The 112,988-nt window shown below is 60.3% G+C and carries 115 protein-coding genes, 1 other RNA gene and 1 riboswitch (2 of these 117 cut by a window edge); of the genes, 31 read left to right on the plus strand and 85 right to left on the minus strand.

Annotated features, from left to right (window positions below; translation table 11 throughout):
- The 4 genes from BN1124_RS09285 to BN1124_RS09300 form a co-directional block, all read right to left on the minus strand.
- Positions 1-718, minus strand: partial view of an EAL domain-containing protein gene (locus BN1124_RS09285; protein WP_042641232.1) — the 5' end (the start) only. The gene continues 848 nt to the left of window position 1, outside the view; 718 of the gene's 1,566 nt are visible here — the first part of the coding sequence; the start codon lies at positions 716-718; its stop codon lies off the left edge, out of view.
- 112 nt (positions 719-830) lie between these two features.
- Entirely contained in the window at positions 831-2,405 is a 1,575-nt protein-coding gene (locus tag BN1124_RS09290) for an EAL domain-containing protein (protein ID WP_042641233.1), read from the minus strand.
- Between the two features lie 327 nt (positions 2,406-2,732).
- Positions 2,733-5,330 (minus strand): bifunctional aconitate hydratase 2/2-methylisocitrate dehydratase, encoded by a 2,598-nt coding sequence (acnB, locus tag BN1124_RS09295; RefSeq protein WP_042641451.1) that lies wholly within the window; start codon positions 5,328-5,330, stop codon positions 2,733-2,735.
- Between the two features lie 228 nt (positions 5,331-5,558).
- Positions 5,559-7,817: a patatin-like phospholipase family protein gene (locus tag BN1124_RS09300; RefSeq protein WP_042641235.1), complete on the minus strand. Its 2,259-nt coding sequence runs from the start codon at positions 7,815-7,817 to the stop codon at positions 5,559-5,561.
- 262 nt (positions 7,818-8,079) lie between these two features.
- On the opposite strand from BN1124_RS09300, the gene BN1124_RS09305 reads away from it, so the two are divergent.
- Positions 8,080-9,990: a methyl-accepting chemotaxis protein gene (locus BN1124_RS09305; RefSeq protein ID WP_042641237.1), complete on the plus strand. Its 1,911-nt coding sequence runs from the start codon at positions 8,080-8,082 to the stop codon at positions 9,988-9,990.
- 76 nt (positions 9,991-10,066) lie between these two features.
- Here BN1124_RS09305 and BN1124_RS09310 read toward each other — a convergent pair whose 3' ends face one another.
- From BN1124_RS09310 to ampD, 6 genes are all read right to left on the minus strand, one after another.
- Positions 10,067-11,023: a GGDEF domain-containing protein gene (locus tag BN1124_RS09310; RefSeq protein WP_042641239.1), complete on the minus strand. Its 957-nt coding sequence runs from the start codon at positions 11,021-11,023 to the stop codon at positions 10,067-10,069.
- 128 nt (positions 11,024-11,151) lie between these two features.
- Complete coding sequence (gene lpdA, locus BN1124_RS09315; protein WP_042641241.1) at positions 11,152-12,579, minus strand: dihydrolipoyl dehydrogenase; 1,428 nt, start codon at positions 12,577-12,579, stop codon at positions 11,152-11,154.
- A 153-nt stretch (positions 12,580-12,732) separates the two neighbouring features.
- On the minus strand, positions 12,733-14,628 hold the full coding sequence (aceF, locus tag BN1124_RS09320; protein WP_042641242.1) for a pyruvate dehydrogenase complex dihydrolipoyllysine-residue acetyltransferase: 1,896 nt from the start codon (positions 14,626-14,628) through the stop codon (positions 12,733-12,735).
- A gap of 233 nt (positions 14,629-14,861) precedes the next feature.
- Positions 14,862-17,522, minus strand: coding sequence for a pyruvate dehydrogenase (acetyl-transferring), homodimeric type (gene aceE, locus BN1124_RS09325; protein WP_042641244.1), 2,661 nt, complete (start codon positions 17,520-17,522; stop codon positions 14,862-14,864).
- A gap of 69 nt (positions 17,523-17,591) precedes the next feature.
- A complete protein-coding gene (gene pdhR, locus BN1124_RS09330) occupies positions 17,592-18,356 on the minus strand; it encodes a pyruvate dehydrogenase complex transcriptional repressor PdhR (protein ID WP_042641246.1) in 765 nt (254 codons plus the stop codon).
- 275 nt (positions 18,357-18,631) lie between these two features.
- Positions 18,632-19,204, minus strand: a complete 573-nt coding sequence (gene ampD / locus BN1124_RS09335; protein WP_042641248.1) for a 1,6-anhydro-N-acetylmuramyl-L-alanine amidase AmpD — start codon at positions 19,202-19,204, stop codon at positions 18,632-18,634.
- Between the two features lie 135 nt (positions 19,205-19,339).
- Between ampD and BN1124_RS09340 the strand changes: the two genes are divergently transcribed.
- The 9 genes from BN1124_RS09340 to yacG all read left to right on the plus strand — a co-directional run bounded on the left by BN1124_RS09340 (position 19,340) and on the right by yacG (position 27,063).
- Entirely contained in the window at positions 19,340-19,810 is a 471-nt protein-coding gene (locus tag BN1124_RS09340; protein WP_042641250.1) for a retropepsin-like aspartic protease family protein, read from the plus strand.
- A 3-nt stretch (positions 19,811-19,813) separates the two neighbouring features.
- Positions 19,814-20,671: a carboxylating nicotinate-nucleotide diphosphorylase gene (gene nadC, locus BN1124_RS09345; RefSeq protein ID WP_042641252.1), complete on the plus strand. Its 858-nt coding sequence runs from the start codon at positions 19,814-19,816 to the stop codon at positions 20,669-20,671.
- A gap of 319 nt (positions 20,672-20,990) precedes the next feature.
- On the plus strand, positions 20,991-21,425 hold the full coding sequence (gene tapA / locus BN1124_RS20855; RefSeq protein ID WP_042641254.1) for a type IVa pilus major pilin TapA: 435 nt from the start codon (positions 20,991-20,993) through the stop codon (positions 21,423-21,425).
- Positions 21,426-21,428: 3 nt separating this feature from the next.
- A complete protein-coding gene (gene tapB / locus BN1124_RS09355; RefSeq protein WP_042641256.1) occupies positions 21,429-23,135 on the plus strand; it encodes a PilB family type IVa pilus assembly ATPase TapB in 1,707 nt (568 codons plus the stop codon).
- 128 nt (positions 23,136-23,263) lie between these two features.
- Positions 23,264-24,505 (plus strand): type II secretion system F family protein, encoded by a 1,242-nt coding sequence (locus BN1124_RS09360; RefSeq protein ID WP_042641258.1) that lies wholly within the window; start codon positions 23,264-23,266, stop codon positions 24,503-24,505.
- Between the two features lie 86 nt (positions 24,506-24,591).
- On the plus strand, positions 24,592-25,464 hold the full coding sequence (locus BN1124_RS09365) for a prepilin peptidase (protein WP_042641260.1): 873 nt from the start codon (positions 24,592-24,594) through the stop codon (positions 25,462-25,464).
- Positions 25,465-25,482: 18 nt separating this feature from the next.
- Entirely contained in the window at positions 25,483-26,097 is a 615-nt protein-coding gene (gene coaE, locus BN1124_RS09370) for a dephospho-CoA kinase (protein ID WP_042641262.1), read from the plus strand.
- 37 nt (positions 26,098-26,134) lie between these two features.
- Positions 26,135-26,857: a cell division protein ZapD gene (gene zapD, locus BN1124_RS09375; protein WP_042641264.1), complete on the plus strand. Its 723-nt coding sequence runs from the start codon at positions 26,135-26,137 to the stop codon at positions 26,855-26,857.
- Positions 26,858-26,868: 11 nt separating this feature from the next.
- Positions 26,869-27,063 carry a DNA gyrase inhibitor YacG gene (gene yacG, locus BN1124_RS09380; RefSeq protein ID WP_042641266.1) on the plus strand — a complete coding sequence of 65 codons (195 nt, stop codon included), beginning with the start codon at positions 26,869-26,871 and terminating at the stop codon, positions 27,061-27,063.
- Positions 27,064-27,173: 110 nt separating this feature from the next.
- Here yacG and mutT read toward each other — a convergent pair whose 3' ends face one another.
- From mutT to BN1124_RS09475, 19 genes are all read right to left on the minus strand, one after another.
- On the minus strand, positions 27,174-27,581 hold the full coding sequence (gene mutT, locus BN1124_RS09385; protein WP_042641268.1) for an 8-oxo-dGTP diphosphatase MutT: 408 nt from the start codon (positions 27,579-27,581) through the stop codon (positions 27,174-27,176).
- A 96-nt stretch (positions 27,582-27,677) separates the two neighbouring features.
- Positions 27,678-30,398 carry a preprotein translocase subunit SecA gene (gene secA, locus BN1124_RS09390; RefSeq protein WP_042641270.1) on the minus strand — a complete coding sequence of 907 codons (2,721 nt, stop codon included), beginning with the start codon at positions 30,396-30,398 and terminating at the stop codon, positions 27,678-27,680.
- A gap of 59 nt (positions 30,399-30,457) precedes the next feature.
- Positions 30,458-31,363, minus strand: a complete 906-nt coding sequence (locus tag BN1124_RS09395) for a M23 family metallopeptidase (protein ID WP_042641272.1) — start codon at positions 31,361-31,363, stop codon at positions 30,458-30,460.
- Between the two features lie 140 nt (positions 31,364-31,503).
- On the minus strand, positions 31,504-32,427 hold the full coding sequence (gene lpxC / locus BN1124_RS09400; RefSeq protein ID WP_033132332.1) for a UDP-3-O-acyl-N-acetylglucosamine deacetylase: 924 nt from the start codon (positions 32,425-32,427) through the stop codon (positions 31,504-31,506).
- 101 nt (positions 32,428-32,528) lie between these two features.
- The gene (ftsZ, locus tag BN1124_RS09405; RefSeq protein ID WP_042641275.1) at positions 32,529-33,680 is read right to left on the minus strand and encodes a cell division protein FtsZ; all 1,152 of its coding nucleotides are present in this window, start codon (positions 33,678-33,680) and stop codon (positions 32,529-32,531) included.
- A 40-nt stretch (positions 33,681-33,720) separates the two neighbouring features.
- Positions 33,721-34,980, minus strand: a complete 1,260-nt coding sequence (gene ftsA / locus BN1124_RS09410; protein ID WP_033132330.1) for a cell division protein FtsA — start codon at positions 34,978-34,980, stop codon at positions 33,721-33,723.
- On the minus strand, positions 34,961-35,713 hold the full coding sequence (locus BN1124_RS09415; protein WP_042641278.1) for a cell division protein FtsQ/DivIB: 753 nt from the start codon (positions 35,711-35,713) through the stop codon (positions 34,961-34,963). Before BN1124_RS09415 ends, ftsA begins: the two co-directional genes overlap by 20 nt.
- Before the next feature lie 96 nt (positions 35,714-35,809).
- Entirely contained in the window at positions 35,810-37,264 is a 1,455-nt protein-coding gene (gene murC, locus BN1124_RS09420; protein ID WP_042641280.1) for a UDP-N-acetylmuramate--L-alanine ligase, read from the minus strand.
- A gap of 90 nt (positions 37,265-37,354) precedes the next feature.
- Positions 37,355-38,437, minus strand: coding sequence for an undecaprenyldiphospho-muramoylpentapeptide beta-N-acetylglucosaminyltransferase (murG, locus tag BN1124_RS09425; protein WP_042641282.1), 1,083 nt, complete (start codon positions 38,435-38,437; stop codon positions 37,355-37,357).
- Positions 38,434-39,618 (minus strand): cell division protein FtsW, encoded by a 1,185-nt coding sequence (ftsW, locus tag BN1124_RS09430; protein ID WP_042641284.1) that lies wholly within the window; start codon positions 39,616-39,618, stop codon positions 38,434-38,436. The genes murG and ftsW overlap by 4 nt, the downstream gene beginning before the upstream one ends.
- The gene (gene murD, locus BN1124_RS09435; protein WP_042641286.1) at positions 39,615-40,898 is read right to left on the minus strand and encodes a UDP-N-acetylmuramoyl-L-alanine--D-glutamate ligase; all 1,284 of its coding nucleotides are present in this window, start codon (positions 40,896-40,898) and stop codon (positions 39,615-39,617) included. Before murD ends, ftsW begins: the two co-directional genes overlap by 4 nt.
- Before the next feature lie 3 nt (positions 40,899-40,901).
- Positions 40,902-41,984, minus strand: a complete 1,083-nt coding sequence (mraY, locus tag BN1124_RS09440; RefSeq protein WP_042641288.1) for a phospho-N-acetylmuramoyl-pentapeptide-transferase — start codon at positions 41,982-41,984, stop codon at positions 40,902-40,904.
- Complete coding sequence (locus BN1124_RS09445) at positions 41,978-43,333, minus strand: UDP-N-acetylmuramoyl-tripeptide--D-alanyl-D-alanine ligase (RefSeq protein WP_042641290.1); 1,356 nt, start codon at positions 43,331-43,333, stop codon at positions 41,978-41,980. The genes mraY and BN1124_RS09445 overlap by 7 nt, the downstream gene beginning before the upstream one ends.
- A complete protein-coding gene (gene murE, locus BN1124_RS09450; protein ID WP_042641294.1) occupies positions 43,330-44,811 on the minus strand; it encodes a UDP-N-acetylmuramoyl-L-alanyl-D-glutamate--2,6-diaminopimelate ligase in 1,482 nt (493 codons plus the stop codon). The genes BN1124_RS09445 and murE overlap by 4 nt, the downstream gene beginning before the upstream one ends.
- Positions 44,795-46,558 (minus strand): penicillin-binding transpeptidase domain-containing protein, encoded by a 1,764-nt coding sequence (locus tag BN1124_RS09455; RefSeq protein WP_042641296.1) that lies wholly within the window; start codon positions 46,556-46,558, stop codon positions 44,795-44,797. The genes murE and BN1124_RS09455 overlap by 17 nt, the downstream gene beginning before the upstream one ends.
- Complete coding sequence (gene ftsL / locus BN1124_RS09460) at positions 46,555-46,869, minus strand: cell division protein FtsL (protein WP_033132320.1); 315 nt, start codon at positions 46,867-46,869, stop codon at positions 46,555-46,557. The genes BN1124_RS09455 and ftsL overlap by 4 nt, the downstream gene beginning before the upstream one ends.
- A gap of 3 nt (positions 46,870-46,872) precedes the next feature.
- Positions 46,873-47,811, minus strand: a complete 939-nt coding sequence (rsmH, locus tag BN1124_RS09465; RefSeq protein WP_042641298.1) for a 16S rRNA (cytosine(1402)-N(4))-methyltransferase RsmH — start codon at positions 47,809-47,811, stop codon at positions 46,873-46,875.
- On the minus strand, positions 47,812-48,270 hold the full coding sequence (gene mraZ / locus BN1124_RS09470; RefSeq protein WP_042641300.1) for a division/cell wall cluster transcriptional repressor MraZ: 459 nt from the start codon (positions 48,268-48,270) through the stop codon (positions 47,812-47,814). It abuts the gene before it with no gap.
- Positions 48,271-48,502: 232 nt separating this feature from the next.
- Positions 48,503-48,805, minus strand: coding sequence for a hypothetical protein (locus BN1124_RS09475; RefSeq protein ID WP_042641302.1), 303 nt, complete (start codon positions 48,803-48,805; stop codon positions 48,503-48,505).
- Between the two features lie 255 nt (positions 48,806-49,060).
- Between BN1124_RS09475 and BN1124_RS09480 the strand changes: the two genes are divergently transcribed.
- Complete coding sequence (locus tag BN1124_RS09480) at positions 49,061-49,912, plus strand: lytic transglycosylase domain-containing protein (RefSeq protein WP_042641453.1); 852 nt, start codon at positions 49,061-49,063, stop codon at positions 49,910-49,912.
- Here BN1124_RS09480 and BN1124_RS20860 read toward each other — a convergent pair.
- From BN1124_RS20860 to lafA (BN1124_RS09530), 11 genes are all read right to left on the minus strand, one after another.
- Positions 49,848-50,306 carry a hypothetical protein gene (locus tag BN1124_RS20860; RefSeq protein ID WP_082041529.1) on the minus strand — a complete coding sequence of 153 codons (459 nt, stop codon included), beginning with the start codon at positions 50,304-50,306 and terminating at the stop codon, positions 49,848-49,850. The two genes, BN1124_RS09480 and BN1124_RS20860, sit on opposite strands and share 65 nt — an antisense overlap.
- Positions 50,293-51,240: a lateral flagellar motor protein LafU gene (gene lafU / locus BN1124_RS09485; protein WP_042641304.1), complete on the minus strand. Its 948-nt coding sequence runs from the start codon at positions 51,238-51,240 to the stop codon at positions 50,293-50,295. Before lafU ends, BN1124_RS20860 begins: the two co-directional genes overlap by 14 nt.
- A complete protein-coding gene (lafT, locus tag BN1124_RS09490) occupies positions 51,240-52,097 on the minus strand; it encodes a lateral flagellar motor stator protein LafT (protein ID WP_042641305.1) in 858 nt (285 codons plus the stop codon). Before lafT ends, lafU begins: the two co-directional genes overlap by 1 nt.
- Positions 52,098-52,147: 50 nt before the next feature.
- Complete coding sequence (lafS, locus tag BN1124_RS09495; protein WP_042641307.1) at positions 52,148-52,858, minus strand: lateral flagellar system RNA polymerase sigma factor LafS; 711 nt, start codon at positions 52,856-52,858, stop codon at positions 52,148-52,150.
- Between the two features lie 5 nt (positions 52,859-52,863).
- Positions 52,864-53,322 carry a lateral flagellar basal body-associated protein LafF gene (gene lafF / locus BN1124_RS09500; protein ID WP_042641308.1) on the minus strand — a complete coding sequence of 153 codons (459 nt, stop codon included), beginning with the start codon at positions 53,320-53,322 and terminating at the stop codon, positions 52,864-52,866.
- A gap of 40 nt (positions 53,323-53,362) precedes the next feature.
- Complete coding sequence (locus tag BN1124_RS09505; RefSeq protein WP_042641311.1) at positions 53,363-54,442, minus strand: flagellar hook-length control protein FliK; 1,080 nt, start codon at positions 54,440-54,442, stop codon at positions 53,363-53,365.
- The gene (locus tag BN1124_RS09510) at positions 54,433-54,753 is read right to left on the minus strand and encodes a LafX (protein WP_231553623.1); all 321 of its coding nucleotides are present in this window, start codon (positions 54,751-54,753) and stop codon (positions 54,433-54,435) included. Before BN1124_RS09510 ends, BN1124_RS09505 begins: the two co-directional genes overlap by 10 nt.
- Before the next feature lie 138 nt (positions 54,754-54,891).
- Positions 54,892-55,284 (minus strand): lateral flagellar export chaperone LafC, encoded by a 393-nt coding sequence (gene lafC / locus BN1124_RS09515; protein ID WP_042641314.1) that lies wholly within the window; start codon positions 55,282-55,284, stop codon positions 54,892-54,894.
- Positions 55,285-55,323: 39 nt separating this feature from the next.
- Positions 55,324-56,607, minus strand: a complete 1,284-nt coding sequence (gene lafB, locus BN1124_RS09520) for a lateral flagellar capping protein LafB (protein ID WP_042641315.1) — start codon at positions 56,605-56,607, stop codon at positions 55,324-55,326.
- 115 nt (positions 56,608-56,722) lie between these two features.
- A complete protein-coding gene (lafA, locus tag BN1124_RS09525) occupies positions 56,723-57,586 on the minus strand; it encodes a lateral flagellin LafA (protein WP_042641316.1) in 864 nt (287 codons plus the stop codon).
- A 181-nt stretch (positions 57,587-57,767) separates the two neighbouring features.
- Positions 57,768-58,631, minus strand: coding sequence for a lateral flagellin LafA (gene lafA, locus BN1124_RS09530; RefSeq protein WP_042641318.1), 864 nt, complete (start codon positions 58,629-58,631; stop codon positions 57,768-57,770).
- Between the two features lie 207 nt (positions 58,632-58,838).
- Between lafA (BN1124_RS09530) and fliB the strand changes: the two genes are divergently transcribed.
- On the plus strand, positions 58,839-60,002 hold the full coding sequence (gene fliB, locus BN1124_RS09535) for a flagellin lysine-N-methylase (protein ID WP_156128232.1): 1,164 nt from the start codon (positions 58,839-58,841) through the stop codon (positions 60,000-60,002).
- Between the two features lie 54 nt (positions 60,003-60,056).
- Here the strand turns inward: fliB and BN1124_RS09540 are convergent, their stop codons facing one another.
- From BN1124_RS09540 to lfgB, 12 genes are all read right to left on the minus strand, one after another.
- Positions 60,057-61,058 carry a hypothetical protein gene (locus tag BN1124_RS09540; RefSeq protein WP_042641321.1) on the minus strand — a complete coding sequence of 334 codons (1,002 nt, stop codon included), beginning with the start codon at positions 61,056-61,058 and terminating at the stop codon, positions 60,057-60,059.
- Positions 61,059-61,076: 18 nt separating this feature from the next.
- The gene (lfgL, locus tag BN1124_RS09545; RefSeq protein ID WP_042641323.1) at positions 61,077-61,976 is read right to left on the minus strand and encodes a lateral flagellar hook-associated protein LfgL; all 900 of its coding nucleotides are present in this window, start codon (positions 61,974-61,976) and stop codon (positions 61,077-61,079) included.
- Between the two features lie 77 nt (positions 61,977-62,053).
- Positions 62,054-63,373: a lateral flagellar hook-associated protein LfgK gene (lfgK, locus tag BN1124_RS09550; protein WP_042641324.1), complete on the minus strand. Its 1,320-nt coding sequence runs from the start codon at positions 63,371-63,373 to the stop codon at positions 62,054-62,056.
- Positions 63,373-63,771, minus strand: a complete 399-nt coding sequence (locus BN1124_RS09555) for a rod-binding protein (protein WP_042641326.1) — start codon at positions 63,769-63,771, stop codon at positions 63,373-63,375. The genes lfgK and BN1124_RS09555 overlap by 1 nt, the downstream gene beginning before the upstream one ends.
- A gap of 10 nt (positions 63,772-63,781) precedes the next feature.
- Positions 63,782-64,888, minus strand: coding sequence for a lateral flagellar basal body P-ring FlgIL (gene fgIL / locus BN1124_RS09560; protein WP_042641328.1), 1,107 nt, complete (start codon positions 64,886-64,888; stop codon positions 63,782-63,784).
- Between the two features lie 8 nt (positions 64,889-64,896).
- Positions 64,897-65,568, minus strand: coding sequence for a flagellar basal body L-ring protein FlgH (flgH, locus tag BN1124_RS09565; protein ID WP_042641330.1), 672 nt, complete (start codon positions 65,566-65,568; stop codon positions 64,897-64,899).
- A complete protein-coding gene (gene lfgG, locus BN1124_RS09570) occupies positions 65,568-66,353 on the minus strand; it encodes a lateral flagellar basal-body rod protein LfgG (RefSeq protein ID WP_042641332.1) in 786 nt (261 codons plus the stop codon). The genes flgH and lfgG overlap by 1 nt, the downstream gene beginning before the upstream one ends.
- Positions 66,354-66,443: 90 nt before the next feature.
- Complete coding sequence (lfgF, locus tag BN1124_RS09575; RefSeq protein ID WP_042641334.1) at positions 66,444-67,178, minus strand: lateral flagellar basal-body rod protein LfgF; 735 nt, start codon at positions 67,176-67,178, stop codon at positions 66,444-66,446.
- Positions 67,179-67,188: 10 nt separating this feature from the next.
- Positions 67,189-68,382, minus strand: a complete 1,194-nt coding sequence (gene flgEL, locus BN1124_RS09580; RefSeq protein ID WP_042641336.1) for a lateral flagellar hook protein FlgEL — start codon at positions 68,380-68,382, stop codon at positions 67,189-67,191.
- 18 nt (positions 68,383-68,400) lie between these two features.
- Positions 68,401-69,096 carry a flagellar hook assembly protein FlgD gene (locus BN1124_RS09585; RefSeq protein WP_042641337.1) on the minus strand — a complete coding sequence of 232 codons (696 nt, stop codon included), beginning with the start codon at positions 69,094-69,096 and terminating at the stop codon, positions 68,401-68,403.
- Positions 69,097-69,522: a lateral flagellar basal body rod protein FlgCL gene (gene flgCL, locus BN1124_RS09590; RefSeq protein WP_042641338.1), complete on the minus strand. Its 426-nt coding sequence runs from the start codon at positions 69,520-69,522 to the stop codon at positions 69,097-69,099.
- A 2-nt stretch (positions 69,523-69,524) separates the two neighbouring features.
- Positions 69,525-69,914, minus strand: a complete 390-nt coding sequence (gene lfgB, locus BN1124_RS09595) for a lateral flagellar basal body rod protein LfgB (protein ID WP_042641339.1) — start codon at positions 69,912-69,914, stop codon at positions 69,525-69,527.
- 61 nt (positions 69,915-69,975) lie between these two features.
- On the opposite strand from lfgB, the gene lfgA reads away from it, so the two are divergent.
- From lfgA to lfgN, 3 genes are all read left to right on the plus strand, one after another.
- Complete coding sequence (lfgA, locus tag BN1124_RS09600) at positions 69,976-70,767, plus strand: lateral flagellar basal body P-ring formation protein LfgA (RefSeq protein WP_042641457.1); 792 nt, start codon at positions 69,976-69,978, stop codon at positions 70,765-70,767.
- A 76-nt stretch (positions 70,768-70,843) separates the two neighbouring features.
- A complete protein-coding gene (gene flgM, locus BN1124_RS09605; RefSeq protein WP_042641341.1) occupies positions 70,844-71,119 on the plus strand; it encodes a flagellar biosynthesis anti-sigma factor FlgM in 276 nt (91 codons plus the stop codon).
- A 2-nt stretch (positions 71,120-71,121) separates the two neighbouring features.
- A complete protein-coding gene (gene lfgN, locus BN1124_RS09610) occupies positions 71,122-71,559 on the plus strand; it encodes a lateral flagellar protein LfgN (protein ID WP_269429044.1) in 438 nt (145 codons plus the stop codon).
- A gap of 4 nt (positions 71,560-71,563) precedes the next feature.
- Here the strand turns inward: lfgN and lfiJ are convergent, their stop codons facing one another.
- From lfiJ to rsmI, 16 genes are all read right to left on the minus strand, one after another.
- A complete protein-coding gene (gene lfiJ, locus BN1124_RS09615; protein WP_042641345.1) occupies positions 71,564-71,980 on the minus strand; it encodes a lateral flagellar protein LfiJ in 417 nt (138 codons plus the stop codon).
- 9 nt (positions 71,981-71,989) lie between these two features.
- Positions 71,990-73,321: a lateral flagellar FliI-like assembly ATPase LfiI gene (gene lfiI / locus BN1124_RS09620; RefSeq protein WP_042641347.1), complete on the minus strand. Its 1,332-nt coding sequence runs from the start codon at positions 73,319-73,321 to the stop codon at positions 71,990-71,992.
- Positions 73,314-74,003, minus strand: a complete 690-nt coding sequence (lfiH, locus tag BN1124_RS09625) for a lateral flagellar assembly protein FliH (protein ID WP_042641349.1) — start codon at positions 74,001-74,003, stop codon at positions 73,314-73,316. Before lfiH ends, lfiI begins: the two co-directional genes overlap by 8 nt.
- Before the next feature lie 12 nt (positions 74,004-74,015).
- Entirely contained in the window at positions 74,016-75,044 is a 1,029-nt protein-coding gene (gene fliGL, locus BN1124_RS09630; RefSeq protein ID WP_042641352.1) for a lateral flagellar motor switch protein FliGL, read from the minus strand.
- Positions 75,031-76,773 (minus strand): lateral flagellar M-ring protein FliFL, encoded by a 1,743-nt coding sequence (gene fliFL, locus BN1124_RS09635; protein ID WP_197066202.1) that lies wholly within the window; start codon positions 76,771-76,773, stop codon positions 75,031-75,033. Before fliFL ends, fliGL begins: the two co-directional genes overlap by 14 nt.
- Positions 76,774-76,790: 17 nt before the next feature.
- Positions 76,791-77,117: a lateral flagellar hook-basal body complex protein LfiE gene (gene lfiE / locus BN1124_RS09640; RefSeq protein WP_048822947.1), complete on the minus strand. Its 327-nt coding sequence runs from the start codon at positions 77,115-77,117 to the stop codon at positions 76,791-76,793.
- 11 nt (positions 77,118-77,128) lie between these two features.
- Positions 77,129-78,391 carry a lateral flagellar response regulator transcription factor LafK gene (gene lafK / locus BN1124_RS09645; RefSeq protein ID WP_269429045.1) on the minus strand — a complete coding sequence of 421 codons (1,263 nt, stop codon included), beginning with the start codon at positions 78,389-78,391 and terminating at the stop codon, positions 77,129-77,131.
- Positions 78,392-78,645: 254 nt separating this feature from the next.
- Positions 78,646-78,733: riboswitch (cyclic di-GMP riboswitch) on the minus strand.
- 206 nt (positions 78,734-78,939) lie between these two features.
- Positions 78,940-81,015, minus strand: coding sequence for a lateral flagellar biosynthesis protein LfhA (gene lfhA, locus BN1124_RS09650; protein WP_042641357.1), 2,076 nt, complete (start codon positions 81,013-81,015; stop codon positions 78,940-78,942).
- 3 nt (positions 81,016-81,018) lie between these two features.
- Entirely contained in the window at positions 81,019-82,155 is a 1,137-nt protein-coding gene (gene flhB / locus BN1124_RS09655) for a flagellar biosynthesis protein FlhB (RefSeq protein ID WP_042641359.1), read from the minus strand.
- Entirely contained in the window at positions 82,152-82,934 is a 783-nt protein-coding gene (gene lfiR, locus BN1124_RS09660; RefSeq protein WP_042641362.1) for a lateral flagellar biosynthetic protein LfiR, read from the minus strand. The genes flhB and lfiR overlap by 4 nt, the downstream gene beginning before the upstream one ends.
- Positions 82,931-83,200 carry a flagellar biosynthesis protein FliQ gene (gene fliQ / locus BN1124_RS09665; protein ID WP_042641363.1) on the minus strand — a complete coding sequence of 90 codons (270 nt, stop codon included), beginning with the start codon at positions 83,198-83,200 and terminating at the stop codon, positions 82,931-82,933. The genes lfiR and fliQ overlap by 4 nt, the downstream gene beginning before the upstream one ends.
- 1 nt (position 83,201) lies before the next feature.
- Positions 83,202-83,939 (minus strand): flagellar type III secretion system pore protein FliP, encoded by a 738-nt coding sequence (gene fliP, locus BN1124_RS09670; RefSeq protein ID WP_042641365.1) that lies wholly within the window; start codon positions 83,937-83,939, stop codon positions 83,202-83,204.
- Positions 83,939-84,316 (minus strand): lateral flagellar motor switch protein LfiN, encoded by a 378-nt coding sequence (gene lfiN, locus BN1124_RS09675; RefSeq protein WP_042641367.1) that lies wholly within the window; start codon positions 84,314-84,316, stop codon positions 83,939-83,941. The genes fliP and lfiN overlap by 1 nt, the downstream gene beginning before the upstream one ends.
- A 7-nt stretch (positions 84,317-84,323) precedes the next feature.
- Positions 84,324-85,181: a lateral flagellar motor switch protein LfiM gene (gene lfiM / locus BN1124_RS09680; RefSeq protein ID WP_269429046.1), complete on the minus strand. Its 858-nt coding sequence runs from the start codon at positions 85,179-85,181 to the stop codon at positions 84,324-84,326.
- Between the two features lie 245 nt (positions 85,182-85,426).
- Positions 85,427-85,812, minus strand: an RNA gene (gene rnpB / locus BN1124_RS20540) — RNase P RNA component class A.
- A gap of 167 nt (positions 85,813-85,979) precedes the next feature.
- Positions 85,980-86,813, minus strand: a complete 834-nt coding sequence (gene rsmI / locus BN1124_RS09685) for a 16S rRNA (cytidine(1402)-2'-O)-methyltransferase (protein ID WP_042641369.1) — start codon at positions 86,811-86,813, stop codon at positions 85,980-85,982.
- 199 nt (positions 86,814-87,012) lie between these two features.
- On the opposite strand from rsmI, the gene BN1124_RS09690 reads away from it, so the two are divergent.
- Genes BN1124_RS09690 through dolP form a run of 4 tightly spaced genes read left to right on the plus strand, consistent with a single transcriptional unit; the run spans position 87,013 to position 90,299 of the window.
- Positions 87,013-88,803, plus strand: coding sequence for a penicillin-binding protein activator (locus BN1124_RS09690; RefSeq protein WP_042641371.1), 1,791 nt, complete (start codon positions 87,013-87,015; stop codon positions 88,801-88,803).
- Positions 88,721-89,116, plus strand: coding sequence for a YraN family protein (locus BN1124_RS09695; protein ID WP_156128235.1), 396 nt, complete (start codon positions 88,721-88,723; stop codon positions 89,114-89,116). Before BN1124_RS09690 ends, BN1124_RS09695 begins: the two co-directional genes overlap by 83 nt.
- Before the next feature lie 9 nt (positions 89,117-89,125).
- Positions 89,126-89,716 carry a D-sedoheptulose-7-phosphate isomerase gene (locus BN1124_RS09700; protein WP_033132315.1) on the plus strand — a complete coding sequence of 197 codons (591 nt, stop codon included), beginning with the start codon at positions 89,126-89,128 and terminating at the stop codon, positions 89,714-89,716.
- Between the two features lie 4 nt (positions 89,717-89,720).
- A complete protein-coding gene (gene dolP / locus BN1124_RS09705; RefSeq protein ID WP_042641372.1) occupies positions 89,721-90,299 on the plus strand; it encodes a division/outer membrane stress-associated lipid-binding lipoprotein in 579 nt (192 codons plus the stop codon).
- Between the two features lie 47 nt (positions 90,300-90,346).
- Here the strand turns inward: dolP and BN1124_RS09710 are convergent, their stop codons facing one another.
- The 8 genes from BN1124_RS09710 to zapE form a co-directional block, all read right to left on the minus strand.
- The gene (locus tag BN1124_RS09710; RefSeq protein ID WP_042641374.1) at positions 90,347-90,772 is read right to left on the minus strand and encodes a ClpXP protease specificity-enhancing factor; all 426 of its coding nucleotides are present in this window, start codon (positions 90,770-90,772) and stop codon (positions 90,347-90,349) included.
- Complete coding sequence (sspA, locus tag BN1124_RS09715) at positions 90,769-91,398, minus strand: stringent starvation protein SspA (protein ID WP_042641376.1); 630 nt, start codon at positions 91,396-91,398, stop codon at positions 90,769-90,771. Before sspA ends, BN1124_RS09710 begins: the two co-directional genes overlap by 4 nt.
- 87 nt (positions 91,399-91,485) lie before the next feature.
- A complete protein-coding gene (locus tag BN1124_RS09720; RefSeq protein ID WP_042641378.1) occupies positions 91,486-92,220 on the minus strand; it encodes a cytochrome c1 in 735 nt (244 codons plus the stop codon).
- On the minus strand, positions 92,217-93,434 hold the full coding sequence (locus tag BN1124_RS09725) for a cytochrome b (RefSeq protein WP_033132310.1): 1,218 nt from the start codon (positions 93,432-93,434) through the stop codon (positions 92,217-92,219). The genes BN1124_RS09720 and BN1124_RS09725 overlap by 4 nt, the downstream gene beginning before the upstream one ends.
- A gap of 2 nt (positions 93,435-93,436) precedes the next feature.
- On the minus strand, positions 93,437-94,027 hold the full coding sequence (petA, locus tag BN1124_RS09730) for a ubiquinol-cytochrome c reductase iron-sulfur subunit (protein ID WP_033132309.1): 591 nt from the start codon (positions 94,025-94,027) through the stop codon (positions 93,437-93,439).
- Positions 94,028-94,326: 299 nt separating this feature from the next.
- Positions 94,327-94,719: a 30S ribosomal protein S9 gene (gene rpsI / locus BN1124_RS09735; RefSeq protein WP_005891084.1), complete on the minus strand. Its 393-nt coding sequence runs from the start codon at positions 94,717-94,719 to the stop codon at positions 94,327-94,329.
- A gap of 14 nt (positions 94,720-94,733) precedes the next feature.
- On the minus strand, positions 94,734-95,162 hold the full coding sequence (rplM, locus tag BN1124_RS09740; protein ID WP_005336289.1) for a 50S ribosomal protein L13: 429 nt from the start codon (positions 95,160-95,162) through the stop codon (positions 94,734-94,736).
- 267 nt (positions 95,163-95,429) lie between these two features.
- Positions 95,430-96,524, minus strand: coding sequence for a cell division protein ZapE (gene zapE / locus BN1124_RS09745; protein ID WP_042641384.1), 1,095 nt, complete (start codon positions 96,522-96,524; stop codon positions 95,430-95,432).
- Positions 96,525-96,664: 140 nt separating this feature from the next.
- On the opposite strand from zapE, the gene BN1124_RS09750 reads away from it, so the two are divergent.
- The 12 genes from BN1124_RS09750 (at position 96,665) to BN1124_RS09805 (ending at position 107,687) form a co-directional block, all read left to right on the plus strand.
- Positions 96,665-97,045 (plus strand): Z-ring associated ZapG family protein, encoded by a 381-nt coding sequence (locus BN1124_RS09750; RefSeq protein WP_042641385.1) that lies wholly within the window; start codon positions 96,665-96,667, stop codon positions 97,043-97,045.
- Between the two features lie 81 nt (positions 97,046-97,126).
- Entirely contained in the window at positions 97,127-98,485 is a 1,359-nt protein-coding gene (locus tag BN1124_RS09755) for a Do family serine endopeptidase (RefSeq protein WP_042641386.1), read from the plus strand.
- Between the two features lie 89 nt (positions 98,486-98,574).
- Positions 98,575-99,696 (plus strand): outer membrane-stress sensor serine endopeptidase DegS, encoded by a 1,122-nt coding sequence (gene degS / locus BN1124_RS09760; RefSeq protein WP_042641387.1) that lies wholly within the window; start codon positions 98,575-98,577, stop codon positions 99,694-99,696.
- A gap of 317 nt (positions 99,697-100,013) precedes the next feature.
- Entirely contained in the window at positions 100,014-100,373 is a 360-nt protein-coding gene (locus BN1124_RS09765) for a transcriptional regulator (RefSeq protein WP_042641389.1), read from the plus strand.
- Between the two features lie 17 nt (positions 100,374-100,390).
- A complete protein-coding gene (locus BN1124_RS09770; RefSeq protein ID WP_042641391.1) occupies positions 100,391-100,756 on the plus strand; it encodes an SFCGS family glycine-rich protein in 366 nt (121 codons plus the stop codon).
- On the plus strand, positions 100,756-101,052 hold the full coding sequence (locus BN1124_RS09775; RefSeq protein WP_042641393.1) for a DUF4312 family protein: 297 nt from the start codon (positions 100,756-100,758) through the stop codon (positions 101,050-101,052). Before BN1124_RS09770 ends, BN1124_RS09775 begins: the two co-directional genes overlap by 1 nt.
- Before the next feature lie 22 nt (positions 101,053-101,074).
- Positions 101,075-101,851, plus strand: coding sequence for a DUF4311 domain-containing protein (locus tag BN1124_RS09780; protein WP_042641394.1), 777 nt, complete (start codon positions 101,075-101,077; stop codon positions 101,849-101,851).
- An 11-nt stretch (positions 101,852-101,862) separates the two neighbouring features.
- Entirely contained in the window at positions 101,863-102,513 is a 651-nt protein-coding gene (locus BN1124_RS09785) for a DUF4310 family protein (RefSeq protein WP_042641395.1), read from the plus strand.
- A gap of 186 nt (positions 102,514-102,699) precedes the next feature.
- The gene (locus BN1124_RS09790) at positions 102,700-103,839 is read left to right on the plus strand and encodes an amidohydrolase/deacetylase family metallohydrolase (RefSeq protein ID WP_042641398.1); all 1,140 of its coding nucleotides are present in this window, start codon (positions 102,700-102,702) and stop codon (positions 103,837-103,839) included.
- On the plus strand, positions 103,823-104,938 hold the full coding sequence (locus tag BN1124_RS09795; RefSeq protein ID WP_042641400.1) for a DgaE family pyridoxal phosphate-dependent ammonia lyase: 1,116 nt from the start codon (positions 103,823-103,825) through the stop codon (positions 104,936-104,938). Before BN1124_RS09790 ends, BN1124_RS09795 begins: the two co-directional genes overlap by 17 nt.
- On the plus strand, positions 104,938-105,678 hold the full coding sequence (gene dagF / locus BN1124_RS09800) for a 2-dehydro-3-deoxy-phosphogluconate aldolase (protein WP_042641402.1): 741 nt from the start codon (positions 104,938-104,940) through the stop codon (positions 105,676-105,678). Before BN1124_RS09795 ends, dagF begins: the two co-directional genes overlap by 1 nt.
- A 104-nt stretch (positions 105,679-105,782) precedes the next feature.
- A complete protein-coding gene (locus BN1124_RS09805; RefSeq protein WP_042641403.1) occupies positions 105,783-107,687 on the plus strand; it encodes a BglG family transcription antiterminator in 1,905 nt (634 codons plus the stop codon).
- A gap of 18 nt (positions 107,688-107,705) precedes the next feature.
- Here the strand turns inward: BN1124_RS09805 and npr are convergent, their stop codons facing one another.
- The 9 genes from npr to kdsC form a co-directional block, all read right to left on the minus strand.
- Entirely contained in the window at positions 107,706-107,978 is a 273-nt protein-coding gene (gene npr, locus BN1124_RS09810) for a PTS phosphocarrier protein NPr (RefSeq protein WP_033132294.1), read from the minus strand.
- 20 nt (positions 107,979-107,998) lie between these two features.
- The gene (gene rapZ, locus BN1124_RS09815; RefSeq protein ID WP_033132293.1) at positions 107,999-108,865 is read right to left on the minus strand and encodes an RNase adapter RapZ; all 867 of its coding nucleotides are present in this window, start codon (positions 108,863-108,865) and stop codon (positions 107,999-108,001) included.
- A 40-nt stretch (positions 108,866-108,905) separates the two neighbouring features.
- Positions 108,906-109,352 carry a PTS IIA-like nitrogen regulatory protein PtsN gene (ptsN, locus tag BN1124_RS09820; protein WP_033132292.1) on the minus strand — a complete coding sequence of 149 codons (447 nt, stop codon included), beginning with the start codon at positions 109,350-109,352 and terminating at the stop codon, positions 108,906-108,908.
- A gap of 2 nt (positions 109,353-109,354) precedes the next feature.
- The gene (gene hpf, locus BN1124_RS09825; RefSeq protein WP_005305957.1) at positions 109,355-109,642 is read right to left on the minus strand and encodes a ribosome hibernation promoting factor; all 288 of its coding nucleotides are present in this window, start codon (positions 109,640-109,642) and stop codon (positions 109,355-109,357) included.
- Between the two features lie 20 nt (positions 109,643-109,662).
- Positions 109,663-111,102: an RNA polymerase factor sigma-54 gene (locus tag BN1124_RS09830; protein WP_042641406.1), complete on the minus strand. Its 1,440-nt coding sequence runs from the start codon at positions 111,100-111,102 to the stop codon at positions 109,663-109,665.
- A gap of 65 nt (positions 111,103-111,167) precedes the next feature.
- Positions 111,168-111,893 (minus strand): LPS export ABC transporter ATP-binding protein, encoded by a 726-nt coding sequence (gene lptB / locus BN1124_RS09835; protein WP_042641407.1) that lies wholly within the window; start codon positions 111,891-111,893, stop codon positions 111,168-111,170.
- Positions 111,894-111,903: 10 nt separating this feature from the next.
- Positions 111,904-112,422, minus strand: a complete 519-nt coding sequence (lptA, locus tag BN1124_RS09840) for a lipopolysaccharide transport periplasmic protein LptA (RefSeq protein ID WP_042641409.1) — start codon at positions 112,420-112,422, stop codon at positions 111,904-111,906.
- The gene (gene lptC / locus BN1124_RS09845) at positions 112,409-112,969 is read right to left on the minus strand and encodes an LPS export ABC transporter periplasmic protein LptC (protein ID WP_042641411.1); all 561 of its coding nucleotides are present in this window, start codon (positions 112,967-112,969) and stop codon (positions 112,409-112,411) included. The genes lptA and lptC overlap by 14 nt, the downstream gene beginning before the upstream one ends.
- Positions 112,966-112,988: the 3' end of a 3-deoxy-manno-octulosonate-8-phosphatase KdsC gene (gene kdsC / locus BN1124_RS09850; RefSeq protein ID WP_042641413.1), read on the minus strand. The gene runs 532 nt beyond the window's last position; only the last 23 of its 555 coding nucleotides appear in the window; its start codon lies off the right edge, out of view — the gene reads right to left on this strand; it ends in the stop codon at positions 112,966-112,968. The genes lptC and kdsC overlap by 4 nt, the downstream gene beginning before the upstream one ends.

A 112,988-nucleotide genomic window follows, 5' to 3' on the forward strand; every position in this document is an offset into this window, starting at 1 on the left:
CCAGCAGTCCAAACCAACGGTGCTGCAACAACCCTTGCCAGCTGGTGGAAAACTTCTGCCCCACGTAAATGGCGAGGGGATAATCCTGCGAGCGCAGCATGACATGGGCATCGCCGGACAGGGCGGGGGCCTCGCTGAAGAAGTTGCCCTGCTCATCGAGCCAGTGGCTACCGACGTTCAGCATCAGCTCGAGGGAGGGAATATGAAGGCTCAGGATGAAGCTGAGGTAGTCGCCATCGATGAGCGCCAGGGTGGACGCCTCCCCCTGCACGGCCCGCACCGCCAGGAAGGGGTGACCATTGCGAACGGGGCTGCTGTTGCTCAGCAGCAGCTGCCCCTGGCTGTATTTCTCCGCCGCATAGGGCATCTGATAGGAGCCGAAGAAGGAGGTGCAGTAGATGTTGCCCTGATGCGCCAGATTGACCGAGCGGATGAAAGACTCCATGGCCGCCTTCTCCCTCAGATCGAACAGCACGGCTTCGCAGGGCTTGCCCAGCAGCGGCAACGCATTGCGGTTAGCCTCCTTGGCATGCCCCAGCATGTTTTCCAGCATGGTCATGGCGCGATCCGCCGCCTGATTGGATTCCAGCAACAGACCCGCCTGATAACGGTTGTACAGCGCCCAGCTGCCGAGCAGCATGGGCAGTGTGAATACCAGCAAGGTGATGGTCAGACGCAGCCAGGGCCGAGCCGTGTCGAATGCGGGGGAATAGGTCATGGGTGGTCCTGCTGCACAAGGACCGCCATGTTAACGATAGAAACTGAACCCAGGCCTAACCGTACAAAAAACAACCACACCAAGATGTTCTGGCGGGCGCCATGAGGCGCCCCTAGGCAAGATCCGCGAGCCTCGGCTCCGCCGACCCGGCTTCCGGCTGCAGCTCGGCGCAGAATTGCGGCAGCGGGATCGGCTGACCGAACAGGTAGCCCTGCAGATAGTCGACCCCCTTGTCGCGCAGATAATCGGCCTGCGCCTCGGTCTCGACCCCTTCCGCCACCAGCGCCAGCCCCAGCCGCGAGCCCAGATCGATGACGTTGTCCACTATGTGTTCGGAGAGGGACTCGGTGCCGATCCGGCCGATGAAGGAGCGGTCAATCTTGAGATAGTCCACGTGGAACTGCTGCAGATAGAGGAGGCTGGAATGGCCGGTGCCGAAGTCGTCGACCGCCAGCTTGACCCCCATCTCGTCCAGCTGCTTGAACAGGGAGAGCGTGTGCGCGTCCGCCACCAGCAGCTCGCGCTCGGTCAGCTCCAGCACCAGCACCACCCGGCCCGGGATGAAGTGCGCGAGGAAGCCGCGGCACTCCTCCAGCAGGGAGAGATCCCGGCAATGGGCCGCGCTGATGTTGAGTCCGACATGGAAGCCGTCCGGCAGCTTGTCCTGCCGGGCCGCCAGTTGCACGGCCACCGCCTGGATCAGCTGGCTGGTCATGGGGACTATCACCCCGCACTCCTCGGCCTGGGGAATGAACAGGTCGGGGCGGATCAGACCCGAGCTCGGGTGCTGCCAGCGCATCAGCACCTCGGCCCCCATCACCTTGCCGTCGCCACTGGTCACCAGGGGTTGCAGATAGGGCACGAACTCCCGCGCCCGCAGCGCCCGCTTCAGCTCCCCCTCCATGGAGCGTGGCCGCCCCAGCAGCCACCACACCAGCAGCGAGATGCACAGCGAGAAGCCCAGCAGCATCAGGATGGTCAGGTGCCTGACATGCCACAGCGCCCCCCAGATGGAGGGCAGTTCGAAACCGGCATAGACGGAGAGCGGATAGTGCTCGGACTTGAGCTTGTGCACCGCCAGGGTCGGCAATCTGTGATAGCCCTCCATCAGGTGCCCCTTCTCATCCAGCCAGGCGTTGCCCACATGCAGCTGCACCTCCCCCGAGACCGGGGCACTCAGGGCCAGCATCAGCTTCAGGTATTCGCTGTCGATGGTGCTGAGCACGGCCCCATCCTGCGATTCGGTGCGCACCGCCAGCATGGGGTGATTGGCCCTGACCGGATTGCCCGACAGCAGGCGCAGGAAGCCCCCGCTGTAGGCACCGACATCGTCCTCCCAGTGCACATCCCCGAACAGCGAGTTGCAGTAGACCCCGTAGTCGTTGATGAGGCTGGCGCTACGGACGAAAGGGGTCAGCGTCACCTCCTTGCGCAACGTCAGCAGCGAGGTTTTGCAGGGGTGCCTGATCAGCGGGAAGATGTTTCTGTTGGCCCCCTCGGCATGATGCAGCATCGCCTCCATCAGGCGTACCGCCTTGGTGGCGGCCAGCTCGGATTGCTTGTCCAGGGTGTGCAGATAGTTGCTGTGCAGCTCCCACAGGCCCACCGAGGTCGGGAGCGCAAACACCAGCAAGGCACATAACAGCCGCCAGCAGGGGCGCGCGGCATCTAATCCCAATAGAAACATTGTCTGACCATCCAGGAATGAGGCGGGTAGAACGACCAGCCCCATGAGTCGGCACCTTGCCGGCATGAGGCCCAGAGTCGCAGCCAAAAAAGCGGGGCATGATACAGCGGCCGATCCGTTGCACTCACGAACCAGATCAGTTTTTACTCAATAAAGAGAGAAATGCGTCGAGGGGGATGGTGGGGCATGGGGCGTTCCGCTCCCCTTATCTCGCCAGCGTCAGGCCGCAGGATCCTGAGGCGTCTCATCCTGCTTGGCGCCATGAAAAAGCCCCGGCAAGGGCCGGGGCTTTTTATCAGACTGCGTGCGCCGCGTCGGCGCCCAGCCTTACACCGCTTGCTGCAAGATCACCGCATCGGCCTTCTTGGTATAGGAGGCGATCTCGTTGAAGTTGAGGTAGCGATAGGTATCGGCCGCGGTGGCATCCAGCGCCTTGGCGTACTGCAGGTACTCCGCCACGGTCGGGATCTTGCCGGTGATGGCGGCAACCGCGGCCAGCTCGGCGGAGGCCAGGTAGACGTTGGCACCCTTGCCCAGACGGTTCGGGAAGTTACGGGTTGAGGTGGAGACCACGGAAGCCCCCTCCGCAACCCGCGCCTGGTTACCCATGCACAGGGAGCAGCCCGGGATCTCGATGCGGGCACCGACCCGGCCGAAGATGCCGTAGTAGCCCTCTTCGGTCAGCTGATCCTTGTCCATCTTGGTGGGCGGGGCTATCCACATGCGGGTCGGCAGCTCGCCCTGGTACTTCTCGAGCAGCTTGCCGGCGGCGCGGAAGTGGCCGATGTTGGTCATGCAGGATCCGATGAACACCTCATCGATCTGGCAGCCAGCCACGTCGCTCAGCAGGCGGGCATCGTCCGGATCGTTCGGCGCACAAAGGATGGGTTCCTTGATGGTGGCGAGATCGATCTCGATGATTTCGGCGTACTCGGCATCCTTGTCCGCCTCCATCAGCACCGGATTGGCCAGCCACTCCTCCATCCCCCTGATACGGCGGGTGATGGTGCGTACGTCGCCGTAGCCTTCGGACAGCATCCACTTCAGCATGACGATGTTGGACTTGAGGTACTCGATGATCGGTGCCTGATCCAGCTTGATGGTACAACCGGCGGCGGAGCGCTCGGCGCTGGCGTCGGCCAGCTCGAACGCCTGCTCCACCTTCAGGGTCGGCAGCCCCTCGATCTCGAGGATGCGGCCGGAGAAGATGTTCTTCTTGCCCGCCTTCTCCACGGTCAGCAGGCCACGCTGGATGGCGGCGTAGGGGATGGCATGGACCAGGTCACGCAGGGTGATGCCCGGTTGCAGCTCGCCCTTGAAGCGCACCAGCACGGATTCCGGCATGTCCAGCGGCATCACGCCGGTGGCGGCGGCGAAGGCCACGAGACCAGAGCCCGCCGGGAAGGAGATCCCGATGGGGAAACGGGTGTGAGAGTCACCGCCGGTGCCCACGGTGTCCGGCAGCAGCATGCGATTCAGCCAGGAGTGGATGACGCCGTCACCGGGACGCAGGGAGACGCCGCCGCGGTTCATGATGAAGTCCGGCAAGGTGTGGTGGGTCTGCACGTCGATGGGCTTCGGATAGGCGGCGGTGTGGCAGAAGGACTGCATGGTCAGATCGGCGGAGAAGCCGAGGCAGGCCAAGTCTTTCAGCTCATCCCGGGTCATCGGGCCCGTGGTGTCCTGGGAGCCGACCGTGGTCATGCGGGGCTCGCAGTAGGTGCCGGGACGGATGCCCTGCACGCCGCAGGCCTTGCCCACCATCTTCTGGGCCAGGGTGTAACCCTTGCCGGTGTCGGCCACGGGCACAGGGCGACGGAACACAGTGGAGAACGGCAGCGCCAGCGCCTCGCGCGCCTTGTCGGTCAGGCCGCGGCCGATGATCAGCGGGATACGGCCACCGGCGCGCACCTCGTCGATCAGCACCTCGGTCTTGAGGGTGAACTCGGCCAGCACCTCACCGGTGCCGTGGCGGGTGATCTTGCCCTCATAGGGGAAGATGTCGATCACATCGCCCATCTCCAGCTTGGAGACATCCACTTCGATGGGCAGGGCACCGGCATCTTCCATGGTGTTGAAGAAAATGGGGGCGATCTTGCCGCCGAGGCAGACGCCGCCGGCACGCTTGTTCGGCACGAACGGGATGTCGTCGCCCATGAACCAGAGCACCGAGTTGGTGGCGGACTTGCGGGAAGAGCCGGTACCGACCACGTCACCGACGTAGGCCAGCGGGAAGCCGGTCTGCTTGAGCTCTTCGATGGCCTTGACCGGGCCTATCACACCGTCTTTGTCCGGGGTGATGCCGGGGCGGGCGTTTTTCAGCATGGCCAGGGCATGGAGCGGGATGTCGGGACGGGACCAGGCATCCGGCGCCGGAGACAGGTCATCGGTGTTGGTCTCACCGGTCACCTTGAACACGGTGACGGTGATCTTCTCGGCCAGGGCCGGGCGGTTCAGGAACCACTCGGCATCGGCCCAGGACTGCAGCACCCGTTGGGCGTGCGCGTTACCGGCCTTGGCCTTCTCTTCCACGTCGTGGAAGGAGTCGAACATCAGCAGGGTGTGGGAGAGGCCCTTGGCAGCAAGAGGGGCCAGCTCGGCATCATCCAGCAGATCGATCAGCGGCTGGATGTTGTAACCACCCTGCATGGTGCCGAGCAGCTCGACGGCTTCGGCCGCGGTCAGGATCGGGGAGTGCGCCTCGCCCTTGGCGACGGCGGTGAGGAAACCGGCCTTCACATAGGCCGCTTCATCAACACCAGGTGGAATTCGGGAGGACAACAGTTCTTTCAGAAAATCTTGTTCACCGGCGGGCGGGTTCTTGAGCAGTTCAACCAGGGCGGCGACTTGCTCTGCATCCAGAGGTTTGGCAACCACGCCCTCGGCGGCACGTTCTGCGACGTGTTTACGGTAGGTTTCAAGCACGACTAATTCCTCTTTGGTCTTTTTTTGGGGTTCGCCCAAGCTCGCGGCGATCGTCCTTGCGGGACACCCGTAGGGTGCCCCCCACTATATAAGTTTTAACGAGTAAGTAAAATCCAAACCCTGCTCACTTATTCATCAAACCAACATAACTAGCTAACCTTGCTCAGGTTTTTTAAAAGTACAAAAAACGCGCCAGATGCAAATTAACAAAAAGGCAGCATTTCCCCCTTATTCAAAGGTGGTGCCCAATTGCAGATAGAACATGTCGTGCCCCCCCTCCGCCACGCCATAACCGAGGAAGATGGGGCCGAGGAAGCTCTCCACCCCCACATAGACGGAGCCGGCGGTGTAGGAGGACTCCAGGCTGATGTCCGCGCCCTTGTCCCAGACCCCGCCCTGCTCGAGGGAGCCGCCGAGGAACAGCGGTGCCTTGACGGCGCCGAAGTCGTTGTCCGCCACCCGATAGATGTAGCGCAGACCGCTGAACAGGCTGTAGCGGCCGCTCAGCTGGTAGTGCTGGAAGCCGGACAGCCGGAACAGGCCGCCGAGATCCTGCACGAACAGTGGCACCTCTTCCTCCGAGGTGGAGCCGCCCCCTTCCAGCATCAGGTTGAGGCTGTGTCGCCCCCATGACCATGGCTTGATCAGCGCCAGGTGATAGTTGATCCCCTCGGTATTTTCGGTCGGCGCATTGGTCGGTTCGACCTTGATGTGGGAGTAGCCGCCCTTGATGTCCCAGTAGATCCCCTCGTAGGGGAAGTAGCGACTGTCGAGGGTATCGTGCTCGAAGCGGACATAGGGTCCCCAAGAGGAGGCATCCGCATCCGCATCGGACAGGTTCTGAATATCGACGCTGCCCACCTTGCCCTCCAGCCCCAGGGACAGCCGGCTCCAGGGCTGACGGTTCCAGCCGACGGAGAGATCTACGCTGGTGAAGCTGTACTCCGAGTCCAGATAACTCACGCCGGACGTCTGCACTTCATCTTCCGGGAAGAAGACCCGGCGCTGGGTCTTGTCATAAGCCAGACTCGCCTCGCCGAAGAAGGTCTGGGAGGGCTCGAGCGGGGTGTAGAAGTCGGTCTTGAGGTGCTTGGCCGTGCCCAAGGAAGCCTCGGTCAGCCACTCGGCCCCCCAGTCATTGACGTTGGTCAGGTTGTAGGACATGCCGACGTTATAGTTGGAGGTGCTCTCGAAATCATCGGAGAAACCGAGCTGGAAGTTGAGATAACCCGGCCCCCAGTTCTTCTCGCTGGCATTGACCACCAGCACGTTCTCACCGCTCCGCTCCTCCACCTCATAGGTGATGCGATCAAACGACTCCAGCGCATAGAGCCGGCGGATGCCCGCCTCCAGGCTCTCATAGGTCTGCACCTTGTCCGGGCGCACCTTGAGCATGGCGCGCACAGTGTCGTCGGAGAGACGCGACTTGTTGACGATCTCCACCTTGTCGATGTAGTAGGCCGGCTGACCGCTGCGCTCGGCGCGGCGGCTCAACTTCTGGTTGCGGTAATCGGCATAGCGTTCCGGCGAGAGCGACAGGGCATCGAGCTGGCTAGAGGCGCGGTTGGCCACCACCTCCCCGACCCGGATCCCCTCCGGCATGCGGGCAAAATCGGCGATGCCCATGTCGCCGAACTCGGGACTGAGCAGCACATCCTTGGGCCCCAGCAGGGCCTTCTGCTTGTCGGTGCCGACCTGGGTCATGTAGGTGGTGAGCTGATCGATCATCGCCAGCCCCGACTTCAGCGACTCACGGGTGCGCAGCTTGGCACCTATGTCCACCGCGATGACGATGTCGGCCCCCATGGCCTTGGCCACGTCCACCGGCATGTTGTTGACAGTGCCGCCGTCGGCCAGGATATGCCCCTCCCACTCCACCGGCTTGAGGGCGCCGGGGATGGACATGGAGGCCTGCATCGCCTTGGCGAGGCTGCCGTGATCCAGCACGAAGGGGGTCACCGTCTCCATGTCCGTGGCCATGGCGCGGTAGGGAATGGGCAGGTTGTCGAAACTCTTCTGCACCGGCAGGTTGGAGGTCGCGTGACGCAGCAGGCTGGCCATGGACTGGCCCTGGAAGAAGCCGTCCGGCAACTGGACAGAATCACCATTGACGCCGATGTCGGTACGCAGCTGGTATTTCTCGCTCTGCTGCTTCTTGCGCAGGGAGAGTTCATCGCGGCCGACCTTGTCCTGATAGCCCTTGTTCCAGTCGATGGAGAGGGTCATGCGCTCCACCTCCTCGGCGCTGAGCCCCATGGCGTACATGCCCGCCACGTAGGAGCCCATGCTGGTGCCCACCACTATGTCGACCGGTATGCGCTTCTCTTCCAGCACCTTGAGCACCCCGATGTGGGCCGCCCCCTTGGCGCCGCCACCGCTCAGCACCAACGCGATCCTGGGTCGATCAGACTGGGCCGCCGCCATGAAAGGCAGAGTCGCCAGCAAGAGCAGAAGCAGGTGGGTCCATCCCCGATGAAAGATGCGCATATGATTGTCCATTGATCCAGTGCGAGCCGAGTGAGCCGTGATGCCTACTATAAGATGAGGAACTGTAACCGCAACTGCCTGTGCTGGCGAGATTTCATCAAGATCCCGTCGGCCGGCCGGGAGCATGGGCGGCGTCAATCCAGTCCCGGCCTGATGTGAGCGCAAACGTTAATCGGCAATAAACGCCGGCATCGCCTCAAGGGCGCGGGTCGGCGGCCGCTAATATGGGCTCAACCTTCGGCCCACACTCCCGAGTCACCCTATGTTTGCAAGCCTGACACTCAAACAGAAAATTCTGGCCACCGTCATCCTGGCCGTGGCGCTCTCCTGCCTGCTGGTGGGCTACTTCAGCCAGCGCTCGGCCCAGCAGCTGATCGAGGCCCGCATGTTCGAGCAGGAGTTGCCGAACCTGACCCAGCGCATCGGCAAGGAGATCGAGAAGGATCTCACCTCGGTCGCCAATGCCGCCAAACAGCTCGCCAACGATCGCTTCGTGCTGGACTGGGTGGCCCGTGGCATGCCCAAGGAGCAGGAGTCCATCCTCGTCGATCAGCTCAAGGACATGACCACCCAGTACGGCCTGGTCACCGCCTCCTTCGCCGATCGGCAGAGCGCCGCCTACTACAACCAGGACGGCTTCCTGCGCAACCTGACCCCGGAGCAGGATGGCTGGTTCTACGGCTACACCAAGAGCCCGCAGGATCTGATGCTCAGCATCTTTCGCGAGAGCAACGGCGAGGTGAAACTGTTCGTCAACTTCCAGCAGCTCGACGGCCGCGGCCTGGCGGGGCTCGCCAAGTCCCTCGACAGCATGGTCAGCATGCTGGCCAACTTCCGCATCGGTGACAGCGGCTTCGTGTTCATGACAGATGGCAGCGGCAAGGTGAAGCTGCACCCGGACGCCGCCCGCATCGACCGCGATACCCTGTCCCAGCTGGCCGGGGCCAGTGCCGCTGGCCTGTTGACCAAGCAGGCATTCGCCGCCACCCACGCCGAGATCGATGGCCAGCCGGTCGTGCTCGCCACCAGCTATATTCCGCTGCTCGACTGGTACTTGGTGGCCCAGGTACCGGAGGCCGAGATCTACGCCGAGCTGGATCGGGCCCGCTTGCACATCCTGCTGGTGAGCCTGGCGATCGCCGTCGGCATGGGGCTGCTCGGCGTGCTGCTGGCAGGCTCGGTCAGCCGCCCACTCAACGAACTGGCCCGCCTGTTCCGCGAACTCGGCAGTGGTGACGGGGATCTGACCCAGCGCCTCAAGGTGGAGGGACGAGACGAACTCGCCCAGGTCGCGACCGGCTTCAACAACTTCGTGGCCAAGATCCACGGCTCCATCGAGCAGGTGGCCAGCAACTCCCGCCAGCTCGCCGCCACCGCCAACGAGGTGGCCAGCAAGGCCCAGCTGACCCAGCACAACTGCACCGCCCAGCGCGATCGCACCGTGCAGGTGGCCACCGCCATCCACGAGATGGGCGCCACCGTCGGCGAGATCGCCGGCAACGCCTCCCTGGCCGCCGACGTGGCCAAGCAGGCCAACGAGCAGGCCGATGCAGGCGCCCTGATGGTGGCCCAGGCACGCCACGGTATCGTCGGCCTCTCCGACGAGATCGAACAGGTATCCGGCGTCATCGAGTCGCTGGCCAACCAGACCGACTCCATCGGCAGCATCCTCGACACCATCCGCAGCATCTCGGAGCAGACCAACCTGCTGGCGCTCAACGCCGCCATCGAGGCCGCCCGTGCCGGTGAGCAGGGCCGTGGCTTCGCCGTGGTGGCCGACGAGGTGCGCAACCTCGCCAGCCGCTCCGCCGCCTCCACCGCCGAGATCCAGGGCATGATCAACCGCCTGCAGGAGCAGAGCGCCCGCGCCGTCAGCGCCATGACCCAGGGCCGCAGCCAGAGTCTGGCGGTGGTGGCCCAGGCCGACGAGGCCGATGCGGCCCTCGGCCAGATCACCGGCCATATCACCCAGATCAGCGACATGAACATCCAGGTCGCCACCGCCACCGAGGAGCAATCCAGCGTGGTGGGCGAGATCAACCGCAACGTGGAAGACATCAACCAGCTCACCATGGAGACCGCCGACATCGCCCATCAGCTGACCGAGTCCAGCCGCAGCCTGCAGCAGCTCTCCGGCGAGCTCGACAAGCTGGTCGGCAACTTCCGGTTGTAAGCCGCTCGAATGCAACAAGGGGACGCCATGCGTCCCCTTGTCATTTCCGGGCCAAAAGCGAGTACCCGCTTGGCGGCTAGCCCCCCTTCTTGCGGTGATACATCTGCTTATCCGCCTGTTGCAGCAACAGCTCCAGCTCGGGGGGCAGCGCAGGATCGTAGTGGGCTACCCCGGTGGAGCAGGTCAATCGATAGGGTTTGCCCGCCTCCCGGTTGAAGCTCGCCAGCGCCTCATCGAAGCGGACCAGCACCCGTGACACCAGCTCGGGCCCGATGCCGGGCAGCAGCACCACGAACTCGTCGCCCCCCAGGCGGGCGAAGATATCGGCGTTGCGAAACACCCTGGATAGCAGTCCCGCCATCTGGCGCAGGGCGTCGTCCCCCGCCTCGTGTCCCAGGGTATCGTTGATCTCCTTGAAGCGGTTGAGATCGAAGAACAACAGGCTCGCCTCCCGCCCCTGCCGATGGGAGAGCTGCAGGCACTTCTGCCCCAGCATGATGAAGCCGCGACGGTTGGTGATGCCGGTCAGCTCATCCAGAATGGCCAGCTGAATGGCCGCCAGCTCGTGCTCCACCATGCCCGCCAGATCCGTCAACAGGGATCGCTCACGTGCGTCCAGCTGGCGCGGCCGACGGTCGATGAGGCAGAGGGTCCCCACCTTGTAGCCACCGGCAATATGCAGAGGGCTGCCGGCATAGAAACGGATGTGGGGAGCCCCCAGCACCAGCGGATTGTCGGCGAAGCGCGGATCCCGGGCCGCATCCTCCACCACGAAGATCTCCTCGCCGAGGATGGCATGACCGCAGAAGGAGATGTCACGGGGGGTCTCCTGCGCATCCAGGCCACAGCGGGACTTGAACCACTGCCGCTCCTCATCCACCAGAGAGATCAGCGAGATGGGGACCTCGAACATGTTGCGCGCCATCCGGGTGATACGGTCGAACCGTTCCTCGGCAGAGCTGTCCAGAATGGCGAGACGCCGCAAGGCATCGAGGCGCTGTCGTTCGTAATCGGGTATGGCGGGTGCTTGCATGGGTAGATCGTCGTTTGATGTGGCAGGTCTCAGCATAGCAAGAGGCCTCGAACAAATCTCTTTTCTCATGGAAAAACAAAAAAGCCGCTCGAGAGAGCGGCTTTTTCATCATGGCAGGAAGAGGAGGCTTATTTCTTCTTCTTGGCCTTGGCGTTCGGCAGATCGGTGATGGATCCTTCGTACACTTCGGCAGCCAGACCCACGGACTCGTGCAGAGTCGGGTGAGCGTGGATGGTCAGCGCCAGATCTTCAGCGTCGGCACCCATCTCGATGGCCAGACCGATCTCACCCAGCAGCTCACCACCGTTGGTACCGACGATGGCACCACCGATGACGCGATGGCTGTCCTTGTCGAAGATCAGCTTGGTCATGCCGTCGGAGCAATCGGACGCGATGGCACGGCCGGAAGCAGCCCAGGGGAAGGTGGCGACTTCGAAGTTCAGGCCCTGTTGCTTGGCTTCCTTCTCGGTCAGACCAACCCAGGCCATCTCTGGCTCGGTGTAGGCGATGGACGGGATCACTTTCGGGTCGAAGTAGTGCTTCTTGCCGGCGATGACTTCGGCCGCCACGTGGCCTTCGTGCACACCCTTGTGGGCCAGCATCGGCTGACCGACGATGTCACCGATGGCGTGGATGTGAGCGACGTTGGTACGCAGCTGCTTGTCCACTTCGATGAAACCGCGCTCGTTGACGGCAACACCGGCTTTCTCGGCGTCCATCAGCTTGCCGTTCGGCACACGACCGACCGCGACCAGCACGTTGTCGTAGCGAACCGGCTCGGCCGGAGCGTGCTTGCCTTCGTAGGAGACGTACAGACCGTCGGCGCGCGCCTCAACTGCGGTGACCTTGGTCTCCAGCATGATGTTGAATTTCTTGGCGACTCGCTTGGTGTAGATCTTGACGATGTCTTTGTCCGCAGCCGGTACCAGCTGATCGGCAAATTCCACCACGTCGATCTCGGAACCCAGGGAGGAGTACACGGTACCCATCTCCAGGCCGATGATGCCGCCACCGATGACCAGCAGCTTGCCCGGTACGGTAGTCAGTTCCAGCGCATCGGTCGAATCCCATACGCGCGGATCATCATGGGGGATGAAGGGCAGCTTCACCGGGCGGGAACCCGCAGCGATGATGGCGTTATCGAAGGTCACGGTAGTCTTGCCTTCATCCCCGGTCACTTCCAGCGTGTTTGGGCCGGTGAACTTGCCGAAGCCGTTCACAACCTGGACTTTACGCATCTTGGCCATGCCGGCCAGACCGCCGGTCAGCTGGTTGATGACCTTCTCTTTCCACAGACGCACCTTGGTGATGTCGGTCTGGGGAGCACCGAAGACGATGCCGTGATCGGCCAGCGCCTTGGCTTCTTCGATGACTTTGGCGACGTGCAGCAGTGCTTTGGACGGGATGCAGCCCACGTTCAGGCAGACGCCACCCAGGGTGGAGTAACGCTCGACGATAACGGTATCCAGACCCAGATCGGCGGCACGGAAGGCAGCGGAATAACCGGCAGGGCCAGCACCCAGTACCACGACCTGAGTTTTGATTTCTTTACTCATCATGACCTCTTTGTCGTTCTATATCCCCGGACAGCACAGTCTTATGCCAAAGAAGGCGGCTGCAGCCGTGAAAAAAACGGGGCAAGTTTATAATTTTGTTAATGAAATGAGAAGTGAAAAGGGCGAGCTCTGTGCTCGCCCTCTCATTTACATTTACAGAACCAGTCGACGAATGTCGGACAGCACACCACTCAGGGTGGTGATGAAGCGAGCACCGTCGGCGCCGTCGATGACGCGGTGGTCATAGCTCAGGGCCAGCGGCAGCATCAGGCGAGCCTCAAACTCCTTGCCGTTCCACTTCGGTTTGAAGTCGGACTTGGAGACACCGAGGATGGCCACTTCCGGCGCGTTGACGATCGGGGTAAAGCTGGTACCGCCGATGCCACCCAGGCTGGAGATGGTGAAGCAACCGCCCTGCATGTCGGCAGCGGTCAGCTTGCCGGCACGGGCCTTCTTGGAGATCTCGGCCAGGTCGCGGGACAGCTCATGGATACCCTTCTTGTTGACGTCGCGAACGACCGGGACCACCAGGCCCCCCGGGGTATCTACCGCCACACCGATGTGGATGTACTTCTTCATGATCAGCTTGGTGCCGTCTTCGGACAGGGCGCTGCAGAAACGTGGGTGCGCTTCCAGGGCCTTGGCGGCGGCTTTCAGGATGAACACCAGCGGGGTGATCTTCACGTCCAGCTTCTGCTTCTCGGCCAGCTGGTTCTGCTCTTTGCGGAACGCTTCCAGCTCGGTGGTATCGGCTTCGTCGAACTGGGTGACGTGCGGGATCATGGCCCAGTTGCGATGCAGGGCAGGACCGGAGATCTTCTGGATCCGGGTCAGTTCCAGCTCTTCGACCGGACCGAACTTGCTGAAGTCCACCTTCGGCCACGGCAGTACGCTCATGCCGTTGCCAGTACCGGTACCGGCAGCAGGTGCGGACTCGGCACGCTTGACCGCATCCTTCACATAGGCCTGCACGTCTTCTTTGACGATGCGACCCTTGCGACCCGAGGCTTTCACCTTGGCCAGGTTGACGCCGAACTCACGAGCCAGACGGCGCACGGCCGGGGAGGCGTGGACATAGGCATCGTTCGCAACGAAGTCGGAAGAAGCGGCAGCAGGAGCGGCGGCCTGAGCAACCGGCGCAGCGGCAGCAACAGGTGCGGCAACGGGAGCAGCAGCCTGAGCAACCGGGGCGGCTGCAGGCGCGGCGCCAGCCACTTCGAATACCATGATCAGAGAACCGGTAGAGACCTTGTCGCCCGCCTTCACCTTGATCTCTTTGACCACACCGGCGAACGGCGCAGGCACTTCCATGGAGGCCTTGTCACCTTCGACCGCGATCAGGGACTGGTCGGCTTCGACCTTGTCACCCACGGCGACCATGATCTCGGTCACTTCCACTTCGTCACCGCCGATGTCCGGCACGTTGACTTCTTTGGCGGCGGCAACGGCAGGCGCAGCAGCCACAGGGGCGGCAGCCTGAACCGGCGCAGCCACGGCAACCGGAGCGGCACCAGCCACTTCGAATACCATCACCAGGGAACCGGTAGATACCTTGGCGCCGGCGGCAACCTTGATCTCGACCACGCGGCCCGCGAACGGCGCCGGCACTTCCATGGAGGCCTTGTCACCTTCCACGGCGATGATGGACTGGTCGGCTTCAACCATGTCGCCAACGGCAACCATCAGCTCGGTCACTTCGACTTCATCGTCACCGATGTCCGGCACGTGCACGTCTTTGCGGGCGGCAGCAGCGGGGGCAGCCGGCGCGGCGGCGGCAACCGGGGCAGCAGCCTGGACGGGAGCCGGAGCGGCGGCACCTTCGGCTTCGAAGATCATGATCTGGGAACCGGTGGCAACCTTGTCGCCCACCTTGATCAGGATCTCTTTGACGATACCGGCGGCAGGGGCCGGTACTTCCATGGAGGCTTTGTCACCTTCCACGGCGATCAGGGACTGGTCCAGTTCGACCTTGTCACCCACGGCGACCATGATCTCGGTCACTTCAACTTCATCGGCACCGATATCCGGCACCATAATCTGTTTGGACATTGTGCTTTATCCTCTTACGCGTACGTTTATCGCGTTAACCCTGGCAGCCCCATATCCGGCACTTTCTGCCTGGATACAGAACTTTATCCTCTTACGCATCTGTCGCGTTAACCTTGGCAAGGGTCCGTTTGGCATATAAACCACTACAAAAACGGATAATGTCCCTTGCTTCTACTGTCACTGAACCGGGCAAGACGCTGTCCGGCGCAATGCCGGACAGCGTCTCCGTTCTCTTATGCGTACAGCGGGTTAACCTTGTCGGCATCGATGCCGTATTTGGCGATGGCGTCGGCCACAACCTGCTTGTCGATCTCACCGCGCTTGGCCAGTTCGGTCAGGGCAGCAACGACGACGTAGAACTCGTTCACTTCGAAGTGACGACGCAGGTTGGCACGGCTGTCGGAACGGCCATAACCGTCGGTACCCAGTACACGGTAGTTCTCGGTCGGCACGAAGGCACGCACCTGCTCGGCGAAGGACTTCATATAGTCGGTCGCGGCGATGGTGGCTTCGGAACCCAGCACCGAGGTGATGTAGGGTACGCGGGCGGCAGCGGTCGGGTGCAGCATGTTCCAGCGATCGGCGTCCTGACCATCACGAGCCAGCTCGTTGAAGGAGGTGACGCTGAACACGTCGGAACCGACGCCGTACTCGCTTGCCAGGATCTGGGCGGCGGTACGCACGTGGCCCAGGATGGAGCCACAACCCAGCAGCTGTACCTTGGCCTTGTTACCGGCCACGGATTCCAGCTTGTAGATACCCTTGCGGATGCCTTCCTCGGCGCCTTCCGGCATGGCCGGCATGGCGTAGTTCTCGTTCAGGGTGGTGATGTAGTAGAAGACGTTCTCAGGCTTCTCACCGTACATGCGACGCAGACCGTCCTGCACGATCACCGCTACTTCATAGGCGTAGGACGGATCGTAGGAGATGCAGTTCGGGATGGTACCGGCCAGGATGTGGCTGTGACCATCTTCGTGCTGCAGACCTTCACCGTTAAGAGTGGTACGACCGGAGGTCGCGCCCAGCAGGAAGCCACGGGCTTGCTGGTCACCGGCTGCCCACGCCATGTCGCCGATCCGCTGGAAGCCGAACATGGAGTAGTAGATGTAGAACGGGATCATCGGGCAATCGTTGGTGCTGTAAGAGGTCGCAGCAGCCAGCCAGGAGGACATGGCGCCCAGCTCGTTGATACCGTCTTGCAGAACCTGACCCTGCTTGTCTTCCTTGTAGTAGGAGACGATGTCGCGGTCTTGCGGGGTGTATTGCTGACCGTGCGGGCTGTAGATGCCGATCTGACGGAACAGACCTTCCATCCCGAAGGTACGAGCTTCATCAGCCAGGATCGGAACGATGCGCTTGCCGATGGACTTGTCTTTCAGCAGCACGTTCAGGGAACGCACGAACGCCATGGTGGTGGAGATCTCACGTGCCTGCTCACCCAGCAGCGGGCCGAAGGCATCCAGCGCCGGGATTTCCAGCTTGGTGGTGCTCTCACGCAGACGGGTCGGTACATAACCCTTCAGCGCGGCACGACGGGCGTGCAGGTACTTGTGCTCTTCGGTACCCTCTTCGATCTTCAGATACGGCAACTCTTCCAGCTGCTCGTCGGTGACCGGCAGGCTGAAACGATCGCGCAGGTGACGCACTGAGCCCAGATCCATCTTCTTGACCTGGTGAGCGATGTTCTTGCCTTCGGCCGCTTCGCCCATGCCATAACCCTTGATGGTCTTGGCCAGGATGACAGTCGGCTTGCCCTTGGTCGCAGCAGCCTTGGAGAAGGCGGCGAACAATTTACGGGGGTCGTGACCACCGCGGTTCAGGGCGAAGATCTCCTCGTCGGTCATGTCTTTGACCAGCGCGGCGGTTTCCGGATAACGGTTGAAGAAGTGCTCACGCACATAACCGCCGTCACGGGACTTCATGGTCTGATAGTCGCCATCCACGGTTTCGTTCATCAGCTGGATCAGCTTGCCGGAAGTGTCTTTCTTCAGCAGCTCATCCCACTTGCGACCCCAGATGACCTTGGTGACATCCCAGCCGGCGCCGGAGAACAGGCCTTCCAGCTCGTTGATGACCTTGCCGTTACCGACAACAGGACCGTCCAGACGCTGCAGGTTGCAGTTGACCACGAAGACCAGGTTGTCGAGCTTTTCACGCACGGCAACGGTCAGGGCACCCTTGGCTTCCGGCTCGTCCATCTCGCCGTCACCCAGGAAGGCGTAAACGGTCTGCTCGGAGCAATCCTTGATACCACGGTCGGTCAGGTACTTCAGGAAGCGAGCCTGATAGATGGCGGCGATGGGGCCCAGACCCATGGAAACGGTCGGGAACTGCCAGAAGTCCGGCATCAGTTTCGGGTGCGGATAGGAAGGGATACCCTTGCCGTCCACTTCCTGACGGAAGTTGTCCAGCTGCTCTTCGGTCAGACGACCTTCGGCGAACGCACGGGCGTAGATGCCCGGGGAGATGTGACCCTGGAAGTAAACCAGATCGCCACCGTCTTTCTCGCTGCGAGCGCGGAAGAAGTGGTTGTAGCAGACTTCATAGATGGTCGCGGAAGAGGCGAAGGAAGACATGTGACCACCGAGGTCCAGATCTTTCTTGGAGGCACGCAGCACTATCATCATGGCATTCCAGCGGATGATGGCGCGGATGCGGCGTTCCATTTCCAGGTCGCCCGGGTAAGCCGGTTCGTCGCTGGCAGGAATGGTGTTGATGTAGTCGCGATTTGCCTTTTCAGCCACATCGACACCGCTGATGCGGGCCTTCTCAGCAAGCTGTTCAAGGATGAACTGAGCGCGTTGCGGACCCTCTTCACGCAGCAGGGATTCCAGAGAGGCAAGCCACTCCAGCGTTTCTATCGGGTCCACATCGTTCTTCAGGATATCAGACATGGCTGGTTCCTATTGTTATTGCACGGCGGTTAAGATGCGCAAGAATTCGACAATAAAGCCTTGTTAGGATTAGTTTTCCTGCTGACGGATCCGACGCATGGATCGCTGGATCCGGCTGTCTTCCCTCTGCATATCCAACAAGGTGTCCTCGATAAAGGCCAGGTGCTCATGACAAGCTGCCCTGGCCCGCTCCGGAGCCCCCGACAGGATAGCCTCGATCAGGCTCGCACGATGGCGACGGATCTTGGCTACCACTCCCGGACGGCGATTCAAAATCTCATTATTTCGTAAAATGTTCTGTTCGAGCATGGGGCCCATGGCCCGCAGCAGGTGCAGCAGCACCACGTTGTGGGAGGCCTCTGCGACCGCCAGATAGAACTGGGTGACGGCGGCGGATTCAGTCACCAGCGACCCCAACTGCCCTGCCTCTTCGATGGCGGATTGCGCCAGGCGAATGCGTTCGAAATCGGCTTCGGTCCCCCGCAGCGCGGCATAGTAGGCACAGATGCCTTCCAGTGCGTGACGAAACTCCAGCAGGTCGTACTGGGCTTCCGGGTGGGTGCTGAGCAGCTCGAACAGCGGATCGGCAATCCCCTTGCTCAGGGCATTCTGCACATAGGTGCCGCCGCCCTGACGACGATACAAGAGTCCTCTGGCTTCCAAACGCTGGATGGCTTCGCGCAACGAGGGACGCGACACCTGAAACTGGATGGCGAGTTCACGCTCAGGAGGCAATTTCTGCCCCGGCTGCAAACTGCCTTCCAGAATCATGCTTTCCAGCTCGGCGACGATGGCGTCGGCCAGCTTGGGCTGAGTAATCTTGATATAGGGCATGGGGCTACTTTGTTAAATTGGTATTACCAATTCTATGATTGGGGCGAAAATTAGCAGAGGGGCTGGGAAAAGTCCACCCGAAATATGATCTGAATCAAGATTGAACGACACCACTTTAGGGGTAAAAGAAGGGAATTATGACCTGGCTCATAGAAAATGGTCTGACCAATATTTATGAGACTTGTCACAGATAACATTTGGCCAACAGCATGGGGAATGGCTTGCCTGAAAGGCAAACCATTGATTTTAAAAACACAAACTAAAGTTTAGGTTTTTTACTCGACGCCGAGGAGTTGACGATATCGCTGCCATTCGAAACTGTCGCCCGGATCCGTCTTGCGACCCGGCGCTATGTCGCAATGTCCGACGATGCGATCGGATGTGATGGCGGGATACTGGTGGGAGATGGCCCGAGTGAGGCTCGCCAGCACCTGGTACTGCTGAACACTGTAAGGCTGCTCGTCTGTGCCTTCCAGCTCGATACCGATGGAGAAGTCGTTGCAGGCCTCCCTCCCCTCCCAACTCGATACCCCGGCATGCCAGGCGCGAGCGCCGAACGGCACGTATTGCACCAGCTCGCCATCGCGGCGGATCAGGCAGTGGGCAGAGACTCGCAGCTGATGGATCTCGCTGAAATAGGGATGAGCGGCGGGATCCAGCTTGCCGAGGAAGAGATCGTCTATCCAGGGGCCGCCAAACTGCCCCGGCGGCAGGCTGATGCCGTGCACCACCAGCAGGGAGATATCGTCCGGACGGCTGCGTTCATTGTGATGGGGCGATGGCACCCGGCGGGCCTGCTCGCACCAGCCGTCAACATCGATGGCAAAAATAGCTGTCGGTTGGGTCATCGTCTACTCGACTCACAATGGAAGTATGGCCCGTAACGGGGTGGCAGGCCCCGCAATAAACCGGGAACAAGCGTCTGAATACACGGATAAAATTGTGTTAGGCTGAGCCATCACTTGCAAGGCACTGGACCCCATATGCACCCGATGGCCCGCCGTCTCTGGCTGCTCGCCTGGCTCTCCCTGCTGGGGCTGCTGACGCTCTACTTCTACTCCAGCGCCAAACCCACGGTGACCGCCAGTGGCGATCTACTGCTCAAGGCCGATGCCAGCGGCCACTATCGTCTGGAGGGTGCCATCAACGGCCAGCCGGTGCAACTGCTGCTCGATACCGGCGCCACCCGGGTGACGGTACCTGGCCAGGTGGCAGAACGTCTCGGTCTCGTCGTCACCGGTCGTAGCCGGGTCAATACCGCGGCGGGTGAGATCCAGGTGCAGACCGGCCAGATCGAAAGCTTGGCGATGGGCCCACTGACCCTGTACGATTTGTCCGTCTTTATCAATCCGGTGGCCGACGGGGAGGAGATCCTGGTGGGCATGAATGCCCTAGGCCGACTGGAATTGCGCCAGAAAGACAGGCAGTTGCTTCTCAGACCCTTGCAGGAATAAGGCATGTTACAACAGGACATCAGCCGCGCCGTGCGCGCCGCACTACTCGAAGATTTGGGCGACGCCCTCACCGCACTGGATCAACCGGATGCCAGCGCCGATATCACTGCCCAGCTGATCCCGGCCGATCGCATGTCGACCGCCAGGGTCATCACCCGTGAGGCCGGCGTGTTCTGCGGCCAACCCTGGGTGGATGAAGTATTTGCCCAGCTCGGCGGCGAAGTCAGAGTTGAGTGGCTGGTGCAAGATGGTGAGCGCCTCTCCCCCAATCAGGAGCTGTTCCGGCTCTATGGCCCCGCTCGCACACTGCTGACCGGCGAGCGCAACGCACTGAACTTCGTGCAGACCCTCTCCGGCGTCGCCACCCTCACCGCCCGTTATGTAGCCGAGCTGGAAGGAACCAACTGCCGCCTGCTCGACACCCGCAAGACCCTTCCCGGTCTGCGCAGCGCCCAGAAATATGCCGTCACCTGCGGCGGTGGCAAGAACCATCGTATCGGCCTGTTCGATGCCTACCTCATCAAGGAGAACCACATCCTCGCCTGTGGTGGTATCAAGGAGGCCATCGCCGAGGCCCGCCGCCTCAATCCGGGTAAACCGGTCGAGGTGGAAGTAGAGTCGCTGGCCGAGCTGGAGCAAGCGTTGGCAGCCAATGCCGATATCGTCATGCTGGATAACTTCGATGTGCCCAGGATGTGCGAGGCGGTTGCCCTGAACCGGGGACGCGCCAAGCTGGAGGTGTCCGGCAATGTGACCCTAGAAACCCTGGCCGAGTACGCCGCTACCGGCGTCGATTTTATCTCTGTGGGCGCCCTGACCAAACACGTGCGAGCACTGGATCTGTCGATGCGGTTTGTCTGAACTCATCGGAACAAGAGGCTCCCGTGAGCCCTGCCAGATATAACAGGACTCGAAACTTGCAAAAGGCGCCATCGGCGCCTTTTCTTTATGCAGGATCCAACGACATAAGGAGTGTGGAGATGGGCCCTCCTCGACTATAGCCAGAGTCAATAGACACTATTTAAGCATTGATTTTCCAGCGATTTTCACCAAATGACAGAAAAACCATCAACAAGGAGCTTGCCTCTGTTGCCAACTCTAAGCGCTCAGATAAGATACTGACGTGTGGATAGACTTCCACCGGCAATTCTCAGGAACCATGGAAAAAAGGATATTTGACATGAAAAAACAGTCAGGGTTTACGCTAATTGAATTGATGATTGTGGTCGCGATCGTTGCCATCTTGGCCGCAATTGCGTTGCCGGCCTACCAGAATTACACCCAGAAGGCTCGTTTTACTGAAGTTGTAACAGCCGCAGCCCCTTATAAAAGCGCAATAGAAATATGTGTTCAAACCACTGGAGCGACCGCAATGGGGAGCTGTGATGCAGGTACAAATGGAGTTCCCGCGGCAATCACTGCTGCAAATGGTAACGTCGCATCAGTAGCCGTAAACGACACAACCAACGCCATTACAGCAACAGGTGTATCAACTGCTTTTGGTGGTACTGCATACACTTATATCCTTGTACCCAATATTGCGTCTGGAAAAGTTAACTGGACTGCCAACCCATCGGGTTCTGTCGGTACTTGTGTGGCTGCTGGTGTTTGCTAACGCATGACCTCTAGCCCCAATAGCGGCCTGGCTACCAGCCTGGCCGCCTCTTCCCTCCTCAGTGAGCCGGACTCACTGCGCTACCTGAGCCAGGCCAAGGCGCAGCATAAACCTTTTGTTACCTTCCTGATCGAAAACGATATTCTCGATAGCAAGGCACTGGCCGATTTCTGTGAGCTGGAATATGGGGTACCTCTGCTGGATCTTGCAGCCTTCGACCTGGCCGAGATCCCGCAGAAGTTCCTCAATCAGAAGCTGATTGAGAAACATCATGTACTGCCCATCTATACCCAGGGCCACACCCTCTATATCGCCATGTCGGACCCAACCAACGTGTCGGCATTGGAGGACTTTGGCTTCAGCTTCGGTCTGCACACCGAAGCCTTGCTGGTTGAAGAGAGCAAGCTGACCACCGCCATCGGCAAGCTGATGGAGACGGAGCAAGATGCCCTCGGCATGGATGATATCGATGAATCCGAGATCTCGGAGCTAGAAGTCTCCGATGAGGGGTCGCGGCTCGATGAGAGCGTCAATACCGCAGACGACGATGCTCCCATCGTCAAATACATCAACAAGATCATGATGGATGCCATCAAGCGCGGCGCCTCTGATCTGCATTTCGAACCCTACGAGACCAAGTACCGGATCCGCTTTAGAGTCGACGGCATACTGCACGAGGTCGCCACACCACCGGTCAATCTGGCCAACCGCTTCGCGGCCCGTCTCAAGGTGATGGCGCGGCTCGATATCGCCGAGCGACGCCTGCCCCAGGATGGTCGGATCAAGCTGAAGATATCGCGCAGCAAGTCCATGGACATGCGGGTCAACACCTTGCCCACCATGTGGGGCGAGAAGATCGTCATTCGGCTGCTGGACTCATCGGCGGCGCGGCTCAACCTCGATCAACTCGGTTTTGACGAACGGCAGAAGGCGCAATACCTGCGCGCCCTCTCCAAGCCTCAGGGTATGATCCTGGTCACAGGCCCTACGGGCTCGGGCAAGACGGTTTCCCTCTATACCGGCCTCAACATTCTCAACACCAACGAGGTCAACATCTCTACCGCCGAGGATCCGGTGGAGATCAACTTGCCCGGCATCAACCAGGTGCAGGTCAATCCCAAGGCGGGGCTCACCTTCGCCAGCGCCCTGCGCTCCTTCCTGCGCCAAGATCCGGACATCGTCATGGTGGGTGAGATCCGTGATCTGGAAACCGCAGAAATAGCCATCAAGGCCTCCCAGACCGGCCACCTGGTGTTGTCTACCCTGCATACCAACTCGGCAGCCGAGACCCTGACTCGGATGATGAACATGGGGGTTCCCGCCTTCAACATCGCCTCCTCGGTGACCCTCATCATGGCTCAGCGCCTCGCCCGCAAGCTGTGCGATCACTGCAAGACACCCGAGGTGGTGCCCGATGCCGAGCTGCTGGAAATGGGGTTTTCTCAGCAACAACTGGTCGCCGGGCTTAGGCTGTTCAAGCCAGTTGGCTGCAAGGAGTGTTCCGGAGGGTATAGAGGGCGAGTCGGTATCTATGAAATCCTGCTAATGTCTGACAACATCGCAAAATTGATCATGCAGGGGGCCAACTCACTGCAAATAGCGGCCATTGCCCAGAAGGAAGGCATGCGCAATCTGCGCACTTCAGGCCTCGAGAAGGCGAGGTTGGGGGTCACCAGCCTGGCCGAAATTAACCGGATCACCACCAACTGAGCACAAAGTTCTCAAGCGATTCACCCGGGTAAGGCCGATGCCACCCCCTGATACGTTTTTCAAGCCAAGATGAACCGGACAGGAAGCAATATCATCCGGCCCCCGTCGCCCAATTGCAGGATGCAGTGATGGCCACATTAGCGCAAAAACAGAACGCTCCGAAAAAAGTCTTCTCCTTCCGCTGGCATGGCGTCAATCGCAAGGGACAGAAGGTCTCCGGCGAGTTGCAGGCCGACAGCATCAACACCGTCAAGATTGAGCTGCGCAAGCAGGGTGTCAATGTCACCAAGGTCGGCAAACAGAGCCAGGGCATGTTTTCCAAAGGCGGCGCCAAGATCAAGCCGATGGACATCGCCGTCATTACCCGCCAGATCACCACCATGCTCTCCGCCGGCGTGCCGCTGGTACAGAGCCTGCAAATTATTGCGCGCGGTCACGAGAAGGCGGCCGTACGGGAACTGATCGGCCAGATCGCCGCCGATGTGGAAACCGGTACCCCCATGTCTGACGCGCTGCGCCGCCACCCTCGCCACTTCGATGCGCTCTATTGCGATCTGGTGGAAGCGGGTGAACAATCCGGTGCGCTGGAAACCATCTACGATCGGATCGCCATCTACCGCGAGAAGAGCGAGGCGCTCAAGTCCAAGATCAAGAAGGCGCTGTTCTATCCGACCATGGTCATACTGGTGGCCATCGTCGTGACCTCCATACTGCTGCTGTTCGTCATCCCGCAGTTCGAGGATATCTTCAAGAGCTTCGGCGCCGAGCTGCCCATCTTCACCCAGTTCGTCATCGGCATCTCCCGTTTCATGCAAGACTGGTGGTATGCGATCTTCGGCGGCATAGCCCTCGCCATCTTTCTCTACGTGCGCGCCTGGCGAAGCTCCCAGAAGGTGCGCGACAACACGGACAAATTTGTCCTCACCATACCAATAGTGGGCTCCATTCTGCACAAGGCAGCCATGGCCCGCTTCGCCCGCACCCTCTCCACGACTTTCTCAGCCGGGATCCCGCTGGTGGATGCGCTGGTCTCGTCTGCCGGTGCCTCCGGCAACTACGTCTATCGCACCGCCATCATGGCCATCCGTAACGAGGTCGTCGCCGGCATGCAGATCAACGTCGCCATGCGCACCGTGGATCTCTTCCCCGACATGGTGATCCAGATGGTGATGATAGGCGAGGAGTCCGGCGCCATCGATGACATGCTCTCCAAGGTAGCCACCATCTTCGAGCAGGAAGTCGATGACATGGTCGATGGCCTCACCAGCCTGCTCGAGCCCCTCATCATGGTGGTGCTCGGGGTGCTGGTCGGTGGCATGGTGGTCGCCATGTACCTCCCCATCTTCAAGCTGGGCTCTGTGATACACTGAGCCCCCGGTCCAGGACAGCCCAACCGGCATGCGTCGGCTTGGGTCTGGTCCTTGCCCCCTCCCTTTCCCAACACAAGCGGTTGAATATGGTGCTTCTGATCGAGCTGGCCCAGGCCCTGCCCTGGCTCTACCTTGCCCTGATATTTATCTTCTCCCTGATGATCGGCAGCTTTCTCAACGTGGTCATCCATCGCCTGCCCATCATGCTGGAGCGGGAATGGCACGCCGAATATCGCAGCTACTTCGACACAGATACCGACGTGGCCCCCACAACCTCCTATAACCTGATGGTGCCACGCTCCGCCTGCCCTCACTGCGAGCATCCCATCACGGCCATCGAAAACATCCCCCTGCTGAGCTGGCTATGGCTCAAGGGGCGCTGCCGTGCATGCAAGGCCCCCATCTCGGCCCGTTATCCCTTAGTCGAATTGCTAACCGCCCTGCTGTCGGTGGCCGTCGCAGCCACCCTCACCCCTGGCTGGGGCATGCTGGCCGCTCTGGTGCTGACCTGGACGCTGGTCACGCTCACCTTCATCGACCTGGACAAGATGTTGCTGCCGGATCAACTTACCCTGCCACTGCTGTGGGGAGGCTTGCTGTTCAACCTGCTGGGGGGCTTTGTCTCGCTCGGCGATGCGGTGATCGGCGCCATGGCCGGTTATCTGGTGCTCTGGAGCCTCTACTGGGCCTTCAAGCTGCTCACCGGCAAGGAGGGGATGGGCTATGGGGACTTCAAGCTGCTGGCGGCCCTCGGCGCCTGGCTCGGCTGGCAGGCCCTGCCCATAGTGCTGCTGCTCTCCTCTCTGGTCGGCGCCATCATCGGTATCGGGCTCATTGTGCTGCGTAAACACCACCAGGCCAACCCCATCCCCTTCGGCCCCTATCTCGCCATCGCGGGCTGGATCGCGCTGCTGTGGGGAGATAGCATCACCCGCTGGTATCTGAACACAGTCCTCTAACAACGGGATCTCTGACAAATGTATGTTGTAGCTATTACCGGCGGGATCGGCAGCGGCAAGACGACCATCGCCAACCAGTTTGCGGCCCTCGGCATCGAGGTGGTCGATGCCGATGTGATCGCCCGTGAGGTGGTGGAACCCGGCTCCCCTGCGTTGGCCGCCATCGTCAGCCATTTCGGCAGCGACATTCTCAATGCCCAGGGCGAGCTGGACAGGCGCGCCCTGCGCGATCGCATCTTCAACCACCAGGAAGAAAAATTGTGGTTGAATGCACTGCTTCACCCCCTAATCCGCCAAGAGATGCTGCGCCAGTGCGCTGCAGCCAGTTCCCCCTACTGCCTGCTGGTCGTCCCCTTGCTGGTCGAGAACAGACTCACCGGCCTGGCCGATCGGGTGCTGGTCATCGACGTGGATGAAGAGACCCAGATCGAGCGCACCTGTCGTCGGGATGGGGTGAGTCGGGCGCAGGCAGAGGCCATTCTGGCATCCCAGGCTAGCCGTGCCGAACGACTCGCGGCGGCGGATGATGTGCTGGATAACCAGAGTGGCACAAGCGAGACCATTCAGGCGCGAATTTTGGCGCTGCACGAGACATATCTGGTATTTGCCTCTCAACAAGCCCGCCAACTGTGAGTACACTAGGCCGGTTTATGGCTGGCCAGGATTAGGCATGATTTACGATTTTCCCCTCAACGAAAAAAGCCGGACCTATCTTCGTCTGGAGTCCCTGTTTTCCCAGATCCGCGACAATCTGGAGAGTGACCAGCCTTGGGCACACATCGCCTTCTTCAAGGGGCTGTTCGATCTGCAGGAGTTGCTGGAGCGTGGTGACCTGCGCGCCGATCTGATCAAGGATCTGGAGCGACTCAGTCAGCGTCTGAGCCACTGGGCCAGCCTGCCGGATGTCGACCTTGAGCAGATCCAGCGGATGCAGCAGGAGAGCACCCAGCTTTCCCGCAGCCTGCTCAACTCCCCTCGCCCCGGTGCTCGCCTGAAAGAGGATCGCCTACTCGGCTCCATCCGCCAGCGCTTCTCCATCCCCGGCGGCCTCTGCGCCTTCGACGTGCCCCAGCTGCACCACTGGCTGGTCACCCCGGCACTGGCTCGCCATCAGCAGATGCAGCAGTGGCTCAGCGACATCAACCTGCTGATGAACGCCATCACCTTGCTGCTGCGCCTGTGGCGTGAATCAGGCAACTTCAGCGATCAGGTCGCCACCAATGGCTTCTTCCAGGACACCGCCGAGGGGGCCGAGCTTATCCGCATCCGCCTGCCTGGCGCGCCCTCCTGCTACCCGACCCTGAGCGGCCACAAGAACCGCTTCGCCCTGCGCTTCCTGCCAACCACAGAGCAGCAGATCGGCGACGTGCCCTTCCAGCTCGCCTGCTGCTAAGGAGTGATCAGATGGTGACCAAGGTGAAGTGCCCGACCTGTCAGACCGAAGTGGAATGGACTCCCGAGAGCCTGTTCCGCCCCTTCTGCAGCAAGCGCTGTCAGCTGATCGACCTCGGTGAGTGGGCCGACGAAGAGAAGCGCATCCCCGGCGAGATCAATCCGGAGCTGTTGCCCTACCCCGAGGAAGGGGAACAGTGGCAATAAGCCAGACAGCAAAAAGGGCCAACGAGGCCCTTTTTTAATGCACATATCCCACGGATGGCTAGGTTAGCGGCATCTGTACTGCCAAAGATCACAACACCATTGGCATCCGATCACTGCGCCAGCTGTTCCTGCAACCGGGCGACGATCGGGCCGTTGGCATCCGGGAACTGGTATTCGTGCAGGGATGCCAGCGGCACCCAGCGACACTCCTGCCCCTCCTTGCCGAAGGGTTCGCCATTGAAGCGGGTCACCTTCCAGATATCCAGCAGCACCTGCTTGTCGGGATAATCGTGGTGCAGCTCCATGAAGGGGGAACAATCCAGCACCCGGATCCCGATCTCTTCCCACAGCTCTCTGTCCAGCGCGGTGAGCAAGTCTTCCCCTGACTCCACCTTGCCCCCCGGGAACTCCCAGCGATCGCCCTGGTGGCGATCCGAAGAGCGTTTGGCGAGGAAGATCTCCCCCTTCTCATTCTCGATGACACCGACCGCCACCCAGATACGTTTCTTCGCTTCCACTTCACTTACCTCATCGCTCGTACGGCACTTGGGCCACAGGCATCCAAACAGTAATGAGGCGGGCACTGGGCCCGCCTCATGATGACATTGGGATGATCAGGTCAACTGACCGTGGCAGTGTTTGTATTTCTTGCCGGAGCCGCAGGGGCAGGGATCGTTGCGGCCGATCTTCTGCTCATCCCGCACGAAGGTCACCGGAGCCGCTTCTTCCTGGCTCTCTTCATCCGCCAGCTGGTTCTCGGCGGCGGCATGGGTGTAAGTGCGAGGAGCCGCTTCCGCCTGCTGGCGCTGCTGCTCTTCCATCGCCTCTACGTCGCGCTCCTGTACCTGAACCCGGCTCAGGATGCTGACCACGTCACGCTTGAGGGTTTCCAGCATCTGGGTGAACAGATCGAAGGACTCGCGCTTGTACTCCTGCTTGGGGTTCTTCTGGGCGTAGCCGCGCAGATGAATGCCCTGACGCAGGTGATCCATGGCCGCCAGATGCTCCTTCCACAGGCCATCCAGGGTCTGCAGCATCACCGCCTTCTCGAAGTTGCGCAGCACCGAGGTGCCGACCAGCTCTTCCTTGTGGGCGTAGAGCTTGGTCGCCTCTTCCAGGATGCGCTCGCGCAGCTTCTCTTCGTACAGCTTGTCATCTTCCGCCAGCCACTGCTGCAGCGGCAGATCCAGAGCGAAATCGGCTTTCAGGCGCGCTTCCAGACCCGGCACATCCCACATCTCTTCCAGAGACTGGGGTGGAATGTACTCGTCGATGATGGCGCCGTAGACATCGTCACGGATGACGTGGATGGTGTCGGAGATATCGTTGGTGTCCAGCAGTTCATTACGCTGCTCATAGACAACTTTACGCTGATCATTCGCTACGTCATCGAACTCGAGCAGGTTTTTACGGATGTCGAAGTTGCGACCCTCCACCTTGCGTTGAGCGTTCTCGATGGCCTTGGTCACCCAGGGATGCTCGATGGCCTCGCCCTCTTCCATGCCCAGCTTCTTCATCATGCCGGTCACGCGATCGGAGGCGAAGATCCGCATCAGGGTATCTTCCATGGAGAGATAGAAACGAGACGAACCCGGGTCACCCTGACGACCGGAACGGCCGCGCAGCTGGTTATCGATGCGGCGGGATTCATGGCGCTCGGTACCTATGATGTGCAGGCCGCCAGCGGCAAGCACCTCATCGTGACGGATCTGCCAGGCGGCCTTGATGGCGCGGATCTGCTCGTCGGTCGGGTTCTCCAGCTCGGCGATCTCCGCCTGCCAGTTGCCACCGAGCACGATGTCGGTACCCCGACCAGCCATGTTGGTCGCTATGGTGACGGCACCGGTCTGACCCGCCTGGGCGACGATCTCCGCCTCCATGGCGTGGAACTTGGCGTTCAGCACCTTGTGCGGGATGTTTTCCTTGGTCAGGATGCCGGACAGCAGCTCGGAGTTCTCGATGGAGACGGTACCCACCAGCACCGGCTGACCACGGGAGACGCAACCACGAATGTCTTCGATGATGGCAGCATACTTTTCCTGGGCGGTCAGATAGACCAGATCGCCCATGTCCTTGCGCACCATCGGCTTGTTGGTCGGGATGACCACGGTGTCCAGGCCATAGATCTGCTGGAATTCGAAGGCCTCGGTGTCGGCGGTACCGGTCATGCCCGCCAGCTTGTCGTACAGACGGAAGTAGTTCTGGAAGGTGATGGAGGCCAGGGTCTGGTTTTCGTTCTGGATCTTGACCCCTTCCTTCGCCTCGACCGCCTGGTGCAGACCATCGGACCAGCGACGACCCGGCATGGTACGACCGGTGTGCTCGTCGACGATGACGATCTCGTCTTTCTGGACGATGTAGTCGACGTTGCGCTCAAACAGGGTGTGGGCGCGCAGGCCGGCGTTGACGTGGTGCAGCAGGCTGATGTTGGTAGCGGAGAACAGGGAGTCCTCCTCGGCCAGCAGGCCCTCTTTCTTGAGCAGCTCTTCCACGAAGATCTGGCCGTTTTCGGTCAGCAGCGCCTGACGGTTCTTCTCGTCCACCGTGTAGTGGCCTTCACCGGTGTACTCCTCGGTGTCTTCCTTGTCCTGCTTGATCAGCAGCGGGATCAGCTTGTTGACCTGGATATACATGGCGGAGCTGTCTTCGGCCGGGCCGGAGATGATCAGCGGGGTACGGGCTTCATCGATGAGCACGGAATCCACTTCATCCACCAGCGCGTAGTTGAGCGGACGCTGCACGCGCTGCTCCGGCGAGAACGCCATGTTGTCGCGCAGGTAGTCGAAACCGAATTCGTTGTTGGTACCGTAGGTGATGTCGGCGGCGTAGGCGTCACGTTTCTGGGACGCATCCATGCCGGGCACGTTGCAGTCGACCGTCATGCCGAGGAAGGTGAACAGTGGACGGTTCGCCTCCGCATCGCGCTTGGCCAGATAGTCGTTCACCGTCACCACGTGCACGCCGCGGCCGGAGAGGGCATTCAGGTAAGCGGGCAGGGTCGCGGTGAGGGTCTTACCTTCACCGGTCTTCATTTCGGCGATGCGGTTGGAGTTCAGCACCATGCCACCGATCAGCTGGACGTCGAAGTGACGCATGCCAAACACCCGGCGGGAGGCCTCGCGCACGGTGGCGAAGGCTTCCGGCAACAGCTGCTCCAGCGTCTCACCCTGCTCCAGACGCTGACGATACTCAGCGGTCTTTGCCTGCAGTTCCTGATCGGACAGTACCTCGAACTGAGGCTCCATCGCATTGATCTGTTTTACAATTTTGCGCAAAGCCTTGAGCGTTCTGTCGTTCCGGCTGCCGATAATCTTGGTGAGCAGTGTGCTAATCATGGGTACCAACTGTTTTGGTTATATTTGAGCGTTCCGTCACTGGAACCTGAAGAAAAAACCTAACCCCGTCTGGCGTTCAGAAAGCGTGCGGGGTTGACCTGACGACCATCTTTCAATACTTCGTAATGCAAATGAACCCCGGTCGCGCGACCGGTCCGCCCCATCAGGGCGATCTTCTGGCCTTCGTCGACCAGGGTGCCCACATCCACCAACAACTTGGAGTTATGGGCGTAGCGGGTCACCAGACCATTGCCATGGTCTATCTCCACCATGTTGCCAAATTCCGGGTGGCGACCTGACCAGCTGACGATCCCCTTGCCGGTGGCCAGGATGGGCGTGCCGGGTTTGCCACGGAAATCCACCCCCTTGTGCATCTTGGCACGGCCGTTGAACGGATCGACCCGTCCGCCGAAACCGGAGGAGATCCAGACTCGCTCCTGCTTGACCGGCGAGCCGGAAATAAAGCCGGCATCGGTGATATGGTGATTCATGATGAAAGATTCAAGTACCGACAACTGCTCTTCGCGACTGCTGAGCTGTCGGCTGAGGTGTTTCATGGAATCTTGCAGCTCGTTGAGGCTGACTTCGAGATCGGTATCGTAGGAAGGACCGCCCATGGGAGGCAGTTCCTTGAAGTTGAATTCTTCGGGATCGAGGTCTGCCTTTTCGGTCAGTCGCTCGCCGAGCGCATTGAGACGACCCAGTTGTCCCTGCATGGTGCCCACCTGGGCGGCCAGCATGGCGAGCTGTTCGCGGGCTTCATCGGCCCCTTGCGTGGATTTTTGCTGTTCGGCCATGGCCAGCGCGGCTTCCAGCGCCTCCATCTTCTGGTGCCAGCTCTGCCAGAGCCAACCACCACCAAGGGCCAATACAGTGAAGAGGATACCGCCGACCCAGGCCAGACGTTGTTTGGGTAAGTGCAACTTGCGGCGCTGCTTACCGTTGAGGATCAGGGTAATGCTCATAGAAATATGTCTTCTCGGTCAGGTGAGGCCAGGAGCCAGCACGGGCAATAAAACCGGGAGATAATCGGTATTAAAGGATGGAATAAACAAATGACGGGACGTCGGTGCGGAGAGATGACCGACGTCCCGTTGCACAGCTATCAGGCCAGAACCAGACCGTTATCGTAGTAAGCGATAGGCGCTTTCTCGCCCTCACCCTCGAAGGTCACCAGTTCCCAGGCCTCCTGCTTGGCCAGCAAGGCACGCAGCAGTTTGTTGTTCAGGGCATGGCCCGTCTTGTAGGCGCGGAATTCGCCGATGATGCTGCGGTTGCACATATACAGATCACCGATCGCATCCAGCATCTTGTGCTTGACGAACTCGTCTTCGTAACGCAGACCATCTTCGTTCAGCACCCGGTAGTCATCCAGTACCACGGCGTTTTCCAGGCTTCCGCCCAATGCCAGGTTCTGGGAACGCAGGTACTCGATGTCACGCATGAAGCCGAAAGTACGGGCACGACTGATCTCTTTCACGAAGGAGCTGCCGGAGAAGTCCAGCACGCAACGTTGGTTGCGGCCTTCAAACACCGGATGCTGGAAATCGATTTCGAGATCCATCTTGAAGCCGTTGCGATAGGGGTGGAATTCCGCCCACTTGTCGCCGTCTTCAACCCGGACGCTCTGCTTGATCCGCACAAACTGCTTGGGTGCGCTCTGTTCACGAATACCCACTTCTTGCAGCAGGTAGATGAACGGATGCGCACTGCCATCCATCACCGGGATCTCGGGCGCATCAACCTCTACATAGAGGTTGTCGATCCCCATCCCAGCCAGGGCGGCAGACAGATGTTCGATGGTCGACACGCGGACGCCGGCTTCGTTTACCAGAGCGGTACAAAGCACGGTATCACGCACCTGATCGGCGTTGGCTGGCAGCGCTACAACAGGATTCAGATCGGTACGCAAGTAAACGATCCCTGTGTTAACAGGTGCCGGACGGAACGTCATTGTGACTTTCCGGCCCGAATGTAGGCCCACACCGGTGGCCTGAACACTCGTTTTCAAGGTTCTTTGTCTAATCATGGGTGTATCCGCTCAACAGCTCAAATTCCTGACCAGATGGTCGTTGCCGGGCCATCTTAGCACAATCCTTAAGCAACAAACAAACCAGAGCCATCAGAGGCTTAGTCAGCTTGCTTGCGCAGGAACGCAGGAATATCGAGATAATCCGGTTCGCGACGAGCTTGCGGCTCGGCGTTCACCACCTTGGCCGGGGCCTCTTCCATCACGCGAGACTGCAGGGCTTCGCTGATCAGGGGCTGACGGGCCGGACGCTCTTGCACCATGTTGTTCTTGACGAGGGTGATGTCGGGCTTGCGCTCGGCACCGATACCGGTCGCGACCACGGTCACACGCAGTTCGTCGTGCATCTCCGGATCGATTACGGTACCCACCACTACTGTGGCGTTCTCGGAGGCGAAGGCCTTGACCGCGTTACCCACGGTTTCGAACTCTTCGATGGTCATATCCATGCCGGCGGTGATGTTGACCAGGATGCCACGGGCACCGGCCAAGTCCACGTCTTCCAGCAGCGGGCTGGAGATGGCCTTCTCGGCGGCTTCTTCGGCACGGTCATCACCGGAGGCGGAGCCGGTACCCATCATGGCGGTACCCATCTCGCGCATAACGGTGCGCACGTCCGCGAAGTCGACGTTGATCAAACCCGGACGGGTGATCAGCTCGGCAATGCCCTGTACCGCGCCCAGCAGGACGTCGTTGGCTGCCTTGAAGGCGTCCAACAGGGAGATGCCACGACCCAGCACCTTCAGCAACTTGTCGTTGGGGATGGTGATCAGGGAGTCGACGTTCTTGGACAGCTCTTCGATACCGTGAGCGGCGAAGCCCATCCGCTTCTTCCCTTCGAAGGAGAACGGCTTGGTCACGACGGCAACGGTCAGGATACCCATCTCGCGGGCCACTTCGGCCACGATAGGCGCGGCGCCAGTACCGGTACCACCACCCATGCCGGCGGCGATGAACACCATGTCTGACCCGGTCAGCAGCTCGCGCAGCGCTTCCCTGTCTTCCAGGGCGGCCTCACGACCCACGTCCGGGCTTGCCCCGGCACCCAGTCCCTTGGTGATACCACTGCCGATCTGCAAGGTAGTGTTGGCACTGGAGTTACGCAGCGCCTGGGCGTCGGTGTTGATGGTAATGAACTCAACACCCTCGATGTTTTGACGAACCATGTGCTCGACTGCGTTGCCGCCGCCGCCACCCACACCTATCACCTTGATGACGGCTTCGTCAGTGTGGCTATCCATAAATTCAAACATGTTGTCTCTCCGCTTTATTTGCCTGACTCAGCAAAATCTTTTAGAACTCGCCACGCAGCCAGTTGCTGACCCGTTTGACCAGGCCACCCACGCTTGCCTTGGCGGCATATTCCTTGCTACTGCCGGTGGATTGATGGGTACGGCCGTATTGCAGCAGCCCGACCGCAGTCGAGTACACCGGCGCCTGCACGTAATCACTCAATCCACGTATGTTCATGGGTTCGCCCACCCGGACCTGGCTCTGGAAGATCTGCTCTGCGCACTCCACAATGCCTTCGATCTGGGCCGCGCCACCGGTCAATACCACACCGGCCGCCAGCTGATGCTTGACCCCCTGCGCCTTCAACTCGCTCTGCACCCGCACCAGCTCATCATTCACCATGGAGAGCAACTCGGTGTAACGGGGTTCAATCACTTCAGCCAGTGTCTGCCGCTGCAGGCTGCGCGCCGGACGGCCGCCGACACTGGGGACTTCAATATTGTCTTCCTTGCTGACCAGCCGGCCGAGGGCGCAACCGTAGCGCACCTTGATCGCTTCTGCGTCCAGCGGAGGTGTGCCGAAGGCGTAGGCGATGTCGCTGGTGACAGTGCTGCCAGCGTACGGGATCACCTTGGTATGGCGCAGGGCACCGCCGGTAAACAGCGACATGTCCATGGTGCCACCGCCGATGTCCACCACGCAGACACCCAGCTCCTTCTCGTCTTCGGTCAGCACCGCATAGCTGGAAGCCAGCGCGGAGAAGATCAGCTGATCCACTCGCAGACCCACTTTCTCAACGCATTTCTCGATGTTGCGAGCCATGTCGTTGTGGCAGGTGATCAGGTGGACCTTGGCCGCCATCCGCACGCCGGACAGGCCGACCGGATTCTTGATCCCTTCCTGATAGTCGATGGCAAACTCCTGGGGCAGCACGTGCAGCACCCGCAGCTCATCGGACAGACGCACCGACTTGGCGGTATGGATGACGTTATCCACGTCCTCCTGGGTCACCTCCTCATCGGAGATGGGCACCATGCCAGTCTCGTTGCGACAATCGATGTGCTTGCCTGACAAGCCCAGATAGACGGAGCTTATCTGGCAGTCGGCCATCATTTCTGCCTCTTCCACCGCGCGGCGCAAGGATTTGACGACGGAATCGAGGTCATTGACCCCACCCTTCTCCATCCCGCGCGAGGCGTGGCTGCCCATGCCGATGACATTGAGCTCGCCATCCGGCAGCACTTCTCCAACCAGTACCGCCACCTTGGTCGTGCCGATATCCAGTCCGACAATCAAATTTCTATCTGCGGTGTTGGTCATTCACTTTCTCTTCGTTCTTCTTCCAGCCAACTGCCATTCCGGTGTCGTATCGAAGGTCCACGTAAGCAACCCGCTCACGGGGTTCGATGACCGGGAAGGCATCGATAAACCGCTGCAGGCGAAGCGCAATGTCCGAGCGCCCCACAAACAGCTGAATGTTGCCATCCAGGGTCAGTTCCCAGGCATGGCGGGGGGTCAGATTCACCCCCAGCAACTTGTATCCCTTGGCAGCCAGCTGCGCCTCGTACTGGTGGCTCGCCTCCAGTACCTTGGCAGCCTGATCATCGGGCCCGGACAACTGCATCAGGGGTTTCTTCACCCTGTCCGGGGCACTGAATACCTCACCCTTGGTGTTGACGAAGCGGTTGCCATTCCAGCGTGCCGCCACCGCCTGTTCGGTGAGGTAGACCTTGATCTTGTTCGGCCACTTCTTGCGGACCGAGACCTGGGCTACCCAGGGCAGGGCGTTCAACCGCCCCTGCAATTCGTTCACATCCAGCTCGAAGAAGTTGCGCAGCTCGGCACCATCCAGCACGGCCTCACGCAGCTCATCGGCTTTCAAATATTCGTGTTGCCCCTGCAGCAACAACTCGCTCATGGGCAACCGACTGGCATCCGTCAGCCAATCTTTAACATCCAGCGCAGTCTGGTAGAGCCCCCACATGACCAGGATGAAAAATCCCACCCCGATGATGAAGCCCCCCTTGGTGCGCCCTTGTGCCCTTGCCTCCACCCGATCTTTCCCCGTTTAACGCGCCATGCCGGCCCTTGCAGACCGGTTCGCCATTATATAGGCCCCGGCTTGGCGGTCAAAATACTCATTGGGCCCTCAGGCACCGGATTTCATGCTATCCACGCTCAATTTCATCTCACCGAGGCGGCGGGCCAGTGCCCCGACGTTCCCTGCCCCCTGGGTCAGCACCAGATCCCCTTCGCCGATGAGCTCCGCCAGCACGGCCGGCACATCGTCCGGCGTTGCGACAAAGATGGGTTCCAGGTTGCCGCGGGAGCGGATGGAGCGGCACAAAGCACGGCCATCTGCGCCGGGAATGGGCTCTTCACCGGCGGCATAGACCTCCAGCATAACCAGCACGTCCACCTTGGAGAGTACGTCGGCGAAGTCTTCGTAGAGATCCCGGGTGCGGCTGTAACGGTGCGGCTGGAACACCATGACCAGGCGCTTCTCCGGCCAACCGGCGCGAGCGGCGTTGATGGTGACCTTGACCTCGCTCGGGTGGTGACCGTAGTCATCCACCAGCATGGCCTTGCCACGACCGGTCTCGAACTCGCCATATTGCTGGAAGCGGCGACCCACCCCCTCAAACTTGGCGAGCGCCTGGATGATGGCCTCGTCGCCGATGCCATCTTCGGTCGCCACCGCGATGGCGGCGGCGGCGTTGAGGGCGTTATGCACCCCGGGCAGGTTCAGGGTGACCAGCAGCTCACCGGCGTCTTTGCGGCGCACCCGGAAACGGCTGCGGTTGCTGGTCTGCACGAAGTCCAGCACCTGCACATCGGCGTCATCGGACAGGCCGTAGGTCAGGGTCGGGCGCGCGATCTCGGGCAGCAGGCCACGGATCACGGGATCGTCCACACAGACCACCGCCAGCCCGTAGAAGGGCAGGTTGTGCAGGAAGTCGATAAAGGTGGCTTTGAGCTTGGAGAAGTCGCCGCCATAGGTGTCCATGTGATCTGCTTCGATGTTGGTCACTATGGATACCATGGGCTGCAGATGCAGGAAGGAGGCATCGCTCTCGTCCGCCTCGGCAATCAGGTAGCGACTGCTGCCCAGACGGGCATTGGTGCCGGCGCTGTTGAGCAGGCCGCCGATGACGAAGGTCGGATCTCTGCCGGCCTCGGCATAGATGCTCGCCACCAGGCTGGTAGTGGTGGTCTTGCCATGGGTGCCGGCGATGGCGACCCCGTGGCGGAAGCGCATCAGCTCCGCCAGCATCTCGGCGCGGCGAACCACGGGAATGCGCAGCTCACGGGCGGCCAGCAACTCGGGGTTGTCCTGCTTGATGGCGGTGGAGACCACCACCACGCTCGCCTCGTTCACGTGCTCGGCGCTGTGACCCACGAAGATGTGGGCACCGAGCGATGCCAACCGTTCGGTCACCGCATTGCGCGACAGATCGGAGCCGGAAATCTGATAGCCCTCGTTGGCAAGCACCTCGGCGATCCCGCCCATACCGGCACCACCTATGCCGATAAAGTGAATGCGGCGCACCCGGCGCATTTCAGGGATCACGGTACGCAGTTTTGCCAGTTCAACCTTGGTCATAGTTCTCTCTTTAGTCCGCCGCAAGCCGCTCGGCGGCATCAATACGTTCAGGGATAAAACTGCACGGCGTTGCCTGTGCAATCTTGATCGTCATTTGCTCTCTGTCCGCCCAGTTGCGAGGCGTTTGCACTCATCGGCAACCCGCTCGGCGGCGTCGGTAATGGCGACGCGACGGGCGGCCTGGGCCATATTCAACAGGGTTTCTCTGCGCCCGGCGAGCCAGGAGAGACGCGCGGCCAGGGAGACCGTGGTCAGCTCGGATTGGGGCAGGAATTCGGCCGCACCGCCGTCGACCAGGGTCAGGGCGTTGCGGGTCTGGTGATCGTCCACCGCGTGGGGCAGCGGCACGAAAATGGCGGCAAGCCCGGCGGCGGCGACTTCGGAGACCGTCAGGGCTCCCGCGCGGCACACCACCAGATCGGCCCAGGCGTAGGCATCGGCCATGTCCTTGATAAATTCGCTGACCTCGGCATCGACGCCGTGCTTGGCGTAAGCCTCAGCCACTGTCTCGCGGTTGCCCTTGCCAGTCTGATGGCGCACCGCGATGGGAACACCGGCGGCGGCAACGGCGGAGGGAACCAGCTCGTTGAGCACCTTGGCGCCCAGGCTGCCACCGACGATCAGCAGGCGCAGCGGCTCGTTGCTGCTGCGCAACTGCGGATCCGGCAGAGCCACCACTTCGGGACGCACCGGATTGCCCACCACGGCGGTGCGGGCACTCGGCGCGAAGGCGCCGGGGAAGGCCATCAACACTCGTTTGGCGAGGCGCGCCAGCAGCTTGTTGGTCATGCCGGCCGCGGCATTCTGCTCGTGCAGCAGCAAGGGGATGCCGGACAGCCAGGCGGCCACACCACCGGGACCGGAGGCGAAGCCCCCCATGCCGAGCACCACGTCGGGTTTGATGGTCTTGAGGACCTGACGGGCCTGCAGCACGGATTTCACGATGCGGTAGGGAGCTGCCAGCAGTCGCTTGATGCCGTTGCCACGCACCCCCTGGATGTCGATGAAGGAGATGGGGTAACCGTGGGCAGGCACCAGCTCGGCCTCCATCCGGTCGGCGGTGCCGAGCCAGTGAACGGTCCAACCCTGGGCCTTGAGGCGATCGGCCACGGCCAAGCCGGGGAACACATGGCCCCCGGTACCGCCCGCCATCACCAGTAACGTCTTGCTCACGACACCTCCCTCACGCGCGCCTGGGCACTGGCCTGGCGCAACTCGAAATCGATACGAATCAACATGCTCACCGCCACCATCATGATGATGAGACTGGAACCGCCGTAGCTGACCAGTGGCAGGGTCAGCCCCTTGGTCGGCATCATGCCGCTGGCCGCACCGACGTTGACGAAGGTCTGGAAGCTGAACCAGATGCCGATGCCGATGGCCAGATAACCTTCATACAGCCGCTCTGCCACCAGCGCCTGGTGACCCAGCTTGAGCGCCTTCACCGCCAGCGCGAAGATCAGGAAGAGTGCGCCAAGCACCCCCACATAGCCCAGCTCTTCACCCAGGATCGCGAACACGAAGTCGGTGTGGGCCTCCGGCAGGTATTCCATCTTCTGGATGGAGTTGCCGAGCCCCTCGCCAAACCAGCTGCCGCGGCCGAATGCCATCAGTGACTGGGTCAGCTGATAACCGCTGCCGAACGGATCGGCCCAGGGATCGAGGAAGGAGGTTACCCGCCGCATCCGGTACGGCTCGGCGATGATCAGGGTCACCACGGCGCTCACCCCGACCAGGATGAGGCCGATGAACTGCACCAACCGCGCCCCCGCCAGGAACAACATGCCAAGGGAGGTCACGAACATCACCACCACAGACCCCAGATCCGGCTGGGCCAGCAGCAAGATGGCCACCACGAACAGCACCGCCATGGGCTTCATGAAACCGATGAAACGCTCGCGCACCTCGTTCTGACGGCGCACCAGGTAGCCCGCCAGATAGACAAACAGGGCCAGCTTGCCAAACTCCGCCGGCTGCAGGTTGAAGGGGCCGAGCGGCAGCCAGCGTACCGAGCCGTTGACGCTGCGCCCTACCAGCAGCACCAGTACCAGCATCAGGATGGCGAGCAGCAGCATGGGGCTGTTGTATTGCTGCCAGCGTGCCATGGGCACCTGCAGCACGAACCAGGAGATGCCGAGCGCCATCACCAGGAACAGGCCGTGACGCTTCACGAACATGAAGGGATCGTTGCCCAGGGCGATGCCTTCGGGAATGGAGGCGGACGCCACTATCACCAGACCCACCGACATCAGCGCCAGCGCCAGCACCACCAGCTGCCGATCGTAGAGACCGGCGGGACGCGCCGGTAACAACCAGCGTTGCAAGAAGCCTGCGACGGCGCGAAGGGCGTTCATAGAGCCAGCACCAGTTCGGTGAAACGGTCGCCGCGCGCTTCGAAGGATTTGAACTGATCCAGGCTGGCGCAGGCGGGGGCCAGCAGCACCCAGTCGCCCGGGCGGGCATCGGCCGCGGCCTTGGCAATGGCGGCATCGAGGGAGGCAACCCGTTCGGTCTGCTCACCCAGGGCGAGCAGCACGTCGGCATCCTGGCCGAAGCAATACATGTGGTCGATCTGACTGCCCAGGAGCGCCTGCACCGGGCCAAAATCCTGCCCCTTGCCCTGACCACCCGCCAGTAATAGCAGTCGGCCCTTGACGGATTCACGCACTCCAGCCACGGCGGCCAGAGTGGCCCCCACGTTGGTGGCCTTGGAGTCGTTGATCCAGCGCACCCCGTTCACCTCCCGCACGAAGCGGGCGCGGTGGGGCAGGCCTTCGAACCGGCGCAGCACCCGCAGCTGTGGCTCGCGGGGAATGCCGACCGCGTCGCACAGGGCCATGGCCGCCAGGGCGTTGGCCTGATTGTGGGCGCCGACGATCTTCATCTCGTCCACCGCCAACAGCGGCTCGCCATGCAGGGTCAGCCATTGGCGACCGGCCAGCTCACAGCGGCCGTAGCCGTTGCAGTCGAGGCCGAAACTCTGCCACACCTGGCCCACGTCGGGCAGGGTCTGGGCATCGTCACGGTTGATCAGAATGTGTTGGGAGTGCTGATGGATCTCCTGCTTGGCGGCGCGGTAGTCGGCCATGCCAGCGTAGCGATCCATATGATCTTCGGAGAGGTTCAATACCACGGAGGCGGCGGCGCGCAGGCTGTGGGTGGTCTCCAGCTGGAAGCTGGAGAGCTCCAGCACGCAGAGCTCCATCGGCTGTTTGAGCAAGTCCAGCGCCGGGGTGCCGATGTTGCCACCGACTCCGACCTTGAGACCCGCCTCGGCGATCATCTCGCCGACCAGGGTGGTGACTGTGCTCTTGCCGTTGGAACCTGTGATGGCGATGACGGGCACCTGGGTCTCGCGCACGAACAGCTCGATGTCACCGACGATGCGCACCCCGAACTCGGCGGCGGCTTTCAGCTCGGGGGTCGCCAGGGCGATGCCCGGGCTCGCCACTATCATGTGGGCCTGCTTGAGCCGCTCCGCGTCCAGCCCCTGAATGAGCTCCACCTCGGCGGGCAGCTGATCCTTGCCGGGCGGGTTGGCGCGGGTGTCCATCACCAACGGCGTCACGCCGCGGCCGAGGAAGTAGTCGACGCAGGAGAGTCCGGTTTTACCGAGTCCGATGATGATGACCATGGCTTATCTCACCTTCAAGGTGGCGAGGCCGAGCAACACCAGCATCAGGGTGATGATCCAGAAGCGCACTATGACGCGCGGCTCCGGCCAACCCTTCTTCTCATAGTGGTGATGGATCGGGGCCATGCGGAAGATGCGCACACCGCGCAGCTTGTAGGAACCCACCTGCAGGATCACCGAGACGGTCTCCATCACGAAGACGCCGCCCATGATCACCAGCAGGAACTCCTGGCGCACCAGCACGGCGATGGTGCCGAGCGCTCCGCCGAGGGCCAGGGAACCGACGTCACCCATGAAGACCTGGGCCGGATAGGTGTTGAACCAGAGGAAGCCAAGACCCGCACCGACGATGGCGGTACAGACGATCACCAGCTCGGAGGTGTAGGGCACATAGGGGATGTGCAGGTAGTTCGCGAAGTTGACGTTGCCGGTGGCCCAGGCGATTAGGGCGAAGCCCCCCGCCACCATCACGGTCGGCATGATGGCCAGACCATCCAGGCCGTCGGTCAGGTTGACCGCGTTGGAGGTGCCGACGATGACGAAGTAGGTCAGCACGATGAACATCAGCCCGAGCTGCGGCATCACATCTTTGAGGAAGGGCACCACCAGCTGGGTCTGGCCGTCGTGAGTGGCCGTGCTATAGAGAAATATCGCTACCGCCAGCGCCACCGCCGATTGCCAGAAATACTTCCAGCGGGCGATCAGGCCGTCGGTGTTCTTGCGCACCACCTTGAGGTAGTCGTCGGCGAAGCCGATGGCACCGTAGGCACCGAGCACGAACAGTACCAGCCAGACGTAGGGGTTATCGAGACGGCACCAGAGCAACACCGAGATGAAGATGGCGGCGATGATCATCAGGCCCCCCATGGTCGGGGTGCCCTTCTTGCTCAGGTGGGATTCGGGACCGTCGTTGCGGATCACCTGACCGAATTTCATGATCTGCAGGCGACGGATGAGACGTGGCCCCATCCAGAGCGCCACCGTCAGACCGGTGATGATCGACAGGATGGCGCGAAACGTCAGGTAGGAGAAGACGTTGAAGAAGGTGAAGTGCGGGGTGAGCAGTTCTGCCAGCCAGACTAGCATGTGGCTGACTCCTGACGGTCAACGACCATCTTGACGATATCTTCCATGCGGGAGCCACGGGCCCCCTTGACCAGAATCGAAATTTCTTGATGTGTATTTATCATTTGCGCAAGCACTTCAAACAACGATGCCTTGTTATCGAAATGTCGGCCAGCCGCGGCATCTGCGGTGTGACGACTCTGTTCCCCTACGGTCAGCACGGCATCGAGGCCCTGCTCGCTGGCGTGGCGTCCGACCCGGGCGTGCTGCTCGGCGGACTCCTCACCCAACTCCTTCATGTCACCGAATACCAGCACCTTGTAGCCACCCATGGCGGTCAGGGCGTCGATGCCCGCCAGCACGGATTCCACACTGGCGTTGTAGGTGTCATCCACCAGGGTGAGACCACCCCAGCGCTGCACGCAGAAACGGCCCTTGACCGGCGCCATCTGCTCCAGCCCCGCCTTCACCGAGGCGAGCGAGGCGCCGAGCGCGAGGCAACCGGCGGTGGCGGCCAGGGCATTGGCCACGTTGTGACGGCCCGGGATCGCCAGTGTCAGGCTCACCTCGCCCTTGGGCGTCACCAGCACGCACTGGGCGCAACCATCGGCGTTGAAACTGATGTCGCGGGCGTGGAACGGCTGACGTTGATCCTCGATGGAGAAGGCGCAATGAATGCCCTTCGCCTGCCACTTGGGCCAGAACTCGTTGTCGGCGTTGACGATGGCCGCGCCTTGTTCACGCAAGCCTTCGAAGATCTCGCTCTTGGCATGGAACACCCCTTCCAGGGAGCCGAAGCCCTCCAGATGGGCCGCCGCCACGTTGTTGATGATGGCGGCATCGGGCTGAGCCAGGGAGGTGGTCCAGGCGATCTCGCCGGGGTGATTGGCACCCAGCTCCATCACGGCAAACTGATGCTGTGGCTCTAGGCGCAGCAGGGTGAGCGGCACGCCGACTTCGTTGTTGAAGTTGCCGGCGGTAGCCAGCACCTCCCCTTCGTGGCGCAGGATGGCGGTCGCCATCTCCTTGACCGTGGTCTTGCCACAGCTGCCGGTGATGGCCAGCACTTTCGGGTTGATGCGCTCACGCACCAGCTTGCCGAGGCGACCCAACCCCTTGAGGCTGTCAGTCACGATCAACTGGGGTACGGCCAGGGGCAGTTCGCGTTCCACCAGCAGGGCAGAGGCCCCCGCGGCAACGGCCTGTTCGCAGAAATCGTGGGCGTCGAAACGCTCGCCGCGCAGGGCGACAAACAGGGCGCCGGCACCCAGGGTACGGGTATCGGTACTGACCGCCGTGATCTCGACATCGCCGCCAATCAGACGGGCATCGAGCACCTGCGCCAATTCGGCAAGCCTGAGGGTCATCATCTGAATGACTCCAATAATGTGTGCAAGGCGGCCGCGACGGTTTCCCGATCGCTGTAGTGCCGCTTGTCGGTTCCAATGATCTGATAATCCTCGTGGCCCTTACCGGCCACCAGGATGATGTCCTGCTTGCTCGCCTGACCGAGTGCCAGCGCGATCGCCCTGGTTCTGTCGTGTTCGATCTGCACGGCGGCGGGATCGCGAAGACCCGCCACCATGTCCGCCATGATCTGGGCCGGCTCCTCGGTACGGGGATTGTCGTCGGTCAGGATCACGCGATCCGCATACTGTTCTGCCATGGCGGCCATCATGGGACGCTTGCCGCGATCCCGGTCGCCACCACAGCCCACCAGGCACCAGAGCTGGCCTTCGCAGTGCACCCGCAGGGCCTGCAAGGCTTTTTCCAGCGCATCCGGGGTGTGGGCATAATCGACCACGGCAAGGGGCGCATCGCCACCGCCGAAACACTCCATGCGACCGGTCACCCCTTGCAGTCTCGGTGCACTCGCCAGCAACTCGTCGAACTCATAGCCGAGCACCAGCATGGCGCCCATCGCCGCCAGCACATTGCTGACGTTGAAGCGGCCGAGCAAGGGGGCGGATAATACACCATTCCCCCAGCTGGAGTTAATGCGTGTGTGAAAACCTTGTTGGTGGAAGTGGGGATCCTGCGCCGTCAACTGTCGCCCTGGATGGTTTTCAATCGGACCATTGACTCCGAAGGCCACGGCGGCGGGATAGCGCGCCAGCCAGGCCCGCCCCAGCTCATCGTCGGCATTGATGACCGCATTGGGCTCATCCCCCAGCTTCAGCAGCTCTTCCTTGGCGGCGCCATAGGCCTCCATGGTGCCGTGATAATCCAGATGATCCCGGCTCAGGTTGGTGAACACGGTCGCCGCGAACGGCAGGGCCGAGACTCTGTGCTGCACCAGACCGTGGCTGGAGACTTCCATCGCTACCATATCGGCCCCGCTCTGTTGCAGGGCTGCCAGATTTGCCTGTACCTCCACCGCGCTACCCGTGGTGTTCTGTGCTTCCACCAGCTCACCGAACAGGCCGTTGCCTATGGTGCCCATTACCCCGGCCTTGCCACCCAGCAGGGTGCGCCAGTTGGCCACCAGCAGCGCCGTGGTGCTCTTGCCGTTGGTGCCGGTGATGCCCACCAGTTGCAGCTTGTGCGCGGGCTGATCGTAAAAATAACCGGCCAGTTCGGAGAGTCTGGCGGGCAGCCCGGGGATCCCGAAGCAGGGCACGGCCAGTGACGGCGGGGTGAATTCACCGTCCTCCTCAAACAGCACGGCGGCGGCACCCTGTGCCACCGCCTGTTCGATGAAGCGTCTGCCATCCACCTGATGCCCGCGGACGGCGACGAAGAGACAACCTGGCCCCACCCGCCGACTGTCCAGCTGGATATCGGTGAGGGGGAGCGCCGGGGCATGAATGCCGAAGGGGCGCAGCAGTTGATCAAGTACGCGGTGCAAGGGGAGCCTCCGTACGGGCAAGTTTGGCGGGTACCTCTGCGGGCACCGCGTCGGGACGAATATTGAAGAGTTGCAGCACGCCGCCCATGGCCTCGGCGAACGGCGGTGTCGCGACGGCGCCGCCGTAGTAGGCGCTGCCCTTGGGTTCGTTGATCACCACCACCATGACGAAGCGGGGGTTGCTGGCGGGAGCAAAGCCGGCAAACCAGGCCATGTAGTCCTTGCCGTAACCGCCGGCGACGGCGACCTTGGCGGTGCCGCTCTTGCCGCCGACCCGGTAACCCGGGATCTGCGCCTTGGGGATGGCATTGCTGACCACATATTCCAGCGCCTGCAACATGGCGGTGGCATTGTTGTGGTCGATGACCTGCTCACCCTTGGGCGGGGTGGTCACCTTGATGATGGAGAGCGGCACCCGCTTGCCCTTGTTGGCCAGGGTGGCGTAGGCGGAGGCCAACTGCAGCGGGGTAACTCGCAGGCCGTAGCCAAACGACAGGGTCGCCCGCTCGATGTCGGACCAACGGCGACGCTGGGGCAGCATGCCGCTGCTCTCCCCCATCAGGCCACTGCCGGTGTCCATGCCGAAGCCGACCATGCTGAGGGTGTTGATCATCTCCTGGGCCGGCATCCGCAGCGCGATGCGCGACATGCCGATGTTGGAGGAGTAGCGCAGGATGTCGTACAGATTGGTCGCCTTGTGAATACTCACATCGCGGATCTGCTTGGCCCCGATAAACAGCGGCCCACCCTGGATGGTGTCCTTCCAGCTGGTGACGCCCGCCTGCAGGGCACTCAACAAGATCAAGGGTTTGACGGTCGATCCCGGCTCATAGGTGTCGGTCACCACCCGGTTGCGCACCCGGAAACTCTGGTACTGGCCGCGGTTGTTCGGGTTGTAGGAGGGGGTATTGACCATGGCGAGTACCTCGCCGGTCTTCACGTCCAGCATCACCATGGAGCCTGAGGTGGCCTTGTTCTCGTCGGTGGCCCGCTTGAGGGCGCGGTAGGCCAGTGCCTGCACCCGCTGATCGATGCTCAGTTGCAGATCGTTGGCGTTCTTGCCCTCCTTGACCAGACCGAGCCGTTCGATGACCCGACCCTGCCTGTCCTTGCGGACCCGCATCTCGCCCGGAGTCGCGGTCAGCCACTCGTTGTAGCTGCGCTCAATCCCCTCGATGCCGCTGCCGTCGATGTTGGTCACCCCCACCAGGTGGGAGCTGATCTCGCCGGTGGGGTAGAAACGGCGGGCCTCTGGCCGCAGATAGATGCCGCCGAGCTTGAGGCCCTTGATGTATTCCGCCACCGCAGGGGTCACCTGGCGCTGGAGATAGACGAAGCGCTTGCTCGGATTCGAGATGCGGTGCTTGAGGGTGTTGATGTCGAGCTTGAGCACGGCGGAGAGCGCCAGCCAGGCGCGCTCGTTATGGATGGCGCCGGACTCGTGCACCGTCTTGGGGTCGGCCCAGACCGCTTCCACCGGCACAGACACCGCCAGCTGTTCGCCGTTGCGATCGGTGATCATGCCGCGCACGGCCTGGGTGGAGGTGGTGCGCAAGGAACGCATGTCCCCTTCCTGACGCAGCCGGTCGGGATCGATCACCTGGATCCAGGCCAGACGCAGGATCAGACCCGCAAAGGCGATACCGATGAAAAATATCAGCGTGCGAAAGCGCCACGGGTAGAGTGACGGGGCTTTGGCCTTGGCTTTGTCCTTTGCCGGCGCCTTGGTGGTGGCCTTGCGTGTCATGGTTGGGTTATTACCTTCTCGGTGGTCACCAGCGGGCGAGCCATCTGCAGTTTGTCCATGGCCAGACTCGCTACCCGGGAATGTTCGGCCAGGGTGCCCTGCTCCAGCAGCAGGTGTCGCCACTCGATGTTGAGCCGATCCTCTTCCGCCATCAGGTCATTCTGCTTGGCGGTCAAACCCCGGGTCATGTTGGTCACCAGGATCACCGCAAAGGCGGTGATCAGCACGGCGACGGCCAACACAATCTGCAACTTGTGGCGCCAGAGATCCCCGATGATCTCCTTGGATAGATGAACGCGCACCTCGCTCATGACTTAATCCGCCAGACGCTGGGCGACCCGCAGCACCGAGCTGCGGGATCGACTGTTTTCGGTGACTTCATGCTCGGAAGGCTTGAGGGCCTTGCCGATCGATTTCAATTTGCGGCCGCCGGCCAGCTGCGCCTCGGTCAACGGGATGCCACGCGGCACCTCGGGTCCCTTCTCGTGCTTGCGGATGAAGTGCTTGACCAGGCGGTCTTCCAGGGAGTGGAAGCTGATGACGGAGAGCCGCCCTTCAGGAGCCAGCGCCTGCAGGGCACCGTCCAACGCGGTCTCGATCTCGTCCAGCTCGCTGTTGATGTAGATGCGGATGGCCTGGAAGCTGCGAGTCGCGGCGTGCTTGCCCTTCTCCTTGCTCGGGTTGACCCGGGCTATCATCTCCGCCAGCTGGCGAGTGCGAACATAGGGCTCGGTAACGCGATCGTGGACAATGGCGCGGGCAATTTTCTTGGCGAAACGCTCCTCACCGAAGGTTTTCAAGACCCAGGCGATGTCGTCCACATCGGCCTTGGCCAGCCACTGCGCGGCGCTCTGGCCGCTGGTCGGATCCATCCGCATGTCGAGCGGACCGTCCTTCATGAAGCTGAAACCGCGCTCCGCATCGTCGAGCTGGGGGGAAGATACCCCCAGATCCAGCAGGAAGCCGTCGACCTTGCCGAGCAGACCGCGCTCATCCAGATAGGAGGTGATGCCGGAGAAGGGACCGTGCACGATCTCGAAACGGGGATCCTGGATCTTGGCAGCCTCGGCTATTGCCTGGGGATCCCGATCGATGGCGATCAAGCGGCCCTGTGGACCGAGCTTTTCAAGAATGAGACGAGAGTGACCACCCCGGCCAAAGGTACCGTCGACATAGATGCCGTCCGGCTTGATGGCCAGCCCTTCGACGGCTTCGTGCAACAGCACTGTGATGTGTTCAGCGGCTTGGGTCATTTATAGAGAAAAATCCTGTAGTCGTGGTGAGCTTGCCCAGTCATCCTCAGGCAAACCCTGAATGTCATCATTGATCTGTTGTTGCCAGCGGGCTTCATCCCACAGCTCAAACTTGTTGAGCTGGCCCACCAGCATGATTTTCTTGTCCAGTCCGGCGTGGTTGCGCAGCGGCTGGCTGAGCAGCAGACGGCCATTGCCGTCCAGTTCGCACTCCACGGCGTTACCGAGCAGCAGGCGCTGCAGGCGGCGTTCTGCCGGATTGGTGCTGGAAAGCGTCTTGAGCTTGCGCTCTATCTCTTCCCATTCGTTCAGGGGATAAAGCAGCAGACAAGGGTGAGCGATGTCGATGGTGCAGACCAGCTGGCCGTCGCATTCGTCGCGCAGCCAGTCTCGATATTTGGTCGGAATCGCCAATCGCCCTTTGCTGTCCAGGCTGATGGCGTGAGCGCCACGCAACAAATTGCAGTCCCCGAAGGTGAATTAAGGAGGGCAGACTGCCCCATAAAACCACTTTGATCCACTTTTCCCCACCTTGAAGTTTAAGGACGAGCAGAGGGCTTTTCAAGCAAGGATCTCGGGCATGGGGAACATATTGACGCAGCGCGGGGAGACGGCCGATTAAATGAGTTGATTTTCCACGAGTTATTGATGGTGGAATTAAATTCATCCCATCAGTAACGGCTGAGAAATATTAAAGATCAGGGGTAATGATGAAACGAAACAGCACGACCGCACACAGAATAATGCTCACTCCCACTACGGGATAGATGATATAGCCATCTCCCGCCCGCCGGGCACGCAGGACAACTAGCTGACAGAGCAGCAGGTTATAGAGGATGAGCAGGAAAGTCAGTAGAAGATTGGCGACAAAGGTCAGCTCCTCTGCATAAATGACATAAAGCCACATCAAGCCAAAATTGGCGAGGATCAGATAGAGCAAAAATTTCTGAATCGCCCTACCCGCCTTTGGGGTCTTTTTTACTCGTGTTATCATGCTTATCACGTCCTGGATACCACATGAACAGTCGACAGAAATTGTCAAAAACTGTTGAGATTCATCATGTTTTTATCATCTTCCCGCCAGGTCATCGCCTCCTTGATTAAATTATCACCTCGTTTGTTCGCCGGCCTGACACTGCTGCTGAGCGCCTATGGTCATTCTTATGATAATTATCATTGGCAGGCAGGCTTTCCTACCCCCATCAGCGGGAAAGGTGCCGAGCTGGTCAGCCAGCAAACCCAGTTTCTGTTGCAGCAACAGAACCACCTGCAAAGACGGATCACCCAGTCGCAGCCCATGATCCGCTGGGTAGAGCAGCAGGTTCGTGACCACAAATTGCCCTCCATGCTGGCGTTCCTTCCCCTGATAGAGAGCAGTTATCGGCTGGATGTGGTTTCCTCGGCGGGGGCCGCCGGTCCCTGGCAATTGATGCCAGACACTGCAGCGCGCTTCTCCGTGCCCATGACAGCCAGTTTCGACGGTCGTTACTCATTGCCACTGGCAACGGAAGCGGCCCTCACCTATCTCGGCTGGTTGTATCAGTTCTTTGGGCAGGATTGGCTGTTGGCGTTGGCAGCCTATAACGCCGGGGAAGGACGGGTGTTGAAGGCGGTACTCAATGGGGGAACCCGCAATCTATGGGAATTGTCGCTGCCGACCGAAACCCGCCTCTATGTGGCACGTTTCATCGCCCTCTCCCAGCTATTGGACAGGGCGGCGCATTATCATTTCGTGCTGCCATCGTGGCAGGAAGGAGACAGTATTCAGGTGTGGCGACAGCCCGGAGAGTGCTCATTGCTGAGCTGGGCGATGGCCAAGGGAGTATCCATGAATGAAGCCAGCCGCTGGAACCCGGCCTGGCAGTTACCCGATGTCCAGGGCGTCACCAACTGCCCCATCGTCTATGGTCACAGCAAGGCCCCCGGCAGCAAGCAAAGTGAGCGGCCCCTGCTGGTGCGAGCGGTGTCACTCGAGAGCCTGCACGATCCTCTCTTGCTGCAACCGGCAAGAGGCCTGGACATGGGCCCAGGTGGTTTTAATCTTGCGCCGTTGCCGGATCCGCTGGGATTGAATCAGACCCGCCCTCTGCTGGTACCATGAAACTGTGACGCCAATGGCTGAGCACGGGGGCGAGGTCTACAGACTCTGGATGAGCCCAACGCGCGCCATAGAAACTCAGGTACTGGCCAATCGCTCGTCTGTGAGTGATCTGGCACTCCAGCACTATCCTGGGCGATAACGACAGACTGACCACATCTGGCAGCATGAAACGGGACGGTGTCAGAAACCCCACGCCACCCGGGCCTATGTCCTTGATCACCGCCCGCCCGATACGCTTGTCGAACAGCAGACCTGACACCATTAGCCTGGCCGCAATGCCGCAGCTCTGTGACTCCAGGGGAGTGGTACCATCGTGCAAATACCAGCGGGGGACCTTGCGCCTGGGATCGTTGAACTCACTCCATTCCGGCTGTTCGGTATCAGGGGTTCCCATGAGTGACGGCATCCTTGGCTTGCTGAGTGGCGGCTTGGGTTTGGGTGCTAAATAGCTGTTCCAGATTTTTCTCTGCCTGGGTCGTCATCACCAGCAGCTCGATGCGGCGGTTCTGGCTGCCTCTGGGATCGGCGGTATTTTCCAGCATGGTATCCGACATAGCGACTACCTGGCCGATTCGCTCAGGCGGCATGCCGCCGGCGAGCAAGACCCGTCTCGCCATCATGGCCCGATCGGATGAGAGCTCCCAGTTGCTGTAGTTGTCCCCCGCAAACGGGGTGCTGTCGGTGTGACCCGAGATCATGACCCTGTTCTCCACCCGCTGGAAGACGGGGGCCAACGCCATCAGCAGATGGCGGAAGAAGGGGCTGATGCGGGCACTGCCACGGCTGTACATCTCACGCTCGTCATCATCGCGGATCAGGATCCGCAACCCCTGCGGCACCAGTTGCAGCTCCAGGTTGTTCTTGGCCTGCATCTGATCCGCCATGGAGCCGATGAAGCCAGCCAGTTGTTTCATCTGCGCCTCCCCTTCGATCTTGCCGACCAGCAAGCTCTCATAACCGCCGTCGGCACCGTCATTGAAGATGCTACGGTTACGCTCCATGTGTTTGGGCATTCGCTGCCCCTCTTTCACAAACTGCGGGCTCAACTCTTCCAGTACGGAGGGATTGCCACCTAGATCAACCGGATAGGGGCTGTTGCGGATGTCGAACGGGTTAGCCTCGCTGTCCATGATGCTGTAGTCGCGCAACCGGCTGGCGACCACCTCACGCTCCTCCTGGCTCGATACCGCCAGGATCCAGAGCACCATGAAGAAGGCCATCATCGCCAGGGTGAAATCGGCGAAAGCCACTTTCCATGCGCCACCGCTCTTGGGTCCGCTGCTGCGCCTCTGCTGGCGCTTGATGATGATCTGCTCGTGGTTACGCATCACATGGCCCTGTTCGTCACCCAATCTTCCAATTCGAGGAAGCTGGGTTTCACATCAGGCTCCAGCATCTTGCGGCCCGAGTCGACGGAGAGCAGCGGCGTCTTGCCACGTAACTGGGCGATCAGGATCGACTTGATGCACATCAACATGCCGATGCGACGCTTGACCATCTCTTCCATGGCGTTGCTGATGGGCTCCAGCAGGCAGTAGCATAGGAAGATACCGATGAAAGTGCCCACCAGGGCCGCGGCCACATGGACCCCGATGTTGCTCAAGGGGCCATCGAGCTGCTGCATGGTAATGATGATCCCCATCACGGCGGCCAGGATGCCAAAGCCGGGACACGCCTCCCCCGTCTTGTGCAAGGCGTGCGCGGGCTTGAGCATGTCCTCTTCGATGGCCATGATCTCCTGCTCCAGAATGGTATCCAGCTCGTGGGGAGTGATCTTGCCCATACCCAGCAGGCGCAAGTTATCGATGATGAAACCGAGCAACTGCGGATCCTCGGACACCTGGGGATACATCAGGAAGACCGAGCTCTGCTGCGGATTCTCGATGTGCTCGTCCAGCGCCTTCATCCCCTTGCTACGCGTCTCTTCCAACAGTTGATGCATCAGGGTCAGCAGCTCGCGATAGATCTCCTTCTCCCCCTTGTTGGACTTGAAGCAAAGCTTCACCTGGCGCCACATTTCATGCATCACCTCCTTGGAGTTGCCAAGGAACATAGAGCCGGCAGCGGCACCAATGATGATGATGAGCTCAGCCGGCTGCCACAGGGCGATAGGGCGCCCCCCGGCCATCATGAAGCCCCCCAGCACACAAATGAAAATGACACCAAGACCAATCTGTTTTTGCATGGATGCTCCCGCAGAAATCATGAAGCCTCACCGCGGGGGAGAGGCGTTAGTTATATGGAATCGACCAATCGCTGCTTGAGCTGAAGGACACACTGTTTGTGCAGCTGGCACACCCGCGACTCGGTCAGGCCGAGCACCAGGGCGATCTCCTTCATGTTCAGTTCTTGCTGGTAGTAAAGGGAGAGCAAAAGTTGCTCCCGCTTGTCCAGGGAGCCGAGTACCTTGCTGAGGGTCATGGCCAGGTCCACATCGTCGGATTCTGCGGTCGGAGCCTTGCCACCGCTCTCCAGCCACTCTTCCAGGCTTTGCAACGCCTCGGCCTGGCTGGCGTAGGCTAGCTGACGCACCTCCTCGACCGAGCACTCCAACGCCTGCGCCAGCTCCTGTTCGGTCGGATTGCGTCCGAGACGATTGAACAACTCGCGTTGCACCTGATTATGGCCATGCACCTGCTGACGCAACTGACGGGGACGCCAATCCAGACGGCGCAATTCATCCAGCATGGCGCCGCGGATCCGCTTGAAGGCATAGCTCTCGAACTGGGGATCAGGCTCACTACCGTAGCGTCGCCAGGCCTCCAGCAGGCCCATCATGCCGACCTGCTCCATGTCCTCCTGATCGAAACTGGCCGAGACCTGACTGCGCAGGTGACTGGCGGCCCGCTTCACCAACGGCAAGTAGCGGGTCAGGATCGCCTGTTCGCCGGTTCGGGGGGGTGAGACGGTTAGATCGTCATGGGTATCCCAACCTGAATCCAGCATGCCCGTTATTGCACCAGCACCTTGGTGATCAACACTTCATCCAGATAGGGCTGATAGCCATATCCCTGCAGTGTGGTCGCCAACTTGCCGAGAAGAGAGGTTTGCAGGGCGGAGATGTTCTGTAGCTCCTTCTTCACCGCATCGTGGGAGCGATGGCTGAAATATTGCACCATGGCATTGCGGATCAGGGGGGTCAGCTCATTGAGGGTCTCAAGTTGCTTGGGGTTATGGGTGACCAGCGCCAGCTCCAGCACCAGATAATGGGGTTCGACGTCCCCCTCCAAGCTGATGACAAAACGCTCCATGGGTTTGAACAGCGGTGTCTTGCTGAGCTCTGGCTTGGCCTCGGCCAAGCCCAGCCAAACGGCAACGGTATCGCGCTTGAGATAAGCACCATAGGCCAGCACCGCCAGCAGGCACAGGGCCATTACCACTATCATCAACCACTTCATGACACGCCGCATAATATAGAATCACTCTCGCTATTGCCGGAATATGGATAAATCACACCAGGGTATTAAGCCAATCCTGAACCGCACCATCGGATGTGGCAGCCTCTTCACTCCACTGCCGCCTTCCCGCCAGGATTTTGTCCTGTTGTTGCCAACGATCCCCTCGCTCCTGTTCGCCACCCTGACCGACATTCACCTCGACGCCACCGGCATGGTGAGGTGCCAGGCTCATGCGCAGCCGTTCCATCGACTGGATCAGGGCCTCACGCACCGCCGGGTTGGTCACGTTGAGCTGCACGTTCAGTCGATCTCCCTCGACCCTGACCGTCAATTCGAGACGGCCCAACTCCGGAGGATCGAGGCGAATATGGGCCTGCTTGATACTCTGGTTGACCTGCAGCTCGACCTTGTCTTTGAGTACATCAACCAGTTGCTGGCCCCACTGGGCCGGACTGTCGGCCAGGCGAGCAGGGGCCCACTGATACTCGGCAGTGCGGGTCGGTGGCACCGGCGCCAACTGTCCTGCCATGGCTTTGAAATCGGAAGTGAGTGGATCCCGCTCGGACGAAACCTCCACTCCGAGCAGAGGTTGCAAGCTGGCTGCCAGCTTGTCGGACAGTGGCAACTTGTCACTCTGGCCGGCCGACTGGCTCAGCACTCTGGCGATGTCGGCCGTAAGCAGAACGGGCCTCTCTTTGCTCCCCTGAGCCGGCGCCACCATGGGGGGCCGCTCGGCCTCCAGCCGCTCGAAGCGGGACAGGGCACGTAACGCCACCGACACGGACGGAGATCCGTCCTTGACTCCTTCAGTAACAACCGAAGGAGCCGATGGATCCGGCTGCTGGCGAGCGGCCAGCAACCGCGACGCCTCTTCATGACGAACGAAAATAGGTGGCATATGGGAAAAAGCGTGCAGTTGCTCCACCACATCAGGCATAGACTGATCTTTCGTATTGCCATCAGTCTCTTTGACAGTAGTTTCATCTAAAGAAAGGGAAGGTAATGCTTCCTGCTGGAACTCCAGCGGCTGATACGACTCCCCCTGCTCGTCCGGTTGACGAGAGAGGCGAGTGAAACCAGTCGGTTCCTGTGCGGGCACAGCATCGGCACCGATAAACTGGATCAGGCCCATTCTTGTGCCTCATCATAGGCTTGTAGCCCTTCCTGCTTATCTGACAGGGACTGCCACTCCTGTTTGCGCAGACTGGTTTCTTGCTGGCAGAGCGCGAAGGCATCCTGATGCCAGGCCCGCACCTGATCACGGGCCGGGGCCAGCGATTGCCACAACGCGGGTTGCAGACGCACATGCCCGATGAACTGGGCCAGACGCTGATCCGTCAGGCGCACTGCATCCCACTGCCCGGCACGAGCCTGCTGTAGTATCAGACGCCCCAACCCCAAGAGCTGGCGCTGGCGAGTCTCGCGTTCCGTGCCTGGTTGCACAGACCCTGTCATGGGCATGATGATGGCCTCAAAATAAGATGACCCTGCTAGTAAGCAAGGAGCAGGCCATATATATAATTATTAGGTTTCAATGCGTTATGTTCATAACGGCATGAATGAGGAAAGCAGGCTTCCGCCTTAGCGAGGATGGCGCGCCATCGCTTCCCAGCCTTCTTTCAGCTCCAGCAGGATGCGGCGTACCTCGGCAAAGCCAGCCACATCGTTGGCCACGCTGATCTCGAACAGGCGTTGCCCGCAATAGTCGTACAGACGGTGCAGATTGGTGGCCAACTCTCCCCCCTTGTCCATGTCGAGGGCACTGTCGAGCCCCCCCAGGATCTGCAGGCACTTGTTGATGGATAGCCCTTTGCGTTCGTACTGTTTGGCCAGGATGTGGCCCTCTGCCCGCGCGACCTCGTCGAGCAGACCATCCATCAGCATCAGCACCAGTTGGTGCGGATCGGCACTCGCCGCCTTGGCCTGGGTGGCGGCGAACTGGTAGGCATCGTAGCCATCTTGGGGTTCAAACATGAGAGACTCACTTATTCAGGAGGATACGCGCTCACCGACTCACAATGCGCCCATGGTCTGCAGCATCTGGTTCATGGTGGTGAACTGATTGAGGTAGCGCTTATACGCGGATTCCATACGGCGATCCAGTGCCTCCATCCGCTCATTCACCCGCTTCTCGCTGGCCTCCAGGCCGGTCTTGCGTCCCTTTAAAGCACCATCACGTTTGGTGTAAGGATCGAGCGAATCGCTCATCCGCTTGAGCAGACCATCATCCCCCATCAGCGCCTTGCCGAGCAGCTCGGGATCTTTTTCCAGCGCCTTGTTGAAGTCGGTCTCGTTGAAGGAGAGTTTGCCCGCCTTGTCGGTCTTGATGCCGAGACTGCTGAGGCTGAGCCCATCCGGCAGGTCACGCACACTACGAGAAAGAGCGCTCTTGAGGCTGCGCACCCCACTATCGGAGGAGAGGGCCCCCGGCGCCTTGGGATCGCTGGAGGTCATCTTGGCCAGCTCATCGATCAGCTCGTTATAGCTGTCGACAAACTTCTTGAGGGAGCCGGTCACGGCTTCCTTGTCTTGATCTATGGTCACCAGCAGGGGGGCGTCGTCTACCTTCTGCGCCTTGGTCAGCTGGAAGGTCAGGCCGTCCACCACGTTTTCGATCTTGTTGCTGGCGGAGGTGATGGTCAGCGGGTTGTCGCCCCCCATGCGCAGCTTGGCATCCTGTGCCTGGGTGATATCCGTCTTGCCGGCAACGGCCGTGCCCAGCGCATTGGCTGCGTCTCCGCTGTAGCCCAGGGTGATAGCATTCTCCACCCCGCTATCCTTGCTGGTCAGTACCATGCTGACCTTGCCGTCGGTACGTACCAGGGTCGCCTTCACGCCCGGATTGTCCTTGGCATTGTTGATATGGGAGACCAGATCCTTGGCGGTAGCGCCCGCAGGCAGGCTAGCCAAGTCGATGTCGATGGTTTTGCCTTTGACCGTCAATGAGAAGACCCCATCGGCCGGCAGCGGCGTGGTGTCGCTATCGAGCTGCAGACCCACCTGATGGGACTGGGCGAGTTGCTCCACGAAGAAGTTGTACTGACCCGAGCTGGCCTTGCCATTGCTCGTCACCGTCATCACCCCGTCCTGGGACATGGTCGCCTTCTGGGCCTGCAGGTTAGTCGCCTTGTTCAAATCCTTGAGCATGGCCTGGAAGCTCGACAGCTTGGTGGTGAGCGTACTGATGGCACTCTGCTGCCCCTTGACGCTGTCAAGCTGCTTCTTGAGCAACTTGTCCATGTTCTGGCGCTCGATAGCGACCAGTTGCATCGCCGTGCTGGCTGGATCTACTTGCATCATCACATCCTTATCAACTTAATCAGTGGCATGCCTGTTGGAAAAAACCGGCTCGGCTCTTTCCAACGCACAAGCAATAACAAGGCCACCCCTCGCGAAGTGGCCTGGCAACTCATTAACGCAGCAGGGAAGTCACCATGCCGGTCATCTGGTTGGAGTTGGACAGCACAGACATGCCAGCCTGCATCAGCATCTGGTTCTTGGTCATGCTGGTGCTCTCCTGAGCAAAGTCGGCATCCATGATGCGACCATTAGCCAGATCGGTGTTCTCTTTCATGTTGGAGAGGTTGTTTACGGTGTGCTCCAAGCGGTTGATGTTGGCACCGAAGGCGGAACGCGCGTCACCGATCCCCTTGGAGAAGGTATCCAACTCGGCCATGGCGGCGGTGGCCTTGGTCTGGTCGTCGATACCGGCAGCAACGGCAGTGCCCTTGGTACCTTTATCATCGGCAACTACACCCTTGAGGGCAGTCGCCAGGGCTCCATCGTCCTTGAGCTCCAGCTTCTCGGCACCGGTACCACCGATCTGGAAGGTCACGGCTTTCTGGAAGCCGGAATCCTTGGCCAGCAGGGTCTGACCAGCGAAGGTGGTGTTGTTGGTGATGTTGTCCAACTCGGCACGCAGTTCGGTGAACTCGGCATTCATCGCCTTGCGATCGTCAACGGTGCTGGTGCCGTTCGCAGACTGAGTGGCCAGATCCTTCATACGCTGAACGATGTTGCTCATCTCGTCCATGGCGCCTTCGCCGGTCTGCATCATGGAGATGGCATCCTGGGCGTTACGCATGCCCACTTTCTGGCCGCTGGACTGAGCTTGCAGACGGGTTGCCATCTGCAGGCCGGCGGCGTCATCGGCGGCAGAGTTGATGCGCAGACCGGTACCCAGACGCTGCATGGCAGTGCCCAGCATCTTGTTGGTGGAGTTCAACTGGCTCTGAGTAGTCAGCGAGGCGAAATTAGTGTGAATGGACAAACCCATGATTTACTCCTCAAAAAAGCTGCAATGCAGCGGGTATCTCTATAAGAGTGAGAAGCGACAGGTGCTGGCCAAGACTTGAATGGAGAACGGAAAAAGATGAAGAGAAGGCGGCAAAGCGGAAGTTGGGAGAGAAGAAGGGGGAAGAAGATGGCACTCACCCAGAGGATGAGTGCCACTGAGATTAACGCAGCAGGGAAGTGACCATGCCGGTCATCTGGTTGGAGTTGGACAGCACGGACATGCCAGCCTGCATCAGCATCTGGTTCTTGGTCATGTTGGTGCTCTCCTGAGCAAAGTCGGCATCCATGATGCGACCGTTCGCCAGATCGGTGTTCTCTTTCATGTTGGAGAGGTTGTTGACGGTGTGCTCCAAACGGTTGATGTTGGCACCGAAGGCGGAACGAGACTCACCAATCTTCTGGGAGAAGGTGTCCAGCTCGGCCATGGAAGCGGTTGCCTTGGCCTGATCGCCGATACCTACCTTGACGGCAGCACCATCGGTACCCTTGCCGGTACCCACAACTTCTGCCAGCGCCTTTGCTAGGGTGCCGGTTTTCTTCAGTTCCAGCTTCTCAGCAGAAGTACCACCGATCTGGAAGGTCACATCCTCCTGGAACCCCTTGCCAGTCTTGAGCAGCTCTTGTCCGCCGAAGGTGGTGTTGTTGCTGATGTTGTCCAGCTCGGCGCGCAGCTCGGTGAATTCGGCGTCCATGGCCTTGCGATCATCAGCTGTGCTGGTGCCGTTGGCAGACTGAGTGGCCAGATCCTTCATACGCTGAACGATGTTGCTCATCTCGTCCATGGCACCTTCACCGGTCTGCATCATGGAGATGGCATCCTGGGAGTTGCGCATGCCCACTTTCTGGCCACTGGACTGGGATTGCAGACGGGTTGCCATCTGCAGGCCGGCGGCGTCATCGGCGGCGGAGTTGATGCGCAGACCGGTACCCAGACGCTGCATGGCGGTACCCAGCATCTTGTTGGTGGTATTGAGTTGGCTCTGGGTGGTCAGAGAAGCGAAATTGGTATGAATGGACAAGCCCATGATGTATTCCTCGATATGACGCTGCGCTGCAGCCTGTTAGGTGGACATCAGATATAGGCGACCCCTTTTTCGCAGAAATGTAGGCCTGCCACCGCATATTTTTCTCGCTTCAATTTCCCTGTCACTATTCGGATGCACGTCGCAGAGTCAGGGCGCTAGGCATGGTTATTGCTTTGAATCCGCCATCTTCCATTACCGGACAGCGACATGGCCGCCTCTCTCTACACCCCTCACTTCGTTAAACATTTCCAGTGCATAGGCGATCGCTGCGAGGACAACTGCTGTCATAGCTGGACCATCAGCATCGACAAGATAACCTTCCGCAACTACGAGCGACATCCGGACCTTGCCGTCAGATCCTTGAGCAAATTGCACATTCGCAAGGTGAAGCAGAGCAACGAGCATTGGGGGGAGATCCAGCTTGATGAGCAGGGAGCCTGCCCCTTCCTCGATGAAAACCGTCTGTGCCAGATTCACAGCAAGGCCGGAGCAGAGGCGCTGAGCCACACCTGCAAGACCTACCCCAGAGCCCATTCACGCATCGGCAACCAGGTCAGGAAGTCCCTGATGCTCTCCTGCCCCGAGGTCTGCCGGCAGCTGTTGCTAGACCCCATGGCGATGCAGACCGAGGTGGCCGAGTTGGAGCAACGCCTGCCGTTCGCGCCACCCCCCCCTGCCGCCATGGCGACCCTGCACAGCCTGAGCATCCATGTGCTGGCAGCCACGGATGTCCCCGTCGAGATACGACTGTGGCTCATCGGCATGCTGGTCCACCGGGATCCCGCCCAGCTGTCACACGAAGCCTTCCTGGATCAGGTGGCCGTGCTGGCCGAACGGGGAGAGCTGCTTGCCATGTTCGAGCAACTGCCGGTCTTGCCGCGGTTGCAGTGGTGGGGGCTGCGTACCATCACCCATCAGCTGCTGGCCTATTCAAAGGGACGGCGGGGGCGGCAGACCATGCAAGGCTGCCTCGACAAGATCAATCTGCTGCTGGAGGGAGTATATGATGAAGCCAAGCTCACCCAGCTGCAGCAGATCTGGTACAGCAAGGTCTCGTCTTTCCTCGCGGCTCGTCCCCAGATCATGAACAACTACCTGCTCTACTACGTCTATCATCACAACTTCCCGCAGTTGCAGGGCTCGCCACACCAGGCCTATCAGTTCCTGGTAGTGGACTACTTCCTGCTGCGCAGCTACCTCTGTTTGCTGGCCATGGACAAGGAGCTGGAAGAGCAGGATGTCATCAACCTGTTCTACAGCTACCACACCATACGCCAGCACAACGCAAGCTTCCTCAAGACCATAGAACAGGGATTGAGCGAGTCTGGCTTCGCATCGGATCTCAGCCTTTACGCCTTGCTCAAGCCCTAAAGAAAACCGCCAGCAAATTGCTGGCGGTTTTTCTATATAGTCACTCTTTCGGCCTTAGGTCAGCAGGGCCACCACGTTCTGGCGCGATACGTTGGCCTGGGCCAGCAGGCCGGACATGGTGCCCATGAAGCCACCCTCCTTGAGCTGCAGACTGAGTTTGCCTTGCAGTTGTTCCAGCTCTTCCTGCTGCACGTTCTGGCTACGGACCTTGACCCTGTCCAGCTGCTTGACCATCTTCTGGCGGAACTGCTTCAGCTCCCGCACCGACTGCTCAATTTCGCCGAGCAACCGCTTCAGCCGTTGTTGCTCCTGCTTGAGCTCCCCCTTGTCGAGCCCCTCTCCAAGCTGGGTGAGCTGGCCGGCCTTGGGTTTGAACTGCACCGGAACCGGGTTGCCCGCCGGGATGCGGATCCCCTCTCCGCTCAGCAGCACGGGTTCATCCAGCTTGCGCCTGTGCTGATCCGGCACGCTCAGCTCCAGCTTGCCCAATTCGTTCAGTCGGGCCTGGATATGCTCCTTGCGCAGGGCCCGATCAATACGGGAAGCCGCTTCCACTTCATTGGTGCCGGCAGGCAGTTGCACCTCGACGGCGCTGCTGGTCTGGGGAAATGAAAAGATCAATCGCTCGGCACTCGATCTCGGGCTCAACAGATCGAGTCGTTCCGCACTGTAACTCACTCGACTGTCATTGGCCGACGCCAGCAAGCGGGGTTTGAGTTCAGTGGTCAAGGGAGCCTTCGGCTGGGTCAGCTTCTCTTCCAGCAGCTTGAGACGGGAAACAAGCTCGCTGCTCGCAGCCCGGTTCTGGCCAAGCTGTTGCTCCAGGCGCTTAAGTTCCCCCCAGACCTGACTCAGGGCCTGTTCACCACTCTGGGCCTGGGCGATACGCTGCTGCGCCGTGCCGATCAGGGCCCAACGATCCAGTCGGATGACATTGGGCTGGCGCTCGCTGCGGCTGACCTGAGGAGAAGAAGCCTGGGCAGTTGGACGTCCGTGCAGCTTGGGTTGAGCGGGCGTTTCGGCCACCCCGCCCGGACGGGTTTGTTGAATCTGCATCCTGGCTCCTTGAGAGACTTAGGGCATGTAGTTGAACAGACTGAGCCCGTTCACCTTGGCGAACGCCTGCTGCTGTACCTGCAGGGCCATCAGCACATGAGCCTGCTGGGTCACCGCCCCCGCGTAATCGAGGGACTCTATCTGATTGCTCACTTCCTTGCTATAGACACTCTTCTCCTCATGACCCTCATCGACCTGATCCAGCAGGTTGATGCGCGCACCGATGGAGCTGACCATCTGGCTGATGTCATCTTGCAAGGTTTGGCTGCGATCCAGCATGGCCCTGGCCTGATCCGCGGCATCCGCGGCACCGCTGTCGAAGGCGGCCACCATCTCGTCGAGCTGCTTGAAGAAATCCCCGTTCTGGATAAACAACTTGTCCGCGGTGTGATTGAGCTCCACCGTCACCCCTCTGGCGATGCCGACCTCACGCACCAGCGCATCCCCTTGGTAGACATAATCACCACCTGGGCCCTTTACGATAGTGGTTTTATCCACCTGGCTGCCACTAAACAGACTGGAACCACTCTCGTTACGGGCATTGGCCAGATCCAGCAAGCCGTCCTTGATGATCGCCACTTCGCTGGAGACGGCCCGGCGATCGTCCTCCGACAAGGAACCGTTGGCTGCTGTCTGGGCCAGATCCCGCAGCCGACCCAGCATGTTGGTCATGGTATCGAGCTGGATTTCCCCCTGGGAAAGCTGGCTCTTGGCATTGGCGATGTTCTTCTGGTACTGCGCCATCGCCGCCTGCTCTTTCTTCAAGCCGAGCAGTTGCACGCTGCCGACGGGATCGTCGGAGGGCTGTAGGATCCGCTTGTTGGCCGAGATCTGGCGATCGAGCCGGGCATACTCACCGAAACCATGTTGCAGATTGTCGAGCATGCTGAGCTGAATTTGGTTGGTACTGATACGCATGCGACCCCCGTCAGAACATGTTCAGAATGGAATTGAAGAGCTGGATTTGATTGGTGCTGATATTCATACCGGCCTCATCAGAACATGTTCAGGATGGAGTTGAAGAGTTGATCCGAGGTGCTGATCACCTTGGCGTTGGCTTGATAAGCCTTGGTATACGCCATGATCTTGACCCCTTCCTCATCGGTGTTGACCCCGCTGACACTGCTGAGCTTGGTGGCAAGCTGCTTCTCCATGTTGGCGTCCGCCTCCATGGTCGCCTTGCCTTGACCACTCTGTACCGCCATGCGGCCGAGCAGCGCACTGTAGGCGTCATACTGGCTGTCCTTGATGGTCAGCAGCTCCTGCAAGTTGCGGTTATCACCATTGCCGCCCCCCGCCTTGGCAAAGGCCAGGTGATTACCGGTAAAGCCAGCCGCCACCTTGAGGGTGCCGGACGGATTGAGGGGGTCGTAACTGAACATGGGTTTGCCCGGATCACCGTTCAGATCGACCCCGCCCGCCTGCTTGGCATTGAAGTCATCCGCCAGCTTCTTCGCTATCTGGTTGAGTTCATCGCGCAGGGGGCGCAACACAGTGGTGCGATACTCCAGCACCCCGGCCAGGGTCCCCCCTTGCAGCTTGGGGACCTCGAAAGACTGCGGTCCAAAGCTGAGGCTCAGGGTGTCGCCGACGAGGGAGAGGGTACTGCTGCTGCCCGACAGCACCAGAGGCTGACCCTGGGGCAGGCTCAACGAGAAGGAGCCATTCTCCTGCCGGTTGACGCGCACCTCCATGAAGGTGGAGAGCTCGCGCACGACCTGTTCGCGGCTGTCTTCCAGGGCCGACGTATTGACCCCCTTGGACGCCTGCTCGCTGATCTGGGTATTCAGCTCGGCCACCTGCTTCAGGTAGCTGTTGACCTGGGTGACCGTACTGTTCAACTGATCATCGATCTGCTTCTCCTGGGTCAACAGGCTCTCGTTCAACTGACCGAAACGGTTGGCAAGGGCGCCGGCGGAACTGACGATCTGACTGCGCTGTGCCGGTGTCTCCGGACTGTCGAGCGCGGCGTTGAGAGAGGCAAAGAAGCTGTCCAGCCCCTTGGCGATGTTCATCGACTCACTGCCAAGCAGCTGCTCAGTGGTATTGATGTACTGATGAAACGCATAGGATGAACCGGTTGCGGAGCGGCTGCGCCAGTGCTGGGAAACCAGATAATCATCGGTGATCCGGCGTACCCCGGTCACTTCCACGCCCATGCCGTTATCCAGCCGACCAAAGCCGGACAGACTGCCCATCATGGCCTCCTGGCGGCTGTAGCCGATGGTATTGACGTTGGCAATATTCTGGGCGGTGACGTTGAGCGCGATCTGGGCCGCATTCAGTCCACTAAAACCGATATTGAGCAGCGACATCAGTCAATTTTCCTCATTTTGGCCGAATTCAGAGGCTGACTGAAAGCAGCCAGGGTCTGCTGTTCCGAAGCGACCATTGACTCGCCATTCTTTAATGTGGGCACCAGCTGATTGACCATCTGCTCCTTGAGCCCCATGCCGCCACGCTTCACCAGGCTCATCGCCAGCTGGCTGTCGTACATGTCGCGATACAGCTCTTCACCCTTGATGAGCTTGTCATCCTCATCCTGCATGGCATCTGAGGCCGAACGCATGTGCTTGAGAACGGTCTGCAGGAAGGTCACCTCGAACTGACCCGCTGCCGCCTCCAGGGCTGCACGCTGATCCGGGTTGCTCTTTATCTGCTGCAGTTCGTTGAGATCCTGATAGAAGCCAGGCTCAGACGTTATCTTGGTCATATCAATATCCTCAGATGACCACCAGCTCTCCCTCGAGGGCTCCCGCCTCGTCGAGGGCTTGCAGTATGGCCATGACATCATCCGGGGTCGCCCCCAGGGAATTCACTGCCTTGACGATCACCTCCAGCGAGGTTCCCTCCGGCCAGACAAACATGTTGTTGCGTTCACGGTCCACCTGGACCTGCGAATTGGGGGTGGTGGTGGTTCGGCCGTTGGAGAAGGCGTTGGGCTGACTGACCGTCTGGCTCTCGCCTATGGTCACCGTCAGGCTGCCGTGACTGACGGCGGCCTTGCGCACCTTGACCCCTTGCCCCATGACGACGGTGCCGGTCCGGCTGTTGAAGACCACCCTGGGCCGCTCGCTGCCCATGTCCACCTGAATGTCCTGCAGCAAGGCCATGAAGGAGATCCGCTGGCTCTCATCGCGGGGCGCCGCAATCTGGATGCGCCCGGCACTGACCGCCTTGGCAACCGGCCCCAACTGGCGATTGATCTCCCGCTCCACATTGCGCGCCGTCTTGAAGTTCGGCTGGTGCAGATTCAGGATCACCTCGGGTTTGTCCGCGAAGCTGCTGGCCGCCTCCCGTTCGATGATGGCGCCGTTGGGAATGATGCCCGCCGTCGGCACATTGATGGTGACGGAAGAGCCGGACTGCCCCTCTGCCTTGACCCCGGCCACCACCAGGTTGCCCTGGGCGACGGCGTAGACTTCGCCGTCGATACCGCGCATGGGGGTCAGCAGCAGGGAGCCCCCCCGCAGGCTCTTGGCATCGCCGATGGAGGTCACAGTCACATCCACCAGCTGCCCCTTGCCGGCCAGCGCCGGCAGGGTCGCCTGCACCGATACAGCGGCGACGTTCTTGAGTTTGGGATCGATGTCATCGGGCAGTTGCACGCCAAACTGCTTGAGCATGTTGGTCATGGACTGGCCGGTGAATTTGACCTGGCTGCGATCCCCGGTGCCGGAGAGACCGACCACCAGGCCATAGCCCACCAGCTGGTTGGTTCTCATCCCCTGCACGTCTGCAATGTCCAGCAAGGCCCGTTTGGCGGGAGCGGCGGCCCCGGCCACGCCCGGCAGGACGAAGCAGATCAGGGCGATACACCATTTTTTCATCTGGATCCTCACAGGGGAGCGAAAGCGGAACTGAAGAAGCGAGCCATCCAGCCCATCTGATTGCTGTCGGCGAGGGCGCCGCGTCCCGCATAGGTGATGCGGGCATCGGCGATGCGCTGCGAAGAGATACGGTTGCTCTGGTCGATGTCATCGACCCGCACCATGCCTCCCAGGCGGATGTATTCATCCCCCTGATTGAGGCGGATCCACTTCTCCCCCCGGATCCCCAGTACCCCGTTTGGCATCACCTCGGCCACAGTGACGGTGATGGCACCGGCCAGGGTGTTCTGCTGGCTGGAGGTGGCACCACCATCGAAGTCGCGGTCGGCACTGACCGAGGCACCCCAGTCGGGCCGTGACACGCCACCAATGGAGGGCGCCGGCACATTGATGCTGTTGTTCTTGTTCATGCTGGTGTTGGCTTTCTTGCTGGACTGGGTCCGCTCTTCCAGCATCACCGTCAGGATATCGCCGATGCGATAGGCGCGGCGATCCTGGAACAGCGTCATCATGTAGTCGCCACGGTAGAGGCTACCATCTTCCCCTCCCTCCATCCTCGTCATCTGGGAGCGGGAGGGAGCCCATTTCTCGTCACCGGGCTCGGGGGCCTGCAGCTCATAGGTGGAACATCCCCCCAGCAGCAGGATTAACCCGAAGCAACGCCACATAGACCCTCTCATCACAGGGCCTGGGTCACGAACTTGAGCATCTGATCGGCAGAAGAAACCACCTTGGCATTCATCTCATAGGCACGCTGGGTGGTGATCATGTCCACCATCTCTTCCACCACGTTGACGTTGGAGCTCTCCAGGGTGAACTGCTTGATGGCCCCCATGGCCTCTTCCCCTGGGACCCCTTCGATCGCCTCACCGGAGGCTCCCGTCGCGCGATAGAGGTTGCCCCCCAAGGCTTCCAGTCCGGCCGGGTTCGAGAAGTTGGTCAGGGTAATACGCCCCAGCTCCACGTTCTCCTGCTGCCCCGGCAAGGTAGCGCTCACGGTACCATCGGTGCCGATGGCCACCTTGGTGGCGTTATCCGGGATCTGGATCTGCGGCAGCATGGGCAGGCCATCGGAATTGACCAGCAGGCCTTCCGCATTGCGGTGCCACTGGCCATTACGGGTATAGGCCGTCTCGCCATCCGGGCGCTCGACCCCGAAGAAGCCAGCCCCGACCACGGCCATGTCCAGCTCCTGGTTGGTGTTCTGGAACTGACCTGGGGTAAACACCTTCTGGGTGCCAACCACCCGCACACCATTACCCATCTGGATGCCTATGGGAGACAGATTCTGCTGATCCTGCTGGGCACCTGGCTGGCGCTGGACCTGATAGAACAGATCCTCGAAGGCGACCCGATCACGCTTGAAACCGACCGTGTTGACGTTGGCCAGGTTGTTGGAAATGCTGGCCATCTTGGCATCTTGTGCCGACAGACCCGTTTTACTCACCCACAATGCTGCGTGCATCTTCGTCTCTCCACCGATTCATTCGGGAGCGCTGATACGCCCCATCAACTCTTGTTCACGGTCCTGCCTGGGCCACCGCATTCAACGCTGTCAGCCCTGACCTGAGATCAACCGGGCTCCTTGCCGGGCCTGATCATCGGCGGTTTTCATCAACTTGACCTGCAACTCGAAGTTCCGGGTCAGAGACATGCTGCTGATAAGCTCATCCACCGCGTTCACGTTCGCCCCCTCGAGGAAACCTGAGGCCAGCACCACTTGCTCGCTGATCTCGGCATCTCCACCCTGGCGTTGCCGGAACAGACCATCCTGCCCCTTCACCAGATCGGCAGGATCCGGATTGACCAGCTTGAGACGACCCACGTCCAACCGAGCACCACCACCCGGCGGGGTGATGCTGAGGGAACCATCCTTGCCAAAACTCAGGTCACGATAGGCAGGCAGCACCATCTCGCCACCATCACCCAGCACCGGACGACCATTGAGAGTCAGCAGTCCCTCGCCATCCACCTCCAGGTTGCCGGCGCGGGTATAGGCTTCCTTGCCATCGTCCGTCTGTACCGTGATGAACCCTTCACCGCGCACCGCCACATCCAACTTGCGGCCTGTCTGCATCAGAGCCCCCGGCTTGAAGTTGGTACCCGCCAGTTCCTCGCGCGCCATGACCCGGCTCTGATAACCATCACCGGTCAAGGCATAGGCGGAGGCCCGCTCAAAATCGGCCCGGAAACCGGCGGTATTGACGTTGGCCAGGTTGTTTGCCCGAATTTGCTGGGCCATCAGGGTGTGTTGCGCCCCCGACATGGCGGTATAGATAAGCTTTTCCACGCATCACGCCTTAGAAGGAGTTGAAGAGAACCTGGGTCATCTTGTCAGCCGAGCTGATGGTCTTGGCATTGGCCTGATAGTTGCGCTGGGAGGTCATCAGACTGACCAGCTCGCCCGTCAGATCGACGTTGGAGCCTTCATAGGCACCCGCCGTCAGGGTGCCCAGCGTCCCGGTTCCGGGAGCACCCAACACCGGTTGGCCCGAGCTGAACGACTGCTGCCAGGTGGTGTTGTTGGTCTGCAACAAACCGTTGGGATTGGTGAAGTTCGCCATCACTACCTGACCCTGCCGCAGGCTCTGGCCATTGGTGAAGGTGGCATAGACACCGCCATCGGCATCGACCCGGACTCCCGTCAGATCACCTGCGGTATAACCGTTGGACTGGTTGCGGGTCGCGTTGAAATCGGAGGCATACTGGCTGACGCGGGCCAGATCGGCCTTCAACACAATAGGCTCAGCCCCCGCCGGCGCCAAGTTCAACACCGGGGCAGTCGTCGGCGTCTTCAGGGTCCCGTTGGTGTTGAACTCCATGGTCACCGGGGCACCCGTCTTGGTGCCGTTGAAGGCGTAATTAACCTGCCAGCGGTTATCACCCGTCTTCACGAAATACTGGGTGACGGTGTGCTCCACGCCGAGGGAGTCATAGACCTTGCTGGACTGGGAATAGCTGTAACTCTCCGACTTGGTCGGATCGAAGGGGTGCGCTGTCTGATCGATCACGCTGGCATCCGCCTTCAGATTGGCCACGAACTCCAGGCTATCAGAGGCCTTGGCCGGCAAGTTGCCTGCCTTCACCTGGATGTCACCCACCACGCCCGACTGCAGCTCGCCCGCCTCGTTGGTAGTGTAACCTTGCAGACGAGTGCCATTGGCGGTGGTCAGGTAGTTGCTGGCATCGCGCTGGAACATGCCGGCCCGGGTGTAGGACGTCTGACCGTTGCTGTCCTTGAGAACGAAGAAGCCATTGCCGGAGATCGCCAGATCCAACCCGCGCCCGGTCCGCATCACGTCACCATTGCGATCGAAATTCTGGGAGACATTGTTCATCTCGACACCGCCAGCCTGACCACCGCCGTAGATGGCGGCAAACTCGGCACGGCTGGACTTGAAGCCCGCGGTGCTCGCATTGGCAACGTTGTTACTGATGACACTCAACTCTTGATTGACGGCGCGCAGGCCGCTCAGTCCGATACTAAAAGACACAGTTTCGCTCCTATCTGATTACGCCGACTTACCAAACTGGACAGCACTGAACAGAGGAACATCCCCTACCCCTGCTACCTGCAACATGATTTCACCCGTGCCCGGCAGGCTGACGCGCTCCACCTTGCTGGCCACGTAATTCTTGGTGGTGGTAGCCACCCCGGCGAGGGAAGCCTTCACCTCGAAGCTGTATTCGCCGGCCGGCAGGGTCGGCAGCTCATAGTCCAGTGACCCTGCCTTGCTCTCTCCCCAATTCTTGGTCGCGACCAGGGTGCCGTGTTTGTCATAGACCTTGAGTTCAACCTGATCGGCAGCGCCCCCCAGCTCCACTTGCCCACGGATATGCTGCTCATCCTTCTGGCTCAGGGTCTGGCTTGGCACCATCACTTCCTTGTCGATCAAATCCGTGCTCTGCAGCACCTGCTGGGTATCCATCATGTTGATGGACTTCTGTTGCAGCACCTTGAGGCCTTCGACCCCCTCCACCATGCTGAACTGGGCCAGCTGGGTGACGTACTGGGCACCGTCCAGCGGGTTGGTCGGATCCTGGTTCTGGATCTGGGCCACCATCATCTGCAGGAATTCATTGCGCAGCTGGGTGCCGGTCTGGGCACTCTGGCCGGTGGAGGCGCCATTGGTGGCGATGTCCGGGGTCGTGGCTCGCTGGCTGGCACTACGGGCCGTATCCAGACTACTTACTTGGGGCAGGCTCATTTAAGCCCCCTGCCCAAGACGCAGCAGCCCCTGCTGCATGCTGTTGATGCGATTGATCACCTCGACCGAGGTCTCGAAACCGCGGGAGGCGCTCATCATGTCCGCCATCTCTTCGACCGCATTGACGTTGGAGTAGTAGACAAAGCCATCACCGTCGGCCAAGGGGTTGGTCGGCTCAAGCCGTTTCTCGACCTGACGATCCGACTGTACTATTCCGGCAATCTGCACCTGTGCGGCTCCGAGTCCGTCGGCATCCTGCACCCGCTGATAGAGGGTGGAGAAGACGGGTTTGATGGCCCGGAAGGCAGCATCTTCACTGCCGGCGGCACTGTCGACGTTGGCCAGATTGGATGCCACGGTATCGAGGCGGACTGTCTGCGCCCGCATGGCGCTGCCTGCGATGTCATAGATTCGATTGAACGACATGATTAACGGCCCTCGATCGCCTTGGCGATCCCGGTGATTTTCATATTCAAGAAGGTGAGGCTGGTCTGAAAGTCGGTCGCATTGTTGGCAAACTTGCTCTGCTCCACACTGAGCTCGGCCGTGTTGCCATCCATGGACACTTGGTATGGGATGCGATAGAGAGGATGTTGCATGTCGGTGTTCATGGCGCCCTGACTGATGGTCGCCCCCTGATCTCCTGCCGCAACTTGCTGGGCGACACGACCGAGGATCGCCTTATAATCCACATCCCGGGCCAGATAACCGGGAGTATCCACATTGGCCAGATTTCCTGCCAAAATACGCGCCCGATCCGCCCGCACATCGAGGGCATAGGGGTGCACGCCAAGAGCGCTGTCAAATGAGATACTCATGCTTCGTCCTTTTTATGAACCAGTCAGACCAGTGCATCCTTTATCAAGACTCATGCCAATCATGAAACCCCCTCATTTCCGCTGGCAGCGGCATCGCCAGTGGCTGATAGCCCTGACAAAAGGGGAAGCGCTGTTTCCCGTATGGAAGTGGGTCAGCCTGCTGAGCCTGCTGGTTTTTACCCTTCCGCTACGGGCCGAGCCTGCCATTTCGGTACCGCAGCTGGAGGCCCTGCTCAAGGACGATGCCAGACAGGCCATCACCACCTATCTGACACAACAGGGCTGGCCGGATCGAGAGGCCGACTATCAGGTCTGGCTCTCCCCCGCCGCCACCCACCTGCCCCAGTGTCAGCAGGCAATACGCTTGCAAGCAGGTGGTCAGTACCGCCAGCCATGGGGACGACGCCCCTATCTGGTGGAGTGCACTGAGCCCTCCTGGCAGCTGAGGGCCAGGGTCGAAGTCACTCTGATGTTGCCGGTCTGGATCACCGCGCGGGAGATACAGAAAGGAGCGGCAATCCAACCCGCAGATCTGGTCGAGAAAGAGCTGGATGTCAGTCGGTTGCAACGGGGCTTCATTCCCAGCAACACCTCGCTGACAGGCAGCAAGAGCAATCGTCACCTCAGGATGGGGCAACTGCTCGGTGAGCTGGATTTGCAGAAGGAGTGGGCCGTACAAGAAGGAGAAGGTGTGTTGATCCGGGCCGGTCAGGACGGTTTCTCGGCGACCACCCGTGGCAAAGCGCTGGAGAGCGGCGCCATAGGTGAAGGGATCAGGGTCCGCAATACCCAATCTGGAAAGGAGATCCAGGCATGGGTCATCGATAAAGGAGAGGTAGAAACTCGTTTTTGACCCGCCAGGGGAGTTTGATTCAAGTTCCGGCGCTCTCGGGTCGCCTGTTATAGATAGACCATCAGGAAATGACGTTATGAAAATCACCCGCACCGATCCGCTCTATGTCCAGACTTCGCTGCAACGCAAGCAAGACAGTGTTCCTGCCCAGTCGCAACCCAAGGCGAGCCAGGGCGACGCCCGGATCAGCACCACCGCACAGACCATCAATCAGGCGAGAAGCCAGCTGGCCTCCACCTCGGACGTGGACATGGAGAAGGTGAACCAGATCCGGCAGGCCATCAGTGAAGGCAAGCTCGAGCTCGACATGGATGCCCTGAGCCAGGCCATTCTGGACATGCACCGTCGATGAGCATGGCGCCCAAGTTGAGGATCAAACAGCTGATCATCGGTATTCAGCAAGACTGTGGCCGCTACGCAGCGCTGCAACAACTGTTGCGAAACCAGCACAGCCTGCTGGCCAGTCACGACGTCGATGGGCTGACCGAACACAACCTGCAACAGACCAGGTTGATGGCCGACATCCAGCAGCAGGCCCAGCAGCGCTGCCAACACCTGCTGGCATTGGGTCTCAAGCCCGACGAGAAGGGGATGGCGACGCTCATCACCAAGTTACCCGCCGCACTGCAGCAAAGCGTCTCGGGCCAGTGGCAGCAACTCGAGCAACTGCTGCAGCTATGTCAGCGCCAGAACGACCTCAATGGCCGGCTGCTGGCGGGACAGATAGAGACGATCAATACCCTGCTGGGCCAGGAATCCTCCTATGGCAGGCAGGAACACTTTCCCGATTAACCCCTCAGCGCCCCTGCAGGGCGCGATGACGCAGGCTGGCCAGCTCGTCCAGCTGACGCTGTTCCCCCAACTCTCGCCGTTGACGTGCCGCCAGTTCCCGTTTGTCCAGCAATAGCTCCAATCCTTTGACTCGACCAAACTGCCTGATCAGCTCACCCTCATGGTGCTCCAGATCCAGGCTGGCCATCGCGGATTGCTGCACTTGGTGCACGAGCAGGTGTCGTAACTGGCCCTGCATCTGTTGTTTGTTCTGCCAGAGCAAGGGGTGAAAGCTGGCCGAACCAGGCTGCAGGGTGTCGATCACCTCCTGCAACTTCAGGGAGCGACGCTCCTCGCGTAGCGCTATGTCGCGCAGACGCTGTCGCTCCTTGCCCATGGCATCGAGCGCATCCTGTTGTAACCCGAGGTAGGATTTCAGCATCTTGGCTCCTTAGGCCCTGCCCAGCACCTGCTTGAGGCCGCTCACCACCTGGACGATGGGGGTCTCCTCGTGGATGCCCTGCTGCAAGAAGCTCGCAATGGCGGGGTAGCGCTGCACGGCTTCATCCATCTGGGGATCGGCACCCACCTGATAGCCCCCCAGCGGCAGCAGCTCGCGCACCTGCTGATAGCGACCCCAGAGCTGGCGCAGGCTCACGGCCAGGGCCTGCCAGTCGGACGGGACCACTTGCGGCATCACCCGGCTCACCGACGCACCTATATCGATCGCCGGGTAGTGACCCTCTTCCGCCAGCCGGCGCGTCAGCACAATATGGCCATCGAGGATGGCTCTGGCCGCATCCACCACGGGGTCCTGTTGATCATCCCCCTCCGCCAGCACTGTATAGAAGGCACTCAGGCTGCCCTCAGGATGAGTGCCGTTACCCGCCCGTTCGACAAGCTGGGTCAACATGCTGAACACCGAGGGAGGGTAGCCCCGGGTGGCGGGAGGTTCCCCGATCGCCAACGCGATCTCGCGCTGAGCCTGGGCATAGCGGGTCAGGGAGTCCATCAGCAGCAGCACATCCTGCCCCTGCTCACGGAAGTATTCGGCAATGCGGTGACACAGCTGGGCCGCACGTAGCCGCATCAGGGGAGATTGATCCGCTGGGGCGGCGATCACCACGGCGCGGGCCAGACCTTCCGGCCCCAGACTCTGCTCGATGAACTCCCGCACCTCCCGGCCCCGCTCGCCGATGAGCCCCACCACCACTATCTGGGCGGTGGTGTTGCGAGTCATCATCCCCAGCAACATGCTCTTGCCCACCCCGGAACCGGCAAACAACCCCAGTCGCTGGCCCTTGCCGACCGTCAGCAGGCCATTGATGGCACGGATGCCGACATCCAGTGGCTCACGCACCGGGGTGCGCAGCAGCGGGTTGGGGGGAGAGGCAAACAGAGGCACTCGCTCCCCCATCTCTTGCAGGGGGAGACCGTCCAGGGGTTGCAACAGACCATTGAGTACGCGACCGAGCAGGTGATCACCGACCAGGATCGTCTCTTCCCCATCGATGGGCAGCACCCGGGCACCGGCATAGAGACCGCTCATGGGCTGCAGTGGCATCAGATAGGAGACATCCCGATTGAAGCCAACCACCTCTGCCAATAGCGACTCACCCGTCGCCGAGTCAACCCGACAGCGTTGCCCCATCACCAGCTGACAGCCCACCACCTCCAGCGTCAGCCCGGTGACTCGCACCAGACGACCATAACGGCGAAAACCGGGGATCTCCTCCAGATTATCCAGGGCAGACGTCAGCGCCTGTTGCAGAACATCATGCATCTGGCAACGCCAGAGTGGTGTTGAGTTGTTCGAGGCAATGATCTAGGCGCTCCCCCGTATTGATCTCGATCACCGCGGCGCGGGTCTCGATCCGAGCATCTCCGACCCCCAAGGCCCCATCCACCTGCAATGGCCATTTCTCGCAGCGAGTCACCCCCTGTTCGGCCAGTCGCTGGCGATCCCCTGCACTCAGGTAGATGACCAAATCTTCTGCGTCATTTGGCAGGGTGGTCAGGGCCTGTTCGACCTGATGAAGTACCTGTTGCGGGTTGAGGGTAAATTCGGCCTGGATCACCCGCTTGGCAACCTGGGCGACCAGCTGGGCGATCAGCGCCTTCTGCTCCTCCATGCGGGTCCGGCTCAGGGATTCCCACTGCCGTTGCAACTTGGCGAAGGGCACCATGGCCTGATCGAAGGAGGCCCGACCTTCGGCCAGGCCCTGTGCCAGCCCGCGTACCTGACCCTGTTGCAACCCCTTGGCCTCGCCCTCGATCAAGCCGCTGGTCAGTCCCTGCTGATAGCCGGTCTGGTAACCTTCAGCTTGTCCCTGCTCCAGCCCTTGCTGATATCCGTATTCGAACTGCTCCTGCTGACTCTGAGCCTCTTCCCCGCTCTGCCCAAGCGTTGGGAAACGGTAGAGACGGGTGGCACCGGCCGCCAGTTTGCGTACATGCTGACTCATGCCTGTCTCCTGTTAGTTGACGGTCGGCTCTTCGAACAGCTGGAATTCGACTTCGCCCTGCTCCACCAGCTCCCGTACCAGTTGCATTACCTCTTCCCGGGCCTGCTCCACCTTGCGCAAGGAGACACTGCCCTGATCCTGGATCTGGGCCTCCAGTGCCTGTGCCATCCGTTTCGGCATGGCGCCAAGCACCACCTTGCGGAAGCTGGCTTCGGTATTTTTCAGCGCCAGGGCCAACAGATCCGCCGGCAGCTCCTGTACCAGACGCTGCAAGGTGTCATCGCTCTGCCGACGCAGGGCCATGAAGTCGAACATGTTCTTCTCTATCTCGAGCGCCATGTCGCCATCATGCTCCCGCAGCAAGGAGAGCATCTGCTCCTTGTTGCCCTGATAGCGATTCAGGATATCGGCGACCTGACGGACACCGTTCACCTTGGCGCCGGACTGATCGGCAACGTAGACCAGGCAGCGATCCAGGGTCAGCCTCAACTCGGCCAGCACGTGTTCACTGACGCTGCTCAGGCTGGCAACCCGCACCAGCAGATCGTCGTGTACCGAGCCCGGCAACGCATCCAGCACGGCCGAGGCCGTCTGTGGGGGAAGGAAAGCGAGCAATACCGCCTGCATCTGCGGGTGCTCATTACGGAAGAAACGGGCGAGGACATCGGCAGGTACCCACTGCAGGCGCTGGATATCCTGGCTCATGACGTCGCCATAGAGACTGTCGAGCAGGCTGCGGGAGAGACGCTGACCCAGCGCCAGATCCAGCGTCTGTTCGAGGTACTCCCGCGAGGCACTGCCAATACCGCTCTGCTCGCGGTATTGGTTGAAGAACTGCTGCAGCGTCCACTTTGCCTCGATCGAGCTCACCCCTGACAGACCCGCCATCTTGGAGATAAGGCTCTGTACCTCGTCTCGTGAGAGCTTCTGCATCACCTTGGCGGCCGCCTCGGTCCCCATGCTCAGCAGCAAGATGGCAGCTTTTTCGAGGTTGTCGATATCGATGTCGACCGCATTTTGATTCAGATTACCGTTGTTCATTGCCACTCACCCATGATCTGACCACTTCCGCCACACGGGCCGTATCTTTCTCTACCAGCAGTTGCAAGTGTTTGAGCTGCACTTCCAGCTCGGAGCCGGGCTCTGGCAGAGCCTCTAAGTCCAGGGAGGAGAACCTGGGCTCCATCTTGTGCTCGGCCTGGAACAGGCCATTGCTGGCGGAGGTGCCTTCCAGCAAGGCATCGGCCTCACGGCGCATGGCGAGACCCACTGTGGGTTCCTCCGCCTCATCATCCTGCTGCTCCGACGGCTCGGCCTCGGGATATTGCTGTGTGCGCACCAGGTGTTTCACCAGCGGCCGAATGCCGAAGAATACCAGCGTCAGACCCAGCAATCCCCCGACCAGATAACGCAAGGAGTCCTGCCAGTAAGGCGTCTCCAACCAACTCGACTCGGGCGGGGCAATGGGGGTTGCACCGGTGAAGTCGAACACCTGCAGACTGATCTGATCACCACGGGCGGTATCAAATCCGACCGAACGCTCAACCATCTGCCGGATCTGCTCCAGCTGCTCTGCCTTCCAGCCCTCCTTGGGACCACTCTGCTGATTCAGCAAGATGGAGACGTTCATGCGCTCCAGACGCCCCTGCTGATAGCGGGTATGCACTATGGTGCGGCTGTTTTCATACTGCTTGTTCACTTCCTGACGCTCGGTCCGGCTGTCATTCTTGGCCGGCTCCGCTGTCGCAGCCTCATTTTTGGCTGTCTGATCGGCCTGAGGCGTCGTCTCGGGGGGGCGATTGGAGAGTGCACCCGGGATGCCGAGGGCCAGCGCATCTATGGTCTTGTCGGACTTGCTGGATTCCTTGGTGATCACCCCCTGCGGATCCAGCTGCTGCTGGGTCTCCTCCACCGCGTTGAAGTTGACGTCTGCGGCGATCTGCACCCGGAAGTTGCCGGTGCCCAGCATGGGGTAGAGCATGTCGTTGGCGCGCTGGCGGATGTACTGTTCCAGCTTGCGCACATACTCCATCTGCTGAACGCTCTGCTTGCCAAAACCCGCCCTGTCGCCCAACTCGGCGCTCAGCAGTTGTCCGGCCTGATCCACTATGGTCACGGCTCCCGGTTTCATGCCCGAGATACTGCCCGCCACCAGGTTGGCGATCGCCTCTACCTGCCCAGGCTCCATGGATTGTCCGGGCTGGAGATCCAGCATCACTGAGGCGCTGGGTTTCTCTTCGTCACGGCCGACAAACAGGGTCCTTTTGGGGATTGCCAGGTGCACCCGCGCGCTGCGCACCGCGTCCAGCGAGATGATGGTTCTGGCCAGCTCGCCTTCCAGCGCATGGCGATAACGCGCCCCCTCCATAAATTCGCTGGTGCCCAGCCCGGTGACCGTATCCAGTCCTTCCAGACCGGCGGGCATGGCGGCTCTGACCCCCCGTGCAGCCAGCGCCATCCGTACATGGGCCAACTGACTCTCTGGTACCAGGATCTGGCCGGTACTCTTCTCCAGCCGGAATGGCACCTGCTCCTTCTCCAGCATCTCCATGATGTTGGCCGTGTCGTAGAGCTCCTGTTTGCCGTAGAGCGGGACGTAGTTCTTGCTGGAGGTCCACAGGATCACCACTATGGTGCCTGCGACGATCGCGGCCAGCAGGGCAATGGTCAGAATGGATTTGTTGTCGCGAGACAGGGTGCGCCAGCTGCGCAGCCCTTCCTGGACCCGGGTCATGAAAGAGTCGGAAGACCCTTGGGAGGACGAAACCAGTTCAGTCATTACCAACCTCAGAGCGGCATGCGCATGATGTCATCAAAACCCGTCATCAGTTTGTTGCGCACCTGCATCAGGGCGGAAAAACTGAGACCGGCTTTCTGGCTGGCCACCATGGCGCCAACCAGATCGTCACTCTGACCCGCATCGACGGCGGTCATCAGGGTGGACGCTATATTCTGCTGCTCGTTGACTCGCCCGACGACATCGCGCATGGCATCGCTGAACGAAACGGTCGATGTATCATTCGACTCTATGGAAGGGGGTTGATTGGCGATACGCTGCATTTCCTGCATCTGCTGCAGGAGCGTCACCTGTGATGACATCATTTCAATCTTCACTCGGTTATCCCTTAGTTTTGAATCTGCTGCTCGACATTGATGCCCTGCTCACGCATGGCTGCCAGCTTGTATCTCAGCGCCCGGGTCGTCATCCCAAGGGCCTCGGCCGTACGAGTCCGATGACCACGGAAACGACGCAAGGTCTCTAGTACAAATTGAAATTCAGCATGCCGCCTGGTCTCGCTGAGCCCTTCTGGCGCCGCGAGTGTTTCCGGTAACAGGTTGTCGGTTTCAACGGCATAATGGGGCAACATCAAATCGACTGCCTGAATATGCAATCCGCGAGCCATAATTAAGGCCCGCTGGATGACGTTGTCCAGCTCACGCACATTGCCTGGCCAGTCATAGGCGAGCAGCTGTTGACGGGCCCCCTCGCTCAGGCGATACCCCTGTAGCGCGGCGTAACGCTCAATGAAGTACTCGGCCAGCGGCAGAATATCGCCCTGGCGCTCCCGCAATGCAGGCCAGCTCATGGGCAATACATCCAGGCGATAGAACAGATCCTCGCGAAACTCTCCTCGTGCAACCAGTTCCCGCAAGTCTCGATTGCTGGCGGCGATGATCCGCACATCCAGTGCTATCACCTGATGACTACCCAGTCGCTCCACTTCTTTCTCTTGCAGTACCCGCAGCAACTTGGCCTGCAACGTCAGTGGCAGCTCGGAGATTTCATCGAGCAGCAGAGTGCCCCCCTGAGCCAGCTCAAACTTGCCCTGCTGGCTCGCCGTCGCCCCCGTGAAGGCTCCCTTGCTGTGCCCGAACAGGATGGATTCGAGCATGGCCTCGGGGATGGCCGCACAGTTGATGGCCACGAAGGGTTTACCTGATCGGCTGGACATCTCGTGGATATAACGTGCCAAGCGCTCCTTGCCCGTGCCCGACTCGCCACCAATGAGGATGGTGGCTGAGGTCTTGGCGGCACGCCGGGCGAGTTGCAGCACTTGCAGGCTCAGGGGGGAGACGGCAATCAGGTTGGGAATGGCTTGACGCAGGCGCAGTGCCCCCCTGATCACCTCGATCATCTGCCGCGGGCTGAAAGGTTTGATGATGTAGTCAACGGCACCGGCACGCATGGCTTCGGCCGCCAGATAGGCCTGATGCTCATTGACCATGATGATGCAGTCGGCCCCATCCAGTTGCTGCATCATGGAGGGACCCGCTTCGGTCATGGCGACCATATCGAGCAGTATCAAATCGACCCGGTGTTGCGAGAGAAAGCTCCTCGCCTTGGGGAGGGAATCCAGGCAGGAGACCCGATAGCCGGAGCTCTGCAATATTGCCTCAATATCGTTTCCATTTGATAACGATGGCGAAACAAATAATAGGTGTGGCTGAGCTTCAATACCGAGCGGTATTGAATTTTCCTTGATAGACAAATCAGAAAGCATATAAACCCGAACCTGTGATTGTACATGAATCAATCAACAGAACTGACGCTCAAAAATAAAAACGCACCATGAATAGAAACAACGCGCCTTATTGAGCGTTCTCTCTATATTTGATATGGAAACAAGGCAGGAATCATGGCCTTGGTAACCCCGCTATCATTAGCATCAATGCTGTTAGACCGGAGGCTTTGCGTCCTGACTTTTCAGTTCAGTTTGCCTTTATCATGCGGCGACCCGTATTTGGATGGCATGGCTTTGCTGTCCTTAAAGCCATGTGGCACATGTAGCTTGTTATATTTTATAATATTATTTTACTTTTATTGTAACAATCGGTTACGTCAAAAGCCGTCACATGATAACGGCTTTATATGACAATTCAAGCAGATAAGCGGAATACCCTCTTCCTGTCAAAATACCCACATGGCAATTCAACTTCAGCCCAGGGTACCAATAACTTCCACCCTCAAATCTTCTGGTATTTCATTGTAAGAGAGTACTTTGAGACCTTTTGAGAAGGAACGGGCATAACGGGCGATCAGCGGCCTGAGCTGGGGCATGACCACCAGCACGGGGGCATATCCCTGCTGCTGTAATTGCTCCTTCACCAGCGGCATGTTCTGTTGCAGTTGTGCCAGCAATTGAGGATCGACCGGGAAGCTGTCCAGCTGGATTTTCCCCTGTTGCTGGGACTGGCTCATCGCCGCTAGCAGAGTCTGCTCCAGGCGATCATCCAAGGTGAAGGCCGCCAGAATATCCCGCGAACCTATCGCCTGTCTGACGATCTGGCGCTTCAGGGCGCAGCGCACATCCGATGCCAACAGGACAGGATCCTTGGTCAGCTCACTCGCATCCAGCAGGGTCGTTGCTATGGTACGGATGTCGGTGAGGCTGATCTGCTCCTTGAGCAGCTGGCGGAAGACCCGCAGCTGCTGCATCTGGGTCAGCGCCGCGTTGAGCTCTTCCGCTAGGCGGGGGGACTGGGTGGCCAGATACTGGCCCAGCTTGCCGACCTCGTCATGGCCGAACAGCGCATCGAGCTGCTCCCTTAGCAACTTGCTGGTATGGGTGGCAATGACGGTCGCGGAGTCCACGACCGAGTAACCGAGGTTGAGTGCCTTAGCCTTGTGCTCCGGCGAGATCCAGACCGCATTCATGCCATAGGCCGGATCCTGGGTCAGCTCGCCGTCAAGCACACCGTAAGTTTCTCCGCTGCTGATCGCCATCAGGCGTTGGCAATCCACATTCCCCACGGCCAAGGCGATACCGGACAGCTTGATGCGATACTGATCCGGTTGCAGTTGCAGGTTGTCCCGCACCCGGATCTCCGGCAACAAGAAGCCATATTGCTCGGAGAGGGTTTTGCGGATACCTCGCACCCGGGCCAGCAGTTCAGCCCCCTTTTCCACCTCGGCCAGCGGTACCAACCGATAACCTAATTCTATGGCCACCGAGTCCACCGGCGGCAGATCCTGCCAATCCAGTCCTTGAGGCTCGGGTTGCGTCATCTGCCGAGTCAGAGCCTGAGCGGCGTCAAGATCCGGATCATTGACCCTGCGCTTGCTGACGCTCCAGCCTGTCCATGCCAGCACGGCGGCGAAGCTGAGGAAGGCCAGCATGGGCATGCCGGGCACCAGGCCCAGGATCAGCATGATGGTCGCGGCCGTGTAGATGACCCGGGGTGAGGCCAGGATCTGCTGACCGACCTGATCCGACATCTCACCTTCGTCACTGACCCGCGTCACTATGATGGCCGCCGCAGTGGACATCAGCAGTGAGGGGATCTGGGCGACCAGACCGTCACCTATGGTGAGCAGGGCGTAGATCCGGAAGGCATCGGACACCGGCAACGAGTGCTGGAAGATACCGATGGCGAGGCCGCCGACCAGGTTGATGATCAGTACCAGCAAGCCGGCGATGGCATCCCCCCGCACGAACTTGGAGGCCCCGTCCATGGCGCCGTAGAAGTCGGCCTCTCTGGAGATCTCCTCTCGACGGGCCCGGGCCTGGTGCTGATCCAGCGTGCCAGCGTTGAGATCGGCATCGATGGCCATCTGCTTGCCCGGCATGGCGTCCAGGGTGAAGCGGGCGGAGACTTCGGAGATCCGCTCTCCACCCTTGGTGATCACCACGAAGTTGATGATCATCAGGATCACGAAGACCACCAGACCCACCACATAGTTACCGCCGATGACCACCTCACCGAACGCCTGAATGACTTTACCGGCGGCCTCATGCCCCTCATGACCATGGAGCAACACGACCCGGGTAGAGGCGACGTTCAGCGACAGCCGCATCAGGGTGGCAACCAGCAACACGGTCGGGAACACGGAGAAATCGAGCGGACGTCGGGCCGAGACCGAGACCAGCAGCACCAACACGGCCAGCACTATGTTGAAGGTAAACAACGCATCCAGCAGCCAACCGGGCAGGGGCAGGATCATCATGGCCAGAATGGCCAATAACATCATGGGGATAGCTGTATAGGATTGGGTCAATACACGCCAGTTCACAACTTACCTCTCAGGTTGACGTAACTCGGGCGGCACATGCAAAGGAGCAAGGGGATGGGGCTTCTTGCCCTTGCCTGCCTCATAGGCCCGTAGCTGCAATACGTGATTCAATACATAGGCGACTGCGGTGTAGAGACCAGCCGGTACTTCCTGATCAACCCGAGTGGAGTGGTAGATGGCCCGGGTCAGTTCCGGCAGGCTCATCACCATCTTATCGTGCTGCTTTGCCACCTGGCGGATCCGCTCCGCCATGCTGTCTATCCCCTTGGCGATCACGTAAGGGGCATTGGCACGCTCGGGGTCATATTTGATGGCCACCGCATAATGGGTCGGGTTCACGATGATCACATCTGCCTGCGGTACCCGTTGCTCGATGCGCGCCCGCGCCAGCATGCCCTGCACCTGGCGGATCTTGGCCTTGATCTCCGGTCGCCCCTCACTGTTCTTGTGCTCGTCCTTGACCTCCTGCTTGGTCATCTTCAACTGCTTGTTCAGTGACCAGCGTTGGTAAGGCACATCCAGCACGGCGATCAGCATCTGCACCGAACCTAGCAAGATGAATGCCTGGGAGAGGATCCGCAGCGCCTGTTCCATGGCTGCCTGGGGTGGCATGCGGTTCATCATCATCAACAGGGGCCACTGGTGCTGAAGCATCAGGGCGAGGGTGCCGCCGATCAGCAGCACCTTGAGCAGGGACTTCAGCAGCTCCATCAGGCTGTGAGTCGAAAACATCCGCTTGAGGCCCTTGAGCGGATTGAGCTTCTCCCCGCTCGGCATCAGCTTCTTCCAGGCCAGCACCATGCCACCCGGCACTATGCTGAGCAGGATCAACAGCACGGCCAGAAAACCGAACAGCGGCAGCAGCACCCACAACATGCCGAGCAGGGCCTCCGCCGTCCAATGGATCATCATCTGGGGATCCCGCGCCCCCTGCCAGTCGAAACGCTGGGGGCGCTTCATCAACTCAGCAAAAAACAGACCAAAACTGGGCACCATCCACTGCATGGCCAGACCCCCAAGCAGCAGCAGACCGGCGGAGCTCAACTCCTTGGAGCGCGCTATCTGCCCATCTTCCTTCGCCTTGCGCCGTTTCTGGGAAGAGGCCTCTTCGGTTTTGTCCTGTGCGCTGTTCTGGCTCATGTCGGTGTCAACATCCTGAGCTGGGTCAGCACATGACCAACCAGATCCAGATAACGAGCCGGAACCCCACTGATGGAGATGGCCATGGTCAAGAGCCCCAGCAGCAGGGTCATGGGGAAGCCAAGCGAGAAAATGTTCAGGGAGGGAGCGGTACGGTTAAGCACCCCAAAGGTGAGGTTGACCATCAGCATGGCGACCACCGCCGGCAGGGTCAGGATCAGCGCGGCGCCTATGCTCCAACCGAACAGGCCGATGACGCCCTTCACATCCAACGCATAGAGTGACGAGCCCGGCGGCCAACTGCGCAGGCTCTGCACCAGCACATCCAGGGTCACCAAATGGCCGTTCAGGCCGAGAAACAGCAGCGAGCAGAAGACCAACATGATCTGGCTGACGATGGGGGCGCTATCCCCGTTGGAGGGATCATTCATCATCGCCATCGCCAGACCCATCTGCATGGAGAGGATCTGCCCGGCCATGGTCATGACCATGAACAGCATCTGGATGCAGAGCCCGAACAGCAGCCCGAACAGCAGTTGCTCCAGCGTCAGCACCAGGGCGCCGGTACTGAAGGGATCGAGCACCGGCATCCCTTTCAACATGGGGGCGATCAGCAGGCTGATGACGAAGGCGAGAAAGAGGCGAACCTGGACCGGGATACGGCCATCGCCAAACACCGGCATCACCCAGAAGGCGGCGGCGATACGGATGAAGGGCCACCACCACTGCCCAAGCCAGGCTGTCAGCTCGGCCGCACTGAGCGACAGCAGGGAGTTCATCCGATCAATCCGGGGATCTTCTGGAACAGGTCGGCAAACAGGGTGGTGATCTGCGACAACAGCCAGTTGCCCGTGAAGATAAGCGTCATCAGGGTGACGATGAAGCGGGGCAGGAAGCTGAGGGTCTGTTCCTGGATCTGGGTCGCGGCTTGAAAAATACTGACCACCAGCCCGACGATGAGGCCGGGCACGATCAGCACCGAGACCATGACCACCACCAGATTCACGGCGCCCCCAACCAGGGCCACACTCTGCTCTGGGGTCACGTCAGCCTCCGCCACCGAAACTGGCGGCCAGAGTGCCTACCGTCATGGACCAGCCATCCACCAGCACGAACACCATCAGCTTGAACGGCAGCGAGATGATCAGCGGCGAGAGCATCATCATCCCCATCGCCATCAAGACGCTGGCGACAACCAGATCGATGACCAGGAAGGGAATAAACAACATGAAACCTATCTGGAAAGCGGTATTCAACTCGCTCAGCACGAAGGCGGGCAAGAGCACTCCAAAGGGCACGTCACTCTTGGCCAGCGTGGTGGCCTCCCCCGAGATGCGCAGCATCTGCTCCAGATCAGGTTCCCGGGTCTGGGCCAGCATGAACTGGCGCAACGGCTTCTCGGCTCTGGCCAAGCCTTCCGTCAGGGTGATCTCGTTCTGGTCATAGGGCACGAAGGCATGCTGGTACATGTCGGTCCAGACCGGCCTCATGATCACCAGGGTCAGGATCAGGCTGATACCGATCAACACCCGGTTGGGAGGGCTCTGCTGCAGGCCCAGGGCCTGACGCAAAATGGCCAGCACTATGATGATCCGGGTGAAGCTGGTCATCATCAGCAGCAGGGTCGGCAACAGACCCAGCAGGGTCATAAAGAACAGGATCTGCAGCTTGATGCTGTAATCTTCTCCCCCTGAGGCACCGGGTGAGACAGAGAACAGCGTCATATCCGCCGCCGCCCAACTGGGCAACGAGAACAGCAGCAGGGCAACCAGCAGGTAACGCATCAGTCGTTCATGCCACCCAGCAGGTTGGTATCGACCACATCGACCAGGCGCAAGCCGTATTTGCCATTCACGACCACGACCTCACCCTTGGCCAGCAAGCGGCCATTGACGCGTACGTCCAGCGGTTCACCCGCCAACTTGTCCAGCTCGATGACGGCGCCTTCCTCGACGCGCATCAATTCACCCAGCGCCACCTCGGTACTGGCGACTTCCAGCGTCACCTTGACCGGGATCTGGTGGAAGAAGGAGAGATCGCGCTGCTTGCTGCTACTGGTGGGGGCCATGTAGTCGGCCGCACTCGGCATGCTGATATCATCACCAAACAGTTGATCCAGGCCGTCCAGATCCAGCGGGTCGTTCAAATTGTGTTCGTTCATGATTCGACTACTCCTCTACCACAGTTGCAACCTGATACACCAGGCTGCCTTTATGTTCAGCAATGCGTCCGTTAAAGCAGGGGCGGTTACCGATCAATGCCGGTACGACCTCGGGTAACTCCAGTGAGAGCACGTCCCCCACCTTGAGGCATTCCAGATCCGCCAGGGTCATGGACATTTGTCCCATGACTATCCGCAGCTGTACCGGAACTTGCGTCAGGGCTTGTTCCAGTTGTGCCTCCTGCACCCGGTGACCCGCAGTAATGCCAAGGGTCTCCTGTGGTGGCTCAAGCCAGAATTGCCAATCGTGGGTGTAACCACCTGCAATCAGGTGCGCCTCCGCGACCCAGAGACGTGATGCCGGCACTGCATCCCGGGAGATCAGGTTCAACTGCCACGCGAGATCCCCCTGACCGAGGCAGGCAGACCAGATATCTATCTGGTACTGGCATAACCGCAGCAGCAAACGCTGCTCGGTATCGGTCAGGCCTTTGCCATGTGCTGCCTCAGCACCCTTATGCTGCAGAGAGCCACCGAAAAACAGCACGGCAAGCCGGTAAATCACCGAAGGAGCAATGGAGAAGTAGGCAACGCGCTGCGCATCGATCGGGGTGCGGGCCTCGACCCAGATCAGGTGGTCATCCCGAGCCTGTGGCTGGGTGGAGGAAAAATCCTGGTAGGTCAGATCGCAGTCTGCGGCGTTGAATAGCTGGGCCATGCAACCCGAGGCCTGCAATGAGAAGGATCCCAACTGGGTGTTAAGTTGCTTGAGCCGCGCCACATTGGCTCGCTCGACGCCCAGCAGATCATAATGGGGAAGGGTCTTGCCTCGCTCAGCGGACAGTAGCCGAGAAGGTGTGAGCATTACGCCGCTTGATGACATTACAAATCCACCTTAGCCATTTTATCTCGCCCTACTGCCATAAAGACACTCATCAGGCCAGCCGCGTGATCGATACAAATAGTCCAGCCGACATAGAGCGACCGAAAAGGGCGAGAACTTTATTACAAAATTTTAAAAGGTGCCACGCGGCAGTCCGGCAACCCAGAAATAAAAATCCCGGCACCTGAAAGGTGCCGGGATTTTAAGGTACTTGCATACCTTGAATAGGTCGGAGTCGGCCTGTAAGCCGGGTTCTGTTCCGGGTTGCCCCGGTAGCAATCATTCCTCTAGGCCAGCAATCGCTCACTGGCTCAAGCAACCTACCCGCCCCCAACGCGGGCCGCGCCAATAGGGGCCTATTTGGTCTTGCTTCGGGTGGAGTTTACCGTGCCACGAACTGTTGCCAGTCGCGCGGTGCGCTCTTACCGCACCCTTTCACCCTTACCTGATCCCTTGCGGGCCATCGGCGGTTTGCTCTCTGTTGCACTGGTCGTAGGCTCACGCCTCCCAGGCGTTACCTGGCACCCTGCCCTATGAAGCCCGGACTTTCCTCCCCTCCGCCCGTCTGTCCCGAGGGACACAACGACGAAGCAGCGATTGCCCAGCCGACTCCGGGCGCGGATTATAGCCTTGTCCGTCGCCCTGGGTAAACCGACAATTGCCGTTTACCTCCATTCAGGGCGATAACAGCCCCATTTCAACAGAGGGTATCGCTGGTTTTTACACTCACACCAGTGCATTTCACTGCCATGGGGTCTGTTATCCACGCCCTTACATCACTCAATAGTGCTCGAGACCGTATTTGTAGAGGGCATTCTTCTTCACGCCGTGGATCTCGGCGGTGAGGGCGGCGGCTTTCTTCAGCGGCAGCTCGGCCACCAGCAGCCCCAGGGTACGCAGCGCCTCGGCAGGCAGCTCTTCGTCGAGCTTGCTGGCACCGGCCACCACCAGCACGATCTCGCCGCGACAGCGGTTATCGTCCTCGCCGAGCCAGGTCAGCATCTCGGAAGCAGGCAAGCCGTGGATAGACTCGAAGGTCTTGGTCAACTCGCGGCACACCACCACCTGGCGTTCTCCCAGGATGCGGGCAATTGCTTCTACTGTGTCCTGCACCCGACGCGGGGATTCGTAGAACACCAGGGAACGGGTGTCCTCGATGACGGCCTGCAGCCTGTCGTCACGGCCCTTGGCCTTCGCCGGCAAGAATCCCTCGAAGGCGAAGCGATCGGTGGGCAGGCCGGCGGCAGAGAGTGCGGTAATGGCGGCGCAGGGGCCCGGCAGCGGCACTACCTTGACCCCGGCTTCGCGACAACGGGTGACCAAGTGATAGCCAGGGTCGCTGATGAGGGGGGTGCCCGCATCGGACACCAGGGCCACGCTCTTACCCTCCTTGATCCGGCCTATCAATACGTCCGCCTTCTGCTGCTCGTTATGATCGTGCAGGGCGAAGGTCGGTACCGAGATCTGGTAGTGGCTGAGCAGGATACCGGTATGACGCGTATCCTCGGCGGCCACCAGATCGACGCTGCGTAAAATGTTCAATGCACGCTGGGTGATATCCGCCAAATTACCGATGGGAGTGGGGACTATATACAGGGTTGGGATGTCACTCATGGGATCTCCGAGTGTCCCGACAATTGTGTCGCCATATTGGCCCGTTTACACTATGGGGAACTTCAACACTGGTCGGGGAATGAACTTGAACCGGGTTACAAAGCAGCTAAGTGTATCACGACTCTTCGGCATCCTACTCGCGGCGGTTCTGCTCGTCGCCTGTGCGTCGGAGCCCAATCCATCTTCCGGGCAGCCTGGCATGCCATCGGCGTTCTCGGATCTGACCAAGAATGCCCAGTGGTATCTGGAGCAGGTCGACCCTGCCAAACCGGCCGAGGCCTTCACCTGGCAGGTGATGGCGGCGCGCAGCTATCTGGCGCTCGGTCAGGCCAAACCGGCGGCGGCCCTGTACCAGCAACTGCAGAAGCAGGCCCAGAGCCCGGAGCAGAAGGCGCAGCTGCAACTGTTGCAGGCGCATCTGTTGCTGGCCCAGGGCAACGCCAATCAGGCGCTGATCCTGCTGGAGGGCAAGCCCGATGTAGCCCTTGATGCCGACACCCAGAAGGACTGGTATCGCCAGCGGGTGGTGCTGCAGCTCAACATCAATAACCAGTTCGGGGCTGCCAAGTCGCTGATCTTGTTGGAACCCTATCTGGCCAAGAATGAGCTGTCGACCAACCACCAGCAGATCTGGTCCCTGCTCAAAAGCATGACTCCCTCCACCCTGCAGGCGCTGGAAGAAGCCCCCGCCCCCGACGTGACCACCGGCTGGCTGCGACTGGCGGCGCTGGTGAACGAGTTCGGTGCCCAGCCCAGTCAGCTCGCCCGCCAACTGGCAGGCTGGAAACAGACCTTCCCGAACCATCCGGCCCAGACCGACATGCCGGCCGGCCTTGGCGATCTGGCTGCGACGAACACGGGCGCACTGCAGCAGGTGGCCGTCTTCCTGCCCCTCTCCGGTAATCTGGAAGCCCAGGGCACGGCCATTCGCAACGGCATGCTGATGTCCTACAAGGAGAATCAGGGCCAATTCACCCTGAACTTCTATGACACCCAGAGCAAGGCGATGGGGGATCTCTACAAGCAGGCGATCCAGGAGGGGGCCAACATGATCATCGGCCCGCTGCTCAAGGACAGGGTCGAGGAGCTGCTCAAGTCCAACCCGACCGTGCCGGTGCTGGCCCTCAATGAGCTGGACAAGCCCATCGTCAACGACAACACCTACTACTTCTCCCTCTCCGCCGCCGCCGATGCGAGCCAGGCCGCCCAGTACCTCTATGGTCAGGGCTATCGCAAGCCACTGCTGATCGCGGCGCAAGGCCGCATTGGCTACAGCAGCATCAAGGCGTTCGAACAGGCCTGGGCCGGCGTCAGCCAGGAGAAACCCGTGGTCGCCACCTTCGGTGCGCGCAATGAGGTGCAGGGCATGGTCAAGAACGCCCTGAGCGGGCACTCCACCGCCCGAGCCGGGGAAATCGTTCAGCTGTCCGATGCCGCGCCCCGCAGCATAGACGCCGTCTATGTGGTGGCCAACAGCCTGGAAACCCGGATGATCAAGCCCTACGTGGACATCTCGGTCAATCCCATGGGCAGCCTGCCCATCTACAGCAGCTCGCGCGGCTATGACAGCGGGGCCACCGAGGCAGCCTCCGAGCTCAACGGCATGCATATCGCCGACATGCCGCTGCTGCTGGGTGGCTACGAGAAAGAGCGGGAGCAGATAGCGTTGCTCTGGCCACAGACCCAGGGTGACCTGCTGCGTCTGTTTGCCCTCGGTTACGATGCGGTCAGCCTGGCCGGCAACCTGCAGCAGATGCGCAAGGTCAACGCCATGCAGCAACCGGGCATGAGCGGCCAGCTGAGCGTGGATCCCCATGGCAATGTAGTGCGTGTGCTGGATTGGGCCGTCTATCAGGATGGCAAGCTGGTCAGCGACAGCGCCCTGCCCCAGCCCGAGAGCAGCCCCCATGAAGAAGCTACTGACCAGACTGCACCAGCAGTGGTTGAACCTGTTGCCATCGGCAGCGGTGAGCAAGGGACAGCACTTTGAGCAAATAGCGGAACGCTGGTTGCAGGCCCGGGGCCTGCAACCCGTGCTTCGCAACTACCGCTGCCGAGGAGGCGAAATCGATCTCGTCATGCGCCAGGGGGATACCCTGGTGTTTGTCGAGGTCCGATATCGTGCTCACACCAGCCATGGTGGGGCCGCCGCCTCGGTCACAAGACGCAAACAGCACAAGATCGTGCTGGCCGCCCGCCACTATTTCAAGCAACATGCCATCAACGAGGCCAGCCAGGCCTGCCGATTCGATGTGATCGCGTTCGAGGGCGACCAGCCAGACTGGATCCAGAACGCTTTTTAAGAGGACCCCATGACTGATCCCATCAAAGAGAATTACACCGAAAGCATCCAGACCAAGATAGCCGCCGCCGAGGCGCTGCCGGAGGCCATCCACACCGCGGCCCAGATGCTGACCATCTGCCTGCTCAATGGCCACAAGGTGATGGCCTGTGGCAATGGTCCCTCCTCGGCACTGGCTCAGCTGTTCATCTCCGAACTGGTGAACTGCTACGAGACGCCGCGCCCTTCCCTGCCGGGCCTGGCGCTCACTCCCGATATGGCGACCATCAGTGCCATCGCCACCGATCACGGCTTCGAAGAGGTCTATTCCAAACAGATCCGGGCCCTGGGTCAGCCCGGTGACATCCTGGTGGTCATCACCACCACGGGCAACAGCCGCAGCCTGATCAAGGCCGCCGAGGCGGCGCTCTCCCGCGACATGACCATCATAGTGCTCGGCGGTGGCGATGGTGGCGAGATCGCCGGCCTGCTCGGCCCCAACGATGTGGAAGTCCGGGTGCCGTCGGCCCGTCGCCCTCGCATTCTGGAGGTGAACCTGTTGACCCTGCACTGCCTGTGTGATCTCATCGACCAGACACTTTTCCCGCAACAGGAAGATTGAAACCATGAACAAGCATATTCTCGTACTCGGCCTGCTCGCTGGCTCCCTGCTGCTGCAAGGCTGTGCCGCCGTCGTGGTCGGTGGTGCAGCAGGTACCGCCAAAGCGACCGGCGATCGCCGCACCTTGGGCGCCCAATGGGACGATCAGGCCATCGAACTGAAGGCGGCCAATCTGCTGGCAGACAACAAGCCGTTGAGTGCGGCCAGCAAGATCAGCGTCTACAGCAACAACGGTCGTGTCCTGCTGGTCGGTCAGACACCGTCCGACGCTTACAAACAGGAAGCGGGCAAGATCGTGGGCCGCATCGAAGGGGTGCGCCATGTCTACAATGAGCTGCGTCTCGGCAAGCCGGTGAGCATTGGCGTGCGCAGCAACGACTCCTGGATCACCTCCAAGGTGCGGGCCGACATGCTGGGCACCAAGGACTTTGACAGCACCAAGGTCAAGGTCGTGACCGAGAATGGCGAGGTGTTCCTCATCGGTCTGGTCACCCGCAAGGAAGGGGATCAGGCCGTCGAAATCGCCCGCCACGTCAGCGGTGTGAAGCAGGTGATCAAGGCCTTCGAGTTTGCCCAAAACTAAGCTGGGCAAGGGTGAGATGAAAAAACGCAGCCAACTGGCTGCGTTTTTTATTTGATGACTTTCAGGGCCGGACGACCGCTTGGACGCGGCGGCTCAGGCTCGGGCTCGGCGGGCCCCTCGGCCTGCTCCAGCCAGAGATCATAACCCGGCTCGGGCGGGAACAGGGTACCCACGCCGTTCTCCCGGGCATGGATGGCCAGGATGGCCGCCATGGGGATATAGACCTGCTGCGACACACCGCCGAAGCGGGCGCTGAAGCTGACGGCTTCATTGTCCATGTGGAACTGGCCTACGGCCCGGGGCGCTATGTTCAGGACGATCTGGCCATCCTGCACAAACTGCATCGGCACCATCACATGGGGGATATTGGCGTTGACCACCAGATGGGGGGTCAGCTCGTTATCCAGCAGCCAGTCGAAGAACGCCCGCAACAGATACGGGCGACTGGGTGTCATGGTCGGTTCAGTGCTCATACGCTGGCGCGGATCTCGCGCTCGGCTTCGGTCAGGGAAGCCTGGAAGGATTCGCGCTCGAACAGACGTACCATGTAGGCCTTCAGCTCCTTGGCACCACGACCGGTGAAGTCGATGCCGAGGCTCGGCAGACGCCACAACAGCGGAGCCATGTAGCAGTCGACCAGACCGAACTCTTCGCTCATGAAGTAGGGCATCTCGCCGAAGATCGGCGCTATGGCCAGCAGGTTGTCACGCAGCTCGGTACGAGCGGCCTCGACGTCGGTGCCTGCCATGATCTTGTCGGCCAGGGAGTACCAGTCCAGCTCGATGCGATGCATCATCAGACGGCTGTTGCCGCGCGCCACCGGATAGACCGGCATCAGGGGCGGGTGCGGGAAGCGCTCGTCCAGATACTCCATGATGATGCGCGAGGTGTACAACGCCAGCTCGCGATCCACCAGGGTCGGCACAGTGTTGTAGGGGTTCAGCTCGGCCAGCTCGTCCGGCAGGTTGCTCGGATCAACCTGGCAGATATCTACGCTAACACCCTTCTCCGCCAGGACAATACGCACCTGATGGCTGAACATATCGTTGGCACCGGAAAACAGCGTCATTACCGAACGCTTATTGGCAGCTACAGCCATTGAACCCTCCCGTCATTAAAAAGCAGAAACGGCAATGAAGCATTTTGAACCTCATTGCCGTGCGTCATATTACTCTGATCCGGTCGCTTAGTGAACGTCGCGCCAGAATTCCTTCTTCAACAGCACAGTGAAGATGAAGAAGATAACGATGAATCCGAGCACCCAGAAGCCCATGCGTTCGCGCTCCTGCTGTACCGGCTCAGCCGAGTAGACCAAGAAGTTTACCAGATCCAGTACCGTCTGATCATATTCTTCGTTGTTCATTTCACCGTTGCCGTCAGATTTGATGCCGACGACCTGCTGTACCGACTGTCCATCGACCTCGTGAGTCGCGAATTCGGCGCGGGGGGTTCCCTGCAACGGCTCCAGCACGTGGGGCATGCCCACGGACGGGAACACCGCATTGTTCACCCCGAACGGACGGGTCTCATCCACGTAGAAGGAACGCAGATAGGTGTAGATCCAGTTTGCACCACGCACCCGGGCGACCAGGGTTAGATCCGGCGGCGGAGCACCGAACCAGCGCGCCGCATCTTTCTCGGACATGGCGCTCTTCATCAGATCGCCTATCTTGGCGCCGGTGAAGACCAGGTTCTCCCGCATCAGCTCTTCCGGGATGCCGATATCGGCGGCAACCCGGTTATAGCGCTGATACTGGGTGGAGTGACAACCCGCACAGTAGTTCATGAAGGTGGTGGCGCCACGCTGCAAGGAAACCTTGTCGTTCAGATCGTACTCCGCCTTGTCGAGCGGAAAAGCACTGCCGGAGGCGAAGGCCAGACTGGGCAACAGAGCCAGCACTGCAAATATTATTCTTTTCATTTGAATGTCACCCTCTCCGGCAGCGGCTTGGTGTTTTCATTCTTGCTGTAAAAGAACAGCAGGACGAAGAACCCGAAATACCCCAGTGAACAGATCTGTGCGATCAGGGTCAGCGTCGGCGTCGATGGCAACACCCCCAGCACACCCAGGATGACGAAGCAGACCACGAACTGGGCGATGTTCAGCTTGTGCAGGGTGCTGCGATAGCGCACGGAGCGTACCTTGCAGCGATCCAGCCAGGGCAACAGGAACAGCACCACGATGGACAGACCCATCATGATGACCCCCAGCAGCTTGTCCGGCACCGCCCGCAAGATGGCGTAGAAGGGGGTGAAGTACCAGACCGGGGCTATGTGCTCCGGGGTCTTCAGACCGTTCGCCACTTCGAAGTTCGGTTTCTCGAGGAAGTAACCCCACATGTCCGGCTTGAAGAAGATGATGGCGCAGAACAGGAACAGGAAGCCCGCTACCCCGATCATGTCCTTGACCGTGAAGTAAGGGTGGAACGCCACCGCATCCAGCGGCCAGCCTTTCTCATCCTTGTGCTTCTTGATGTCGATGCCGTCCGGGTTGTTGGAACCCACCTCGTGCAGCGCCAGTATGTGCATGGCCACCAGCATCACCAGCACCAGCGGCAGGGCGATGACGTGCAACGCGAAGAAGCGGTTCAGGGTGGCGCCAGAGATGACATAGTCGCCCCGGATCCACAGGGTCAGATCGTCACCTATGACTGGAATAGCGCCAAACAACGAGATGATGACCTGAGCCCCCCAGAATGACATCTGTCCCCAGGGCAGCAGATAGCCCATGAAGGCTTCTGCCATCAGCACCAGGAAGATCAGCATGCCGAATATCCACAGCAACTCGCGTGGCTTCTGGTAGGAGCCGTAGATCATGCCGCGGAACATGTGCAGATAGACCACGACGAAGAAGGCGGAGGCGCCGGTGGAGTGCATGTAGCGCAGCAGCCAGCCGTAATCCACATCCCGCATGATGTATTCCACGGAGGCAAAGGCGCCCTCCGCCGACGGGTTGTAGTTCATGGTCAGCCAGATGCCGGTGATGATCTGGTTGACCAGCACCAACATGGCCAGGGAGCCGAAGAAGTACCAGAAGTTCAGGTTCTTGGGGGCCGGGTACTTGGCCATGTGGTCGTTGTACATGGCCGTGAGCGGGAAACGATCGTCAATCCAGCCCATGAGTTTGACAAACATGGTCAGGCCTCCTTGCCATCGGCACCGACCAGAATGGTGGTGTCGCTAAGAAATTGATATGGCGGAATGACCAGGTTCAGCGGTGCAGGTACGCCCTGGAACACTCGACCAGCCATGTCGAACTTGGAGCCATGGCACGGGCAGAAGAAGCCGGAAGCCACTCCCTGCACCTGCTCACCGAAGCTGTCTGGCAGATAAGAAGGGGAACAGCCCAGATGTGTACAGATACCGACGGCGACGAAGATCTCCGGCTTGATGGATCTGTAACCGTTGTGGGCATAATCCGGCTGCTGTGGCTCATCGGAGGCAGGATCGCGCAGCTTGTCATCGTGCGTTGCCAGGGCATCCAGAGTCTGCTTGGTTCGTTTCACCACCCAGACCGGCTTGCCACGCCACTCGACGCGAATGAGCTGACCCGGCTCCAACTTGCTGATGTCCACTTCGACCGGAGCCCCCGCCGCTTTGGCTTTGGCACTCGGATTCCATGACTTTATAAACGGCACTGCGGTAAAAGCAGCTCCTACTCCGCCAACGGCAACCGTTGACCAGGTAAGAAATCTGCGGCGACCGGTATCAACTGGCGCATTGCTCATCCAAAAACTCTCCCATGTGGACTCCGCTCATTCTTATAGTGTCCCCGTTTCCTATCTCCTCTCCCCATGACAACTGCTGCGGAAGCGGAGTGGCAATTGACACAGAAAGACCATGGAAATTTTAAAGAAAAGATAACAATTTGACAAGAAAGAGAAGCGAGGGGCAAAAACAATAAATACACAAATTTTTGTCTTTTGTGACGCATGGTTAGCATTGGAGTATGTAATGTTACCAATAAAAAAAGCCTGGCAGTTGCCAGGCTTTTTTGACACTCGTGAGAGTGCGTACCAAAAGCGAATTAACGCTTGGAGTACTGCGGACGCTTACGTGCTTTGTGCAGACCGACTTTCTTACGCTCAACCTTACGGGCATCGCGAGTAACAAAGCCAGCTTTACGCAGTTCGCCACGCAGGGTCTCGTCGTACTGCATCAGAGCACGAGTGATACCGTGACGGATCGCACCAGCTTGACCGGAGATGCCGCCACCGTTAACGGTGATGTACAGATCCAGTTTCTCGGTCATCTCAACCAGTTCCAGCGGCTGACGAACTACCATGCGGGCAGTCGGACGGCCGAAGTATTGCTCCAGGGAGCGCTGGTTGATTACGATTTTACCGCTACCCGCTTTGATAAAGACGCGAGCAGTGGAGCTTTTGCGACGGCCGGTACCGTAGTATTGATTTTCTGCCATGTTGCCAGTTCCCGTTAGATATCCAGTACTTGAGGTTGCTGAGCAGCATGAGCGTGCTCTGCGCCTGCGTAAACTTTCAGCTTACGGAACATGGCACGGCCCAGCGGCCCCTTCGGCAGCATACCCTTGACGGCAGCTTCGATTACCATTTCCGGCTTACGCTGAATCAGCTTGTCAAAGCTGATGGACTTGATACCACCCGGGAAACCGGAGTGAGCGTGGTACATTTTGTCGGTAAATTTCTTACCGGTTACGTGTACCTTCTCAGCGTTTACAACGATGATGTAATCACCGGTGTCAACGTGCGGAGTGTATTCAGCTTTGTGCTTACCACGCAGACGAGCAGCGATCTCGGTTGCGATACGACCCAGAGTTTTACCTTCTGCGTCCACAATGTACCAGTCACGTTTTACGGTTTCTGGCTTGGCAACGAAAGTTTTCATTAAGTTAAACCCAATTACCTGTTACAGACCCAATTGCTTATGGGGGCTCTCCCACAAACAACAAACGATGGCCTACCTGTACCCCTTCGAATACAAGTAAAGCTTAAAGTGTTGCTGTCTTATCGACAGCTGTAACGTGGGCCGGGCGATTATAAGTGAAGTTGCCTTAAATATCACCTGCTAATTTCACTGCCATGAAGCTAGCAAATGTCGCCCGGCCCTACCTGCCGCAGATGCCCATCCGACTGGCAGGCTCGGGTATTGTGACTAAGGAAGGTGCACTCTGGCAAGGTATTCGTGCGATTGCATCTCCTGAAGCCGCGAAAGACAGCGCTTGAATTCGAAATTCAGCAGACCCTCTCCGTAGAGCTCAATCATGGGCACGGCCGCCGACAGGATGAGTTTGACGTGTCGCTCGTAGAACTCATCCACCATGGCGATGAAGCGGCGAGCGGCGTCGTCCGTCCCCCTTCCCATTGGTTGCACATTGGCCAACAGCACGGTGTGAAACTCCCGGGCCAACTCGATGTAGTCGCTTTGGGAGCGCGGGGTACAACAGAGTTGCTCGAACTCCATATAGAGCACCCCTTCCCCCATCCCCAACACACCGAGTTGGCGATGATTGACCTCCAGCATGGCGGCATCGATCCGCGCCGATCCGCTGAGTTGCCCGAAATAATGATCGAGATTGCGCCTGGCCTGCTCGTCCAGCGGGAAGTGGTAGATCTCCGCCTGCTCCAGGGTACGCAGTCGGTAGTCGACGCCCCCATCGACATTGAGCACCTCGCAATGGCGCTCGATCAGCTCGATGGCAGGCAGGAAGCGAGCACGCTGCAGACCGTTGCGATAGAGATCCTTGGGCGGAATATTGGAAGTTGCCACCAGCACCACCCCGTGGCCGAACAGTTCCTGGAACAGGGTGCCCAGCAACATGGCGTCCGTGATGTCGGAGACGAAAAATTCGTCGAAGCAGATGACGTCGGTCTCACCGGCCAGCTTGCTGGCGATGAGTTTGAGCGGGTCGGCCTGACCGGTCAGCGCCTGCAGCTCTGCGTGGATCCGGTGCATGAAGCGGTGGAAGTGAATGCGCAACTTCCGCTCACCCGGCAGGCTCTCGAAAAAAGTATCCATCAACCAGGTCTTGCCTCGGCCCACTCCGCCCCACATATAGAGTCCGAGGACGGGCGCGGCGGGCTTGGGCTTTTGCAACCAGCCGAGCAAGCCACGGGATCTGGTCGGAGTCGGGCTGGCGCACAAATCCTGATAGAGTCTCTCCAGGCGGGCCACGGCCATCGCCTGGGCCGGGTCGGCCAAAAAGCCGGGACGCTGCAAATCCTGCTGATATTTTTGCTGCGGGGTCATCCTGTAAACCGCCTCCAAGTCCCTGAATGAAGGACAAAATGGTATCACGCTCTCGGGGTGCACGGTATAGTGCCCACGAGGCATCGCGGCCAATAGGGCCGTCTCAACACTCATCGATTTAGCTGTAACAAGGAGCATCTATGACTCTGTTAAACGGGATCCTGCTGGCGGTAGCCGCCCTCATCATCGGCGTTCTGGTCGGTCGTTTCACGGTCCGCAGCCGGGATGCCGGTCGTCTGGAACAGGAGCTGAAGAAGGCCCACAAGGAACTGGAAAGCTATCAGGGCCAGATCACCACGCACTTTGCCGACAGCGCCGCCTTGATGGAACAGCTGGCCGATCAATACCAGACCCTGTATCGCCACATGGCCGAGCAGAGCAAATTCTTGGCCAAGGTACAGGAGCCGCTGTTCCGCGAACCTCAGCCTGACGAGGTCAATGATGCCTCCGCCAACGAAGAACCGGGTCTGCCGCCGCGTGACTACGCGGGTGCTTCCGGGCTGCTCAAGCAACCCAGCTAGTCCCTAGTGGAACTAATTACGCCTTATCGTGGTCAGACCTTGACGATTGCAATGCAACTTTTTCTGGGAGCTGTTTCTCATATGCGTAAATCTCTTTCTGTATTCAGTGTATTAGCCCTCAGTGTCGGTATCGCCCTGTCCGCTGCGCCAGCGCAAGCTGCCCTGCCCCTGCTGGCGAACAATCAGGATATGCCGAGCCTGGCCCCGGTCCTCGAGCAGGTCACCCCTGCCGTGGTCAACATCTCCGTCTCTGGCAAGAAGATCACTCGCCAGCGTCTGCCGGAACAATTCCGCTTCTTCTTCGGCCCCAACATGCCTGACGAGCAGGTGAGCGAGCAGCCCTTCCAGGCGCTGGGCTCCGGCGTCATCATCGATGCCAAGAAGGGCTATGTGATCACCAACGCCCACGTGGTCCACGAGGCGGACGAGATCAAGGTCAATCTGAAGGACGGTCGTGAATACGCCGCCAAGAAGATTGGCGAAGACAAGCAGTCCGATATCGCCCTGCTGCAAATCAAGGCCGAAGACCTGGTGCAGATCAAGTTCGCCGATTCCGACGAGCTGCGGGTCGGTGACTATGCGCTGGCCATCGGCAACCCGTTTGGCCTGGGTCAGACCGTCACCTCCGGCATCGTCAGTGCCCTGGGTCGCAGCGGCCTCAACATCGAAAATCTGGAGAACTTCATCCAGACCGATGCGGCCATCAACTCCGGCAACTCCGGCGGCGCCCTGCTCAACCTGCGTGGCGAGCTGATCGGCATCAACACCGCTATCCTGGGTCCGAACGGTGGCAACATCGGTATCGGCTTCGCCATTCCGTCCAACATGGTGCGGGATCTGTCCGATCAGATCGTCAAGTACGGCGAAGTACGCCGTGGCCAGTTGGGGATCACCGGCACCGAGCTGACCACCGACATCGCCAAGTCCTTCGGCTACAACAAGAAGGACGGTGCCTTCGTCAACCAGGTCATGCCTGATTCCGCCGCCGACAAGGCCGGCATCAAGGCGGGCGACATCATCATCAGCATCGATGGCAAGCCCATCCGCTCGTTCGGTGAGCTGCGCGCCAAGATTGCGACCATGGGTGCCGACAAGCAGGTTGCCCTCGGCCTGATCCGTGATGGCAAGGAGCAGACCGTCAAGGTCACTCTGAAGAAGGCCGATGACAGCGAGATCCTCGCCAGCGCCCTGCATCCGGCACTGGAAGGGGCCAAGCTCAGTACCACCACAGAACCGGTGACCGGCGTGGCCGTCTCCGATATCGATCCGCGCTCCCCTGCCGCCGCCTCCGGCCTGCAGAAGGGTGACATCATCATCGGGGTCAACCGCCTGCGCATCAACTCTCTGGGAGAGCTGACCAAGGCATTGAAAGACAAGCCGGAAGTGCTGGCGCTGAACATCCAGCGCGGCGACTCCTCGCTCTATTTGGTGATACGTTAAGTCCCTCACACCCGCGGCAACCGCCGCGGGTGATTTTTATCCACCGATAATGTTATTCTCTGCGCGCAGCATGTACGGATGAGAATGACATGAAAATCCCACCTTTGATCAGTTACTTGGGCAAGTCTGTCGGCTTTGGCCTCACCGTCGCCGCACTCCTGTTGCTGCTGTTCCCCAATTTTCGAGGTGGCGCCCCCCTGCCGGGTCTCATCACCAATGCTCGTGAGCTGAGTTTCTCCTACGCCGCCCACCGCGCCGGCCCCGCCGTCGTCAACATCTACACCCGCAGTTTCGCCGGCAATCGCGGCGAGAAGGCCGAACTCAGGCCGCAAGGGCTGGGCTCAGGAGTAATCATGAATCAGCGCGGCCACGTGCTGACCAACTACCACGTCATCGCCGACGCGGACCAGATCATAGTCGCACTGCAAGATGGTCGGGTCTTCAGCGCCGAGCTGGTCGGCACCGACAAGCTGACCGATTTGGCGGTACTCTACATCGAATCGGACAACCTGCCGGTGATCCCGCAGGATCCTGATCGCTTGCCGGACGTGGGAGACGTGGTGCTCGCCATCGGCAACCCCTACAACGTCGGCCAGACCATCACCCAGGGCATCATCAGCGCCACCGGTCGTATCGGCCTCTCCAGCATGGGACCGGACAGCAACGGCCGGCAGGATCTGCTGCAGACCGATGCCGCCATCAACGAGGGCAACTCGGGCGGCGCCCTGGTCAACGGCCGCGGCGATCTGGTCGGCATCAACACCGCCGCCTATCACCTCAACGGCAATCAGGAGAGCTACGGCATCAGCTTTGCCATCCCCTACAAGCTGGCCAAACGCATCATGGACGAATTGATTGCCAACGGTCGGGTCATCCGCGGCTACCTCGGCATCTCCAGCGTCGAGATCAACCCCATAGTCGCGCGCATGATGAACCTGGGGGATCTGCAGGGTCTGGTGGTGGAGAGCCTGGATCCGATGGGTCCGGCCAGCAAGGCGGGGCTCAAGCGCGGGGATGTGCTGCTCAAGGTCAACGGTGAGGCCATCAGTGGCGTGCGCCCCGTCATGGACAAGATCGTCGAGAGCCGTCCCGGCACCAAGCTGACCATCTCGGTGATCCGCAACGGCAAGCCGCTGGACGTGGAGGTCACCATCGAGGAAGACGTGCGCTACCAGAATCTGCCGGCCAGCAGCGCGGCCTCCGCTAGTTAGCCCCATTTCCTGTTTCGCAACGAGGGGCACCAGGGTGCCCCTCGTTGTTATCCTCCTGCTTTTCTCGCTCCGTCCGTGAGCTGATTCACAGTTTCGCCTCTCAAATCTCCCCCTGCCCTGCCCGCTAAAGTGCGCCCTTGATCACACCAGGCAAGCCTCGAGCAGCGCTCTTTTGGCCACGAGTACGCAAAAATGGCCGGATTAAGGGGACTCTTGCCTGGAATTTCCGTTTCGAATCGGAAAAACACTGCCTCCTCCACACGGCGCCATCCCCTTAGGGTAGTCCCATCCCTTCTGCCAGCCTTGGAGAGCAGACCTTGACTACCGACACTCATGACAACGCCCTGACCCCGGATCACCCCGCCTTGCAACGCAAGACGGACCTCACCCTGGCGCGGATCCACAACCTGCTGGCGGATCAGGGCATTCGTCCCAATGAGGTGCAAAAACAGATGCTGGCCTCCCACGTCAAAGCCATGGTGTGGCGCTCCCATAGCGGTGAATCCCTGCCGGAGGTCGACCTCAGTCTGTTCGACGAGATCTCTCCCCTCTCCCTGCGACTGGCCGAACAGGTTGTCGCCTGGTTGGATAACCTGGCCCATGAAGAGGCCCACCTGTTGTCCGTCCATTTCGAAGTCGCCAAAGAAAATGAACTCAGCTCGGTGCTGGGCCTGTAACACAAAGGAGATACCCAATGTCAGTTATCAAACTCGTGATCGGAGATCGTCTCGGCAAGGGCCAGAAAGTGGGTGCAGGGGCGGAAGCCGCCGGTGCCAGCGTGACCGTCATCCCCGGCATGGCCGCCGACATGAAGCTCGGTGATGTGATGAACAAGGAGCAGGCGGATCTCGGCATCTCCTTCTGTGGCAGCGGCGGCGCCGGCGCCATCACGGCTCAGACCAAGTACGGCTACAAGTGCCGTTACGGTATGCGCTCCATCGAGGAGGGCGTCACCGCCATCAACGACGGCTGCGTGGTACTGGGCTTTGGCTTCAATGACAAGGAAGAGCTGGGCCAGAAGCTGGTCGAAGCCTTCGCCAAGAAGCACGGTCGCGTCTGATGAACGAACACTTCACCACCCAGGTCGTCGTCAACGGCAAGGGAGCGACTCGCCAGCAGGCGTTTGCCTCCGCCCTCACCCAGGTGCAACCCAACCTGCTCAAGGACAACCCGCGCGTGATGCTGCGCATCGAACCGCTCGAGGTGCAGGTGCTCAAGGCCGAGGAGTCGGTCCGGGTGGAGAAGTTCCTGTTCTTCTTCCTGCCGCGCCAACGCCACGAGTTCCGCGTCCAGCTGGAGATCACGGTCAAAGTCACCAGCCTGGATGCCGACAAGGTCGCGTTCACCCTGGTGTAACCCCACAAAAAGGACACATTGGATGTTTCTAATCATTCTTTTCAAATCATTGATCATCGGCGGCCTGGTCGGCGTCGGGGTGGGGGTCGGCGCGGCACGGATGTTCCACGCCCCGACCGTGCAGGGCATGGGGGCCTTCCGCACCCTGGGTGAGCTCAACTCCTGCGAAGGGGATCCTGCCTCCCACTTCTCCTTCGGGCTGGGCTTCTTCTTCAACGCCTGGGCCTCGACCGTCGCGGCCGGCGCCTTCACCCAGGACGTGGATCACCGCATCATCCCGCACTGGGCCACGGCCGCGCTGCTGGTCAGGAACCGGGATATCACCAGCACCCTGCACGACCCCAAGAAGATGGCCATCGCCGGCGGCATCATAGGTGCCATCGTCGTCGCCTTCTTGAACAGCACGGCCGCCGCCGTCCCCGCCGCCCTGCAGGTCACCGCCGTCAAGGTACTGGTGCCGGCCGCCAACCTGCTGGTCAACACCGTCATGCCGGTGATCTTCTGGCTGGCCGCCATCGAGGCGGGCAAGAAGTCCGGCTTCTGGGCCACCATCTTCGGCGGTCTGGCTCAGCTCATCATGGGCAACGCCGTGCCGGGTCTGGTACTCGGCATCCTGATCGGCAAGGGCGTGGAAGAGAGCGGCTGGAACCATGTCACCAAGGTGATGATGGCAGCCATCGTTCTGCTGTTCGTGCTGAGCGGATTCTTCCGTGGCTTTGATATGAAACTGATCGAATCCTTCCACCTGGGGATCCCCCTGTGGCTGGAAAATGTCCATAACCTGATGAGCGGCAAATAAGGGACCCCGACATGGATGAGAAACTGAGAAACAACTTCTGGTACGCGGACTGGTCCTTCCCCATCTTCGTCGGCCTGCTGTCGGCCGGGGTCTTTGCCGGAACCCACATGTTTTACCTGTACGGCGTCGGTGCCTTCAACGAGGTGGCCTTCGTCGCCATGCTGAAAGCCGGCATGGACACAGGGGCCTACGGTGCGGTCGCGGCCTTCGGTGCCAGCTTCCTGTTTGCCCGCATCATCGAGGGCTCCCTGGTGGGGATCCTGGATATCGGCGGAGCCATCCAGACCGGTGTCGGCCTAGGCGTCCCCGCCCTATTGCTGGGTGCCGGCATCCTCTATCCGGTGGAGAACTTCGGTGCCTCCCTGGCAACCGGCATGGGGATTGGCCTGGCCATCGGCTATGTGATCATCCTGGCGCGCAAGTTCACCATCAATCAGAGCAACTCCACCTACGGTGCGGACGTGATGATGGGCGCGGGCAACAGCTCAGGGCGCTTCCTCGGCCCCTTGATCATCCTCTCCGCCATGGGCGCCTCCATCCCCATCGGCTTGGGTTCCCTGCTGGGTGCACTGCTGTTCTACATCTGGAACAAGCCCATCACCGGCGGCGCCATCCTGGGTGCCATGCTGCTCGGCACCTTCTTCCCGGTCGCTCTGGCTTAATCACTGGCCGTCTCTCGGGCGGCATTTAAGAACCTGTTTGCGATCTGTCGCGAGAGGTCGTCAGCAAGGTGAAGAGCAGCGCAGGAACCGGAGCGTATAGCTATACGTGAGGATTCCGAGCAGCACATGAGCCTTGATCACGGCCTCGCAGTAAGAGCGTAAGCAGGTTCCAAGAGGGATATCAGCATGTACGACATGATCATCAGAGCGGGGCGCCAGGGAAATGGCGAGCTCATCGACATCGCCATCCAGGACGGCAAGATAGCGGCGCTCAGCGCCTTGCCCGCGACGGCAGAGGCGAAGCAAACCCTCACTCTGGCCGGGCGGGTGCATGTCAGTGCCGGCTGGATCGACGGCCACACCCACTGCTATCCCGCCTCCCCCATCTATCAGGATGAGCCGGACAAGATAGGGGTGGAGTCCGGCGTCACCACCGTCATCGACGCCGGCAGCACGGGGGCCGACGACGTGGACGCGTTCCAGCGACTGGCCGCGGACTGCAAGACCCGGGTGCACGCCCTGCTCAACATCTCCCGCATCGGCCTGCTGCGCCAGAACGAGCTGGCCAACCCGGCCGATATAGACCCCGCGCTGGCCCAGGCGGCCATTCGCCGTCACCCTAACTTCATCGTCGGCATCAAGGCGCGCATGAGTGGCAGCGTGGTGGGCGAGAATGGCCTGCAACCGCTGCGCATCGCCAAGCAGATCCAGCGCGATAACGGCGATCTGCCGCTGATGGTGCACGTGGGCAACACGCCGCCGGATCTGGACGAGATAGTCGCCCTGCTGGGAGACGGCGATCTGCTGACTCACTGCTTCAACGGCAAGCCGAACCGCATCCTGACGCCGGCCGGTGAGCTGCGGGTCGCGGTGCGCGAGGCGCTGCAACGGGGTCTGCGCCTCGACATCGGCCACGGCAGTGCCAGCTTCAGCTTCGAGGTGGCAGAACACGCCATCCGCCAGGGGATACTGCCCCACACCATCAGCTCGGACATCTACTGCAAGAACCGCATCAAGGGGCCTGTGTATAGCCTGGCCCACGTGATGTCCAAGTTCCTCGTCATCGGCATGACGCTGGAGCAGGTGCTCTCCTGCGTCACCCACCAGGCCGCCGATGCGCTGCGCCTGACCGGCAAGGGGCGGCTCGAAGTTGGGGCCGACGCCGATCTGACCCTGTTCGAGCTGGCCTCTGGCCCGACCCTGTTTATGGATACCGAAACCCAGTCGCGTAGCGGCGACTTGCAACTGCTCCCCCTCGCCGCCTTGGTGGGCGGTGACCTGGTTCTGACTCACTATGGGAAATCACACCATGTCTTCTGTGTATGAGAAATATCAGCTCAAACCCGTGATCAACGCCTCCGGGCGCATGACCCTGCTCGGCGTCTCCACCCCGGAGCAGGAGGTGGTCGATGCGGTCAACTTCGGCCTCGGCCACTACTTCGAGGTGAAGGATCTGGTCAACAAGACCGGCGCCTACCTGGCGGGCTTGCTGGATGTGGAAGACGCCGTGGTGGTCTCCTGCGCCGCCGCCGGTATAGCCCAGTCGGTGGCCGCCGTGATAGTGCGCGGTGACGCCTACCGGCTGGAGCAGTTGCACGCTCACGGCCACCCGGTGCCGAGCGAAGTTGTGTTGCCCAAGGGCCACAACGTGAACTTCGGCGCACCAGTCGGCACCATGATCAACCTGGGTGGCGGCAAGGTGGTGGAGGCCGGCTATGCCAACGAGTGCTCCCTCGCCCAGCTGGCCGCCGCCATCAATCCCAACACCGCCGCCATCCTCTACATCAAGTCCCACCACTGCGTGCAGAAGAGCATTCTGTCGGTGGCCGAAGCGGCCGAGGTGGCCAAGGCCCATCGGGTGCCGCTCATCGTCGACGCGGCGGCGGAAGAAGATCTGCGTCTTTACTACCAACAAGGTGCGGATCTGGTCATCTACAGCGGTGCCAAGGCCATCGAAGGGCCCACCAGCGGCCTGGTACTGGGCAAGCATCAGTATGTGGAGTGGGTCAAGCAGCAATCCGGTGGCATAGGCCGTGCCATGAAGGTGGGCAAGGAGGGGATCCTCGGCCTGACCCACGCCATCGAACGCTATCTGGAGAAAGAGAAGGAGAGCGGTGCCGCCATGGTGGCCAAGATGACCCCCTTCATCGAGCGCCTCAATCTGCTGCCCGGCGTCAGGGCCCAGGTGGTGTGGGACAGTGCGGGGCGCGACATCGCCCGCACCGACATCGCCTTCGATCATGAGCGCCTCGGCATGACCACTGTGCAGGTGGTGGCACGGCTGCAACAGGGCAACCCGGCCATCTATTGTCGCGGCTACAAGGCCAACGAGGGTCACATCGAGATCGACGTGCGCAGCGTCAGTGCGGCCCAGCTCGACCAGATCCACGCGGCCATCGCCCAACTAGCCCAGGAGAACAACTGATGTCCCTTACCCCCAACTATTACCGTGATCGGGTCTGCCTCAACGTGCTGGCTGGATCCAGACAAAATGCCGTCGACATTTATGAAGCAGCCGAGGGCCATGTGCTGGTCGGCGTGCTCTCCAAGAACTACCCGGATGTACCCTCCGCCGTCGCCGACATGCAGGCCTACGCGGCCTTGATCGACAATGCCCTCTCCATCGGCCTGGGTGCCGGGGATCCCCGCCAGTCCGCCATGGTGGCCGAGCTGGCTCGCCAGTTGCAGCCCCAACACGTCAATCAGGTGTTCACCGGGGTGGGTGCCAGCCGGGCGCTACTGGGCCAGCCACAGACTCTGGTGAATGGCCTCATCTCCCCCACCGGCACCCCCGGCATGGTAAAGATTTCCACAGGCCCGCTCAGCGCGCAGCAGGCCGACGGCATAGTCCCCATCGATACCGCCATCGCCCTGCTCAGGGACATGGGCGGCAGCTCGGTCAAGTTCTTCCCCATGGGAGGCCTGGCCTGCCGCGACGAGTATCAGGCGGTAGCCGAGGCCTGCGCCCGCCACGGCTTCTGGCTGGAGCCCACCGGTGGCATAGATCTGGACAACTTCGAGGAGATAGTGCGCATCGCGCTGGATGCCGGGGTCGAGAAGGTGATCCCCCACATCTACAGCTCCATCATCGACAGCGACAGCGGCCTGACTCGTCCCGAGGACGTGCGGACCCTGCTGACCATGGTGAAGCAACTGCTGGCATAACATTAAGAGCGGCACCGGTCCGATCACCGACCGGTGCCTGGCTTGTTGATGATCAGCTTGTTAACATCGATCCCTTCTCTCGCGACAGGAGTCACGCTTCCCCCATGCTCAAGCTGCCCCACCCTAGACTCCATCAACTGCTGACCCAACTCCATGCAGAGCCCATGCCGCAGGAGGAGCTGGCGCGTCGCCTCAACGTCTCCACCCGCACGGTGCGCACCGACGTGGCGACCCTGAATGAGCTGATCGCCACCCATGGCGGCCACCTGATCCATCAGCGTGGCAGCGGCTACCAGCTCAAGATCTACAATCAGGGGCTGTTCGACGCGTTGTTGGCGGCCCAGGAGCAGGAGAGCGGCCTGCCGCGCACCAGCCGTGAGAGGGTGCTGCATCTGCAGCTCCTGCTGCTCACCGCCGAACAGGGCATCAAGCTCGAGGAGCTGGCGGAGACCTGGTATCTGAGCCGGGCGGCGCTGCAGGGGGACATGGCCCAGGTGAGAGAGCGGCTCGCCCACTTCGGGCTCAATATCGACAGCAAGCCGCGGCTCGGTATGCGCATCCAGGGGGAGGAGACCGCCATCCGCGCCTGTCTCACCCAGCTGCTCTATCGGGAGCAGACACGTAATGGCCCCTTGCAGGGCCTGCTGCCGAACCTCTGCCCCAGTAAGACGCTGGAGGTCATCGGCAATCGCATCCACGCACAGCTCGGTCGCCACCAGCTGCGGCTGGCGGACGAGAGCCTGCAACAGCTCACCATCTATTGCGCCGTCGCCCTGCTACGGCAGGCATCGGGCCATGAGCTGCTGACATTTTGTAGCGAGGATCTCACCGCCCCCCTCAAGGCGGTGGCTCGAGACATCTATGAAGAACTGCCGACCCTGACCCCGCAGGGAGAGCCGGAGGTGAGCGCCCTCGCCATCCAGATCCAGGCTCGCCTCATCGCCGATACTCCGCACCTCAGCGCGGCCATGGCCGCCGAGAGCGCCCAGCTGGTCGAGCACCTGCTGGATTACATCCACCAGCACTATCCCTACGATCTGCGCCATGACGGCCAGCTGCGCGCCGATCTGCTGACCCACATCAGCGCCATGCTGCTGCGGATCAAATACCAGGTCGGCAGCCACAATCCGCTGGCGGATCACATCAAGCAGTATTATCCCCTTGCCTACGACATCACCCTGGCCGCCATCTCCCAGTGGATCAGGCAGACCCCCTATCACCTGACCCACCACGAGATCGGTTACCTGGTGATCCACATCGGGGTCGGCCTGGAGCGCCACCACGACATCGGCTACAGCCGTCCACCCCAGGCGCTGCTGCTGTGCGACGCGGGCAATGCCACCTTCCGGGTGCTGGAGGCACGGATCAAGCGTGAATATCCCCAGTTGCAACTGACCAGCCTGGAGTCGGTGCGGGATTACGAGGGATTGGGGCGGATCGAGCAGGACTTCGTCATCAGCACCGTCAAGGTGAGCGAGAAGAACGTCCCCGTAGTGCAGATGGCCCCCTTCCCGACCCAGTACCAGCTGGAGCAGCTCGGCAAGCTGGTGCTGATAGACCGCACCCGCCCCTATCTAGTCGACAAGTACTTCGACGCCGACCACTTCATGGTGGTCAGCGAGCCCCTCAGTCAGGCGCAGCTGTTTGCCCGCATCTGCGATCAGCTGGAAGCCGAAGAGCTGGTGGAGAGCGGATTCAGGAATTCACTGCACGAGCGGGAGCACATCGTCTCCACCATGCTGGGGGACGGCATTGCCCTGCCTCACTCACTCGGCTTGCTGGCGCGCCGCACTCTGGTCTATACGGTGCTGGCACCACAGGGCATCGACTGGGGCAATGGCGAAACCGCTACCCTTATCTTCGTGCTCGCCATCGCCAAGGCCGACTACGAGGAGGCGATGGGGCTCTACGATCTGTTCCTGGCGCTGATGAACGAAAAAGCCAGCAGAAATCTGCTGGCTTGTCGGGATTTCGCCGGTTTCAAGGCGCTGGCGCGCGCCGGATCATGACGGCAAGGGAGGCGCCGCTCACTCCTCGTTGAAACCCGAGGTGAACAGCGCCACTACGGCGGCCAAGGCCTCTTCTTCTTCCGGCCCCTCCACCTGGACTTCCACTTGCTTGCCCTGGGCGGAGTCGAGCATCAGCAGGCCGATAACGCTGTCCGCATCGGCCTCCACCCCGTCCTCGTTGCGCAGCAGCACATGGGCATCGAAGCCCTGCACCAGCTCGAACAACATCATGGCCGGTCTGGCATGAATACCCAGCTTGTTTTTGACTTCTACCGAGGCGGAAACTGTCATCTGAGCGTCCTGTTGGTCTATCAGACTTGCGGTGAACGCTTGTCCAGCGTGCGGTGGCGGATCTGCACGTTCTTGCCGAGCAGACGGAAGGCGCTGGCCAGCCGCTCGGCAACGAACACCGAGCGGTGCTGGCCACCGGTACAGCCGATGCCGACCGTCACATAGCTGCGATTGTTGCGCTCCAGCTGGGGCAACCAGGTCGCCAGCATGTTCTCTATCTGCTGGATGAACAGCATGACGTCAGGCTGGGCCGAGAGGTAATTGGCGACCGGCTCATCCTGGCCGGTGAAGGGCTTGAGTTCGGGGATCCAGTGCGGGTTGGGCAGGAAACGGGCATCGAACACGAAGTCTGCGTCCTTGGGAATGCCGTACTTGAAGCCGAACGACTCGAACACCAGCACCAGCTCGTTCTCTTTCTTGCCGAGCACCCGGGTCTTGATGAGCTCGCTCAGGTCGTGAATGCTGAGGCTGGTGGTGTCGATGCGCAGATCGGCGGTGGAGGAGAGCGGTGCCAGCAGGTGGGTCTCTTCCCGGATCGCCTCATCCAGTGACAGCTTGTTGCGCGACAAGGGGTGCAGCCGGCGACTCTCGCCATAGCGCTTGAGCAGGGTGGTGTTGTCGGCATCGAAGAAGAAGCTGGAGAACTCCACCCGCCCCTCGTTGCGTACTTGAGCCAGCAGGTTGTCCAGTTTATCAGGCTGGCTGGGCAGGTTGCGCACGTCTATGCTGACCGCCAGCTTGTCATACTGGCTCTCCACCGAGACGATCAGCTGGGGCAGCAGATTGACCGGCAAGTTATCCACGCAGTAGTACCCCAGATCCTCCAGCACCCTCAGGGCTACCGTCTTGCCGGAGCCCGAACGGCCGCTTACCACTATTAATTGCATCTTGTCCCCTCACGCCAACATGGCTGTGTCGTGCCCGGCATCAGGCCGAGGTCATGATCTGATAGAGCTCTTCATCGCTGGTCGCCTGGCGCAACTGACGGCAGACCGCCTTGTCGCCCAGCTTGGATGCCATCAGGGAAAGGGTCTTGAGATGCTGTTTGCACTCGCTTTCCGGCACCAGCAATGCAAACAGCAGGTCAACCGGTTGATTGTCGATGGAATCGAAAGGGATGGATTCGGAGAAGGTCATCAGCACGGCGGTCGGCGCGAAGGCGTCGTCGATCCGACCGTGGGGAATGGCAATACCGGCACCGATCCCGGTACTGCCCATTTTTTCCCGCGCCAGCAGGCTCTCGAACAGTACCTGACGGGAGGTGCCGAGGCGCTCTGCGGCCAACTCACTGATGATCTCGAGGGCGCGTTTCTTGCTGGTACAGGGGACCGCACTCTTGGTGCAGTCCCGACTCAGTATGTGTTCAAGTTGCATAGTTATTTTTGATTTAATTTATCTTTGTGCTTGATGATCTGCCGATCCAGTTTATCCAGCAGGGTATCAATCGCAGCATACATGTCGGCATGCTGCGAATTGGCGAACACCTCCCCCCCGCTGACATGCAGCTTGGCTTCGGCAATCTGGTTCAGTTTTTCGACGCTCAACACCACGTGTACGTTGTTGATATGGTCAAAGTGACGCTCGAGTTTGGCAAATTTGTTGTTCACATAATCACGCAGAGCTTCGGTAATCTCGACATGGTGTCCGGTCAGGTTAATTTGCATAACGTCTTCCTTTTGTTTGCCTAAACCAGGCGTTTGCGCTGATTCGATGGCGGGATCAACAAGGATTCACGGTACTTTGCGATCGTGCGTCTCGCCACCATAATACCCTGTTCGGCCAGCAAATCCGCGATCTTGCTATCACTAAGCGGTTTGGCAGGGTTCTCTGCCGTCACCAACTTTTTGATCAGGGCGCGAATTGCGGTCGATGAGCACTCCCCTCCTCCCTCCGTATTGACATGACTGGAGAAGAAAAACTTCAGTTCAAAAATGCCGCGGTGTGTGTGCATGTACTTCTGGGTCGTCACCCGTGAAATGGTCGACTCATGCATCTCCACCGCCTCGGCGATGTCGTTGAGCACCATGGGTTTCATGGCCTCCTCACCGTATTCGAAGAAGCCCTGCTGCTGCTCGACGATGCAGCTGGCCACCTTGAGCAGGGTGTCGTTGCGACTCTCCAGGCTCTTGATAAACCACTTCGCTTCCTGCAGGTGGGAGCGAATGAACTGGGTATCCGTGCTGCTGCGCGCGTTGCGGGCCATGGCCGCGTAGGCCTCGTTGACACGAATGCGCGGCGCCGAATCCGGATTGAGCTCCACCACCCACTTGTTGCCCTTCTTGATCACGGACACGTCCGGGATCACGTATTGAGATTCGCTCTGGATGATGCCGTTGCCGGGTCTGGGCTCCAGTTGCTGGATGAGATCCAGCACCTCCTTGAGGTCGCTCTCCTTGAGCTTGGTCTTGCGGGCCAGGGTGCGATAATCCCGATTGCCGAGCAAGTCCATGTGCTCGCTGATCACTTCTCTCGCCTCATTGAGCCAGGGCAGCTCGGGAGAATATTGACCGAGCTGGATCAGCAGACACTCCTGGACCGACCGGGCCGCGATGCCGACAGGATCGAAATGCTGCACCCGCTTGAGCACGGCTTCGACCTCATCCAGTTCGACTTCTACTTCATCGCTGCTGACTGCAGCCTGAATATCCTCGAGGGAGACGGTCAGATAACCGGAGTCGTCGATGGCATCGATGATGGCGAGGGCGATGGCGGCGTCCAGATCGCTGAACGGCGTCAACCGCATCTGCCACAGCAGATAGTCCTGCAGGTTTTCGGTGGTTTCCCCCTGATAGACGCTGTCTTCCCCATCGTGGATGGGGCCTGCGCTCTGGGCCGTGCCGGCCGAATAGACATCGTCCCAGGTGGTATCCACTGGCAGCTCGTCCGGCATCTTGTCCTGCGCCATGGCATCGCTGGAGTCGAGTTGACTGGCGTCGGGCACCTCTGTCGGGTTGGTTTCCTGCGCCTCGTTCTCCTCTTGCTCCAGCAAGGGGTTACTGTCGAGCGCTTGCTGAATTTCCTGCTGGAGTTCCAGCGTGGAGAGCTGGAGCAGACGAATAGCTTGTTGTAATTGTGGCGTCATGGTCAGTGACTGACCGAGACGCAACTGTAATGTCGGCTTCATCTACGTCGGGATATCCTTATGTTCAGCGAGGCAATCACCTAACAACAATGAGGGATGCCCCCTTACTATAGACTGAATTGATCGCCCAAATAGACGCGCTTGACCTGCTCATCGGCGAGGATATCGGCCGGAGCGCCTTCGGCAATCATCTTGCCATGGCTGACGATATAGGCCTTCTCGCACACATCCAGCGTCTCTCTGACGTTGTGGTCGGTGATCAAGACACCCAACCCGCGTTCTTTCAGATGCTGGATGATCTTCTTGATATCTATGACTGAAATAGGATCAACCCCTGCAAAAGGCTCATCAAGCAGAATAAATCTCGGTTCTGCCGCCAGGGCCCGGGCGATCTCGACCCGTCGCCGCTCGCCGCCCGAGAGGCTCTGCCCCAGGTTGTCGCGGATATGAGTGATGTTGAACTCTTCCAGCAGTTGCTCGACCTTGTCTTCCCGCTCTTCGCTGCTCAAACCCTTGCGGGTCTGCATGACCCCCATCAGGTTGTCGAACACCGACAGACGGCGGAAGATCGAGGCCTCCTGCGGCAGATAGCCGATGCCGTTGCGGGCCCGGATATGCATGGGTTGCAGGCTGATGTCCTGATCGTCGATGGTGATGAGACCGGCATCCCGCTGCACCAGGCCCACGATCATGTAGAAGGAGGTGGTCTTGCCCGCCCCGTTCGGGCCAAGCAGCCCCACGATCTGACCCGTGCCCACTTCCAGACTCACGTCGCTGACGACCATGCGGCGCTTGTAGCTCTTCTGCAGGCCAACTGCTTTTAACACTGCCATGGCTCGTTTCCTACTTCTTCTGATCGGCGGGCTTGTCGAAGTTTTCTATCTGATCCGGCAAGAACACCGTCTTGACGCGCTGGGCCGGGCCCTTGCTCTCGGCAATCATCTTCTGGGTGACGATGTCGTAGCGAATCAGATCCCCGTTGACCTGGCTGTCTTCCTGCTTGAGCTGGCCGTTGCCGGTGATGGTGACCTGCCGGTTCTTCAGCTCGTAACGGATGCTGTTGCCATGGGCGTTGACGGGCTTGCCGTTGTCCAGCACCTGAAAGAAGGTCGCGGGGTTGCCATAGGCGGTCATCACCTCGGCGCCCTTCTCGCCGGAGCGGATCACCACCACCTTGTCGGCCTTAATCTTGATGGAGCCCTGAGTGATGATCACATCCTCACTGAAGGTGATGCGGTTGTCCTGCATCTCGGCCACCTGCTTGACCGCATCCACGTAGACTTTCTGGGTGAAGTCGGACTCTTTGGCATTCACGGCACCGCACAGCAGCAGCGCGGCGAGGGCCAGATTAACGTTTTTCATTGAAATAAGTGGCATGGCCTTTATCCAGTAATTCGAAATATTTGCGACCAAGGTGACCCTTGAGGCCAACCCCTTCAGTCTGGAATTCCTGACCGACGATACTGATGTGCTGATTGCTTCTCACGTCCTGGGTCACCAGATCCATCTCCAGATAGGGAGTATCCAATGTGGAGATGAAAGAGGCTGGCAACAAGCCATCCAGATGCACCTTGTCGCGCAGGATCACGTTGTCATCGGTATTGAGCACGCCGGTCTGCGCCGTCACCTTCCATTCGGCCTCACCCTGCTCGTCGAACAGGTAGATCACCGGCTTGTCGAAGGTCGCCTGCTCAAGGATCTGGAAATACTCGGCAAATTCCGACTCCAGCCGCTCGGTCCGCTTACCCTGCTCGTTGAAGCGGGTGGTGACCAAATTCTTGGCGGTGAAGTCCGGCTGATAGTTCTCGACCTTGGTGGTCGGCTCCGGCGCCAGCTCGATGTCACCGAGTTGCCAGGCCGCCAGCGCCACCAGAAACAGCAGGCCGAACAGCAGTGTCTGTTTGTTCATACGGACGCCTCAGGCTGGT

The organism is Aeromonas eucrenophila (genome assembly GCF_000819865.1).
GTDB classification, from domain to species: Bacteria; Pseudomonadota; Gammaproteobacteria; order Enterobacterales; family Aeromonadaceae; genus Aeromonas; species Aeromonas eucrenophila.

What these genes read in the sequence shown, in the direction of transcription:
- BN1124_RS09290 (WP_042641233.1), bottom strand. Translation starts at nt 2,405, where the DNA reads ATGTTTCTATTGGGATTAGATGCCGCGCGCCCCTGCTGGCGGCTGTTA.
- BN1124_RS09300 (WP_042641235.1), bottom strand. Translation starts at nt 7,817, where the DNA reads ATGCGCATCTTTCATCGGGGATGGACCCACCTGCTTCTGCTCTTGCTG.
- BN1124_RS09305 (WP_042641237.1), top strand. Translation starts at nt 8,080, where the DNA reads ATGTTTGCAAGCCTGACACTCAAACAGAAAATTCTGGCCACCGTCATC.
- BN1124_RS09310 (WP_042641239.1), bottom strand. Translation starts at nt 11,023, where the DNA reads ATGCAAGCACCCGCCATACCCGATTACGAACGACAGCGCCTCGATGCC.
- lpdA (WP_042641241.1), bottom strand. Translation starts at nt 12,579, where the DNA reads ATGAGTAAAGAAATCAAAACTCAGGTCGTGGTACTGGGTGCTGGCCCT.
- aceF (WP_042641242.1), bottom strand. Translation starts at nt 14,628, where the DNA reads ATGTCCAAACAGATTATGGTGCCGGATATCGGTGCCGATGAAGTTGAA.
- aceE (WP_042641244.1), bottom strand. Translation starts at nt 17,522, where the DNA reads ATGTCTGATATCCTGAAGAACGATGTGGACCCGATAGAAACGCTGGAG.
- pdhR (WP_042641246.1), bottom strand. Translation starts at nt 18,356, where the DNA reads ATGCCCTATATCAAGATTACTCAGCCCAAGCTGGCCGACGCCATCGTC.
- ampD (WP_042641248.1), bottom strand. Translation starts at nt 19,204, where the DNA reads ATGACCCAACCGACAGCTATTTTTGCCATCGATGTTGACGGCTGGTGC.
- BN1124_RS09340 (WP_042641250.1), top strand. Translation starts at nt 19,340, where the DNA reads ATGCACCCGATGGCCCGCCGTCTCTGGCTGCTCGCCTGGCTCTCCCTG.
- nadC (WP_042641252.1), top strand. Translation starts at nt 19,814, where the DNA reads ATGTTACAACAGGACATCAGCCGCGCCGTGCGCGCCGCACTACTCGAA.
- tapA (WP_042641254.1), top strand. Translation starts at nt 20,991, where the DNA reads ATGAAAAAACAGTCAGGGTTTACGCTAATTGAATTGATGATTGTGGTC.
- tapB (WP_042641256.1), top strand. Translation starts at nt 21,429, where the DNA reads ATGACCTCTAGCCCCAATAGCGGCCTGGCTACCAGCCTGGCCGCCTCT.
- BN1124_RS09360 (WP_042641258.1), top strand. Translation starts at nt 23,264, where the DNA reads ATGGCCACATTAGCGCAAAAACAGAACGCTCCGAAAAAAGTCTTCTCC.
- BN1124_RS09365 (WP_042641260.1), top strand. Translation starts at nt 24,592, where the DNA reads ATGGTGCTTCTGATCGAGCTGGCCCAGGCCCTGCCCTGGCTCTACCTT.
- coaE (WP_042641262.1), top strand. Translation starts at nt 25,483, where the DNA reads ATGTATGTTGTAGCTATTACCGGCGGGATCGGCAGCGGCAAGACGACC.
- zapD (WP_042641264.1), top strand. Translation starts at nt 26,135, where the DNA reads ATGATTTACGATTTTCCCCTCAACGAAAAAAGCCGGACCTATCTTCGT.
- yacG (WP_042641266.1), top strand. Translation starts at nt 26,869, where the DNA reads ATGGTGACCAAGGTGAAGTGCCCGACCTGTCAGACCGAAGTGGAATGG.
- secA (WP_042641270.1), bottom strand. Translation starts at nt 30,398, where the DNA reads ATGATTAGCACACTGCTCACCAAGATTATCGGCAGCCGGAACGACAGA.
- BN1124_RS09395 (WP_042641272.1), bottom strand. Translation starts at nt 31,363, where the DNA reads ATGAGCATTACCCTGATCCTCAACGGTAAGCAGCGCCGCAAGTTGCAC.
- lpxC (WP_033132332.1), bottom strand. Translation starts at nt 32,427, where the DNA reads ATGATTAGACAAAGAACCTTGAAAACGAGTGTTCAGGCCACCGGTGTG.
- ftsZ (WP_042641275.1), bottom strand. Translation starts at nt 33,680, where the DNA reads ATGTTTGAATTTATGGATAGCCACACTGACGAAGCCGTCATCAAGGTG.
- ftsA (WP_033132330.1), bottom strand. Translation starts at nt 34,980, where the DNA reads ATGACCAACACCGCAGATAGAAATTTGATTGTCGGACTGGATATCGGC.
- murC (WP_042641280.1), bottom strand. Translation starts at nt 37,264, where the DNA reads ATGACCAAGGTTGAACTGGCAAAACTGCGTACCGTGATCCCTGAAATG.
- ftsW (WP_042641284.1), bottom strand. Translation starts at nt 39,618, where the DNA reads ATGAACGCCCTTCGCGCCGTCGCAGGCTTCTTGCAACGCTGGTTGTTA.
- murD (WP_042641286.1), bottom strand. Translation starts at nt 40,898, where the DNA reads ATGGTCATCATCATCGGACTCGGTAAAACCGGACTCTCCTGCGTCGAC.
- mraY (WP_042641288.1), bottom strand. Translation starts at nt 41,984, where the DNA reads ATGCTAGTCTGGCTGGCAGAACTGCTCACCCCGCACTTCACCTTCTTC.
- BN1124_RS09445 (WP_042641290.1), bottom strand. Translation starts at nt 43,333, where the DNA reads ATGATGACCCTCAGGCTTGCCGAATTGGCGCAGGTGCTCGATGCCCGT.
- BN1124_RS09455 (WP_042641296.1), bottom strand. Translation starts at nt 46,558, where the DNA reads ATGACACGCAAGGCCACCACCAAGGCGCCGGCAAAGGACAAAGCCAAG.
- ftsL (WP_033132320.1), bottom strand. Translation starts at nt 46,869, where the DNA reads ATGAGCGAGGTGCGCGTTCATCTATCCAAGGAGATCATCGGGGATCTC.
- rsmH (WP_042641298.1), bottom strand. Translation starts at nt 47,811, where the DNA reads ATGACCCAAGCCGCTGAACACATCACAGTGCTGTTGCACGAAGCCGTC.
- BN1124_RS09475 (WP_042641302.1), bottom strand. Translation starts at nt 48,805, where the DNA reads ATGATAACACGAGTAAAAAAGACCCCAAAGGCGGGTAGGGCGATTCAG.
- BN1124_RS20860 (WP_082041529.1), bottom strand. Translation starts at nt 50,306, where the DNA reads ATGGGAACCCCTGATACCGAACAGCCGGAATGGAGTGAGTTCAACGAT.
- lafU (WP_042641304.1), bottom strand. Translation starts at nt 51,240, where the DNA reads ATGCGTAACCACGAGCAGATCATCATCAAGCGCCAGCAGAGGCGCAGC.
- lafT (WP_042641305.1), bottom strand. Translation starts at nt 52,097, where the DNA reads ATGCAAAAACAGATTGGTCTTGGTGTCATTTTCATTTGTGTGCTGGGG.
- lafS (WP_042641307.1), bottom strand. Translation starts at nt 52,858, where the DNA reads ATGCTGGATTCAGGTTGGGATACCCATGACGATCTAACCGTCTCACCC.
- lafF (WP_042641308.1), bottom strand. Translation starts at nt 53,322, where the DNA reads ATGCGGCGTGTCATGAAGTGGTTGATGATAGTGGTAATGGCCCTGTGC.
- BN1124_RS09505 (WP_042641311.1), bottom strand. Translation starts at nt 54,442, where the DNA reads ATGGGCCTGATCCAGTTTATCGGTGCCGATGCTGTGCCCGCACAGGAA.
- lafC (WP_042641314.1), bottom strand. Translation starts at nt 55,284, where the DNA reads ATGTTTGAACCCCAAGATGGCTACGATGCCTACCAGTTCGCCGCCACC.
- lafB (WP_042641315.1), bottom strand. Translation starts at nt 56,607, where the DNA reads ATGCAAGTAGATCCAGCCAGCACGGCGATGCAACTGGTCGCTATCGAG.
- lafA (WP_042641316.1), bottom strand. Translation starts at nt 57,586, where the DNA reads ATGGGTTTGTCCATTCACACTAATTTCGCCTCGCTGACTACTCAGAGC.
- lafA (WP_042641318.1), bottom strand. Translation starts at nt 58,631, where the DNA reads ATGGGCTTGTCCATTCATACCAATTTCGCTTCTCTGACCACCCAGAGC.
- fliB (WP_156128232.1), top strand. Translation starts at nt 58,839, where the DNA reads ATGGCCGCCTCTCTCTACACCCCTCACTTCGTTAAACATTTCCAGTGC.
- BN1124_RS09540 (WP_042641321.1), bottom strand. Translation starts at nt 61,058, where the DNA reads ATGCAGATTCAACAAACCCGTCCGGGCGGGGTGGCCGAAACGCCCGCT.
- lfgL (WP_042641323.1), bottom strand. Translation starts at nt 61,976, where the DNA reads ATGCGTATCAGTACCAACCAAATTCAGCTCAGCATGCTCGACAATCTG.
- lfgK (WP_042641324.1), bottom strand. Translation starts at nt 63,373, where the DNA reads ATGTCGCTGCTCAATATCGGTTTTAGTGGACTGAATGCGGCCCAGATC.
- BN1124_RS09555 (WP_042641326.1), bottom strand. Translation starts at nt 63,771, where the DNA reads ATGACCAAGATAACGTCTGAGCCTGGCTTCTATCAGGATCTCAACGAA.
- fgIL (WP_042641328.1), bottom strand. Translation starts at nt 64,888, where the DNA reads ATGAAAAAATGGTGTATCGCCCTGATCTGCTTCGTCCTGCCGGGCGTG.
- flgH (WP_042641330.1), bottom strand. Translation starts at nt 65,568, where the DNA reads ATGAGAGGGTCTATGTGGCGTTGCTTCGGGTTAATCCTGCTGCTGGGG.
- lfgG (WP_042641332.1), bottom strand. Translation starts at nt 66,353, where the DNA reads ATGCACGCAGCATTGTGGGTGAGTAAAACGGGTCTGTCGGCACAAGAT.
- BN1124_RS09585 (WP_042641337.1), bottom strand. Translation starts at nt 69,096, where the DNA reads ATGAGCCTGCCCCAAGTAAGTAGTCTGGATACGGCCCGTAGTGCCAGC.
- flgCL (WP_042641338.1), bottom strand. Translation starts at nt 69,522, where the DNA reads ATGTCGTTCAATCGAATCTATGACATCGCAGGCAGCGCCATGCGGGCG.
- lfgB (WP_042641339.1), bottom strand. Translation starts at nt 69,914, where the DNA reads ATGAGTATCTCATTTGACAGCGCTCTTGGCGTGCACCCCTATGCCCTC.
- lfgA (WP_042641457.1), top strand. Translation starts at nt 69,976, where the DNA reads ATGAAACCCCCTCATTTCCGCTGGCAGCGGCATCGCCAGTGGCTGATA.
- flgM (WP_042641341.1), top strand. Translation starts at nt 70,844, where the DNA reads ATGAAAATCACCCGCACCGATCCGCTCTATGTCCAGACTTCGCTGCAA.
- lfgN (WP_269429044.1), top strand. Translation starts at nt 71,122, where the DNA reads ATGGCGCCCAAGTTGAGGATCAAACAGCTGATCATCGGTATTCAGCAA.
- lfiJ (WP_042641345.1), bottom strand. Translation starts at nt 71,980, where the DNA reads ATGCTGAAATCCTACCTCGGGTTACAACAGGATGCGCTCGATGCCATG.
- lfiI (WP_042641347.1), bottom strand. Translation starts at nt 73,321, where the DNA reads ATGCATGATGTTCTGCAACAGGCGCTGACGTCTGCCCTGGATAATCTG.
- lfiH (WP_042641349.1), bottom strand. Translation starts at nt 74,003, where the DNA reads ATGAGTCAGCATGTACGCAAACTGGCGGCCGGTGCCACCCGTCTCTAC.
- fliGL (WP_042641352.1), bottom strand. Translation starts at nt 75,044, where the DNA reads ATGAACAACGGTAATCTGAATCAAAATGCGGTCGACATCGATATCGAC.
- flhB (WP_042641359.1), bottom strand. Translation starts at nt 82,155, where the DNA reads ATGAGCCAGAACAGCGCACAGGACAAAACCGAAGAGGCCTCTTCCCAG.
- lfiR (WP_042641362.1), bottom strand. Translation starts at nt 82,934, where the DNA reads ATGAACTCCCTGCTGTCGCTCAGTGCGGCCGAGCTGACAGCCTGGCTT.
- fliP (WP_042641365.1), bottom strand. Translation starts at nt 83,939, where the DNA reads ATGCGTTACCTGCTGGTTGCCCTGCTGCTGTTCTCGTTGCCCAGTTGG.
- lfiN (WP_042641367.1), bottom strand. Translation starts at nt 84,316, where the DNA reads ATGAACGAACACAATTTGAACGACCCGCTGGATCTGGACGGCCTGGAT.
- lfiM (WP_269429046.1), bottom strand. Translation starts at nt 85,181, where the DNA reads ATGCTCACACCTTCTCGGCTACTGTCCGCTGAGCGAGGCAAGACCCTT.
- rsmI (WP_042641369.1), bottom strand. Translation starts at nt 86,813, where the DNA reads ATGAGTGACATCCCAACCCTGTATATAGTCCCCACTCCCATCGGTAAT.
- BN1124_RS09690 (WP_042641371.1), top strand. Translation starts at nt 87,013, where the DNA reads ATGCCATCGGCGTTCTCGGATCTGACCAAGAATGCCCAGTGGTATCTG.
- BN1124_RS09695 (WP_156128235.1), top strand. Translation starts at nt 88,721, where the DNA reads ATGAAGAAGCTACTGACCAGACTGCACCAGCAGTGGTTGAACCTGTTG.
- BN1124_RS09700 (WP_033132315.1), top strand. Translation starts at nt 89,126, where the DNA reads ATGACTGATCCCATCAAAGAGAATTACACCGAAAGCATCCAGACCAAG.
- dolP (WP_042641372.1), top strand. Translation starts at nt 89,721, where the DNA reads ATGAACAAGCATATTCTCGTACTCGGCCTGCTCGCTGGCTCCCTGCTG.
- BN1124_RS09710 (WP_042641374.1), bottom strand. Translation starts at nt 90,772, where the DNA reads ATGAGCACTGAACCGACCATGACACCCAGTCGCCCGTATCTGTTGCGG.
- sspA (WP_042641376.1), bottom strand. Translation starts at nt 91,398, where the DNA reads ATGGCTGTAGCTGCCAATAAGCGTTCGGTAATGACGCTGTTTTCCGGT.
- BN1124_RS09720 (WP_042641378.1), bottom strand. Translation starts at nt 92,220, where the DNA reads ATGAAAAGAATAATATTTGCAGTGCTGGCTCTGTTGCCCAGTCTGGCC.
- BN1124_RS09725 (WP_033132310.1), bottom strand. Translation starts at nt 93,434, where the DNA reads ATGTTTGTCAAACTCATGGGCTGGATTGACGATCGTTTCCCGCTCACG.
- petA (WP_033132309.1), bottom strand. Translation starts at nt 94,027, where the DNA reads ATGAGCAATGCGCCAGTTGATACCGGTCGCCGCAGATTTCTTACCTGG.
- rpsI (WP_005891084.1), bottom strand. Translation starts at nt 94,719, where the DNA reads ATGGCAGAAAATCAATACTACGGTACCGGCCGTCGCAAAAGCTCCACT.
- rplM (WP_005336289.1), bottom strand. Translation starts at nt 95,162, where the DNA reads ATGAAAACTTTCGTTGCCAAGCCAGAAACCGTAAAACGTGACTGGTAC.
- zapE (WP_042641384.1), bottom strand. Translation starts at nt 96,524, where the DNA reads ATGACCCCGCAGCAAAAATATCAGCAGGATTTGCAGCGTCCCGGCTTT.
- BN1124_RS09750 (WP_042641385.1), top strand. Translation starts at nt 96,665, where the DNA reads ATGACTCTGTTAAACGGGATCCTGCTGGCGGTAGCCGCCCTCATCATC.
- BN1124_RS09755 (WP_042641386.1), top strand. Translation starts at nt 97,127, where the DNA reads ATGCGTAAATCTCTTTCTGTATTCAGTGTATTAGCCCTCAGTGTCGGT.
- degS (WP_042641387.1), top strand. Translation starts at nt 98,575, where the DNA reads ATGAAAATCCCACCTTTGATCAGTTACTTGGGCAAGTCTGTCGGCTTT.
- BN1124_RS09770 (WP_042641391.1), top strand. Translation starts at nt 100,391, where the DNA reads ATGTCAGTTATCAAACTCGTGATCGGAGATCGTCTCGGCAAGGGCCAG.
- BN1124_RS09775 (WP_042641393.1), top strand. Translation starts at nt 100,756, where the DNA reads ATGAACGAACACTTCACCACCCAGGTCGTCGTCAACGGCAAGGGAGCG.
- BN1124_RS09780 (WP_042641394.1), top strand. Translation starts at nt 101,075, where the DNA reads ATGTTTCTAATCATTCTTTTCAAATCATTGATCATCGGCGGCCTGGTC.
- BN1124_RS09785 (WP_042641395.1), top strand. Translation starts at nt 101,863, where the DNA reads ATGGATGAGAAACTGAGAAACAACTTCTGGTACGCGGACTGGTCCTTC.
- BN1124_RS09790 (WP_042641398.1), top strand. Translation starts at nt 102,700, where the DNA reads ATGTACGACATGATCATCAGAGCGGGGCGCCAGGGAAATGGCGAGCTC.
- BN1124_RS09795 (WP_042641400.1), top strand. Translation starts at nt 103,823, where the DNA reads ATGTCTTCTGTGTATGAGAAATATCAGCTCAAACCCGTGATCAACGCC.
- dagF (WP_042641402.1), top strand. Translation starts at nt 104,938, where the DNA reads ATGTCCCTTACCCCCAACTATTACCGTGATCGGGTCTGCCTCAACGTG.
- BN1124_RS09805 (WP_042641403.1), top strand. Translation starts at nt 105,783, where the DNA reads ATGCTCAAGCTGCCCCACCCTAGACTCCATCAACTGCTGACCCAACTC.
- npr (WP_033132294.1), bottom strand. Translation starts at nt 107,978, where the DNA reads ATGACAGTTTCCGCCTCGGTAGAAGTCAAAAACAAGCTGGGTATTCAT.
- rapZ (WP_033132293.1), bottom strand. Translation starts at nt 108,865, where the DNA reads ATGCAATTAATAGTGGTAAGCGGCCGTTCGGGCTCCGGCAAGACGGTA.
- ptsN (WP_033132292.1), bottom strand. Translation starts at nt 109,352, where the DNA reads ATGCAACTTGAACACATACTGAGTCGGGACTGCACCAAGAGTGCGGTC.
- hpf (WP_005305957.1), bottom strand. Translation starts at nt 109,642, where the DNA reads ATGCAAATTAACCTGACCGGACACCATGTCGAGATTACCGAAGCTCTG.
- BN1124_RS09830 (WP_042641406.1), bottom strand. Translation starts at nt 111,102, where the DNA reads ATGAAGCCGACATTACAGTTGCGTCTCGGTCAGTCACTGACCATGACG.
- lptB (WP_042641407.1), bottom strand. Translation starts at nt 111,893, where the DNA reads ATGGCAGTGTTAAAAGCAGTTGGCCTGCAGAAGAGCTACAAGCGCCGC.
- lptA (WP_042641409.1), bottom strand. Translation starts at nt 112,422, where the DNA reads ATGAAAAACGTTAATCTGGCCCTCGCCGCGCTGCTGCTGTGCGGTGCC.
- lptC (WP_042641411.1), bottom strand. Translation starts at nt 112,969, where the DNA reads ATGAACAAACAGACACTGCTGTTCGGCCTGCTGTTTCTGGTGGCGCTG.